Source organism: Variovorax davisae (assembly GCF_030316845.1).
GTDB classification, from domain to species: domain Bacteria; phylum Pseudomonadota; class Gammaproteobacteria; order Burkholderiales; family Burkholderiaceae_C; genus Variovorax; species Variovorax davisae.
On sequence record NZ_JASZYS010000004.1, the window covers coordinates 332,762 to 445,781 of the forward strand.

Genomic DNA, 113,020 nt, shown 5'->3' on the forward strand with positions numbered 1-113,020 from the left:
CATGCGCTCGGCGCGCCGATGGATCTGAAGGTGGTCGCTGGCCCTCTGGCCGAACTGCTGCGGCCCGAGACCGCATGGCCGAAGATCGAAGCGACCCTGCGCACACCCCTGGGCGGCGACACGCTCCAGGTGCTCGCGACCAGCGGGCCCCTGCAGCGCCTGGTCGGCCTGCGTGACGTGCCGCTGGCCTTGCAGGCCACACTGCCCGGCGCGCGCGCCACCCTGGAGGGCAAGGTGGGCAACCTGGCGGCGCCCACGGGCACGCGGCTCGCCGCCCGGATCGAGATCGACAACCTGGCGCAGACGGCGACGCGCTTCAACGTTTCGGGCCTGCCTGCGCTCCCGGTCAGCGCCTCGGGACGGGTCACGCTGGGAGACGGGGAGCTGGCCGTCGACGAACTGAGCGCGCAGGCCGGCAAGTCGGATGCGGCGGGGCGGCTGCGAGTCCGTTGGCGCGACCGGCCGGCCCTGTCGGCGGACCTCACGTCCAGGTTGATCGATGCCACCCAGTGGGCAGAGCCCACGTCCAACGAGACGCCGGTCCTGGACCGGCCCATCCGCATGCCGGCCCTGCTCTCGCGCGACGCGCAACTGCAGCTGCGCGCCGAGCGCCTTCTCTTGCATCGATACGACCTGGCCAAGCTGCAAGTCGATGGCAAGCTCACGAACGGACTGATCCAGCTGTCGACCGCAGCGGCCGAAGGCGAGCTGCACGGGGAACTGCGCCTCGATCTGCGCCAGCAAGTGCCTGCCGCGGCGTTGCGCCTGACGGTCAAGAACGTCAACGCCGAGGCCTTGTACACGGCACGGGTGGAGGCGCCGAGAGGGGCCGGCGCGCCACCGCCGCTGTCGATCAACGGGCAGCTCGCCGGTGCCGGCACCACGGTGCGCCACATGCTCACGGCCGGACGCGGCGAGTTCCTGCTCACCGCCGGCGCGGGCACATTGCCGATGGGCTCGAGCTATGGCTTCGAGCGGGTCGCCGGCAACCTCCTGCTGACGCTGGTGCCCGGCCGCAGGGCGGCGGACCACACCCAACTCGAATGTGCGGCCGCGCGCTTCGCCATCGCCGACGGCGTGGCCACGTCGAGCGACGGTGTCGCGCTGCGGCTGAAGCACCTGGACATCCTGGGCGGCGGCGCGGTGAACCTGAAAACGGGCGAGATCCTGTTCGGCTACCGGGCGGTGCGCCGCGAGCTCTTCCAGCTCAGCCTGATCGGCCTGACGAGCGGCGTCGCGAAACTCACCGGAACGCTCAGCAACCCGACGGTCGAACTGGACCCCAGCGGCGCGCTGCTGGTAGGCACTGCGGCCTGGGCCACCGGGGGGATCTCGCTGCTGGCGGGCGACTTGTGGCGCAAGCTCCAGTCGACCGCTGACCCCTGCGCCCGTATCGCCGAAGGCGCCCAGCTGTCGAGCGACCCACTCGACGTGCTGATGCGGTCGGTGCCGTCGGTCAGGTTGCCTTCGCCGCTGCGGTCGAGCCTTGATTGAAGGGGGCGAGGCCTCGAGCCGCGCCCATGAACGAGGCGGTGACCAAGGCGCAGACGCACCGGTCCTCTGTGTGCCGTGGCAGCGCATCGGCGCAGCCGGGGTGATCGTGGTTTCCGGCCCGACCTTCCTCGCATAAACCCTGTACGTTTAACTACAACCGATATGCTGCATCTGGTTTCATTTCATAAGAAAACTTACGATGCTGACATCTCCCGGAAATTGCCCTAAACCCGCCTCTCGCTTCCTGCTGGATGCGGCCCTCATGGGTGCGATGATCGCCAGCCTCGCCTCCTGCGGCGGCGGCGGAAGCGGTGGGGGTGGCACCTTCTCCACGTCAACGACAGTGGCGCCCGGGTCGGCAGCGGCAGCGGCGGCGGCGCCATCACCGGCACCCACGCCGGCACCTGTGGCAGCGCAAGCACCAACACCAACACCAACACCAACTCCCGCACCAGCACCAGCACCAGCACCAGCACCAGCCACAAATTACACCGTCAGCGGCACCGTGAACGGCCTCTTCGGCGTGACCGGTCTGAAGTTGCAGAACAACGGCGGTGATGAGCTTCCGATTGCGTCCGACGGCACCTTCAGCTTCGCCACGCAGCTTGCCAGCGGCGCGAACTACGCAGTCACGGTCAAGGCTCAACCCGATCTCCCGACCCGGGTCTGCTACGTCAGCAACGGAACCGGCACCGTGTCCACGGCGCCGGTGGTCAATGTGGTCATTCGCTGTGCCGGGCCTGCGGCCCGATTTGCCTACGTGGTCAACAACGGCTCCAACACAGTGTCGGCCTACGCCATCGACGGAGGCACGGGCGCCCTGAACGCGCTGGTCGGAGCACCTTTCTCGACGGGGTCCCAACCCGCACGCATCGCCGCGGATCCTGTGGGTCGATTTGTCTACGTGACGAATGCGACCTCGGTATGGGCCTACACCGTCGACGCCGGCACGGGCGCTCTGAGTCCGCTGGCAGGGGCGCCGGTTTCGGCCCCGGCCTCGAATGGCATCGCCGTGGATCCGAAAGGGCGCTTTGCGTACACCGTTGGAAGTGGCATCGTGTCTGCCTTCGCCATCGATGCCAGCTCTGGCGCTCTGAGTCTGGCCGGAGCTCCGATTTCGATTCCGACAGCGACATTGGGCAGCCCCAACTTCGTCACCGTGGACCCATTGGGGAAGTTTGTCTATGTGACATGCGAAAACGGGGTGGGCGGCGGGGCGGTGATCGCCTACAGCATCGATGCCGGCACGGGCGCCCTGAGCCCAGTCCCCGGGTCGCCCCTCGTGGCAGGATTCTTCCCCAGATCCAGTGCCGTCGACCCCGCGGGGCGGTTTGCCTATGTCACGGACTACTTGTGGGGCCTAGTGTCGGCCTACGCCATGGATGCCAGCACCGGCGCGCTTCACTCGGTTGCTGGCGGGACGACCGTTGTAGGGAGTGGCGCTTACCGCGATAGCGGGGGGCCCATCCCCCTGAGCGGCAGTGGCCCCACCTCGGTCGCCGTGGACCCCACGGGCCGGTTTGCCTATGTGGCGAGCGGTTTTGAGAAAAAGGTGTACGCCTACTCCACCGAGTCAAGCACAGGCGCGCTAGTCCCCCTGGCCGGCGCGCCCGTCGCGACGGGGAACGCGCCCCAACATATCGTGGTGGACCCAACGGGCCAGTTCGCCTACGTGGTGAATTCAAACTCCACCGTGTCTGCCTACATGATCGATGCCAGCTCCGGGGCCCTCAGCCCGATGGCTGTGCCGACAGTGCCCACGGGCGCGTCGCCCAGGTCCATCGCTTTGTCACGGTAAGGTTCATCACAGACATGGCGCTCAGCTTGCGGATCGAGCGGTCGAGCTCGTCCGCCTCGGGCCGATGGTGGAGCACGCGACGGACCTGGGCTTCGCCGCGCGCCAAGTCGGAGTTGCCGAAGCAACGGTAGTGACGGCGGCGCCGTCCACTGCGGCAACGAAGGCCGAGGCGCCCGCGGTCGCCAAGGGCTTGACGCTGGATCTTGCGCGAATCGAATCAGCCCTGCGAAAGACGACCAGCCGACCGGGCAAGGAGGCGTCCCTGGTCGCCGCTATCGCGTCGATGCTCGGACGATCGGCCACGGTCGAGAGGGTTTCCGCTGTGCTGTCGGGTCTTCTGGCCGGCGCAAGGTTGCTATCGACGAGGCTGGCCGGGTGGCCTACGCATTCCAGTAGACGCATCGGGGACGTTGCCACGTTCGGTTGGATTTGCTCCGAGTCTCATGATCCGGGCCGTCGCGCAGATCGGGAGGTCGCCCCGCGCTGACTCGTCGCGGAACGTCGCCAACGTCAAGGTTCCCTGCACCAGAACCTCGCATGCCCAGCGCGCCGTCATCTTGCTGGCCTTGATGGGAATGGGCGCCCCGGCCGGCCTGACGACGGCATCTCGGACGACCGTCTCGAGCCAGCAGGTTTCGGCCTCGTACCCCAGGTACAAAACGCCGAACTCGTTCGCAGCCGGAACATGGGCGGGGCAGTCGTACCGGTTGTTGCCCTTGACCGCGGGGTCCAGCGGGTCCTTGCCATTCCAGTACACGCGGTGCAGCCGCGCACGGGTGACCGTGACCACGTCCACCTGAAAAGGAGACGGCAGCGAGGGCGGCGAATAGGTTGGCGTCGGCGCGACCGCAGGCGTCGCCGGTATGGCGGCGCTCATGCGGTCTGGGGTGCGTCGGCAGATTCCGCTTCAAGCGTCTGGAGCACGAGGGCCAGCGCGGCGGGGCCGTCCACCGCAGTGCCAAGGTACTGGGCGAGCTCGGCTTTGCGCACCTGTTGCTGCGTGGTCAACGATTCCGCCGGCAACAGCAACTCGAAAGGTCGCATGCCATTCAAGGAGCCGTTGGGCGCCACCAGGAAGTGGTAGAGGTCCCAAGGATCGGCGACCGCGGACAGCAGCGCCTTCGTCGCGTCCGCACCGATGCCCAGCGCCCAGACAGGGATCCGATAGTCGTCGTTCTGCTGAAGCTGAAGGGCCAGCAGTTTGTTGTCGCGCACTCGACGCCGAACGGCGGCCTCCCCGAGGCCGAACACCTGCGCGACCTCCCCGGTCGACTTGAACTGGTCGGAGGCCAGCACCGAGCGCTTGTACTGGAGGCCTCGCAGAAGCAGAGCCTCCCAGCCTTCTTCAGGATCCGTGACGACGCTTTCGGCCTCCGCTTGCGCCGCCAGGGCCGTCGAGACTTCGCGAAGCAACTCGGATTCGCTCATGGGGCGTTGCTGGCTTTGGGCCTGCTTGATGGAATCGACCGTCAGCTCGATGACCCGAGCGACCGTGTCGAAGGCGATGTGCGCTGCTCCCCCATGCTTCGCACTCGGCTTGACGAGGATTTCGCGTTGGGCGACTTTCTTCTTGAGGAGACTTACAGTGCGACGACGGTCGCCAGGCGACTTCTTGGTGACCTCGACGACGTCCTGCCTGCTGTTCTTGAGCCCTATCTGTCCCGCAGAGGTATTCGTGCCCTGCCACACGCTGAGTGAGCGGGCCTCGATGACCAAGGTGTCCGCCGCTCCGACCTTCGGCGGGGCCTGTTCGGACGCCTTGGGACGCTTGGAGAGAGTGGTCATCAGGTTACGTTGGTTTCGTTGGTTACGCAGCAGTCTAGCGGAAGCGCGGAACCCTGTCGATCATGCGGCCGCTTCGACTGCGAGCCGCGCGCTCCGAACTAGCTCCCCGGCGCCTTCGCAACCCTCTTTCTTCCCACCCCCACACCCCCAGCCCCCGCAGCCCGCACGATCCGTTGAAAGGTCGGGCATTCCATATGGCTGGGCGCCGGGCAGGCGGCCGCGTGCCGCAGCCCGTCGCGCATGGCGCTCAGCTTGCGGATCGTGCGGTCGAGCTCGTCCGCCTTGGCCGCGAGCAGCTGGCGGTCGATGCGCGGCTGCCCCTCGGGCGCGAACATGCGCGCGATCTCGTCGAGCGAGAAGCCGGCGGCGCGCCCCAGCGCGATCAGCGCAAGCCGTTCGAGCACGCCGGGATCGAACAGGCGGCGCAGCCCGCGCCGGCCGGTGGAGGCGATCAGCCCCTTTTCGTCATAGAAGCGCAGCGTCGATGCGGGAACGCCCGATTGCTGCGCCACCTCGGCAATGTCCAGCTGTCTCACCCTCTTGACCTCAAGTCGACTTGAAGTTGCACAGTCTAGCTCCCGCCTCTAGAGGGCAAGCAAAGGAAGACGAGCATGGATGCCATCACGCACCCCACCGACAACGAGCAGACCGCGCTGTGGAACGGCCGCGCCGGACGCGCCTGGGTCGACGCACAGGAGGTGCTCGACCAGATGTTCAAGCCGTTCGAAGACCGGCTCGCCGAAGCGGTGCGCGCCGCAGATGCGCACCGGGTGCTCGACGTCGGCTGCGGCACGGGCAGCACGACGCTCGCCGTGGCGCGGCTGCTCGGCGCCGAGGGCCGCTGCACCGGCATCGACATTTCGGAGCCGATGATCGCCGCCGCCCGGGCCCGCGCCGAACGCGAAGGCACGCCGGCCAGCTTCGTCGGCGCCGACGCGCAGACCCACGCGTTCGAGCCTGCGAGCTTCGACATGATCATTTCGCGCTTCGGCGTCATGTTCTTCGACGACCCGGCCAGAGCCTTTGCGAACCTGCGGCGTGCCGCGAGGGATGGCGCCGAGTTGCGCTTCGTCGCCTGGCGGAGTGCCGCGGAGAATCCGTTCATGACGACGGCAGAGCGGGCTGCGGCGCCGCTGCTGCCGAACCTGCCCGCCCGCCAGCCGGATGCGCCGGGGCAGTTCGCGTTTGCCGACCGGCGCCGGGTCTACGCCATCCTGGAGGAGAGCGGGTGGGGCGAGATCGATATTCGGCCGATCGATGTGGCGTGCACCATGCCTGAGAGAGAGTTGGTTGGCTACCTGACGCGGCTTGGTCCGGTCGGGCTGGTTCTTCAGGAGGCGGACGAGCGCGCTCGGATGCGGATCATCGAAACGGTGCGCGACGCGTTTGAGCCCTATGTGCATGGGGATGAAGTTCGGCTTACGGCGGCCTGCTGGCTGGTTGGTGCTCGGGCGGTGTCTGTCTGAACTTCGCGGATTTAGGCTAGTGGGAAACACGCTGATACATTCGAACGTTTGCATTCCCGTCCTCTTGATCTGTTCGAAGCGTCAACTCATCGCACGTAGGAGAAATCAAACATGGTGCAGAAGTTATCCGGTAGTCGTCGCGAGTCCAACTTACGTGTGCTTTTTGGACAGCGCGCTGCGTTGGGCATAGAACTCGCGCCGAACACAGTGATGATTGTCCCGTCTGTCGACGGCTGGAATGACTTCGGGCATCACACCCGGATCGATTTCCGGATCCGCATGCGCTCGGCAAGCAAGCCAGTTGCGGCCAGTGGGTTCATTGGTTTCGTTGCCCCTGACGCAGATCAGAACGGCAAGGACCTGCTTGAGCAATTGGTTGCCACCCGGGGTGAGTCAACCGTAAACGCAACGGCCGATGACCGCTTCTTCACTATGCTTCCCGACATGGAGTCCTATCGGAGGCTGGTACAAATCCTGGATGCCGACGACGCCACAGAAGCATTGACTGCAGTAAACGATCTCGTAGCCTTGAACGAGTTCGATTCGACTGGAGAGATCCTGGAAATCGCGACTCAGTCAGAAGTGTTCGCACTTTCCTTCATGCGCAGTTCGGACTCGTACTTCGCGTACAAGAACGCTGGGCAACTGTTGCGAGGGCTGTCGAGTGAGAGCACCGGCATCTTGTCTCCAAGCTTGGCCATTCGATTTCAGCTGCCGGGCCGTGGGAACGAGCACGATCTCAAATTCAACTTCGATCACGCCGCTGATTTGCCGAAGCGAATCGCGGTAATCATCGGGAAGAATGGCGTCGGCAAAAGCCAGACGCTGGGCCGAATCGTCCGTGCAGCCATTGATGGCAACGAAACGTTGACTGATGGAACCGAGGGCGGTCGACCGCTCATCAACCGAATTCTCGCATTTGCACCAACGAATGAGGCCGAGTCAGTCTTCCCTACAGACAAGAGGAAGCGACCGCGTATTTGGTACCAGCGCTATTCGATGAATCGTTCGCGCCGATCCAGGCGGAACGACTATGTATCAGACCTGATCGTTCAGGTAGCGCGATCGACGCAAACCATTGCTTCAAAGTCCCGCTGGGAGATCTTCACAGAGGCGCTCAATGCCATCGCGGCGCCTTGGCAGATCAATCTAGTCACCAAGGCATCATCGGCGACTTACGTGCCGCTGGCCGGGCTACCCAACGGACCAGAGCAAAGGGTATTAGCGAGATTTGCTTCGATCGACGTCAAAAAGGAACCCGCGCGCGTGGTGGGAAAAGAAGGCTACCCGTTGAGCAGCGGGGAGATATCCTTCTTGAAGTTTGCAGCGCAGGCCAGCTTGCATATCGAGAATGGATCACTCCTGTTGCTGGACGAACCGGAAACACATCTGCACCCCAACTTCATCAGTCGATTTGTGTCCTTGTTAGACAGCTTGCTGGAATCAACCGGATCATCGGCCATCATCGCAACACACTCAGCGTACTTCGTTCGGGAAGTGTTTCGTGAACAGGTTACCGTCCTAAGCGTGGATAGCGAAGATATGGTGCGGGTACAGCGACCGAAGCTGAGAACCTTCGGCGCAGACGTTGGTGCAATCTCCTATTTTGTGTTTGGCGAAGACGAACCGTCGAGGTTAGCCGGTGAAGTCGAGCGCAGGCTGCTCGCCACGAATCTCGCGTGGTCTCACATCTACGAGCAATACAAGGACGAGCTTTCGCTAGAAATGCTGAATGCTCTGCGCGCAGCGATCGAAGGCAAGGAGCGCGCGTGAACAAGATTCCCTTGCCACCGTATGACGATGCTGGGGCGTTCCTTACCCTGTCAAACAATCATCTTTTGGCAAGCTATCCGCAGCTTCAGGCAGTGGTTGGAACTGTCCAGTCCAGCTACGCGCATTACGTGGCCGCTCGTGGCGCTCCTCTTCTTGTGTTGCAGCCCGTGGGTGACAACGTCGCGAAGTTCCTGAAAGGGCACTATTCGTCGCCTCCGACTGATTTAGCTCACATTACCGAGATGCGCGAGTCATCCGAGCATCTCGTCTGCCCCATGTGTGGGTCAATGCACAGCGGCACGCTTGATCACTACCTACCCAAGAATGGATTTCCGACTTTCGCCATCTTCTCGAAGAATCTCGTCCCGGCGTGCAAGTGCAACAGCAAGAGAAAAGAGACGCTCACGGGCGCCAGCCCAAACGAGCGCGTGTTGCATCCATACTTCGATGAGTGTCTGGGGGAGCGACTTGTAAGGGCTCAGTTCGACGACCTAGGCGATGTGCCTCGAGTCTCGCTCTCCTTGATGATTCCGAATACACATCCGCACCATTCCGCGATCAGCTTTCATGTTCGATCGATTGTTCAAAGGTCAGCGCTTCGGAAGTACCTGGCAGATCGATGGAGTTCGCTGTTTCGCAAGCCAAGTCTCGTAGTTCGCGCGCTTGGGAAGAACGTTGCGACAGCAGCCGAACTGGATGAGATCCTGGAGAATGAGCGCGACGCCCTTGACGACTTGCACAGGGGAAAGAACAACTGGAACTCGATTTTCGTGTCTGGCTTGCTCCAACCGCCCGTTGTGATTTGGTTAACCGCTCGACTATCGGTTCCAGGGCGCGAGCCGGATAGCCCTCTTGGCTAGCGCTTTTACGGAGCGGCTGGTCACCGCGTCGAGACCTAGCCATTTGTCACGCCGGCATACAGCCGTCTCGACTGCTTCCAGGCGCTTCAAAGAAGCCGTGCACCTTTTGCGGTCAACCCATCGGCTGAGGCCAACCTGTGGGGGAAATGTCTCGCTTCGGTTGTTGTCCGTGGGCGCCCTGCCGTGGGCTGTGCGCCCGCCACGCCGCTCGCTGCGAACCAGAGACTAGGCCCATCAGTCATCAATTCTGTTGATGAATTCCCACACCTGAGATAGACAAGAGATTCTTGATGTGTGACGATGTGTATCAAGATGACTGATAAACCTCAATTCAAAATTTATTTTTCTGATTTTTTCGGTGTAACGCCTAAGAAAATTGAAGAATATGGTGCATTTAACATTTCCTTGATCAATGATCTTCCGCTATTTGTAGACCCATTTTTACTGTTTAATAGTGAAAATGAAGAATACCGTGTCCAACATGATCAACTTATCAAGTACATGGTTTTTCTTAAGGGGAAATCAAAGCAAAACTTGCCGAAAGGATTGGTTCAGGCTTGGTACTATTTTCCCGAGGTCAAGCAGAATTGGCTTGGCTTCAGCAAGACGGGAAATAATGGCAGAGGGCTGGGGCAAGAGTTTGCAGTATCGCTCAAGAACAATTTGACGTCTATTTTTAGTGATTTTGGGGAAGAAGAAAATTCTCACACTCAGCTGGGGAAGCTGACTTTAATAAAAAATGGCGTCGGAAAAGATCAAATAAGTGATTTCACATGCAATTTGATACGCGGTTTTTTGGCAAAATATACGCAAGATTTTGCGGAAAAAAATATTGCAAGATCAAAACTTAAGGTTTTCAATATTCCGAAGGCTCGTTTCAATTTTCAGACGGAAACATGGGCATCAGGAAAATTTTTGCTGCCCCGTTATGGGAATGATTTTGTACTTTTGACGCCCATAGATATTCTCACGAAAGATGAGGCGTGGATTTCTCATCGTGGATTCATTGAGGATTTTTCCGGCATAGTGGAATCGGTCTCAAACGAACAACTTAGAGTGCAGATAAGTCGATACCTGGCCGATGAACTTCCCATAGATCCAACGCTTGCCGAGCGAGAGGTCGCAATCGAAAAGGCCGCCAGACGGTTTCCGTTTCTAATGGACGAGTATGTTCGAAAAAAGGAACGAGACGGCTCTGGCGCGCGAGAAAGCAGCGCTGAAAAAGTACAAGCTGCCCAACAGATTTTTGTGAACTCCCTTTACACCCTCACGCGTCTGTTGGGGGGGACAAAATTTTACGAAACGAAACCAAATAGTCGCGAGGAAGGTCTGCGTCGAATTTCGTTTTTAAAGCACGTGATAGAAAAGCAGGATGGTTACCGTCTTTTTTATGTGAAAGGTAAGCCCGTCTCTAGAGAGAGTGATCTGCAGGTCATGTTTAAATTGACATGGTTTGCTTCCGAATTTAGTTCGGATGCCGAAGTCAATAACGGCCGTGGGTCGGCTGACTTTCAAGTGTCGTATGGCAGCGCGGACAAGACGATCATCGAATTCAAACTTGCCAAGAACTCACAGCTTGAAAAAAATCTGCTGCATCAGTCGGAAATTTACTCTGACGCCGCGCGTGCCACGCATCCCCCGATCAAAGCCATCTTGTTTTTCAATGATCGCGAACTTGTCAAAACACGCTCGTTACTTTCGAAGCATGGGTTGGATAATTGTCACGACGTGGTGCTGATCGATGCTCGCCGTCAAGATTCAGCGTCCAAAGCAGGTTGATCTTTCGGTTCCTGGGTCCAGAATGGCATGACAGATCATTGGCTGCCTCTTGGCACGCTCGAACGAGAACGGGGGTTTGAGCAAGGTAATGGCCCAATTGACGGTTCTTGGGCAGCGCGTAGGAGGCGTGGCAGGTGCATCGACGATAAACAAGGGCGGCGTAGCCGCCCGCCAGGTAAAGACCGAACGACGTCACAGCTCTCCGTGGAGCGACGCGTCGCCGGCCGCAACTCATCACCTCACGTTGGCGAGCGAACTACCGAAGAACGCCCCTGTGTGCAGCCCGACCGGCCTTTAGCACCCAACCGCCAAACCCAAAAATCAGTCATTCGCGGTAGTGCTTTAATCGTTCCTCAGACCGCTGTGCACGTCGGTGGCTGCATCTCCTTAATTTTGTCTCCATGCACGTCTGCCCATAAATCGTGCTGATCCGCGCCGGCGATAAAATTTCCGCTGTCGATTGCATCTGCAATCGCCGCGTTTGATAGAAAGCGCGGCTTCATGTCAGGGAAAACGAAGGCGTGCCATCCAAGCGGGCTGTTCTCGCTAAGAAAAGGTCTAACACTGCTATGAGATACCCTGAATCGTGTGTCCCGGTTGCGCTTCTTGATCTCAAAAGTCAGACCACAGCGAGCGCACTCGAGGTCCGGGCGCCTTTGCCTCTTTGTTTCGTCATATTTGATCTCAAAATATCCGGGCGTTTGGAGTAGACGGGCGTCGAATGAGTGTCCGGATCTATCTCGAAGCATTCTTGCAACGATTCGCTCCGCTTTTTCTCCCGCCTTTGCCCTCATAGCAAAGAGTCCATCCTCCTTTTGGGAGAAGATTCCAGCATGTTGGGGAGTTCCAATATAGACGATGTGTATCCAGAAAAAATCGATCGGAACAAAACCGTCTTGCGCTGGATGTGCGACGGCGTCAATTAAGTCGCCGCGCTCAAGTACCCTCTTCAGGTACTCAATCGCAGTGACCCATTCGGTGCCGAAGAACAAGCGATGATCGCGACGGATGATGAGTGAACCATCGAATTCCTGAAGACGAAGTTGTAGCCAGCCATCATTGGTCGAAAAATCGTCAATTCTCAATCCGCGGATTAACGCTGGCTTGACTAATGAAAAAATGTCGTCACGAGGGCATTTTTCAATCCCAAAAATCGTGCTTGGAGTGTATTCCATCTGCTCCTTTTTAGCTGCATTGAGCGGCGTTGTCGTGCACGGCAATATCAATATTGCCGCTGAGGGTTTGCCTTATTCCGCGAGGTCTCGCATCGATCAATTTTTGATCGACCCAGATATGGATATGTTCGAACTACCTATTGGTAGTCACTGGCAAGATCACCGCGATAAAGGGTCACGGCGTCGTCGGCATTGGCGATTGCCCTGCGCACTTCTTCCCGAGTCAAATCTAGCAGTCGCAGGTTCTTGCCCACCTCCGCGATGGATTCAATGCGTCGGTACGTGTCAACGTGCTGAGCGGCGTACTCGGCCAAGCCCTGCAATTTCGGAAGTGCATCACTGAAATGAGGGCCATGCGGATCAATGATGTCCGCGACGATCGCGCCGTCTTTCTGTGCTGCGAAGAAGATGAAGTCTGGTCGAACAATGTTGTATTGGGCGCCCGCTCGATAGGCTACGCCAAGTGAGGACTGACCAGGCTGCTGTGGATTGCGATACCAAGCGCGAAATCCGGTGCGCTTCATTTCGGTCTCTAGAACCGCCTTTTCCCAGGTGTTTAATTCGGCAGGATAATTGTCCGATTCGTCGCAGAGTAGGTGACCGCCAAAGGTCGGCAGCGTTGTGACCTTCTCTTGTTCCAAAACAGATGTCGGCTCGTCTCTGGTCTCTGGCTTGACAAGGTCCACGTCCTGAGGCTCGCTACTCATCTCTTTGACTTGGCGATATGCCTCTTGCCGATCGTGTGCGAGGGTCCTAATGTCCACTCGATATTTCGTAAGCCACGCTTTGGCCAACTTGTCGGCCTCTGCGTCAAGGTAGGGTTGGAGCTCGGCGATCATCCCGAGCGACGCGATATCCACGCGCGCTTCGACCAGCGCTTCCAGGTACTCCTCGGAGTCATCCGGGTCCGCCTTTCGCCGGGCCAGCATCTCGGTGTACGTGCGTGCAACGTCGGGCGTGATGATGCGGGCTGCGCGGTGGAAGGCGTCGTCGATGACAGCTATGTCGGCATCTTCCCAGAACTGATTGAAGGATTTGGACTTGCCCTTCAGATCGGCTACGAGCGACTGACCTTCAACATTCATCACCCCCTCGCGCTTTGCGGCAATGTCGTCGGACCAGCGTGCTTGCGCGCCGTCGAGCACCCTATGCAGTTCAGCGTGGGCCTTCTTGCCTGCATCCGGCAACAGGCCATCCCAAGCCAGTTCATGCGCCAGGGCCGTCAGGCGCCTGGGCGACCGGGCTGCGCGCTGCGGGCGGGTTTGGCTCGGCAGTGACTCGAACTTTGCCCAAACTGCTTGAGGCACGGAGGTCGATGGCCGCATTGCCTCCGGATTGATGAGCACGCGTCCAGCCGGTGGCGGATCGCCATCGTCGTTTCCGCCGCCATTCATAAGAGCATCCGCCACCGCGCCCACCGTCTTGGCGTCGAACAGCGGTAGGAGACAGTGCACCGAATTCAACTGATCGTTGCCGGGAATGCGGCGCGCCAAGGGCGTACGAACCATACGGCCCAGTAGTTGGGTGATGTGGGTGCGGTCCACGGCCGTACGGAAGGAGACCATCACTTCGGCTCTTGGGCAGTCCCAGCCGGTACTGATGGCGTCCTTGGCGATCAGCACGCGCACCCAAGTTGCGTCCTGGACTCGCTCTGGCGAGATGTAGGGCACCTTGTACGGGCCAAACTGCTGGATGGAGTGATCGCCTAAGACGTGGGCCACACAATCGCCGGGAACCTCCGGCCATTGTTGGAAGATCGTCGCCAGAGCCTGTCCGATCTCTTTCGGGTCCGGTGTATTCGGCACCTGCAAGACCATCAGCGGCTTGACCGTCTGCGAACTACCTTGCTGGCTGGCATAAGCGGCCCAAGCGAGAGAGGACTCCTTCAGCTTGTCAGCTGCGCGGCGGACGATGACCGTGTCGAACTTTCCAGCTTCATCGGGAATGTCGAGAATGATCGTGTCCTTGAGCAGGCCGGACTCCTGTACCTTCTGCGCGTCGACGACGACGTTGGGAAGTGTGCCGCGCCCTAGCGCGCCTTCCATTGCCTTATTGAAGCGTTCCACCGTCGCCGAGATGCCCCACACCACTGGGATGCTCGGTACGCCGTGCACGCCATTGATGAGCCGCAGCACGATAGTGGACTTGGCAGTCTGCGCAGCCTTACTCGGGCTGCCCATGCCGCGATGGGCTTCATCGAGCACCAGGTACAGGGTCAGCGACGAGTCTTCAACAGTATTGCGGATCGTGTCCCAAATCGTGTGTGAACGAAGGTCGGGACGTGTTTCGGGGAATAGGCCACCGCTGTCGATTCCCTCGAATCCGCGAACCAACAAGCTGTTTTTTCCTAGCTTCTGCGTGTTCAAGAAGTAGATCTTCCGCGCCTCGAACTTGGCCCGATTGAAACTGTTTTCAACCACCACGAGGTCAGTATGGTTGAGCCGATCTGAGGCTTCCATTAGGCGGAATCGAGTCTGCTCATTGAGTGCCGGATCGTCGCTGAACCAGATAACGACCGCACCGGGATCGGCGTCGAAGTCGTACTCATCTTCACCATGGAACAGTGCCTCGAACACGGCCGCCGCCATCACGGTCTTTCCGGCGCCAGTGACGGCGGTCAGCGAAAACGCATGCTTATCCCCTTCTTCATACCAGCGTCTGCGAGCCTTCTTCAGATTGGTCAGGGCTTCACGCACTGCCTCGATTTGGTAGTCTTTTAGCGTGAATTTCATGCCCTATTCCCCGTTGGCAAAGCTGAAATTTGTCAGATACGACTCGTACAGCCGCACCGGTTCTACGTGGCTGGGCAAGTGGCGTGCGACAGCCTGAAATCGTCGCTCGTCATCAGTCACGATATAGACGATGCGCAGTTCCTTTGCCTTGGCGACCGCCTTGTAGAAAGGCGCAGCATTGTCAACGTCCACCAGCAGACCAAAGTTGTCTACCACCGCCCAGCCGGTAGTAGGCAGTCGGTCGACCTGTCGGCCGCGGCTGCCTGCGCGTAGCCACAGTAGCGGCGCGATGCGCGAGAAGGCCGCGTGGTGGCTCACCGACACCGGCGTCTCATAGGTCAACGTGAAGAACTCAGCGTTTTCCTCGAATCCCTCGGCTATTGGGAACTCGTCTGTGAACTTGTAGTCGCCCTGGATTGCCTGACCGTCCGGCGTCTCGCCGGTGATGGCGGCGGCAATGCGCGGCTTGGTAATGTGGTCGCAGATGCCCCACTGCTCCCATTCCGCGTCGCCGGGACGCAGGCCTTTTTCACGCAAAGTCCGCTGCTCGCTCGCCGCCACTTCGTTGTTGGTGACGCTGATGCACTGGCGACGGCCACCATCTTGGCGATTCAGGCGCATCACAGCATGAGCTGTGGTTCCGGAGCCTGAAAAGAAGTCGAGAACCACGGCGTCGGGTTTGCCACCAACGAACAGGCGCAGTGCATCCTCGACGGCGTAGAGTGATTTCGGGAAAGGAAAGGCGCGGCCTGGGATGAGTGCACGAAGCAATGAAGTGCCATATGCCCCAGCATCGTGCTTCGATTCGCGCCAAACCGTGCCTGGCCGCGCAGCCTTGCCGCCAGGAATTACCACTATCTTCGATCCATCCGGTCGAATCCCTGCAACTCGGTATTCGCCGCGCACAACTCGTTTAATGTCTTCGGTTGAGAGGTACGCAATCGTGTACGGCTGATGCTCGTTCCCCGGTGTAACTCGGACATAGCCTCCATCGAGAGCCTGTTGCAAACTGGGGCCAGTGAGGCCCCAGATCAAGGGAGTCCCATCCGGTGCGATAGGAAATACGGGTGTCGCGCCTTTCACAACGGGAACGTCTTCAATTCGATCATCGTTCGACAACGGATCACCAATACCAACGATCTTCATTGTTTCGCGGTCGACATACACAGGGTAGAACTGCCGCGGACGCGAGCCGCGTACAAGCGAACGCTGAGTGCGACGGAGATAGAGCCATCGGACCTCCGCATCACTGCCTGAACGTTCTCCAGTACCGATTTCTACATTGCCGATAAACACAAAAAAGGCGTACTCATCGACTCGGGAGAATTCGTTGGCGCGGCTCGTACTTCTCGGGCTGATGGTGATGCTGACCATTTGAACTCTGCTGCCTTCAAAGATCTGCTCCAAGAGCAACCCTAGCCGCAGGTACTCTTTCTCATCAATAGTGAGGATTAACACCGAGTTCGCAGGATTCAGTAGTTCCTTCGCGATCAGAAGTCGTCGTTCCATCATCGCCAGCCACTTGCTGTGGCGGTACAAATCGTCGCCCTCAACGTAGTCGTTGTTGTACTTCCAGTCCTTCGCGCCGGTGTTGTATGGCGGGTCGATGTAGATCGCATCGACCTTGCCACGATGTGTATAGGTCAGCGCCCTTAGCACGTGGTAGTTCTCGCCGTTGATCACCGTGTGACAGGGCTTGTCGCCGCCATGTTCGACCCGGCCGGTGCTCACGAGCCCCGGGTAGATGGTGTCGCGGAACTCGGCCACTACGACTAGGTTGTCTAGCGGGAGCGTGCGGCTCTCTCGCTCCCGCGCATCCAGCAGTTCCAGTTCGGCGACTTTGCCCTGGTCAGTTTTGGTGATGCGCGAAACCTGCCACAGCCTTGAATCGCCCTTGGTAGCAGAGCCGCGTTCCGGGAGCACTCGCACCTTATCGCCCTTGCGTACTGGGCGCTGCGGCAGTTCCACCGCTTCGGGGCTATGGCGCTCGAAGTTCAGCCCGAACGGCAGGCGGGATGAAAGGACTCTGAATTCTCGTTCCAGATCGGCGCCCAGCAGTGGATTCTTGATCTTGGTTTGCGCGATCAGGTCAGTCAATCTAGACATCGAGTTCGTTCTTCCGTTTTCATCCGCTGAGCTGTTGATAGATAGGGCGGTTGGGGCACGCTAAGGCATCTTCTTCTTGATGCTTGCGGCAATCCAACGATCGAGATCGGATCGACGGATGCGCCACGTCCCGCCGAGTTTGAAGGCGGGAATTTCTCCCTTCTGCGCAAGGCGATAGACCGTACGTTTCCCTGCCTTGAGGTATACGGCGACTTCGTCGAGCGTAAGGATCTCGCCTTCTAGAATCTCCATCCTGCCCCCATGTCAGACTGGCCAAGACTGGCCAAGACTGGCCAAGACTGGCCAAGACTGGCCAAGACTGGCCAATTCTGACACATCGCATCTGATTGGCTGGCGGACGGGAGACGGGACATCAGGCTGCGGTTCTCCAAGGCTCTACTGCAACGCTGCTGTTTCCCAGCCGGACGCCGGGTAGACAGGGGGATGGAGGCTTCCTCCTCCATCCCGATGAACGAAGGCGATTCCTGCCAAGAGGGGCTAGCTTCTTCCATTGTCCCTAGGCACGCTGTCGCGGGGAATGAAGGTCTCACACATGCTCGACCGCGCGAGGTCCGGTAGATCGAGCGACCCCAACACTTCCGTCTGTGTTTGCGTTTTTCCTGGCTTCCGTTTGACCATGGAGCACCCGCATCCTCGTTTGAGGGGCTCGTCACTGGGCGCACGATCCGGCTCGGCCGTGCCTCGATTGCTCGAAGCGAGCGATTCGCGCGGCTGCTTAATTTGCCCCAACAGCCGAAGAGCATCAAGGATCGTCACGTTGCGCCCGACAGCATGTGCCAGCGTCGATCTTAAGGTGAGGTATCGTCAACGCCAATTTGTCCACCCGCCCAAGGCCATGTCCAGCCAAACTACAGACCGCCCCCGAACCATGCATTGGTTGGCTGCCTTTATTTCGATATCGTCGGCGACCGGAATTCTGCTTGCGATGCTTGGCTATGGAGTAGCGCTGTCGGCGCAGGAAAAGTTCGGCATTCCGTACGCCACTGTCTTCAGTTCGACTTCAGATCTCTTCAGCCTCGGAGGTTGGGCGATCGTCCAAGGCCTGGCACAACTCGACAGGCTGATGACCCTTGGCTTTTACGCTGACCTGTGGCGTCTTGTATCGCCCATCACTCTGCGTGTGCTGAGTCTGGTAGCGGGAATCTCATTAGTCGGCGGCATATTGCTGCTAGCTGGGCGATGGATAGCTCGGTTTGTAGCTCGCCAATCGTGGTGGCGGATGTGGACCAACAACGCGGGCGCCGCGATACACAGGAGTTCACCGATCGCACGAGTTGTCGCGTTCTTGTTCGCCGCCATTTGGACTCTGGTAGGCACCCCGGTACTGCTCACGCTCGGCGTCGTCCTAATCGTCGTCGTGTGCACAGCCCTCGCCGTAGTTCCGATGATCGGGATGGAGGCGGGCAAGTCGCACATTGATGCGTGGGTAGTTCGGCCGACGATCTGTTTCCCGCTCATCAAGCGTCAGGATAGGCTTGATGTCCGGCCTGCGATAGAGGGCGCCAGGCCGTCCAAGATACCCGCAGCAAGCTGCGTAGCAATAGCGAAGGCCAATGGTCAGGAGATCCGTGGAAGAGTAGTGTTCTCCACCTTCAACGCTATCGTGCTATATGACCCAGTGTCTGGCGCGGTTCGGCGCGTTCCGACCAACGACGGGACAGTCGAAGTCGTGGGCAGCCTTTGAGTGATTCGGTGATTAAGAAGGTGGTGGCAGCCTTGGCAGTATCACGACAGGCTGTAGACCTTCGCGATTCGGTGAAATTTGGCATTTAAAGTCAGGCTGAAGAAATGATTGGAATTGATACAAACACGATGCATCTGTACGAGGGCCTTGGAACCCCTCTGTATCCGGTGTGGCCTAACCCAGCAGTTTCCCAGGCAAGGCTCATACTTCAACCGTCGGATCGAGACCGGATTCCTACATCGCTTTTCAGTGATCCCCAGGCGCTGTTCTTTCGCGAAGACTCTTTTGATGCAGTGACGCGAATTCGAAGGGGCCGCCTATATGGTCCACAGCCGACTCAGCCGCAGCGATTGTCTGTGTACTCGCATCCATTCGACCACGAGGGCGTGCGACAGGTCGCGGCTGCTAGAGGATTACATAAGGATTTGTATACCTATGACCCATACGACGAGATCCTTCGCACGAAAAATCAAGGAGTCGGCCTCGACATTGCGGTTGGAAGCGGTTACGCGTCGATATGGCGCGTCGTGCAGACAGAACGAATGGCGAATCTGGATGTTCTTGTGACCCTCAAGGCATTGACGACGTTCGGAGTCCTCCCAGATATCGATGATGCGATGGTGCCCAGGCAGTCGCTTGGGGCGGTACGAGATGCCATGGACCGTGCGTCCGATTCTGCGTACCGGGAGATCCCCACGTCCGTCATCGATCAATGCCGCAATGCTGCAAATGTGGTCTTGTCACATTGGTTGGTCGCCAACGGCGCCGCGGATTCAGTTTTGAAGAACGATCTTGGAGCCACGCTGATTAAGGTGCAGCAGGATGCATCACGTAGGGAGGCGGCCTGCTTTGCGGGTAGCCTCATAAACCGCTTGCACCCGCGCGGGAAGGCGAATGAACAAGCATCGAAGGGATTGCGGGTACCGGTTGAAGAAGACAGCCTGATAGCGATTCAGGCGCTTGGTTTCATCCTCAGGGAAGTCGGCTGGGCGAAATAGGCAAGCCTCAAATCGCCGGAACATGTTGTTGAATGCCCGTGTCTTGAGGCGACGCGCTCGATGAGAAAAAAGGGCGCGTGCGAGCTAGGACTTGGGTCGAACCAGTTCCGCAACTTCAGCGACCGAGAGCCACTTCCGCGACGAGTGTACGACCCTGTGGCAGTTCGCGCAAAGTAGGGCCAGGTCTTCGATTCTCGTTCGGCCACCCTCGACAAGCGTGTGCACTGGCTTGGTGTGATGGACGTCGATGAGACCGCTGCCAGTAGGCCCGTATTTCGTTTCGAAGTCAAAACTGCAAGCCTCGCAGGATAGGCGTCCGTACTTCTTCAAGGCCTGTTTCTTTGCCTGATCAACGAGCTTGCGACTGCGTTCTCGAACCCGATGCATATGGGTCAAGACGCGACCTTCTGGAGCGTCGCAAATTCCTGGATCGTCCGTGCCGCCAAGATCCTGGTCTTCAGCGTGCTCATCCACTGCTCTCCGTATTGCGGCGCAAACTAAATTCAGCCGATCGTGGTCTTGCGAGAATTCGCCCCAGACGATCTCTTCGTCTTTGTTGCCTCTCGTGAGCCCCTTCTTGCCGTCCTTGATGTACTCGGGATCGAACCGGCGGAAGTTCATCATCTTCATATAGACGCCGTTGGTATTCCTGTAGGTATCAGCTTCCGCTAGACCCAAGACTCGGCCCATCTTGTTGAGGAAACTGGATAGCTCCGCCACTTCGGCAGTGTCCGCACCGGGTATGCGGCCTCCGTGCTTCAGATACAAGCCCAAAGCGAGAATGAGCTCGTCCCTGGTCCAGATGGGGTTGCGTTTCCGAGCAACTTCCTCCGCGTCGTCAGCGTCATCAGGCGGAACTCTCGCGTCCGCGAATTTCAAGGCCCACGCTTTCACGCGCTCTTCTGCGCTCGCAATGGCGTCCTTCCACGAAATGTGAGCTTGACCCGGCAGCCCTTCAGTTGCACGAAGGAGTTGGTCGAAGTCAGCCGACGACCACTGGCGTTCCTGCGCAGCGGCTTGCATCTGCGGGACCGGAAACGCCCAATCACGGCCTTGCTGGGCCCAGGCTTTGCTGAACGGAGCGTCTGCCGCACAGCCAAGTGGGGGAAGCTTGCAAAGGTAGCATGCGAAGTCGATCCGCGACTGAATATTTCCGTGCACCTGCCCGTACCGCTGCATGTCGTCCATGCTCATAACACGTGCAGCATCGGCATTGGTGAATGCTGGAATGTGGCCATCATTCTCGATAGCTCTGTCCCTAAGCCACATGATCAGAGTCGAGGTTCGAGTTTGAGTGTCGCTGTGGGTCGCCGCCGGGGGCTTCTCCGTCGGATTCCCAAGACCCAACGTTCGACGCGAGAACCATATTGCCCGCGATGAAAACTCGCCCTGGTGATCTAAAACGATCTGCTCGTAGGAGAGATCTTCGAGGTCGGCCTCTGCCAGTACTTGGAAACCCTGTGTGGGCTTTGCGCGGCACACGGCCTCTTCAGCCGCGTCGATGAGCCCGCGATTGCGGACCTGTTCAAGAGTGCGGCCAGGGTACTTGCCTTTCCTGCGCATGATGCCGACGTACTCGCTGATCGCCTGAACGATCTGACGCTCGGCCGGCGTCAAGCGGTCGACCTCAATTCCCGTCTTCTCTGTGACGAGGGCAAGCCCAAGGTCCGTTGATCGAGCCCGAATGGCCCTGGCGATTTCATCGGATAGACCATCGCGTTGCGCGATGTTTGATTCCAACTGCCGAAGGTCCTCCCAAGATCTGGTCTTTTGGATTGTCTGCTTTAGGCGATCATTCACGTTGTTGTCTCTAAGGCGCGACTTGCCGCTATGTCAGGGGGCGGCGATTGACTTTGCTCGGCGCCTTCTCCAACACCGCTTGGTTCGACCTGCGCAGAGGACCGCCCTTGGTCGATGGCGGAAACGTCTCGGTGATGCCTTCAAACAGGACAGAAAGCGTGGTCCCGAGGCAGTAGCAGATCGATCCCAGAGTGAGTAGCGAGGGATTGATGTAGCCGCATTCGAGCTTGGAAATGCGGGAACGCTCCACCTCAGCTTCGAAGGCGAGCATCACTTGCGTCTTCCCCGATGCCTTTCGGATGCGTTGCAGGTTTTGCCCGACGGCGATCGTCAGGGGGTTCGGAACGCGGGGCGTCTTCTTGGATCGACTTCTAGTTTTCGGGGCTGTTGCGGTCACCATGGCCGCGAGACTCAAGGAATGTGCCTATGGAGGAAACGTCTTAAACGACACATAATGAGAACGCGTGCCTTCCGAGGCACTCGCTTCATAGCCACAAAGGGGAATCAGAAGCCCCAGGGAGACAACATGAACCGCACGCCAAATTCTTTGCTGCCGTAGCGCCGCCGCGACGCACGGGCCGCCTCGTCACGCCGCCCCTGCGCATCCCTCTACCTCTATCTCGCCACGGTTGGACCGCGCGTGTTCGCGCCTGCCTGTCGATAGGGCATGCCGTCTGACGACACAGGCGTGGCTTCGGCTTTTCCGCCAACTTGCGGTCCGCGCATTCGCAGCGGGGACGACGCACGCCTGCACCGCATCACTTTGTCCGTGGAGCCCCGCTCCGTTTTCTTGCAACCCAGGGAGATGCAATGACCAAGTCCAAAGAAATCTACATATCCTTCGGCGTCGACGTAGACGCCGTATCCGGTTGGCTCGGCTCCTACGGCGGCCAGGATTCCCCCGACGACATCTCGCGCGGCATGTTCGCGGGCGAGGTCGGCGTGCCCCGCCTGCTGCGGCTCTTCGAGCGCCACGACATCAAGGCCTCGTGGTTCACGCCCGGCCATTCGATCGAGACCTTTCCCGCGCAGATGCAGGCGGTGGCCGATGCCGGCCACGAGATCGGCCTGCACGGCTACAGCCACGAGAACCCGATCGCGATGACGCCCGCGCAGGAAGAGATCGTGCTCGACAAGAGCATCGAGCTCGTCACCCGCCTCACGGGCCGGCCGCCCACCGGCTACGTGGCGCCGTGGTGGGAGTTCAGCCCGGTCACCAACGAGCTGCTGGTCAAGAAGGGCATCAAGTACGACCACAGCCTGATGCACCACGACTTCCATCCCTACTACGTGCGCGTCGGCGATTCGTGGACGAACATCGACTACAGCCAGCATCCCGATGCCTGGATGAAGCCGCTGCAGCGCGGCGTCGAGACCGACCTGGTCGAGATCCCGGCCAGCTGGTACCTCGACGACCTGCCGCCGATGATGTTCATCAAGAAGTCGCCCAACAGCCACGGCTACGTGAACCCGCGCGACGTCGAGCAGATGTGGCGCGACCAGTTTGACTGGGTGTATCGCGAGCTGGACTACGCGGTGTTCCCGATCACGCTGCACCCCGACGTCTCGGGCCACCCGCAGGTGCTGCTGATGCTGGAGCGCCTGATCCGGCACTTCAGCGCCTTCCCGGGGGTGCGGTTCGCGACCTATGACCAGGTGGCGGACGATTTTCTGCGGCGCGAGCCGCGCGTGTGAGCGGCACGCGCGCCCCCCTCATGCGGAGCCAAGGAGATGAAATGACAACCAGCGAGACACAGACAGCACCGCCCGGCCTGAAGGATCGGGCAATGGGTGGCCGCAGGCGGGCCCGGGGTGAGGGCTCCAGGGCGAAGCAGCTTGCTTCTCCATTCCCCACCGCGCGCCCCCTCAGGCTCCCACCTTCGCTCTACCTGCCGACGCCCAAGGTCAAGCCCCAACGCAGCAAACCCGCTGCCCTGGTCGGAACCCAGGTGCACCGCCTGCGCGTGGCTGCGGGAGTCACGGCCGTGGAGCTTACAAAGCGCTCGGGCGTGTCGCGCTCCATGCTCTCGCGCATCGAGAGCGGCCAGGTATCGCCCTCCGTCGAGACCCTGGATCGGCTCGCCAACGCCCTGGACGTTCCGCTGTCGCGGTTCTTCGCCGAGCACCGCTACCGCACCGACTTCAGCCATGTGCCCTCGGGCAAGGGCCTTCGGGTGGAGCGCCTTGGCGCCGTCGCGGACTACCGCTACGAGTTGCTCGGCCATGTGCTCACGGGCAACCTGTTCGTCGAGCCTTACCTGGTCATCCTGGAAGCAGACGCCAAGCCCCAAGTGACTTTTCAGCATCCGGGCCTGAAATTTCTATATCTTCTATCGGGCGCTGTGACCTACCGCTATGGTCCCCGGCGCGTGAAACTCCGCGTCGGCGATTCGCTGCTCTTCGATGCCACCGCGCTGCACGGCATCGAGGACCTCGGCACGCAGCCGGTGTCGTACCTCTCCATCGTCTTCACCTTGCGTGGCTAGGCATGAAGAGATCTCGTGCGGCGTCACCGGCTGCGGCGCGAGGTCCCTGGATGAAAGCCTGGAACGAAGATCTGCTGGACGAACTCGCGCGTGCGAGTGGCGCGCCGGCCCTGTTCGAACGCATCGCCCAGGCGGCGATCGAGCTCGGCTTCGAGCGCTGCGCCTACGTGGTGCGGCTACCGCTGCCGTTCGCCGAGCCCAGGTTTCTGAGCATCGACAACCACGACCCCCGGTGGCGTGCGCGCTACCGCGAAGCGGGCTATGTCCACGTCGACCCCATCGTCCAGCACGGTGTGCGCTCCTGCCGTCCCGTCGTCTGGAGCGACCGGGTGTTCGCGCAAGTGCCCGCGCTCTGGAGCGAGGCGCAATCCTTCGGCCTGCGCGTCGGCTGGTCGCAATCGTGCTTCGACCCGGAGGGCGCGGTCGGCGTGCTTTCACTGGTGCGTTCGCGCGAAGAACTCACGCGGCGTGAACTGGGCGCCAAGGAGCCTTCGCTGCGCTGGCTGGTGAGCGTGGCGCACACCGTGCTGGGCGCCGCGCTTCAAGAGGGAGAAGCCCCCGCCTTTGCCCCGTTGACCGCCCGCGAGCGCGAAGTCCTCCGGTTGATGGCCGACGGCCTCACATCGGCAAAGATCGGCAAGACGCTCGGGATCTCGATCGACACAGCCAACTTTCATATCAAGCGTGCGAACAGGAAGCTGAAGGTGTCGAACCGGACGGCGGCGGTGGCCCGCGCGGTGGTGCTCGGGCTGCTTCGCCACCCGATCGGGTAGGCGTGGGGGGCGAATCCGGACCATTCCACTACAGTGCAAGACTTGTCTGGCGTGCATGGGGCAGAGACGATCCCTGTTGCTCGAACATTGAAGGACGACTGAACGCCATGCTCCGCTTTCTGACACTCGGCCCCAGGGGCAGCAACCACGACTTCGTGCTGCAGCGCTATCTGCAGGCGCATGGGCTTGCCGGCTCGGCGATCGTCGTCTGGATCGACGACTTTCATCATGGCGCGCGCGAGCTGGCCGCGGGCCGGGCGGACTACATGCTGCAGTGCGCAGTCCATCCGGATGCACCGGACATCACCGGCGGCTACCGCAAGTCGCTGTTCGTGGTCGACGCCTTCATATCGCCGAGTCGGCCGATGGCCCTGCTGCGTGCGCGTGCGGCAGACCGCCCACAGCGGCGGGTCGGCGTGCAGCCGGCGACTCGACGCTATGCGGATCTCTCGCCGTGGCCGGTGGTGATCGAGGAGCCTACGGTTTCGGCCGTGGGCGAGGGCTTGCTGGCCGGCAGCTACGAGGCCGGAATCGCCTTCGCCTCCGTTGCCGACGAGCACCCCGAGGCGCTCGAGGTGGTCGAGCACATTGGGGCCGTGTGCGATGCCTGGATGGTGTTCGGCCGCCAACCGCTGGACGAAGGCCGGGCGATTGTCTGGAAAGCCAGTCCGGTGGCGCGCCAATACGCGGCTGCGCTGCGAAGGCCGCGCTGATGAACAAGCGCAGCTAGCCGCGGCTTCTGCTGCTGCAGGCGGTGTACAGGTCCGCGGCGGTGATCAATGCGATGCCGAGTGCAGCCCCCGCCGTGGGTCGCTCGCCCCAGACGAAGTAGCCGAGCAGGAGCGCCCAGAGGACGATGCTGTATCGGAAGGGCGTCACGGCCGAAAGGTCCACGCCCCGGCATGCGGCAATCAGCGCATAGTTGCCGAGCGCGGCACAGATCGCGGCCGCGCAGAGGAGGGCGGTTTCCAGTCTGGCCAGCGGCTGCCAGGCGCCCTGCAACATGGCCATCGCCAGGCCGGCCAGGCAGACGGCCGCGGTGGTCGCCAGCGCGATCAGCACGGAAGGCATGTCCGCGGGCATGGCACGGGTCAACAGGTCCCGCGCCGCCAGCGAGACGGCACAGAGCAGGGCGAGCGCGGCGCCCCAGCCTGGCCAGGCGCTGGCGCCGGAGGGCTGCACGACCAGCAGCACGCCCGCGAACCCGATCGCGGCCGCCAGTACGCGAAGGCCCCGGGGCCTTTCCCAGCCCAGCGCCATCGCGCAGACGGTGATCATCAAAGGCGCCGTCATCATGAACGCGGTGACAGTCGCCAGCGGTGCCAGGGCCAGTGCGGCGACGGAGGTGGCGGCGGTCGTGATTTCAAGCAGCGAGCGCAAGCCGACCACCGGCCTGAGCAGGGTGCGCCAGTTCTTCAGCTCGCCCGCGTGGACGGCAAGCGCCGCGACCATGGCCGTCGCGAACAGACCGCGCACCGCCATGATCTGCCCGGCGCCCAACTGATGCGTGCTCAGTTTCACGCAGGCGTCGTTGAGCGCATAGCACGCCATGGCCATGACCATCAGCAGGATGCCGCGCCGGTTTCGCGCCGCGCTAGCCATGGTCCCGAAGGCCCAGGGCGTCGAGTTGTGCGGCGGCCTTGAGGACGATTTCCTCGACTTCGTCGTCGGGATTCGACAAGGCGACGATGGCGCCCCCGGATCCGATGGACACCTGGCCATCCGCGTAGACGATGGTCCGGATCACGATGTTGAGCCGCGCTGCGCCGTCCATGGAGAGATAGCCGATGCTGCCGGAGTAGACGCCGCGCGCGGCGGGTTCGAGCGCGTCGAGGATCTTCATCGACCTGCGCTTCGGCGCGCCGGTCATCGAGCCGCCGGGGAAGGCATGGCGGATGCAGTCGATCGCGCTCCGGCCGGCGCGCAGCTTGCCGCGGATCGTGCTGACCAGCTGGTGCACGGTCTGGTACGACTCGATGTGGAACAGGGCCGGCACGTGCACGCTGCCGACCTCGCAGACCCGCCCGAGGTCGTTGCGCAGCAGGTCCACGATCATCAGGTTCTCGGAGCGGGTCTTTTCGTCGCCGGCGAGTTGCAAGGCCAGCGCTTCGTCCTCGGCCTCTGTGGCGCCGCGGCGGCAGGTGCCCTTGATGGGCTTCGTCTCGACCTGGCCGTCCGCGGTGATCTGCAGGAACAGCTCGGGGGACGCGCTGAGCACGGCCAGTGCCGGTGTCCGGAGGTACGCGGCATAGGGGGCAGGGTTGCGCGCCCGGAGCCGTTGGTAGACCGCCAGGGTGTCGACGTGGCCGGCGCCGACCAGCTGGTTGGTCAGGCACAGCTCGTAGCTTTCGCCTTGCAGGATCTCCTGCTGGCACTGGACGATGAGTTCACGGTACCTCGCCAGGTCGATCTGCCATGCCGGTTGCGCCAGCCATGCCGGGCGGGCCCCGGCGTCGTTCGCCTTGCAGGGCGTGCAGGCCGACAGCAGCTGTCGCGTCTCGTGCATCCATGCGCAGTTCTCGTCGGACAACGTGTCGCCGTCGAGGCAGACGACCCAGGTCTGCTGCGCCGCGTGGTCGAAGACGATGAAGCGATCCGCCAGGATCCAGACCGCATCGGCCGTGGGCGCGTCGTGGGCATGCTCGCCGTCGAGTTCGCCCTTGAGTTCGTAGCCGAAGTAGCCGACATACCCGGCCTTGAAATCGAAGGGCAGCGTCGACCCGCCGACCGTGTGCCGCTGGATGCGTTCATCCAGGTAGTCGAACACGCTCTGGGTGCGAAGCTCGATGTCCGCGCCGCGGCGGATCTCCAGCCGCTGCAACCGCGATTCGTAGCGGATCACCTCGCTGCCGGGGCCGCTGGCGTCTCCCATGTACGAGAAGCGCGCACCCGGGTGGTCGACCATGCTGCTGTCGAGCCAGACAGACTCGGCACTGGTGGCGAATCGATGGCTGAATATCGCCTCGGGGTCGGGGTAGTCGTCGTAGCACTGCGCATGTATCGCCTGCGCGCCAACCTGTCGATCCGTCGCCCACGGCCTGAGATCCGGGGCCGGATCGTGCGTGGCCCCGCCGCGCTGCCACTGCTCGGTCAGGTCCCTGAAGTTCCTGAGCAATCTGGCGCCGAATTCGGTGCAGATCGATTCCGGATGGAACTGGACGCCCCACCAGGGCTTGTGCGCATGGCGCAGCGCCATCAGCGTTCCGTCGGGCGCCCACGCGAGCGCCTCGAGATGCGCCGGCAGGCGGCTGACCGCGAGCGAGTGGTATCGCACCACGTCGAAGGCGTCCGGAATGCCGCGAAAGAGATCGCGGCCGTCGTGGCTCACGCGGTCGATGCGTCCGTGCATCGGCCGCACCGCCAGGCCCACCGTGGCGCCGCAGTGGTGCGCGATCGCCTGGTGCCCCAGGCACACGCCGAGCACCGGCACCTTGGCATGGCGCAGCACGTCGACGGTGACGCCGAGATCGGCGTCTCGCTGCGGCCGGCCCGGCCCGGGCGAGATGACGATGTTGTCGAAGTCCAGGGCCTGGATCTCGTCCCAGGTGATCGCGTCGTTTCTGGCGACGAAGGGCTCGTGTCCGTTGCACGTCGCCAGGTACTGAAAGAGGTTGTAGGTGAACGAGTCGTGGTTGTCGATCAACAGCGTGCGCATCGGCTTCTCCGGTCGGTGGAAAAGTCGCGATGGTTCGCCTGCAGGGAACTGCGCGCAACTGCCAGAACGGGTGGGCGTGCCATGCATCGCCTGCGATGCATTCACTTTCGGGCAAATGCACTACGGCGGGAAAGTGTCGCCTCCGATGCAAAACGCCCGAACCATATAGGCCCTGGACATACACCGCAAAGGCCTCCATGACCCATTCGAAGACACTCCCGCAGCTCGGCCGCCAGCTGCTCTGCATCCTCGTCGCAGCCGCGGCGACGACAGGCTTTGCACAGGCCCAGCAACCCAACTACCGCATCGCGACCGAGGGCACCTATCCGCCCTGGAGCTTCAAGGACGCCGACGGCAAGCTGCAGGGATGGGACGTCGACATCGCCCATGCGCTCTGCGAGAAGATGAAGGCCAGGTGCGAGATCGTTGCGCAGGACTGGGACGGCATCATCCCCGGCCTGGTCGCCCGGAAGTTCGACATCATCGTGGCCAGCATGGCGATCACCGAGCAGCGCCGGCAGCGGGTCGACTTCTCCGACAAGTACAAGGAGACCATCTCGCGCTTCGTGGCGAAGAAGGGCACGTCCGCCGACATCTCGCCGGCGGCCCTCAAGGGCAAGACCATCGGCGTGCAGCGGGGCTCGATCCAGGCGGGCTACCTGACGCAGAACTACAAGGATTCCGTCCTCAAGTTCTACGACACGCCGCAGGCGGCGGAACTCGATCTGGTCGCCGGGCGCGTCGACTACATCCTGGGCAACATGGTGACCTACTACGTGGGCTTCCTGAAGGGGCCCGAGGCCGCGAACTTCGACTTCGTCGGTCCCGACCTCAAGGGCGGTTTGCTCGGCGACGGCAACGGCATCGCCGTGCGCAAAGGCGACACCGCCATGGTCGACAACGTCAACGCCGCATTGGCTGCCATTCGTGCGGACGGCACCTACGACCGCATCACGGCGAAGTACTTCCCGTTCAAGTTGATGTAGCCATGCTGCAGGGATTCGGCGGTCAACTTCTGCTGGGAACGCTCTCCACGGTCGAGCTCGCCGCGGCTGCGCTGGTGGTGGGCAGCGCCTTCGGCCTGGTCGGCTGCTGGCTGCAACTGCGGCGCCATCGCGTGTTGCGGAGCCTGGGCTACCTGTACGCGGCGATCATCCGCGGGGTGCCGGACTTGCTGGTGGTGTTCGCGGTCTACTTCGGTGGCTCGCTGACGCTGGCGCTCGTCACCGGCGAACACGTCGAGATCAATGCATTCGCCGCCGGGGTGTTCGCGCTGGCCGTCTCCTTCGGCGCGTACGCTGCCGAGATCGCGCGTGGGGCCTTGCTCGCGGTTCCGCGGGGGCAGCGAGAGGCGGCGCGAACGCTCGGCTTGTCCCCGATCCAGGCGCTCTGCACCGTGGTGATTCCGCAGGCAGCCCGGACCGCGCTGGCGCCGTTCGGCAACCAGTCGATCGTGCTGATCAAGCAGACCTCCATCGTCTCGATCGTCGGCTGCGAGGAGCTCATGCGCAAGGCCGCCGAGGCCTCCGGGGCGACACGCCAGCCGTTCACCATGTACCTGGCGGCGGCCTGCATCTACCTCGCCCTGACGGGCATTGCAACCCTGTTGCTCGAGGCGGCGGAGCGCCGGTCCGCGCGACATCTCGGCGTTTGAATCATGTTCGACTTCGGAATCGTCTCGTCATCCCTGCCAAGGCTGGCCGACGGCGCCTTGCTGACCCTCGGCCTCACGGCGCTGGTGGTCGCGCTGGGAACCGTGCTGGCTTTGCCTGTCGCGCTGGCGAGGAACTCGGCGCGCGGCTGGCTGCGCCGGGTCGCCGGCGGCTACATCGCGTTCTTTCGCGGAACGCCGGCGCTCGTGCAGGTCTTCCTTCTCTACTACGGCGCCAGCCAGTTCCAGGCGATCCAGGATTCGTGGCTGTGGGTGGTGCTGCGCGATCCGTTCTGGTGCGTCGTCATTGCCTTGGGCCTGAATTCGGCGTCCTACACCGGCAAGACCCTGGCAGCGGCGCTGGCGGCGGTGCCTCGCGGAGCGAAGGAAGCCGCGTTTTCCCTCGGGCTCGCGAAGCACCAATCCTTCCTGACGGTCGAGATGCCGATCGCGACGCGCACGGCGCTGCCGGCGTTCGGCAACGAGATCATCCTGACGTGCAAGGCGACTTCGCTCGCCAGCACGGTCACGTTGCTTGACCTGACAGGCACTGCGCGCCTGATCAGCGCCGAGACCTATGCACCCTACGAAGTGTTCATCAGTGCCGGCCTGGTCTACCTGGCCATTAACTACGGCCTCATGTTTGTGTTTCGCAAGGTCGAAACCAATTTCAGATACGCGTACTAGTTGCGGAGGTCTCAGCATGAAGATGATGGCCAGCCCCTTGGCCTGGGAAGACAGCACCACGGCTGCCGCATCCGCGGTCGTGGCCGTACGTGGGCTCTCGAAGCACTTCGGCGCCCACCAGGTGCTGAAGGACATCGACCTCGATGTGCAGGCGTCACAGCGGATCGTGATCTGCGGACCATCCGGTTCGGGCAAGTCGACGCTCGCCCGATGCATCAACGGACTGGAGCCGTATCAGGCCGGCGAGGTGCTTGTCAACGGCATCCGAATCTCCCCCGAGGCTGCTCATGTCGACCTCGTGCGAGCCAACGTCGGCATGGTGTTCCAGCAGTTCAATCTGTTCCCGCACCTGACCGTGTTGGAGAACTGCACGCTCGCGCAGACCTGGGTGCGCCGCCGCCCGAAGGCCGATGCGAAGGCGGTCGCGCTCGCGCACCTGGAGCGCGTGAGGTTGGCTGACAAGGCCGAGGCCTATCCGGCGCAGCTCTCCGGCGGCCAGCAGCAACGGGTGGCCATCGCGCGGGCGTTGTGCCTGGACCCATCGGTCATGTTGTTCGACGAGGCGACATCGGCGCTTGATCCGGAGATGGTCAAGGAAGTGCTCGAAACGATGATCGCGCTCGCGCGCGACGGCATGACCATGGTGTGCATCACGCACGAGATGGGCTTCGCCCGTGCGGTCGCGGACAAGGTCGTGTTCATGGAAGACGGCCGCATCGCGGAGAACGCGACGCCGGACGCGTTCTTCGGCAAGGGGTCGAGCGCTCGGGTCAGGAATTTTCTTCGGCAGATTGTCTAGCGGTCGGATTGACGTGTTGATCGGCAGGGCTGAACGTTCATCGAGAACAAGCGGGAGGCATAGGTGATGGCATTCGGAACCATGAAATTGAAGGTCGATCTTTCGAGGCCGCGTCGACTCTTCGCGGGCGTCCTTATTGGCGCAATGGGCGGCCTGGCGTCAGTGGGTGCTGTTTGCGCAGCGACCGTCCAGGCGCAGGACTTTTCGAGGCTGGTCGAGTTGAGCGCGAAGCGCCTGGATATCTCCCGTCAGGTCGCGCTGACGAAATGGGATTCGAAGCTGTCGGTGGCCGATCCACCGAACGATCCGCGCGAGAAGCAGGTCATCGATGCGGCGACCTCGGAAGCGCGCGACAAGGGCCTTCCGGGCGAGCTGGCCTCGGCCTTCTTCGCAGACCAGATCGAAGCGAGCAAGCTGGTTCAGTTCGTCCTCATGGCCGACTGGCGGCGCAGCGGCAGCGTGCCGGCGGATCGCCGCGCGGACCTGAAGACCGAGCTCCGCCCCGCGCTGGATCGGCTGCGGACGCAGTTCATCGAAGAGCTGGTGGCGACGCAGACGCTTCGAGCCGATCCTGCTTGCAAGCTGCAGCTGGCCAGGGCGGCTGGGGAACATGGCGAACGCCATCGGCTGGCGCCGCTCTATCGGATCGGGCTCGATCGGGGGCTGGCGCGGGTTTGCGGGGATTGATGGATCTTGGCAGAAACGCGGCCTCATGTGGACCTGTCGTCGTGGCCCTCCGTCGTGCATGAGTCGCCGTACTCGCACGTCGAGGTGGTGCGCGGTGGCCGCAGCCACGCAAGGCACTTTCAGAAGCAGTTCCAGATGGCGCAGACGTTTCCCATGGCTCTTGCGTTTGCGATAGGCGCTAATCCTCAAGGCGCCGCGTTGTCACGGGCCCTGGAACTGCCTGATTCATTCTGGAGGAGGCTGCATTGGCCCAAGACATTTTTCTGAAGTTGACCGGGATCAACGGTGAGTCGCAAGACGCCACCCACAAGAGCGAAATTGAGGTACTGGATTGGGAGTGGGAGGTCACTCAGGCGTCCAGCATGCACTCCGGCAGTGGAGGCGGGGCGGGCAAGGCCACCGTGCATGACCTCTCCTTCGATCACTACGTGGACCGTTCGAGCCCCAACCTGATGCAGTACTGCCTGACCGGAAAACACGTCGACACGGCCACGCTCGTCGTGAGAAAGGCAGGCGAGAAGCCGCTTGAATTTCTGAAGATCACGATGAGCGATGTGATCGTGACTCAGGTTGCCCCCAGCCTCAAGTCCACCATGCGGCAGGCAAGAGAGACGGTCAGCCTCGCATTCGCACGAGTGAAGCAGGAGTACACCATCCAGAACCAGCAGGGTGGCTCCGGCGGCACGGTGTCGATGAGCTTCGACATCCAGAAGAACACCGAAACATAAGGGGGCGGCATGAGTCTCTATATCGATCGCGTCGGAATCGTTGACGCCGAACGGATCAAGGTCAAGATCTTCCCGCTCATCGAGCGTGGAACGTTGGGCGCGGTGAATGGCATCGTGGTTCACCAGACGGGTGGGTCCACGGCGATGAGCTCCTTCAATTCGTACTCAAAAATGGATCGCAACGGTGGCGCTCCCAATGGCGCTCATTTTCTGATTGAAAAGGATGGACAAATCTACCAAACGGCCTCTCTCTTCAGAGTCACCAACCACGTCGGGTTTTTGCAGTCCAGGTGCGTGATCACGCAAAAATGTACGCCAACTGAGTTGAAAAGGTCGATGGCCCTGGAGAGGATCAAGGGCAACAATGCCAAGGCAAGGGCAGTTCACTCGAACGAGGAGCGGAAGAAGTGGCCCGAAAGATACCCTTCGAATGCCGATGCCATCGGGATTGAACTCGTTGGCGAGGCGCAAGGCAAGGAAGGCAAGGAAGTGTTTTTGCCGGTCACGGCGCAGCAGACTTCTTCCCTGCAATGGCTGATCAGGGAGTTGGTCGAAACGTTCAATGTATCGATGCAAGAAGTTTATCGACACCCTTCGATTGGGCGGAAGAACGAATCCGAGGCACGGACGGCCACATGGTAGTAAGACTGATCATCGCGGTAGTCGCACTCGCCTTCGCCTGTCAGGCGAGTGCTCGGACGATCCAGAAGGTAGTTGTCCTGGAGACAGGCCTTAACAAGAATCCCGATGAGTACGGCCTGTCCGAGGCTTGCAAAAAGTTCAGGCCGACCGCGCGCCAAGTCAAAGATTTTTTCACCAAGGCGTATATCGTCCCGCATCGCTTCAGCCTACATGAGCGCTATGCACCCTGCTATGCAACGGGCACCCTGGAGTTCAGTGACTTCGGGAAGGTCGAATGGGTCGTTTCGTCAGGCGGCACGGGCTCAATCTCGTGGGATGAAGGCGAGCATGTGTTCCTGTACTACAGGGGCTACAAGTGGCTCGACCCCACCGCATGCACCTATGGGTTGGGCGACGTCTTGGACTGCTGAACCGGCCGCGCAAGAAACCTACAGGCACCCTGATATTGCGCGGAACAACGTGACTGAGGCGAAGACGGCCAAATGGCAATAGGCAGATTGATCGTGGCAGTAGCCGTACTTTTCTTTGCTTGCCAAGCGGACGCTCGGACCATCCGGAAGGTCGTGATCCTCGAAACTGGCCTGAATTCGTATCCTGGAGAGGCCGGACTGACAGAGGCTTGCAAAAAGTTCAAACCGACCGCGAGCCAGATCAAGGATTTTTTCAGCAAAGCGTATCCGGTCCCTGGCAGGTTCGGCGCGCATGAGCGATACGCGTCCTGCTATGCCTCAGGCACCATGGTATTCAGCGACTTCGGCAAGGTTTCCTGGGGTCTGACGTCGGGCGGCACGGCCACCTACACGTTCGATGACGGCCACGACGATACCGTTCAGCTGTACTACAGGGGCTACAAGTGGTTCGACCCTACGGCTTGCGAGTACGGAGACGGAGAGGTCAAGGTGTGCTGAGTGGCAGGAGCGCTGCATCGAGCCCGCGGACAATCAATCTCTACGGGACATGGTCGTCGGCTCGCGTCCCGTCCCGCCGCGTCGCAGTATCAAGCTGATCAGCAGGCCCACCGTCGCAACGGCCGCGACGACCCCACCCAGCAGGAACGCCATCTTGTAGCCGTTCATCAGTTCGGCGGCGGTCGGGATCTGTCCGGTGCCCGCCAGATGGGCGGCATAGAAGTTCGCCGTCGAGATCATGGCGGCCAGGCCGATCACCGCACCGAACTGCTGGAAGGTGTTCAGCAGCCCCGAGGTCAGCCCCTCTTCGCCGATCCTGGCGTTCTGCGCGCCCAGTATGTTCGTCGTGATGGCGATGACCGGAAGGCCGACGCCTACCAGCAATGTCGGCCCGAGGATGTCGACCCAGTACACGCTGTTCATCCCGGCGAGGGATAGCCACGCCATGCCGACGGTCACGAGCGCGAATCCCGCCGTCAGGGATTCGCGAGCGCCATAGCGCAGCCAACGTCCGGCGTTCGTCGCCGTCAGGATCACGATGGCGCACAGCGGAAGAAAGGCCGAACCCGACGCGAGCGGACTGAAGTGCAGGATGGCCTGCAGGTAGAGGTTGCCGATGAAGAACATCGGAAAGATCACGATCTGCCCGATGCCGGCGTACAGCAGCGCCTCCATCAGGCCGCTATTGCGCCAGGTCGCAGGCGGAATCAAGCTGTGGGCAATGGCTTGCTGCCGCAGCAGGAATCCACCCAGCAACGCCAGCCCGGCGATCACCGCGACCCAAAGCGCACGGGCATCGCTGGAGGTTTCGCCGAACTGCACGATGCCCCACGCGAGCAACGTCTGGCCTCCAATCAAAAGAAGTCCGCCAAGTCCGTCTGCTCGTCCCTGATGCACGCCCTTGTCAAACCTGGCGAACACCGAGAATGAGTAGAGCAGGAGCGACGCCGGAATCAGCACGCTGATCCAGAAGGTCGACCGCCAGCCAATCCACGCGGTCAGTGCGCCTCCCAGGAAGGTGCCCAACGCGCCTCCGAGGCCGCCCATCGCTGCCATCAACCCCAGCGCCTTGTAGCGCTGCTCGCCCTCGAAGGCGGCGAGGATCAAGGCCAGGCTGGCCGCCGCGGAGAACGCGGATCCAAGCCCCTGGATCGCACGCCCCGCGATCAGCACCTCGGGCGACCGGGCCAGCGCCGACACGGCGGAGCCGACAACGAGCACCACCAGGCCGGCCTGGAAGACCCGCGTGCGGCCCAGGAGGTCCGCCATCCTGCCGGACACCAGCAGGGCGCCGCCGAAGACGGTCAGATAGGCGTTCGCGATCCAGGACTGGCCGGTCTCGGAGAAGCGCAGTTCTCCCGCGATGGTCGGCACGATCACGTTGACGATCGAGGCGTCCACGATCAACAGAAGTTGCGTGGTGGCCAGGAGAAACATCAAGCCTTTGAACGGCTCTGTGGTGGGGGTTGTGGGGGACACGGTGGACTCCAGAAAGAAACTGCAGCCGAGGCTAGAGACCACCCCCCAATTCCTCAACTAACCGGCGTCTTGAACTTGATAGGAATCGTCCAGCGCAAGGCCTTGCAACGACCGGGTCGAACGAAGCGCGAGGTACAGCCCCACCGCGCTTTCATAGCCGACCCGGTGCGCGATCTCCTCCCGGCTGAGTCGGGTCGTCCTCATGAGCGCCTGCGCGTTCGCCACGCGCACCTTCGAGAGATACCGACCCGGTGCGCAGCCGGTCGCCTGGCGGAACGCGAGGCTGAAGGCCGACCTCGACATGCCGGCGGACGACGCGATGCGTGCGACTGTCGGGCGTTCCTTGTATTTCGCGTGCATGTACAGCAGCGCGTTCGCGATACGAGGATCCCGCAGGGCGCGGCGCATGGGCGTCGTTGCCGATTCGACATCGAGCGCCATCCGGAGGCCCAGCACATAGATCAGCTCCAGCCCGCGCAGCAGGGCGAAGCTGCGCCCCTCCTGAAAGTCCGCCACTTCACGCAGCAGTCCGTGGATCGTGCCTTGAAGGAGCGGCTCGCGCTCGATCTGATGCCTGCGGATGACGACGATTTCCGGCAGCACCTTGTACAGGGGTGTCGACGAATGGCTGCCGGCATGCAGGCCGGCGCACAGGAACGACGCAGAACCATCGGCGCCTGGCATGTCCACCCTGGCGAATCTTCCTTGGCTCCGACTCGGAAGAACCTGCTCGAGCGGCACGGAAACCGCCGATGCGGTGCTGCCGATCCGATGGGCGCCGCCATGCGGGAAGATGGCCAGGTCGCCTTGGTGCAGTGGGATGGCGTCCGGCTGCCCGATGTCGATCGCCATCGTTCCCTCTTCGACGTAGTGGATCAGCGCACAGGACTCGCGCGGCCCCGAGAAGGACCATTCGCCCCCGGCTCGCCATGCGCTGACGAAAGCGCCCTCCAGGCGCAGCGGCTCGACGATCATCGAGAAAAGGTCCTCGGTCACTGGCATGGCACTCTCCGGTTCGTGGTTCGGGCTGCGCGTCTGGAGCCCGGGGCGCACAGACTAGGGGTGGCTGCGTGCAGTGGGGTCCGCGACGTGCGTGCGAGATTTCTGCTTTCTCGACGCGCGCGACCGGTCGCCGGAATCACCCCAGCCGCCGCCTGGGCCGGCTTCTGCCGTACATTCGGACTCCGCTGGGGCACGGCCGCGGCCGTCACCGGCCACATCGAGGAGTGAACATGGGCAAGACCGACCAGGCTGAACCGGCATCCGCCTCGACCATCGAAGAAGCGCTGGACAAGAACAAGAACGCCACCGAGGAGGTCAAGAAGGTTGCCGATGATCTCCTGGTCGTGCATACGGTCCTCAAGGAAGAACTGTCCCAGGACAGCCGCGCCGAGGTGGTCGACCGCGCGGTGGAGCAAGCCGGCGAGCTGGAGAAGCGGTTGACCCGATCGGCGGAACTGCTTGACGCAGTCAACGAATCCCTGGAGCAGGTCGCCCAGGGGGGCGACGGTTCCGCCGGAGGTTCCGACCGGACTCCACCGACACAGGCTGCGCCTCGCCACTGAGCCGAAGCCATCCATCGCGCGTACAAGCTGTCGACCTACAAGCGGGTGGGTGCGGTCTCTGCGTTAATCACTGACGCTAGCAGGCCCCCGTGGCAATTCCCAACCCAGCGCCTCTGGCGTTCCACGATGCCGCTCAGAACCATCCTCATCGAGGACAGCGAGACGATTCGCGAAAACCTCATTCCGACGTTGGCGGAGATGGCCGACGCGCAGGTGATCGCGGTCGCCGAGACGGCCTCGCAGGCGGTCGACGCACTGGAACGGCACAGGCAGGAATGGGACCTGGCCGTGGTGGACCTTTTCCTCAAGGAAGGCTCCGGGATGAGCGTCCTGCGGGCCGCGCGGGACCGGTCGCCGCACCAGCACATGCTGGTGCTGACGAACTATCCCACGCAAGAGATCCGGAGAAGGTGTCGAGACCTCGGCGCGGATGGCGTCTTCGACAAGTCCACCGAACTCGAAGCCTTCTTCGATCTCTGCCGCGCCTATGGCGTCTAGCCGGCCACCGCCCGCGTCCCGTCTCAGAGGTTGCTCATCCCGCCATCGATCACCAGCTCGCTGCCGACGGTGAACTTCGACTCGTCCGAGGCCAGGAAGACCACCGCCTTGGCGATCTCCGAAGGCTCGCCGAAGCGGCCGGCCGGGATCTGGCCGAGGATGGCGCCGGCCATCTTGTCGAGGTCGGCCGCGGGCAGGCCCAGCTTGCCGTAGAGCGGCGTCGAGATCGGGCCCGGGCTGACCGCGTTGACGCGGATGCCGCGGCCGATCAGCTCGCCCGACAGCGTGCGTGCCAGCGTGATCAGGCCGCCCTTGGTGGCCGCGTAGACGCTGGAGTTGGGCATGCCCACGCGGGCGTTGATCGAGGTGTTCAGCACGATCGATGCGGGGTTGGCCAGGATCGGCAGCAGCGCCTGCACCAGGAAGAGCGGGCCCTTGAGGTTGACCGCGATCGAGCGGTCGAAGCCGGCCTCGTCCCATTGTTCGAGCGGCCGGAAATCGGCCACGCCCGCGTTGATGAAGACCGCATCGATCTGGCCGAAGGATTCCTTCAGCGCCTGGGCGAGGTGCTGCTGGTCCGCCACGCTGCCGGCATCGACGCGCAGGATCAGCGCTTCCTTGCCGAGTTCGGCGCGGGCCCGCTCGATGGTCTCGGGGTTGCTGCCCGTGACCGCCACGCGGGCGCCTTCGGCGATGAACTGGCGCGCTGTTTCGAGGCCGATGCCGCTGGTGCCGCCGGTGACCAGTGCGCGCTTGCCATTGAGTCTGTTCATGATGCTTCCTTCAGTTTCGAGTGGTTGATGCGGCACGGTGTCGTGCCGTGAGATGAACTGTAGGGTTCATCTTCCTTGAGATAAATAGCCTCGGCAAGCACAATTCATTCAGTTTTTATGAATCAAGGAGACGCCGATGGACCGTCTGCGCGCCTTCGAGGTGTTCGTCGCGGTGGTCGCCAGGCAGGGTTTCGCGCGCGCGGCGGAGGCGCTCGACACCTCGCCCGCCAACGTGACGCGCTACGTCGCCGAGCTCGAAACCCACCTCGGCACGCGGCTGCTCAATCGCCACTCGCGCAAGCTCTCGCTCACCGACAGCGGGCAGGCGCTCTACGAGCGGGCGCGCAGCATCCTCGACGAGGTGGCCGAGGCCGAGGCGCTCAGTGCCTCGAACACGCTGCAGCCGCGCGGGCGGCTGCGGGTCAATGCGCCGGTGAGCTTCGGCATCTTGCACCTGGCGCCGCTGTGGCCCAGGTTCCTGAAGAAGTACCCCGAGGTGGAGCTCGAGGTGTCGCTGATCGACCGCGTGGTCGACCTGGTGGAAGAGGGCTTCGACCTCGGCATCCGGATCTCGCGCGCCGGCTCGACCGCGCACATCGCACGCAAGCTGGCCGTGTCGCGCAACATCGTCTGCGCCGCGCCGGGCTACCTGCGCCAACACGGCCGGCCGAAGTCGCCGGCCGACCTGGCCGACCACGCCTGCATCGGCTACACCTTCTCGGCCACCGGGGACGACTGGCACCTGTTCGATGCCCACGGGCTGGAGCATGTGGTGAAGGTGCCGTCGGTCATGCGCGCCAACAACGGCGACACGGCGCGCGCCGCCGCGCTGGCGGGCGTGGGCGTGATCTGGCAGCCGAGCTTCCTGGTCGGCGACGACCTGCGCGCGGGGCGGCTGGTGCCACTCTTGCCCGGCTACCGCATGGCGGACATCGACATCCTCGCGGTGTACCCGAGCCGGCGCCACCTGAGCGCCAAGGTGCGCGTGATGATCGATTTCCTGGCCGACGCCTTCAAGGGCACGCCGCCCTGGGATCGCGCGGCCGCTAGCGGGTCCCGATGATCAGGCAGATCGCCAGCACCGCGACCAGGCCGGCGAGCAGGAACCCGATCACCCGTTCCTTCGAACGCGACGGCGCCCTGGGGGCATGCGTCTGGTCGGCCCGGTTCAAGGACGCGAAGCTGCTGAAGCTCTGGGTTTGGGAGTCGGCAGATGGACGTGACATGTAGGTCATTGTGCCTACTCTCTGGGGGCGGCCCAAGGAACTAATGCACGCTTGGGTACGGGTCGAGGAGATCGTGCCGCGATGCGGCAACGGCGCAGCGGCCGTCGCGCAGCCCCCCCCGTCGTGATGATGGCCGTCCGGCGGAGCCCGATGCGCCGAATGGCCAATGGACAGCCATCGCGCGGGCTGGGACCATCCTCCTGCACGCACACCGTGCGTGCGGTCGAGGAGGTGCTCCATGTGCGAACGCCCGTCGGGCCGATCGCCCGCCAACGCCTTGGCCCAGGCCCTGGTGTGGTTCGCGTTGGGGATGGGCGCTTCGTGGGCGCAGGACGCGCCGGTGCAGACCATCGATCGATCGAGGCTGCTGCAGAAGCGGGTGCCGGCGCCGACGCCAACCGACACGAAGCCGCAAGTCCCGGCGCAGGCCGCCACGCGGGCACCGACGCCGGCGACGCCGGATCCGGCCCCGCCTGCCGGCCAGGCGCCGCCGCAGCGCCCTTCGGACCGGGACCGGTTCAACAAGGCCCTGGCGGCGGCCGCTGCCGCTGCTGCCGCCGCCGCGGCCGCCGAGCGCGCAAGGGCTTCCGATCCTGCCAGCCCGCCGCGGCAGCCGACCCCCGAACGACCGACCCCGCGCACGCCGGACCCGCCGGCGCGGGTGACGGTGACGGTGCCCGACGTGACCGCCATGCCGGCCCTGGCTGCCGTCCAGCGACTCGGGCAGGCCGGATTCCCGCCGCGGCCCGAGGGAGGCACCGTGGACCGATGGCACTGGGTCGAAGCGCAGGCGCCGCGTGCGGGCACCCAGGTGCCGCCGCAGACGCCGGTGCGCATCCGGCTGCTGCCGCGCTATCGGGTGCCGGACCTGGCCGGCCAGGCCTGCGTCGACGCGCGCCAGGCGGTCCTGAACGCGGGCCTGGCGCAGTTCCAGTGCGAGGTGGTCGCCGGCCCCGGCACGCTGCCTTCCGGCCGCATCTACAGCCAGTCGCCGGGGCCCGGCACCGTGTTGAACGAGCAGCGGCCCGTGCAGGCGCGGCAGCAACCGGTGCAGGTGCTGGTGCCGGACGTCGTCGGCATGCCCGAGGCCCAGGCCGCGGCCGCCGTGGGCCAGCGCAACCTGAAGGCGTCGATGTCCGGCCCGCCCGCGAGCACCGGCCGGCAGGTGGCGAGCCAGTCGCCGCAGGCCGGCGCACCGGCCCTGCCGGGCAGCAGCGTGAGCCTGACGCTGGCCTTGGTCGTGCCGCCGTTCAACGGCCTCGACTGCGAAGCGGCGCGCACCCGTGCGCGTGCCCATGGCTTCGATGCCTTCGGCTGCGAGGTGCGATTCGCGGGCGCCTCGCAGCCCCTGCACCGGGTCTTCGAGCAGGTGCCCAGGGCCGGCGCCGTGCTCGCTTCGCCGCAGCCGGTGCAGGTGGCGGTCGCCAAGGCGGTACAGGTGCCGAACGTCGTCGGCCTCGGGCTCGGCAACGCGCTGGCCGCGCTCGACGGCGCCACGCTGCAGGGCCGCCCCGACGGCAGCGACGGCGATCGCGACGTGCGCACGCAGCGCCCGGCGGCGGGCAGCGAAGCGCCGCCGCACAGCGCGGTGGAACTGGCGACGCAGCGCTTCGAGAAGGTGCCCTCGGTGGTCGGCCTGTGGCTGTCGGATGCGAAGGCCCGGCTCCAGACCGCGGGGCTCGCGGACAAGCCCGACCATTCCGACCGCCCCGCCGCGCGCAAGGTCGACGACCAGCAGCCGCCGGCGGGCCAGCGCGTCGCCGCGGACAGCGCCGTCGCGCTGGCCACCCATGTCGAGGTCGTGGTGCCGGACGTGCTGCTGAAAAGGCTGCCCGCGGCCATGGCGACGCTGACGCAGGGCGGCCTGCTGCCCAGGCCCGACCGGGAGGACCGCGACCCGGACCGCGACCCGGATCGCGAGGTGCGCTCCCAGACGCCGGCAGCGGGCACCTTCGTGCGCGAGAACAGCGAAGTGGCGCTCGCCACCATGCGGCTGGTCGTGGTGCCGGCCGTCGTCGGCCAGACCTGCGACAGCGCCATGCAGAAGGCGCGCGACCAGGGCATCGCGTTCCGGTGCAAGGTCGACAGCCTGCTGCCGGTGACACTGGGGCAGCCGGTGGTCACGTCGCAGCCGGGCTTCGACAGGCCGGTCGACCAGGACACCCTGATCGAAGTGCTGGCCCGGCCGCCATGGTGGTCCACGCCGGCGCTGCTGGCGATGCTGGTGTCGGGCATCGGCGGGCTGGGCTGGGGCGGCCGGCGCTGGATCCGGTGGCGGCCGATCCCGGTGCCGCCGACCCCACCCGCACCGACGCTGTATTGGCGGCTCGCGCCCGACATCGCGCCGGCGCTCAGCCTGCACCTGGGCGGCGCCGATGGCCGCGGCGGGCGGGATCGCGAGTCGGCCATGGGCTGGCGCGTGGCGGGCGGCGAGCCGCTCGTGTGCCTGCGAGGCTTGCAACCACTGGCGGGAGAACCGACATGAGCGTCGTCGAACTGAAGAGCGACCAGCCCCTGCACCAGCTGCTTGCGCTGGTCGACACCGGCGAGGGCGTGAAGGAAGTGCGCCGCCTGGCGGCCCTGAGCGTGGGCAACGTCGATGCCAAGGGCGCCTCGATCCTCGGCAGGACGGTGGCCGACTGGGCGACGGCAGACCTCGAAGAGGAAATCGAGAAAGCCTTTTCTCCCGACCCATTCGCCTTGATGGCCAAGGCCTGGGCGCAGGTGCGCGAGGTGCGCAAGGCGATCGACGCCAGCCGCGGCCCGCCGCCGAAGGCGCAGACGGTGGCGCTGCTCAAGCACGAGATCGAAGCCAAGATGGAGCCGAGGCTGGTGCTCAACGTGACCGGCGTCGACTGGTGCGACGTCAAGCTGGCGCTGGCGCTGAAGATGAGTTTCGAATCGGTGCAGATCGAACTGAACGACGGCCACATCAGCGCACTGAAGCTGGGCAACCCGAGCGGCAGCATCAGCCTGAAGTGCGCCGGCCAGGAGGTGGCGGCCTTCAAGCGCGAGCTCAAGATCGCCCAGGCCTACAAGTTCGCGGCGCCGGTGCCGATGCCGGCGGCCGCACCCGAAACGGTGGCGCTTGCTGAAGTGCCGGCGGTGTCGCCATCCGCTGCGCCACTCGTCGGTCATGGCGTCCCGATCATTGCATGAAGAAACTGAGTCGGTATATTTAGACATTTCCTACTTCTTAATTAGAAGTAAACACTTGGCGCGCAATGCGTCGGTGTGATTGACCGACCAGGTCAATGCAATGAAGCGCAGTCGGCAGTGAATGAAGCTGCCATTCGACGCGCAATGACTGGCTGAATGCCATGTCGCAATACAACAACGCAACAACAATTTGTTGAGGTCGACTTTGCATAGTCGCCGGTTGACTTTGCATGAATGACGCTGCCCGAAAGAAGGGCCTCTGATGCAATAGAGACAACTTCCCAAAAGGAGGTTGGCCCGGGGTCCGGTGGGCGCACAAGTGCCAGTCACGACAAGCCCTTCGTACCGGAGCCCTATGTTTAACCTTGGAGAAACTTGCAATGAAAAAATCTCTAGTTGCCCTGGCTGCCCTGGCTGTTGCCGGTATCGCTTCGGCCCAGTCGTCGGTCACCCTGTTCGGCGTTGTCGACGCGACCATCAGCGGCTTCTCGAACAAGTCGGAAGACAAGAACACGCCCACCCTGGCGAGCCTGGCGAACCAGACCTTCGTGAACCGTGGCACCGCCACGACCAGCCAGACCGTGCTGCGCAACTCGGGCTACAACTCCAGCCGTCTGGGCTTCCGTGGTACCGAAGACCTCGGTGGTGGCTTGGCAGCCAGCTTCTGGCTCGAAGGCGCTCTGAACAACGACGACGGTACCGGCACGGCGGGCGGCGGTGGTCAGAACTGGCAGCGTCGCTCCACTGTGAGCCTGTCCGGCAACTTCGGTGAAGTCCGCCTCGGCCGTGACTACACCCCGACGTTCTGGAACGACACCGTGTTCGATCCGTTCGGCACCAATGGCGTGGGCACCAACCTGATCTCGAGCGCCAACGGCTACAACACCCCGGGCAGCGCTGTGCAAGGCTTCACCGCCAACACGACCTACACCCGCGCCAGCAACTCGATCGGCTACTTCCTGCCGCCGAACCTGGGTGGTTTCTACGGTCAGTTCATGTACGCCATGAACGAGAAGGTCAGCTATGACCCGGGTCGCCTGACGCCTGGCAACGCCGCCACGGATGGCAATGAGCGCGCCGGCCGCTACATCGGTGGCCGCGTCGGCTACGCCAACGGCCCCCTGGACGTCGCGGTCGCCTACGGCCAAAGCACCATCGGCTCGAACTTCTACGCCGGCACCACCGACAACCTCAGCACCTGGAACCTTGGCGCTTCGTACGACTTCGGTGTCGTCAAGCTGTTCGGCGAGTACTCGAACGCCAAGCTGAAGGTGGACTCGTCGACGAACTTGGTGGCGGGCGTCTCCAACCCGTTCGGCTTCCGTGAGCCCAGTGCCAACGGTTGGCTGCTCGGCGCGACTGTTCCGGTCGGCCCTGGCCTGATCCGCATGTCCTACTCGGCGGTGAACTACAAGAACACCGCGTACATCGACCAGTTGTTCGGCTTCCGTGACGACCCGAAGGCCAACAAGCTCGCCCTGGGCTATGTCCACAACCTGTCGAAGCGCACGGCCCTGTACACGACGATCGCGCGCGTGAGCAACAAGAACGGCGCTGACCTGACGTTGGGCGGCCCGGCCTTCGTGACCACTTCGTCGGGTGCCACGATGACCCCGAAGAGCTCGACCGGCTACGACCTCGGCATTCGCCACTCCTTCTGATTCGTGGCGTAAGCCTCGATCCAGCAGGTAGTCCCAGAAAGGCTGTCCGGTCATTGCCGGACAGCCTTTTTTTTCCAGCTCAGGGGAAGTCTCAAATGCACAATGATGTCTCACCGAACCCCGGTGCGGGCGCCATGATCGACCTCAACGATCTCCGCATCTTTGCCTATGTCGCCTCGCTTGCCAGCTTCTCGTCGGCAGCCGATGCCTTGCAGATCCACAAGTCGAGCGTGAGTCGAAGCGTCTCCCGCCTCGAAACCATGCTCGCGGCGCCCCTGCTCCAGCGCACGACGCGCAAGGTCTTGCTCACCCCGCGCGGCATGGCGTTGAAAGAGAGTTGCGTCGAGATCCTCTCGCGCATCCACGAGACCATCGGCTACGCCGGACCTGTCAACGAAAGGCCGAGGGGCGTGCAGGCCCGCCGGGGGCGTCTCGACGCCTAGTGCAGCCCGCCGCGCAAGGCCTGCCGCATCTTGCTCGGCGGCACGCGGTACCAGTACTTGAACTTGCGGCTGAAGTTGGTGGGGTCGTTGTAGCCGAGCTGTGATGCGATGGCTTCCATCGACAGTTCGGTGTGCTGCAGGTACCAGGCGGCGTGCGTCTTGCGCAGGTCGTCCTTGATGTCGGAGTAGCTGAGGCCCGCTTCCGACAGCCGGCGCGCCAGCGTCCGGCCCGAGATGCCCAGGTCGGTGGCGAGTTCGCCGACTTCGGGATTGGCCGTCAGTCGTTCGAGCAGCGCGCGCCGAACGCGCGCCACGAAGTCCCCGTGCCCCAGCTCCGACTCCATCTTGCGGCAGGCCTGCGCCGCCTCGTGGAAGGCCTCGGCGTCGGCGGCGGTCGAGCGCACGCGAAGCAGCTCGACCGGCAGCTGGAACGTGAGGTGCTCCTGGTCGAACTCGACCCGCCGGACATAGCGCAGGCAGGGGATGTCGTTGCCGGCCGGCCGCGGGTAGGGCAAGCCTGCCGTGAGCTCGTCGGCCGGGCGTCCCAGGATGGCTTCGAGCAGGCGGCAGTAGGCGCCCAGGATCGATTGCATGACGAAGACATGGGTCTCGCACAAGGGGCGCGTGGGCTTGACCCTGAGCGTGCTCCAGCGCGGCCCGTTCTCGACCTTGAGGTTCATGCTGCGGAAGATGAGCCTGGCATGCCGGCTCACGAACTGCAGGCCGTCGCCCAGGCTGTCGCTGGTCACCGCGGCGATGCCGACCGGGCTGTGGTACGGCTGGAGCATCGAGCCCGCCATCAGGCCCAGCGCGGGTTCGCCGCTCAGCTGGATGGCGTGCGTGACGAAGCGGCGGAAGACCGAGAAGTCGACCAGCCGCTGGCCGTCGCTGAGATCCTGCCAAGCCAGGCCGGCGCTCGCCAGTACCTCGGAGGGCCGGACGCCGCGGCTGTTCAGGCAGTCGACGATGCTGCGGATGTAGACGGGATGCGCGAACGGAATGGCGACTTCGCCTTGGGATGTCACGATCGATCGGGGTAGAGATGGGAGCGCGTCCAATCTACCCCGCGTCGCTCGGACGCCATTCCTGAATTCTTAGAGAAACTTCCGTTTGGCCGGAAGACTTTTCCGGTCAAGCCGCTGGCGGGATCTCCAGGTTGTCGATCAGCCGGGTGCTGCCCAGCCGCGCCGCCGCCAGGGCCACCAGTGGCTCGCCCGCAGTTGGCGCCTGCAGGTCGGTGCGGCGGCGCAGCACCATGTAGTCCGGCTCCCAGCCGCGGGCGCTGAGCGACTGCATCGCGCGGGCCTCGATCGCGGCGAAGTCGTGCTCGCCTTCCTGCACCGCAGCGGCCATGGACTTCAGCGCGAGCGACAGCTGCACCGCTTCGACGCGCGCGGACTGGCCCAGGTAGCCGTTGCGCGAGGACAGCGCGAGTCCGTCGTCCGCGCGCCGGGTCTCGCCGCCCACGACCTCGATCGGCAAGGCGAGCTGCTGCACCATGTGGCGGATGACCAGCAGCTGCTGGTAGTCCTTCTTGCCGAAGATGGCCACCCGCGGCTGCACGCAGGCGAAGAGCTTCATCACGACCGTGCAGACGCCGACGAAGAAGCCCGGGCGGAAGTGGCCTTCGAGGATGTCGGCCAGGGCGCCGTCGGGATGCACCTTGCAGGTCTGGGGTTGCGGGTAGAGGGCCCGCTCGTCGGGCGCGAACAGCACGTCGCAGCCGGCCGAGCGCAGCTTCTCGCAGTCGCTGTCCCAGGTGCGCGGATAGGTGTCGAAATCCTCGTGCGGAAGAAACTGCAGGCGGTTCACGAAGATGCTGGCGACGGTGATGTCGCCCTGCGGCCCGGCCTGCCGCACGAGGTCCAGGTGGCCGTCGTGCAGGTTGCCCATGGTGGGGACGAAGGCGGGGCGCTCGAAGCGGCCCAGGTGGTCGCGCAGTTCGGGGATGGTGCGGATGACGTGCATGATCGATGCGCCTACCAGGCGTGGAGTGAGTCGTCGGGAAAGCTGCCGTCCTTGACGGCGCGGACGTAGGCCTGCATGGCCTCGGCGATGCCGGGCGCATCGGCCATGAAGTTGCGAACGAACTTCGGCAGCTTGCCGAGTCCGACGCCCAGCATGTCGTGCATCACCAGCACCTGGCCCGCAGTGCCGCGGCCGGCGCCAATGCCGATGGTGGCGCAGTGCGTCAGTTCGGCCGTGAGTTCGGCGGCCAGCGCGGCGGGCACCATCTCGAGCACCAGCATGGCCGCGCCCGCGTCCTGCAGCGCATGCGCCTGCTGCTTGAGCAGGGCCGCGGCCTCGCCGCCGCGGGCCTGCACGCGGTAGCCGCCGAGCGCGTGCACCGTCTGCGGCGTGAGGCCCAGGTGGGCGCAGACGGGGATGCCGCGCTCGACCAGGAAGCGCACGGTCTCGGTGGTCCAGCCGCCGCCCTCGAGCTTGACCATGTGGGCGCCGGCCTGCATCAGCACGGCGGCGCTGTGCAGCGCCTGTTCGCGCGACGCGTGGTAGCTGCCGAAGGGCAGGTCGGCGATCAGCCAGGCCGTGCCCTGGACGCGGCGCAATCCGCGCTCGACGCTTTCGGTGTGGTAGCGCATGGTGTCCAGCGACACGCCCACGGTGCTGTCGAGGCCCTGGCAGACCATGCCCAGCGAATCGCCGACCAGGAGGCATTCGACGCCCGCGGCGTCGGCCACGGCGGCGAAGGTGGCGTCGTAGGCGGTCAGCATGACGATCTTCTCGCCGCGCGCATGCATGTCGGCCAGCCGCGGCAGGCTCAGCGGCTTGCGCGTGGCCGGCGGCGAGGCCGGGGGCAGGGTGCCGTAGGGGATGGCCGCATCGGCGGCAGCAGGGTTTGGCATTGCCGGTCGCTCAGGCCGCGACGGCCTCGCCCGAGGCGGCCTGCACGGGGATGTGGGCGCGCTCTTCCTTGATGCGGTTGGCCTCGTCGACGAACACCAGCTTCGGCCGATGGCCGGCCACCTGGTCCTCGGGCACCAGGCCGAAGGCGGCGATGATGATCAGGTCGCCGACCGAGGCCCGGCGCGCGGCCGAGCCGTTGACCGAGATGATGCCGCTGCCGCGCTGGCCGCGAATCGCATAGGTCACGAAGCGTTCTCCGTTGTTGATGTTCCAGATGTGGACCTGCTCGTTCTCGGCGAGGCCGGCGGCGTCGAGCAGGTCTTCGTCGATGGCGCAGGAGCCTTCGTAGTGCAGTTCGCAGTCGGTGACCGCGACTCGGTGGATCTTGGACTTGAGCAGGGTGCGGAACATGGTGAGAAAGCTCTTTCTCTGTGGACGAAAAGACGAAGGGCCGCGTCAGCCGGCGGGCGGCACGAGGATGGTCGGCGCCGCCGGCGCGGCGAGCGCCGGGTAGTCGCGGCTGAAGTGCAGCCCGCGGCTTTCGCGCCGGGCCTGCGCCGAGCGCACGATCAGGTCCGCCACCTGCACCAGGTTGCGCAGCTCGAGCAGGTCGCGCGTGACGTGGAAGTGGCCGTAGAACTCCTGCACCTCGCCCTGCAGCAGCGCGATGCGGTGGGCCGCGCGTTCGAGCCGCTTGTTGGTGCGCACGATGCCGACGTAGTCCCACATGAAGCGGCGCAGCTCGTCCCAGTTGTGCGAAATGACCACCGTCTCGTCCGCATCGGTGACGCGGCTGTCGTCCCAGGCCGGCAGCGCGGCCTGGGGCTGCCGGGGTGCCTCGGCGATGGCCTGCGCCGCGGCGCGGGCGAACACCATGCACTCGACCAGCGAGTTGCTGGCCAGGCGGTTGGCGCCGTGCAGGCCGGTGCAGGCGGTCTCGCCGATCGCGTAGAGGCCGGGCACGTCGGTGCGGCCTGCGAGGTCGGTGAGCACGCCGCCGCAGGTGTAGTGCGCGGCCGGCACCACCGGGATCGGCGCGCGCGTGATGTCGATGCCGAGCGCGGCGCAGCGCGCCAGGATGTTCGGGAAATGTTCCTGCAGGAAGGCCGGGCTCTGGTGCGAGATGTCGAGGTGCACGCAGTCGAGGCCGTGCTTCTTCATCTCGAAGTCGATGGCGCGCGCCACGATGTCGCGCGGCGCCAGCTCGGCGCGGGCGTCGTGCGCGGGCATGAAGCGGGTGCCGTCCGGCAGCAGCAGGCGGCCGCCCTCGCCGCGCACCGCTTCGCTGATGAGGAAGGACTTGGCATCCGGGTGGTACAGGCAGGTCGGGTGGAACTGGATGAACTCCATGTTCGCGACCCGGCAGCCCGCGCGCCAGGCCGCCGCGATGCCGTCGCCGGTGGCGGTGTCCGGATTGCTGGTGTAGAGGTAGACCTTGCCGGCACCGCCGGTGGCCAGCACGGTGTGGGGCGCGCGAAAGCTCAGGACCTGGTCGGTGGCCTCGTCGAGCACGTGCAGGCCCAGGCAGCCGGCGTCGGCCAGGCCCAGCTTGCGGCCGGTGATGAGATCGACCAGCGTGTGCTGCTCGAACAGCGTGATGTTGGGCGAGCGGCGCACCTGCTCGATCAGCGTGCGCTGCACCGCGGCGCCGGTGGCGTCGGCCGCATGCACGATGCGGCGCTGGCTGTGGCCGCCTTCGCGCGTGAGGTGCAGCGCGCCGTCTTCGAGCGAGAAGGGCACGCCGAGCCCGCGCAGCCAGGCGATGGCCTCGGGCGCATGCTCGACCACGAAGCGGGTGGCGGCCAGGTCGCAGAGGCCCGCGCCGGCCACCAGCGTGTCGTCGACATGCGACTGCACGCTGTCGCCCTCGGCAAGCACCGCCGCGATGCCGCCCTGGGCCCACTGGCTGGCGCCATCGTCCATCGCGCGCTTGGTGATGACGGCCACGCGGTGCGTGGGCGCGAGGTGCAGCGCGGTGCTCAGGCCGGCCAGGCCACTGCCGACGATGAGCACGTCGAATTCATGAAAAATCACAGGTCGTCGCTCTTGCTTCGGATGTCAAACGGGCCGAACCATAACCGACTCTTGCGCTACGCCTGCGTGCATTTGCGCGGGCCGGCCGGCGTCGGCATCGCTGCTACGATCGCGCCCATTCGCTGCTGTGCGCGGCCTCGCGTTTCCGATGATGAAGATGGACAGTACCTTCGATTTTTCTGCCGCCGAATGGGCCGCCATGGTGCGCGCCGACGCACTGCGGGCCCTGGATGAAGATGTAGGAGGCGGCGATCTCACGGCCTCGTTGATTGCCTCCGATCGCCGCGCGGTGGCCCGGGTGCTGGCCCGCGAAGGCGCGGTGCTGTGCGGCGCGCCCTGGGTCGAGGCGGTGGTGCGGCAGCTCGACCCCGAAGCGAAGATCACCTGGCAGGTCGAGGAAGGCGCTCGCTGCGCGCCGGACCAGGTCGTGCTCGAGCTCGCGGGCGCGGCCCCGGCGCTGCTCACGGCCGAGCGCACCGCGCTCAACTTCCTGCAACTGCTGAGCGCGGTGGCGACCCAGACCGCGCTGCACGTCGACGCCGTGCGCGGCACGCGGGCCCGCATCGTCGACACCCGCAAGACCTTGCCCGGCCTGCGGCTGGCGCAGAAGTACGCGGTGCGCACCGGTGGCGGCGTCAACCATCGCATCGGCCTCTACGACGCGGTGCTGATCAAGGAGAACCACATCGTCGCCACCGGCGGCGTGGGCGCGGCGCTGCGGGCCGCGACGCGGGTCGCGAGCCGGGCGAAGTTCGTGCAGATCGAGGTCGAGACGCTGGCGCAGCTCGACGAGGCACTGGCCCACGGCGCGCGCATGCTGCTGTTGGACAACATGGACCTGGCGACGCTGCGCGAGGCCGTGCGGCGCAACGATGCCGCCGGCGATGGGCGGGCCATGCTCGAGATCTCGGGCGGCGTCACGCTCGAGGGCCTGCGCGCCCTGGCCGAGACCGGCGTCGACCGGATCTCCATCGGTGCCTTGACCAAGGACGTCAAGGCGGTCGATTTCTCGATGCGCTTCCAGGAGGCCGAGGCATGAGCGCAGCGCCGGGCCGCCCCAAGCAAGCTCGCGCCCCCTCGGGGGGCAGCGAGGACACGAAGTGCCGAGCGTGGGGGTCGTCATGATTTTCCCGGTGATCGACGTCGACTACGAGCAGCCGCTGGCCGCCGGCGACGGCAGCACGTCCTGCGACACGCGCCATGCCTGGGCCCGCGTGCCGCCCGAGCCCGGGCCGGCCGAGCGCGAGGCCTTGAAGGCGCGCATCCGCCGCCTGCTGCGCGAGCGCGATGCGGTGATGGTGTCGCACTACTACGTCCACCCCGACCTGCAGGACCTGGCCGAGGAGACCGGCGGCCTGGTGAGCGACTCGCTCGAGATGGCGCGCTTCGGCCGCGACCATGCGGCGCGGACGCTGGTGGTCTCGGGCGTGCGCTTCATGGGCGAGACCGCCAAGATCCTGTCGCCCGAGAAGCGGATCCTGATGCCCGACCTGGACGCGACCTGTTCGCTCGACCTGGGGTGCCCGGACGAGGACTTCGCCCGCTTCTGCGACCTGCATCCCGACCGCACGGTGGTGGTCTACGCCAACACCAGCGCCGCCGTGAAGGCGCGCGCCGACTGGCTCGTGACCTCCAGCTGCGCGCTCGACGTGGTGCGTGCGCTGACGGCCCAGGGGCAGAAGATCCTGTGGGCGCCCGACCGGCACCTGGGCGACTACATCCGCCGCGAGACCGGTGCCGACATGGTGAGCTGGGGCGGGGCGTGCATCGTGCACGACGAATTCAAGGCGCTCGAACTCGAGCTGCTCAAGAAGCAGCACCCCGCGGCCCGCGTGCTGGTGCATCCGGAGGCGCCGGCCGATGTGATCGCGCTGGCCGATGCGGTGGGTTCGACCTCGGCCATCCTGGGCGCGGCGCAGCGCATGGACGCGAGCGAGTTCATCGTCGCCACCGACAGCGGCATGCTGCACAAGCTGCGCACCCGGAACCCGGGCAAGACCTTCATCGAGGCGCCCACGGCCGGCAACTCGGCCACGTGCAAGAGCTGCGCCCACTGCCCGTGGATGGCGATGAACGGCCTCGCCGGCCTCGCCCACGTGCTGGAGACGGGTGCCGGCGAGGTGCATGTCGAGCCGGCACTGGGGCGGCGGGCGCGGGTGCCGATCGACCGCATGCTGGCCTTCACGGCCGCGCTCCGGGGCGGCCGGCCGGTCGATCACCTGGTGGCGGGCATCGGCGCGGCGTGAGCCACATCAGGCGCGCTGGAACAGCCGCCTGAACCATCCCTTCGCCTGATTCGCCGGTTCCTCGATCGGCACCGGTTCGCCCTCGGGCAGTTCGATGCCGCGCGCCAGTTGCGCCAGCGACTCGAAGATCATGCGCCGCGCTTCCAGCCGGACGGCGCTGAGGCGGTGGAAGGCGATCACGGCCCGGCTGACCTGGAGCGAGTCGCCGCCGAGGTCGAAGAAGTTGTCGGTGCGCATGACGGCGTCGCCGTCCACGCCCAGCAGCTCGCACCAGATCGCGGCCAGGGCGCGCTCCGCCGGCGTCGAAGGCGCATCGGCCGCGCTCGCCTGGGGCCGCTGTTCGGCCCGCGGCGCCGGCAGCGCGTGCCGGTCGACCTTGCCGTTGGGCAGCAGCGGCAGCGCGTGGAGCGCGACGTAGTGCTGCGGCAGCATGTGGTCGGGCAGCTGGATGCGCAGGTGGTCCCTGAGGCCCGCGGCGTCGAGCTCGCCGCCGCGCAGCACGACGTAGGCCACCAGGCGCGCATCGCCGGGGCGGTCTTCGCGCGCGATGACCAGCGACTGCGAGACATCGGCATGCGCCTGCAGCCGGGCTTCGATCTCGCCCGGCTCGATGCGGTGGCCGCGTACCTTGACCTGGAAGTCGAGCCGCCCCTGGTGCTCGAGCAGGCCGTCGTGGCGCCAGCGCCCGCGGTCGCCGGTGCGGTACATGCGCGCCTGCGGGTCGCTGCCGAAGGGGTCGGGGACGAAGCGTTCGGCGGTCAGTTCCGGCCGGTTCAGGTAGCCCGTCGCGACGCCTTCGCCGCCGATGAAGATCTCCCCCGAGACGCCGGCCGGGCAGCGCTTGCCCTGCCCGTCGAGCACATGGATGGTGGTGTTGGCGATCGGGCGGCCGATGGCGATGGTCTGCGCCTGCGGCGGCACCCGCCAGCAGGTGGACCAGACCGTGGTCTCGGTCGGCCCGTACAGGTTCCAGAGTTCCCGGGTACACGCCGAGAGCTGCAAGGCCAGCAGCGGACTGAGGCTCTCGCCGCCGACCAGCGCCTTGAAGGACGGCGATCCGTGCCATCCGGCATCGATCAGCAGCCGCCAGGTCGCCGGCGTGGCCTGCATCAGGGTGGCCTGCGAGCGCTCGAGCAGGCCGCGCAGCGCCTCGCCGTCGACGGCCTGTTCGCGGGTCGCGAGCACCAGGGTGGCGCCGCCGAGCAGCGGCAGCAGCAGTTCGAGCACCGCGATGTCGAAGCTCAGCGTGGTCACGGCGACCACCACGTCGTCCTGGGCCAGGCCGGGTTCGCGCTGCATCGACAGCAGGAAGTTCACCACGCTGCGGTGCGGCACCGCCACGCCCTTGGGCTTGCCGGTGGAGCCCGAGGTGTAGATGACGTAGGCCGGGTCCTGCGGCCTTGCGTCGCGCGCCGGATCGGCCGGCAGGGCGGTGGCGGGCTGGGCCAGCAGTTCCGCCTGCGCCTGGTCGAGCAGCAGCGTCGGCACCGCCAGGTCCTGCCACGGCGGCGCGAGCGCCTGCTCGGTCACCAGCAGCGTCAGGCCGGCGTCGAGCGCCATGTCGTGCAGCCGCTGCAGCGGGTAGGCCGGGTCCAGCGGCACATAGGCGCCGCCGGCGCTCAGGATCGCGAGTTGCGCCACCACCATCGCCGGCGTGCGCTGCACGCAGAGTCCCACCAGGCAGCCGCGCTGCACGCCGCGCGCACGCAGCACGCGGGCCAGGCGGCGCACGCGCGACCAGAGTTCCGGGTAGTCCAGGCTGTCGCCGGGCATCTGCACGATGGCGGTGCCGGGCGCATCGCAGCGGGCCTCGAGCAGGCGGTGGAGGCTGAGCTCGCGCGGATAGGCGCGCTCGGTCCGGTTCCAGGCCGCGAGCCGGGCCAGGTCTTCAGGGCTGGCGGCCGCATGGTCGTGCAGGGGCCGCTCCGGCTGCTCGATGAAGCGGCCGAGCAGATGCATGTAGTTGTCCAGGATCGCCTGGGCGGTCTCGGGCGTGAACAGCTCGGTCGAGTAGGTCAGCGAGATCGCGTGCTCGCGCTCGGTGTCGATCGTCAATTCGAGATCGAACAGCGTCGCCTGCAGCGCCGTGCGCAGGACGCTCACTTCCAGGCCTTCGAACGCCGAATGCTTGCGCGGCGTGTTCAGCACGTTGAACAGCACGCGGATCTCGGGGGGCCGGGTTCCGGCCCCTTGCTTGTGCAGGCTGTCCATCAGGTAGTCGAACGGGATGTCCTGGTGCGTGAACGCCGACAGGCAGGTCTCGCGCACCTGCTGCGCGAGCTCATGGAAGCTCTGCGTCGCGCGCACCTGGCTGCGCAGGGCCAGCGTGTTGACCAGCGAGCCGACCACTTCCTCGGACTCGATGCGCATGCGCCCGGCGATGGGCGTCCCGACCACGATGTCCTCCTGCCCGCAGTAGCGCGCCAGCATGGCCTGGAAGGCCGCCAGCAGCGTCATGAACGGGGTGAGCCCCAGGGTGCGGCTGAAGCGCTGGATCTCGGCCAGCCAGCCATCGGAGAGCTCCAGCCGGACGCGATCGCCGCGGCTGCTGTGCCGCTGCACCGCGGCGGTGTCGGACGTCAGGTGCAGGGGGCTCATGCCGGCCAGCTGGCCCAGCCAGTACTTCGTCTGCCCGGCGAGCATGCGGTCGCCGATGTGGGTGCGCTGCCAGCTGGCGTAGTCGACGAAGTCGAAGGCGCGCGGACTCGCGGGAGGGGCATCGCCGCGCAGCTCGGCGGCGTACAGGTCCTGGAGTTCCCGCAGCAGGATGTTCCATGACCAGTCGTCGCCGATGATGTGGTGCATCACCAGGACCAGGACGTGGTCGTCGGCCCCGATCCGCACCAGGAGGAAGCGATGCAGGGGCCCGGTCGCCAAATTGAAAGGGGCGTTGGCGATGCGCTCGGCCTCGCCTTGCATGGCGCGCTCGCGCTCGCTCGCCGGCACGTCCGACAGGTCGAGCTCGATCACGTTGGCCGGCTGCACCGCGCCGATGAAGGCCGCGGGTTCGGCGTCCACGAGGTCGAAGGTCGAGCGGAAGGCCTCGTGCCTGGCGACCAGGCGGTCGAAGGCCCGGCGCAGCGCGGCACGGTCCAGCGGCCCGCGCAGGCGCATCGTGTCGCGCATGTTGTAGGCGGCGCCCTCCGGGTCGAGCTGGTTCAGCACCCACATGCCCCGCTGCGAGAACGACAGCGGCAGGGGCCCTGAACGCGCGACGGGCGCGATGGGCGCCAGCGCGGCGGCGGCGTCGGCGTCGGCGGCCGGGCCGGACGCCAGCCGGCCCACGGCCTGCGCCATCTGCTCGATCGTCGGGTGATCGAAGATCTGCCGCAGGGGGAACTCGACCCGCAGGGTCGAACGGATCCGCGACACGATCTGCGTGGCGAGCAGCGAATGCCCGCCCAGGTCGAAGAAGTTGGCGCGCATGCCGAAGCCCGACTTGCCCAGCACGTCGCTCCAGATGTCCAGCAGGGCGGATTCGATCGGCGATCGCGGCGCCAGCCGGTCGAGCGTCGACGCCTCGGCGTCGGGGCTGGGGAGACGGCCCCGGTCGAGCTTCCCGTTGGCCAGCCGCGGCAGCGCCGGCAGCAGCACGAACGCGCTCGGAATCATGTAGTCGGGCAGCCTGGACTTCAGCGCCGCGCGCAGGGAGCGCGGATCGGCCGGCCCCTGGGGCACCACGTAAGCCACCAGCTCCTTGCGGCCGGCGGCGACCTCGCGCAGGAGCACGGCGCACACCTGCACCTCGGCGCAGGCCGCCAGCGCGGACTCGATCTCGCCGAGTTCGATCCGGAAGCCGCGCAGCTTGACCTGGTCGTCCTGGCGCTCGATGAACTCCACCACGCCGTCGGGCAGCCAGCGCGCCGAGTCGCCGGTCCGGTACATCGTCTCGCCGGGGCGGAAGGGGTTGGGCACGAAGCGTTCGGCGCTCAGCTCGGGGCGCCGGTGGTAGCCGCGCCCGACGCCGAGCCCGCCGACGTACAGCTCGCCGGCCACGTTGACGGGCTGGGGTTGAAGCCGGGCGTCGAGCACGTACAGCTGGGCGTTGGCGATCGGCCGGCCGATCGGCACGATCGCGCGCTCGGGCAGGGGCTCGCCGAGCTCGTACCAGGCGCTGTCCACGGTGGCCTCGGTCGGGCCGTAGAAGTTGCCGAGCCGCACGCCCGGCAGGGCCTGGCGGAACGACACGGCGAGCGGGCGGTCCATGGCTTCGCCGCCGCTCAGGACGTAGCGCAGCGACGGGCACGCAATGCGGTCCAGCTCGCCCAGCAGCACGCGCAACTCGGAGGGCACGAACTGGACGACGCTGATGTCCTGGTCGCGGATCGCCTCGGCGAGCCGGCGCATGTCCTGGTGGACGTCGGGTTCGGCGATGACCAGGGTCGCGCCGCAGCACAGCGGCGCGAAGAACTCCCAGAGCGAGGCGTCGAAGCTCGACGAGGTCTTCTGCAGCACGCGGTCGCCCGCCGTCAGGTCCAGGGCCTCGATCATCCACAGCACGTGGTTGCTCAAGCCGCCGTGCATCAGCTGCGCCGCCTTGGGGGTGCCGGTCGAGCCGGAGGTGTAGATCAGGTAGGCCAGTTGCTCCGGGCGCGACGCTGCGGCCGGTTCGGCCACGGGCGCGCGCGGGAGGTCGCCGCCATCGTCCGGAACCACCAGGGTCCGGGCCGGCCGGGCGGTGTCGAGCTCCCGCAGCCGATCGACCAGCGCCGCCTGGGCCAGCACCACGGCGGGCGTCGAATCGTCCAGCATCGCCTGCAGCCGCTCGGTCGGGTGGGCCGGGTCCAGCGGAAGGAAGACGCCGCCGGCCTTGAAGATCGCCATCAACGCCACCGCCATGCCGACGCAGCGGTGCATGCAGAGGCCGACGACGACCTCGGGCCCGACGCCCAGCGCGCGCAGCTCGCCGGCGAGCCGGTCCGACAGCAGGTCGAGCGCGCGGTAGCTCACGCCGCGTTCGCCGGACCGCAGCGCGACCGCCTCGGGCGTGGCCTGCGCCTGGGCCTGGAAGAGCGCGTGCACCGGCACCTCGCGCGCCACGGCGGGAAGCCGCTGGTTCCATTCCACCAGCAGCCGATGGCGCTCGGTGGCGTCCATCAGCGGCAGGCGATCCAGCGCGCTGTCGGGATCGTCGACGATGCCGCGCAGCAGATGGACGAAGTGCGTCGCCAGCCGCTCGATGCTCTGCGCCTCGAACAGGTCGGTGCGGTACTCGAACAGGGCCTCGAACCCGGCGCCGGATTCGACCACCGTCAGGGACAGGTCGAACTTGGACGTCCGGGCATGGATGGCGAGCTGCTCGCTCGCGAGTCCGTCGAGTGCGAGCAGGCGATGAGGAAAGCTCTCGAGCGCGAACGAGACCTGGTAGAGCGGATTCCGGCCGGGATCGCGTTGCGGGCTCAGTTCCGCCACCAGCCGGTCGAAGGGCATGTCCTGGTGGGTCAGCGCCGCGAGCGTGGTCCGGCGCACGCCTTCCAGCAGTTCGGTGAAGCCCGCTGCGCCTTCGAGGTGGTTGCGCATCACCACCGTGTTGGCGAAGTAGCCCACCACGTCGTGCAGCTGGGCCTCGCTGCGCGCCGCCACGGGGACGCCGACCGCGATGTCGCTCTGCCCGGTGTAGCGCATCAGCAGCGCGTTGAACGCCGCCAGCAGGGCCATGAAGGGGGTGGCGTCATGTTGCGCCGCCAGCGACCGCAGGGCGGCGGCGAGGGCGCCGTCGATGGGTTGCGACAGGGTCCGGCCCGCATAGGCCATCTGCAGGGGCCGCTGGCGGTCGGTCGGCAGGTTCAGGGTCTGCAGGTCGCGCAGGTTCTCGCGCCAGTAGGCCAGCTGGGCCTGCAGGCCGTCGCGTTCGAAGCGCTGGCGCTGCCAGTGCACGAAGTCGCTGAAGCGCAGCGGCGGTGCGGCCAGGCCGGCGTCGTCGCCGCCCTGGGCATAGAGCTGGCCGAGCTCGCGGCGGATCACGCTCATGGACCAGCCGTCGGCCACGATGTGGTGCACCACCAGCACCAGCACATGGTCGTCGGGCGCGATCCGCAACAGCTCCGCACGCAGCAGCGGGGCGCTCGAGAGGTCGAAGGGCCGGGCGATGCTGGCGCCGATGCGCGCCTGCAGCGCGGTCTCGGCGGCGTCGGCCGGCGTGAGGGCGACCCGTCGCAGGCCGAATCGCTGCTGCGCCGCCGGCACCGCCAGGACCTTCTGCCTGGGCGGCGCCTGTCCGGCGCCATGGAACTCGGTGCGCAGGCTGTCGTGGCGCGCGATCAGCGTGCGCAGGCTGCGTTCGAGCCGGTCGGCGTCCAGGGGGCCGCGATGCCGGGTCGCCGAATGGATGATGTACGGCGCGCCCCCGGGGGCCATCTGGTCGAGAAACCACAAGCCTTCCTGCTGGAACGACAAGGGGGCGCCATCGGCCGGGGCCGGCTTTGCCGCGGCGGCGGCCTGGGCGCGTTGCTGGAGCTTGCGCGCCAGGACGCGTCGCCGCGCTTCGGGGCTCGCCGGAAGGAGGGGGTCCTGGTCGGTCGAGGCCGAGGCTGTGTTCATCGTGGTTCGAATGGGTCGTCGAGCAGCTGCGCCGCTTCTTCGTCGCTGAGGGTGTCCAGTTCGGACTGGAATGAAGCGCTCAGGGCATCGGCGTCGTCGATGGCGGCCTGCAGCGCGGTGGCGAATGTCGTGACTGTCGGCTGCTGCAGCAGCGCCGATGCGGGGAGGTCCAGGCCCCAGGCGTGGTTGACCTGCAGGACCAGCCGCGCCGCCGACAGGGAGTCTCCCCCGATGGCGAGGAAGTTGGCATCGAGGCCGACCGCCCTGCGGTCCAGGACCTGCGCGAAGAGGGCGGCGACCTGCCCCTGCAGGGGCGTCAGGGGCGCATCGGCGGGTGCCGGGCCGGGCAGGACGCCGAGCTGATCCCGAAGACTCTGGCGCTGGATCTTGCCGCCGGCGCCCACGGGAATCTGCGCGATCACGTGGATGCAGGCCGGAATCTTGAAGTCGGCGATGACGCCGAACAGCCCGCCGCGAAGCTGCTGGGCCGCCACCTCGCTGCCTGCCGCGGGCACCACCGCCGCATGGACGTCTTCTCCCAGCGTCGGATGCGCCACCGCGAAGGCCACGGCCTGCGCGACGCCGGGCAGACGCAGCAAGGCCTGCTCGACCTCGAACGGGGAGATCTTTTCGCCGCCGCGATTGATGATCTCCTTGCTCCGCCCGGCCAGGAACAGGTAGCCGTCGGCGTCGAACCAGCCAAGGTCGCCGGTGCGAAACCAGCCGTCCTGGAACATGTCGGCGCGCGCGTCCGGGCTGTCTTCATAGCCCTCGAACACCGAAGGCCCGCGTGCCATCACGGCGCCCTGCTGCCCCGGGGGCAACGCCTGGCCGCCTTCATCGGCCACGCGCAGTTCGACGCCGACGGGGCGGCCGACCGATCCCGGCTTGCGAACCCGCGGCGGCAGCGGATTGCTCGCCAGTTGGCCGGCCGTTTCGGTGATGCCGTAGGCCTGGATGACGGGAACCCCCCACAAGGCCTCGAGGCGGTCCTGCAAGTCGGCGTCCAGGCTCGAAGACGACGAGCGGACCAGGCGCAGGGCGTGCGGCGGGATCTCGGTGCCGTGGCGGGACGCGGCTTCGACGATGGCGTGGTGGACGGCCGGTGACGCGGTGTACCAGGTCGGCCGGAAGTCGCGCACCCAGCGCAGGAACGCCCCGGCCTCGAAGGCGGGCGCGCAGACCACCGACGAGCCCGCGGCGAGCGGCGCCAGCAGGCCGACGATCAAGCCTTGGGCGTGGGACACGGGCATCACGCACAGGCCGCGGTCTTCCGGGCCGAGCGCGAGGTGGCGCGCGGTCTGGAGCGCGGAATGGACCAGCGGCCATTGTCCGATCGGCACCCGCTTGGGGACTCCGGTCGTGCCCGAGGTCGTCAGCACGAAGGCGGTGTCCCCGGGTTCGGGCCCGGGCGCATCGAAGCCGGCCGCGGGCTGCGCTGCCTCGGCGAGCCACTGCTGCAGGTCGAAGGCGAGGGGGGCCCGCCCGAGCGTCCGTGCCAACCGGACGGCTGCGGCGTCCCCCGGCAACCCGAGGACGGCATCGGCCCGGGCGCCGTCGAGCTGCGCGAGCAGTTCGGGCGGAGCCAGCCCGGCGTGCAGCGGAATGCACACGGCCCCGCAGGCGGCCATTGCGAGGCAAGACACCACCCGCTCCAGGCCGGCCGGCAGCAGCACGGCGACCCGCGCGCCGGGCGCCAGCCCATGGGACGCGAGCCAGGGCCGGGCGTACTGGACCAGTGCGAACAATGTCGCGTAGTTGATCGGGGGCGATCCGGGCGCCAGCAGCGCGCTGGCGGCTGGCCTCAGCGCTGCATGCCGCTGGAGTTGTTGCGCCAGGGTCGAGACTTCGAAGTCGGACAAGACTTTCCTTGACGCTAGTGGTTGCTCACATTTGAATGCGTAACATTTTAGTACACATTACTCAGCGTGAATTTGACCTGGCGTCAGACAAGTTCCCCTTGTCCTGTGAGGAAGCTTCCTCGGTGGTGACAGCGTTCCGCACGGTAAGTCAGCCGCCGGCGCTCGGCATCACCCACAAAGAGGTTGACACAACGAATTGCAGAAAGATGTGTACTTAAGTTTCGAAATCGTTCATTATTGCCGCCCATTAGGCAATTGCCGGCTTAGAGCAACCCAATGGACTCTCCACTCCCTGCAGACAACCCCGCGTTCCACCGATGGACCGAGGTCACCGACGCCTTCGCCAGGGAATTCAACCGCCTCCAAGCCGGGGACAAGGCCGCGCTGGCCGAGGTGCGACGGCTGTCCGGCGAGCTGCAGCGCATGGGCCGGGCGCTCGGGCTCGAAATGCCGACGGCCGGGACCCCACCCCCCTTCTTCTCGAAATGACGGCGGTCGGCCACGAAAAAGGCCCGCCGAAGCGGGCCTGGACCGTGGCGCCGACCTGATCCAGCGGTCGGCGGCGTGTTCGCTCAGGCGGCCGCGGAGGCCAGCGCCGCGTTGAAGGTGGCGCTCGGCCGCATGACGGCCGCGGTCTTCTTCGGGTCGGGCATGTAGTAGCCGCCGATGTCGGCCGGCTGGCCTTGCACGGCCTTGAGTTCGTCGACGATCTTCTGCTCGTTGGCGGCCAGGGTCTTGGCCAGCGGCGCGAAGTGCGCCTGCAGTTCCTTGTCTTCGGTCTGCGCCGCCAGGGCCTGGGCCCAGTACAGCGCCAGGTAGAAGTGGCTGCCGCGGTTGTCGAGCTCGCCGGTCTTGGTCGACGGGCCCTTGTTGTTGTCGAGCAGCATGCCGGTGGCGGTGTCGAGCGTCTCGGCCAGCACCTTGGCCTTCTTGTTGCCGGTCTTCTGGCCCAGGTCCTCGATCGACACGGCCAGCGCCAGGAACTCGCCCAGCGAATCCCAGCGCAGGTGGTTCTCCTCGACCAGCTGCTTGACGTGCTTCGGTGCCGAGCCGCCGGCGCCGGTCTCGAACATCGCGCCGCCGGCCATCAGCGGCACGATCGACAGCATCTTGGCGCTGGTGCCGAGTTCCATGATCGGGAACAGGTCGGTCAGGTAGTCGCGCAGGATGTTGCCGGTGACCGAGATGGTGTCCTTGCCGCGGATCACGCGCTCGAGCGTGTAGCGCATGGCGCGCACCTGCGACATGATCTGAATGTCCAGGCCCTTGGTGTCGTGGTCCTTCAGGTAGGTGTGGACCTTCTTGATGAGCTCGGCTTCATGCGGGCGGTATTCGTCGAGCCAGAACACGGCCGGCATGCCCGACAGGCGGGCGCGGTTCACGGCCAGCTTGACCCAGTCGCGGATCGCCGCGTCCTTGGTCTGGCACATGCGCCAGATGTCGCCGGTCTCGACGTTCTGTTCGAGCAGCACTTCGCCGGTGGCGATGTCGACGATCCGGGCCACGCCGTCCTCGGGCACCTCGAAGGTCTTGTCGTGCGAGCCGTATTCCTCGGCCTTCTGCGCCATCAGCCCGACGTTGGGCACGGTGCCCATGGTCACCGGGTTGAAGGCGCCGTTGGTCTTGCAGAAGTTGATCATCTCCTGGTAGATGCGGGCGAAGGTGCTCTCGGGCATCACGGCCTTGGTGTCCTTCGGACGGCCGTCCGGGCCCCACATCTTGCCGCCCAGGCGGATCATCGCGGGCATCGAGGCGTCGACGATCACGTCGTTCGGCGCGTGCAGGTTGGTGATGCCCTTGGCCGAGTCGACCATCGCCAGCTCCGGGCGGTGCTCGTGGCAGGCGTGCAGGTCCTTGACGATCTGGTCGCGCTGCGAGGTCGGCAGGTCCTTGATCTTGTCGTAGACGCTCGACAGGCCGTTGTTGACGTTGACGCCGAGCTCGTCGAACAGCTTGCCGTGCTTGGCGAAGGCGTCCTTGTAGAAAACCTTGACCGCATGGCCGAAGACGATCGGGTGCGAGACCTTCATCATGGTCGCCTTGACGTGCAGCGAGAACATCACGCCGGTCTCGCGGGCGTCTTCCATCTCGTCTTCATAGAACTTGAGCAGCGCCTTCTTGCTCATGAACATGCTGTCGATGATCTCGCCTTCGAGCAGCGCGACCTTTTTCTTCAGCACGATGGTCTGGCCGCTCTTGGTGACCAGGTCCATCTGGACGTCGCGCGCCTTGGCGAGCGTCAGGCTCTTTTCGCCGGCATAGAAGTCGCCGCCGTGCATGTGCGAGACATGGGTGCGCGAGGCCGGGCTCCACTTGCTCATCGAGTGCGGGTTCTTGCGCGCGTTGCGCTTGACCGCCGCCGGGGCGCGGCGGTCGGAGTTGCCTTCGCGCAGCACCGGGTTGACCGCGCTGCCGAGGGCCTTGGAATAGCGTGCCAGCAGCGCCTTCTGTTCGTCGGTCTTGGCGTCTTCGGGGTAGTCCGGGATCTTGTAGCCGCGCGCCTGCAATTCCTTGATGGCCGCCAGCAACTGGGGCACCGAGGCACTGATGTTGGGCAGCTTGATGATGTTGGTGTCGGGCGACTGGGTCAGGCGGCCGAGTTCGCCCAGGTTGTCGGGCACCTTCTGCTCGGGCGTCAGGGACTCCGGGAACTCCGCCAGGATGCGGGCTGCCACCGAAATGTCGCTGGTCGCGACCTCGATCCCTGCCGGCGCGGCGAACGCCTGGATGACGGGCAGCAGCGAGGCCGTGGCCAGCAGCGGCGCCTCGTCGGTGAGGGTGTAGATGATCTTGGATTGAGCGGTAGCCATTGTGTGACCTCTGGAGCTTGGCGGATGTGCGGGATGCCCGCGGCAGGCAGGTGGCCGCGGGCCGTCGTTTTCGACGCGCGCTAGTCTACTTGAGGGGTGTTTCGCCTCGTGGTAGAGGGTCTAAGGGCGCAGCATGGATCATGCCGCTGCCGTCGCGCCCGCCGTCAGCCGCTGAACTGCCTGCCCTGGGTCGCGTTCTGGCAGCGGTTCTGCCCGCTGCTGCAGCTCTGCAGCGCCTTGTTCAGCCGCACCCGGCAGTTTTTCTCCGAGGCGTTCTTGCAGAACTGGTAGTCGGCGTTGGCCGTCTGCTTGCAGGTGCTGAATTGCAGTTCGCAGGAAGTCTGGCTGCCGCCATCGCCCTGGGCGGCGGCCAGGCCCGAGGCGAGGCCGAAGATCCAGGCGGCAGCGCGGAGCGTGAGCTTTCTCATGGGCAGGCTCTCCATGGCGGCTCAGCCCATCAGGCTGGGGTTGCGGCGCGCCTCGTCGATCTGGCGCTGGCGAATCGCTTCGCGGCACTGGCCCAGATGCGCGCTCCGGGGATCCGCGCACCGGCTGTTGACGCAGATGGCGCGGGCGAAGAAGTTGCTGCTGCTGCTGCAGGCGGCCAGGGGGTTTCGCTCCACGCGGGCCGCCGCCGACTGCGTCGTCGCCACCCTCCGCGTTCGCGCCGGCGTGTTGCCTTCGGCGGCCGTCGCCTGTGCGGGCTCGTCCTCCTCGTCGGCAGCCGCGGCCGACGGTGCGCCGCGCGACACGATCGCCACCTCGCCTTCGCTCAGGCCGAGGTCGCCCGCCGCCAGGCGCGAGGGCTTCGCCGCCGCGTGCGCCGGCGCCGGCGCCGGGGCCGCAACGGTCGCGGCGACCGCGGCCTGCGGTGCCGTGCCCGCCAATCGCGTCTGGTACCAGCCGGCAAATCCGGCGAACAGCAGCAGCGGCGGCAGCAGTGCCAGGCGCATGACATGGGTCAGCGACTTTGCGGCCGATGGCGGCGCGGCCCGGTCGCGCACGGCAGCGGGCTCGGGCGCCGGGTCGACCTCGTCGCGGACCGGCAGCGGGCAACCGCAGGTCCGGCAGCGGGCGTCGCTCTGGTGGTTGACGGTCTGGCAGAACTCGCAGGTTGCGAAATCCGACGGCGCGCGCCGGAACCACATCTCCACCAGGTCGCCGACCTGCACGTAGGCAACAGGCCCCCGCATGGCGGGCCAGACGGCGGTTTCGGGAACGATATGCCGATGAAACGGGTTCATGTGAACGGCCTGAACTTGAAAGAATTCTTTTGTAGTACAGACTGCGCGTCTTGTATGTCAGCCTGCGTCGGAACGCTTGGCGACGTTGCGCAACACGCACAACGGGGTGAGATGTTTGTCACAGACTGTGTCGCGAACTTGTGACAATTTGCTTCATGGTTTCGCAGGTCCGGCCTAGGATTGGCCAAACACCGAAAGCGACCCATGGCCTCTCTGGTTCTGTTTCGAACGATCGCCGTCTGGAGCCTCTGCGCAGCGAGCACGCTGGCGGCGGCCGAAATTCATCGCTGCAAGGACGAGCGTGGCCAGACGGTCCTGTCCGACCGGCCCTGCGGATCGGCGTTTTCCGGCCAGCCGCTGCAGTCGAACACGCTGGGCAACGGCGCCGACCGGCTGGCCGCGCCGCAGATGCACGGCGCCCGCGCGCGCGAAGGCGGCGGGCAGTACGACTTCATCTCGGACAGCCGCCCGGGCGAGCGCGGCGCGGAGAAACAGGCGCTCAGGTAGGGCGCCGCCGCCCTCAGGACGCCTTCGCGACCGCGGCTGCGGCATCGGCGGCGACGCGCCGCAGCAGTTCGGTCACCGTGGCGGCTTGCGATTGCGGCGTGTCCGCATCGCCCGCGATGTCGTAGCCGAAGTCGCCGCCCTGCAGCAGGCGCGGCACGCGGTCGGTGCTCCACAGCATGATGCGGGCGCTGGCCTTCAGGCGCCGTTCGCCGCGCACATAGTCCATGCGCGTGAGCACCACCTGCAGCGAGGCGGCGGGCGCCTGCTCGCTGCAGTTGGCCTCGCACAGGCGCCAGCCCGGCAGGCGCTCGCGCAGCGCCGCATTGAATTCGCGCCCGACGCCGACCTCGATGCGCTCGGCCCAGAAGGCGTCGGGCCATTCGCCCAAGGTGCTGGCCTCGGCCCGGTAGCGCACGCGGCGCGCCACCAGGTATTCCGGGACTTCGGGCCGCCCCACGGCCAGCACCCGCGGCGTGCCCGGCGGGACCGGCGCGGCGGCGGCGGACGCTGAAGAGACCGCCGGCGGCAGCGTCAGCAACATGGGTGCGGGTGCCGAGGCGCAGGCCGCCAGCAGGGCCGCCAGCGCGGCGTGCAGCGGCCAGGCCGCCCATCGTTTCAGTGCAGTCATTGGCGTGGGTTCCCGAAGATGATGGCGTTGGGCCGCTCCTCGAGCTGTTCGCTCAAGGAGCGCAGGCTGCGCGCCGCCTGTGACAGATCCCTGAGGGTGGCGTCGAGGTCGCCGCGCAAGGGCGCCCCGGGGGCCGCCATGTCGGCCAGCCGGTCCATCGCCAGCTTGGCGGTCTCCGACGCCTGGCGGGCGCCGACCAGGGTGCGCTGCAGTTCCGGCTGGGCCGCCAGCACCGTCTGCTGAGAGCTGTCGGCCAGCTGCGTGATCGATTTCAGCGTGGCCTGCGAGCTGCCCTGCACCTGCCGGATGGCGTCCGTCGCGGCCGCCAGCGTCTTGCGCGACTCGACGCCGGTCAGCTCGAGCTGCTTGGCGGCGCCGCCCAGCACGTCCTGGGCGCCGTCGAGTGTCTTCTGCACCGACGCGAGCGTCGTCTCCAGCGACTGGATCGCCTGGCGCATGTCTGCCACCGTGTCGCGCAACGGCAGGTTGGCGACCTGGTCGATCAGGGCGCCGAACCGGTCGGCCACCGCCGGGATCTCGGTCGGGCCGGGGCCGCCGAGCAGGGTGTCCGGCGTGTCCGGCAGGAAGTCGAGCTCGATCGCCTTCTGGCCGGTGACGATGCTCTGAGAGGCCAGCCGGGCGCGCAGGCCGCGCTGTACCAGCACCGACAGGTCGGGGACCTTGTCCTTGCCATCGGTGAGGCGCAGCGCGCTGGGCTGCAGCCGCAGCGCGACCGGCACCGTGGTCTTGAGCGAGACCGGGTCCATGAGGATGCCGATGTCGGTCACCTGCCCGATCGTGACGCCCCGGAAAGTCACCGGTGCGCCCACCGACAGCCCGCTCGCGTTGCCCTGGTAGAACACGCGGGCGCTTTGCTGCCGGGTGAAGAGGTCGTTGCCGCTGAGCCAGAGGATGGCCGCGACCGTGATCACGAAGGCGGCGACGACGAAGCCGCCGATCAGCAGGGCATTGCGTTTCATGGGGTGGCCTCAGGTGCGGCAGGCGCGGCCGGCGGCGGCACCTCCCGATGGAGAAAGGCATGCACCGTCGGGTGCACGTCCTGCCGGGCGAGCTCGCGCGGGCAGCCGTGGGCGATCGGCCGCTTGCTGTCGGCGTCGAGGAAGATGCCGTCGTCCGCGATCGCGAACAGGCTCGGCAGCTCGTGGCTCACGAACACCACGGCGGCACCGGTGCGGTGCCGGATGTCGAGGATCAGGTCGTCGAGCCGGCGCGAGCTGATCGGGTCGAGGCCGGCCGAGGGCTCGTCGAGGAACAGCAGCGGCGGCTCGGCGGCGATGGCGCGCGCCAGGCCGGCGCGCTTCTTCATGCCGCCGCTGAGCGACGCGGGATAGAAGTTCGCGAACTCGCCCAGCTCGACCCATTCGAGCACTTCGCGCGCCTTGGCGTCGCGCTGCTTGGCGTCGAGCCGCGTCTGGCGCGCGAGCGGCAGGCAGACGTTCTCGAGCACCGTCATCGACGACCACAGGGCGGCGCTCTGGAACAGCATGCCGAAGCGCGAACGCAGGGCGCTGCGCTGGGCGTCGTCGCTGGCCCAGAAGTCGACGCCGTCGTAGGTGACGGTGCCGGCGGCCGGCGGCAGCAGGCCGACCAGGTGCTTGAGCAAGGTGCTCTTGCCGCAGCCGCTGCCGCCCATGACGGCGAAGATGCAGCCCTTCTCGACCTTGAGCGAGATGTCCTTCTGGATCAGGCGGCTGCCGAACTGCATGACGAGCTGGTCCACGGCGAGCAGGCTCATGGTCAGATGTCCAGGGCGTTGGCGCAGACGGCAAAAATCGCGTCGAGCACGATGATGCCGACGATGCTGGTCACCACCGCGCCGGTGGTCGCGACGCCGACACCGGCCGCGTTGCGCTGCGCCCGCAGGCCGTAGTAGCAGCCGACCATGCCGACCAGGGCACCGAAGGTCACCGACTTGCCGATGCCCAGGCCCAGGTGGGTCCAGGTCAGCGTCTCGGCCGTGCGCTGCAGGTAGGCCGTCGCCGAGAGGTCGAGCATGGCGGCCGCGACGATCATGCCGCCCAGCAGGCCGGCCACGCAGGCGAAGATGTACAGGAGCGGCATCATCAGCAGCAGCGAGGCCACGCGCGGCAGCACCAGGAAATCGATCGCGGTCAGGCCCAGCACCTCGAGCGCGTCGACCTCCTCGTTGGCCTGCATGGTCGCGATCTCGGCCGCGAAGGCGGCGCCGGTGCGCCCGGCGATGACCACCGCCGTGATGATGGCGGCCATCTCGCGCGCGACCGCGATGGCCACCAGGTCGGCGACGAAGATGCCGGCGCCGAACTTGGCCAGCTGCACCGCGCCGACGAACGCCAGGATCGCGCCCACCAGCAGGTTGACGACCAGCACGATGGCCACCGCCCGCGCGCTGCAGTCGGCCAGGACCCGGCCCAGATCCTCGCGGCGGAAGGTCCAGTGCCCGCGCATCGCGGCGCCGGCCGACAGCAGCACCTCGCCGAGAAAGCGCACCGGGCGCTCGAACGGGCCGGCGGCCGATCGCAGGAGCTTGGCGAGGGTCTGGCGCTGGGGGAGTGAGGAGGGGGGCATTCGACGGACTGCGTTTTGCGCGTCGATGGTAGCGAATGCGTCAGGCTTTGCCGGCCACGCTGCGCTGCGGGTACCAGCTGGTGAACTTGACCGCGCCGACCAGCGCGGCCACCGTCGCCAGGATGCCGACCTGGATCGGCACCTGCGGCAGGTAGAGCATCACCAGGTCCGCCACCACCATCACCCCGAAGGCCAGGGCCCAGGCGCCGGTGATGACGTAGTTGGTGCGCAGAAACGCCGGATGGCTCCAGAGTTCGCGGTCGACCCGCTCCCGCGCGTACTGCAGGGTGAAGGGCTGCCGCGCCGCCATCGACACCAGCACGATCGCCAGCAGGCCGGCATCCACGCGCAGGCGCACGCCGACGACCGACCACCGGGCGTCGCCGAAGAGCACGAAGAGCGCCATGCCGGCGAACAGGACGAAGGTGCCGATCTCCAGGATCTTCGGCGCCCGGGCGCTGGCGAAGTCCCGCACCAACAGCGCGGCGGAGACCAGCGCGCCCGCGCTCAGGCCGGCGGTGGCGCCGAAGAAGCGGTCGATGACCGCGAAGGCGATGAATGGCGCGAAGGCCAGCAGGATTCCCATGGATCTTCTCCTTGGCAAGGGCGCCATGCTAAGGAGAAATGGCCCGCAAGGGCAGGGGCTACCACTCGCCCACTTCGCGCAGGCGCTGGTCGGGATCGAGTTGCTCGAGCCGCTCGCGGGCCCGCAGGGCCCGGCGCCGATCGGTCCCGACCCAGGTGCCCAGTCGGCGCGTCAGCGCTTCGGCGATGGAACGCCGCGCCACGGGCTGGGGCGTGCGGCCGGCGCGGAGCGAGCGGATGCGGCTGTTCATGGGGATTCCTTGGCTGAGTTCCGATGATCCTCAACATCGGCGACTTGTCCATGACAGAACAGGGCGAGCGCCGAAGTCCGGCCCTTCGATCGTGCATATCGCACATTCGCCGAGGCGGACTGTCGACGGCTGGCGCACCCACGCCGACCCTGGGACTAACCACTAGAGACTCGGGCCCCCGCATGTCCTTATAGTCTGTCGATCGTTTAGTTAACGATCGTTAGGACAAAATGGGTGCATTCGATTCGGCCTCCCTGTCGCAGTTCGTCCAGCTGGGCCTGCAAGGCATTTCAACCGGCGCCATCTACAGCCTGGTGGCGCTCGGCCTGGTGCTCGGCTACAAGGCCACCGAAGTGCTGAACTTCGCCCATGGCGACGTGCTGATGCTGTCGTCCTTCGCGGCCTGGTACTTCATGGTCGAGGCCGGGCTGTCGTTCTGGTTCGCGCTGCCGCTGGTGGTGCTGCTGGCGGCGCTGCTGTGCTGGCTGCTCGAGGCCCGCGTGATGCGGGCCATCGTCGGCCAGCCGCAGTTCGCGGGCGTGATGCTGACCATCGGCATCGGCTTCATGATCCGCGGCGGCACCAGCATGGTCTTCGGCCCGGACTCGCGCAGCTACCCGACGCCCTGGACCGGGCGCACCACCACGCTGGGCGGCGCCGTCGTCGCCGACCTCAACCTGGTGATCCTGGCGGCGGCGCTGGGCGTGACGGCGCTGCTGTTCGTCTTCCTGCAGCGCACCGCGCTCGGCGTGGCGATCCAGGCCTCGTCGCAGAACCAGTTGGCCTCCTACCTGTGCGGGGTGCGCGTCAAGCGGCTCAATTCGCTGGTGTGGGCGATCTCGGGGGCCATCGCCGCGCTCTGCGGCGTCCTGCTGGCGCCGATCTCGCTGGTCGACCTGAGCCTGTGGTTCGTGATGCTGAAGGCGCTGGCGGCCCTGGTGCTCGGCGGCTTCGGCAGCGTGCCCGGGGCCATCCTCGGCGGCCTGCTGATCGGGCTGATCGAGCAGTTCTCGGGCGTCTACCTGCCCGACGGCTTCAAGGACGTCATGCCCTACCTGGTGCTGATCGCCGTACTGGTGTTCTTCCCGCGCGGGCTGATTGGCGAAGCGCACGGGAGGCGTGTATGAGCCCCCGCCCGGCCGTTCCGAAGGGGGCCCGCACCGCAGTGCGAAGCACGGAGGTTTTCCAGTGAGCCGGGACAACTACCAGACCAGCTACGCCGAAGGGCGGGCGCTGCTGCGCACGCGCGAGCAGCGACTCCTGTACGGCGCGCTGGCGGCGGCGCTGGTGGTCGCGCCGTTCGCGATCCCGACCTTCTACGTCGGCGAGGCCTCGTTCATCTTCATCATGTGCATCGCCAGCCTGGGGTTGATGACCCTGACCGGCTTCACGGGCCAGGTGTCGCTGGGGCAGGCTGCCTTCCTGGGGATCGGCGCCTACACCCACGCGCAACTGCTGACGCTCGGCCTGCCGCTGCCCCTGTCGCTGCTGGCCGCGGCCTTCGCGGCCGGGCTCGCCGGGCTGGCGGTGGGCCTGCCGGCGATCCGGGTCTCGGGCCTGCACCTGGCGGTGGTGACGCTGGCCTTCGCGATCGTGACCGAGCACGTGGCCGGCCGGTGGAAAACCGTGACAGGCGGCCATAGCGGCCTCGCGGTGCCCGACCCGGTCTTGTTCGGCTTCAGCTTCGGCGGACCGCGGCCCTTCTATTTCCTTTGCCTCGCGATGCTGGCGCTGGTGCTCTGGCTGCTGCTGAACCTGATGCGCTCGGCCACCGGCCGCGCCTTTGTCGGCGTGCGCGACTCCGAGGCCGCGGCGCAGGGCCTGGGCATCCACGTGGCGCGCACCAAGGTGCTGGCCTTCGTGATCTCTGCCGCCGTGTCGGGCCTGGCCGGGGCGCTGCTGGCCCACCAGACCCAGTTCATCACGCCCGAGAGCTTCGGCCTCGCCCTGTCGCTGCAGCTGGTGCTGATGGTCTTCATCGGCGGCATGGGCAGCCTGCGCGGCGCGATCTTCGGCGCCCTGCTGATAGGCATGCTGCCGTCGCTGATCTCGCTCGCCAAGCCGCTGCTGCCGGCGCGCATCGGCAGCCAGTTCGGGCTCGAGCTGTTCGTCTATGGCGCGGTGCTGGTGTTCTTCGTGCTGCTGGAGCCGCGCGGCATCAACGGCCGCTGGGTCCGCATCCGCAGCGCGCTCGACGAATTTCCGCTGCGCCGGCGCGGCGGCTTCCGGCGCCAGAAGGCCTACCTGCGATCGGAGCGTGGCTGATGGCGTTCTTCGAAGTCAGCCAGTTGAGCCTGTCCTTCGGCGGCGTGCGCGCGGTGCGCGACGTCAGCTTCGAGGTGGCGCAGGGCGAGGTGTTCGCCATCATCGGCCCCAACGGCGCCGGCAAGACCTCGGTGTTCAACCTGATCACGCGGGTGTTCGACGCCAGCGCCGGCTCGGTGCGGCTGCGGGGCCGGGAGATCACCGGCGTCGCCCGGCACGACGTGGTGCGCCATGGCATCGCGCGGACCTTCCAGAACATCGAGCTGTTCGAAGGCGCGACCGTGCTCGACAACCTGATGCTGGGCCGCCACTGCGCCCCGCACGGCAGCCTGTGGGCGCAGCTGCTCGACCTGCCGGTGGTGCGCCGCGCCGAGACGGCCACGCGCGAAGTGGTCGAGGACGTGATCGCGCTGCTCGACCTGGCGCCGTATCGCATGCGCCTGGTCGCCGGCCTGCCGTACGGCATCCGCAAGATCGTCGAGCTGGGCCGCGCGCTGGTGGCGGGGCCGAAGCTGCTGCTGCTCGACGAACCGGCCTCGGGCCTGAACCCGGAGGAGACCCACGAGCTGGCCCACTGGATCCGCGACATCCGCGATGCGCTGGGCATCACGGTGGTGATGGTCGAGCACGACATGTCGCTGGTCTCGGCCGTGGCCGATCGCGTGCTGGTGATGGAGCAGGGCCAGGTCCTGGCCTCGGGCACCCCGGCCGAGGTGCAGTCCGACCTGCGCGTCATCGCCGCCTATCTCGGAGCCTGAAACATGACTGCCCTGCTGAGCGTGCGCAACATCGAGACCTGGTACGGGCCGGTCAACGCCATCCGCGGCATCAGCCTGGAGGTCCAGCCCGGGCGCATCGTGGCGGTGCTGGGCGCCAACGGCGCCGGCAAGACCACGCTGCTCAACACCATCGCCGGCGTGATCGACCCGGCCAAGGGCCGCATCGAGTTCGAGGGCCGGCGCATCGACGGCCGCGACGCCGATGCGGTGGCGCGCGCGGGCGTGGTGCTGGTGCCCGAGGGGCGCCAGGTCTTCACCTTCCTGAGCGTGCTGGAGAACCTGCGCATGGGCGCCTTCGCCCGCCGGCGCGACCCCGAGGCGAAGCGCGACATCGAGCGCGTGTTCGAGTGGTTTCCGCGCCTGCGGGAGCGACAGGGCCAGGCCGCCGGCCTGCTGTCGGGCGGCGAGCAGCAGATGGTGGCGATCGGCCGCGCCTTCATGGGCCGGCCGCGGCTGCTGCTGCTCGACGAACCCTCGCTCGGCCTGTCGCCGCTGTTCACCAAGGAGATCTTCGCCATCGTGCAGCGCATCCGCAGCGAGACCAACACCGCAGTGCTGGTGGTCGAGCAGAACGCCGCGATCGCGCTGGCCACCGCCGACGACGGCTACATCGTCGAGCTCGGCCGCATCGTCGCCGCCGACAGCTGCGCCAGGCTGCGCGAACGCGACGACGTGCGCGACTTCTATCTCGGCGGCGCGGGCGGCCATGCGGCGCCCGGCGCCACACCCGCCGACCGGCCGCAGCGCCGCAGCGCCAGTTGGCGCTAGCCCTTCCATCACTTCAGGAGACATCCCATGAGCCTTCGCCGTCGTACCCTGCTCCACTCCGGCCTGGCCGGCCTCGCCCCCGCCTTTCTCGGCGCGCCCGCGCGTGCCGCCGGCGTCAGCAGCGGGGAGATCGTGCTCGGCACGCACCTCGACCTGTCGGGCCCGGCCGCGATCACGATGCCGCCGATCCGCAACGGGCTGCAGATGCGCATCGACGAGGCCAACGAGGCCGGCGGCATCCATGGCCGCAAGCTGCGCTTCGTGATCGAGGACAACGGCAGCCAGCCGCCGCAGGCGGTGCGGGTGGTGGACAAGCTGATCCGCCGCGACGAGGTGTTCGCGCTGCTGTGTCCCTTCGGCTCCGGCCCGGGCGTGGCCACGGTCAAGAAGACGGTCGATGCCGGTGTGATCTGCTTCGCGCCCTACGGCGCGGCGGCGCTGATCCGCAAGGCCTCGGGCGACTCGCCGCTGCTGTTCACGGCCAACCTGCACTACGACACGACCACGGCCGCGGGCCTGAAGTGGACCCTTGCCAAGCTGGGCAGCAAGAAGGTCGGCTTCATCTACCAGGAAGGGCCGTTCGGCGACCTGGTCGGCAAGGGCGTCAAGGAAGGCCTGGCCGCCAAGGGAATGGCGCTGGCCGCCGAGGCCGGCTACAAGGTCGGCGACATCGACTTCTCGTCGCAGGTGGCGCGCATGCGGGCCGCCGGCGTCGACCTGATCGTGGGCGCCACCACCACCCGCGAGACCATCGCGGTCGCCGCCGAGGTCAAGAAGCTGGGCTGGAGCGGCGTCAACGTGCTGACTGCAAGCCCGGGCCGCGCCGGCACCACGCTGAGCATCGGCAAGGCGTCGGTCGAGGGCCTGTACGGCATCGGCGGCTGGCGCATCACGCCGGCTTCGGCGCAGGGTCCGGCGCTCAAGCGCTGGTCCGACAGCTACCGCCAGCGCTTCAACATGGAGCCCGACGATGTGGCGCTGGTCTTCTACGACTATGCCTCGTGGTTCATGCAGGGCCTGCAGGCGGCCGGCAAGGACCTGAACACCGCGGGCCTGGTAAAGACGCTGCAGGCCTCCAGCTTCAAGGGCGAGTCGTCCTACGACACGCAGCGCTTCAAGGACAACCACGTCGACCCCGAGTGGTGCCGCGTCGAGCAGGTGGTCGACGGCCGGTGGCTGCCGCGCTCGGAGATCATCGACCCGGCCAAGAGCAGCCTGTGAGCAGGGCGCCGACGATGACGCTGCCGCAGGCCTGGCTGGCGCGCTGCCGGGCGCAGCCGGCGCAGGTCGCCATGCGCCACAAGCGGCGCGGCATCTGGCGCTCGGTCGCTTGGGGCGAGTTCTTCGCGCAGGCGCGGGCCATCGGGCTGGCGCCGGGGGAAGTGGTGTCGATCATCTCGGAGAGCCGGCCCGAATGGCTCTATGCCGACATGGCGGCCCAGGCCATGGGCTTCGTCAGCCACGGCGTCTACCCGACCTGTTCGGCGCGCCGCGTCGGCCGGCAACTGGCGGACGCCGGCGCGCGCGTGGCCTTCGTCGAGAACGCGGCGCAGGCGGCCAAGGTGTTGGCCTCGGCCGAGCGGCTGCCGCGCCTGGCGCGGGTGGTCGCCTTCGACGAGCGTGGCGTTCGAGAGCTCTGCGATTCCAGGGTGACCAGCCTCGCGGCCTTCGTCGAGGCCGACGAGGCGGCAGCCGCTGCGCGCTTCGAAGCGCGCATCGCGGCCGGGCAGGGCGGTGACACCGCCTTTCTCGCCGGCACCGCGGGCACCACCGCCACCCCGCGCCTGGCGGCCTTCTCGCACGCGGCGGCGATGCGCCAGGGTGCCGCGATGCAGGTGGCGCTGGGCGTGCGCGACGGCGACCGCAGCCTGTGCTTCGTGCCCTTGGCCAGCGCGGCCGAGCGCATCCTCGCAGCCGTGCTGCCGGTGCTCGGCCACGGGTTGGTGCATTTCCCGGAGAGCCCGGCCACGGTGGCCAACGACCTGCGCGAGGTCGAGCCGAACTGGGTGCACGCGCCGCCGCGCTTCTGGGAAAAGCTGCAGGCGCGCACCGAGAGCGCCGCGCTGCTCACCGCGCCGCGCGAGCGCAGGCTCTATCGCCGCAGCGTCGATGGCGCGGCCGGTGGCTGGCTGGCGCGGGCGGCGCAGCGGCAGGTGCGCCGGTCGCTGGGCCTGGCACGGGCGCGCCAGGTGTTCGGCGGCGGCGCGCTGGCGGGCCCGGCGCTGGCGCAGTGGTATGCGGCCATCGGCGTGCCGCTGGTCGACCTGTATGAAAGCGCCGAGACCTGCGGGCCCTGCCTGCTGGGGCCGTCCGTGGCCCGCATCGCGGGCGATGGCGAGCTGCAACTCAGGCCGGTGGCGGCGCTCGCCGGCTACTGGCACGCGGGTGCGCTGCAGCCACCCGCGCTGACGCACGATGGCTGGCTGCACACCGGCGACCTCGCCGTGGCGGGCGAGGACGGCGTGCCGCGCGTGGTCGGGCGGCTGTCGGAGTCCTTCGCGATGGCCTCGGGCGAGCGCGTGGCGCCGGGCGCCATCGAGGCGGCGCTGCTGGCCAGCAGCTACATCGCCGGCGCGATGCTGGTGGGCGAACGGCGCAGCCACTGCGCCTGCCTGGTGGCGCTGGAAGAGGAGAGCGTGCTGAGCTATGCGCAGAGCGAGGGCATCGCGTTCACCGACTACGCCAACCTGGTGGCGAAGCCCGAGGTGCACGCGCTGGTCCAGGCGCAGATCGACCGACTCAACGCCGCGCTGGCCGATGGCCTGCGCATTCGCGGCTTCGGCGTGCTGGCGCGCACGCTGTCGGCGCAGGACGAGGAGCTGACGCCGGCCCTTCGCATCCGGCGACAGATGGCGCAGCGCAGCTTCGCCGGGCAGATCGAGGCGCTCTACGGCTGAAGCGGCAGCGCCGAAGCGCCGCTTCGCTGCTACGCCGCCAGCATCCCGGCCAGGCGGGCGGTGATCAGGCCGTGGGCCTGGTCCATGATGCGGTCGATCAATTGCTTCACGGTCGGCACGTCGCGGATCAGCCCGGCCACCATGCCGCAGCTCCAGGCGCCGGCGTCCATCTCGCCCTCGACCATCACGCGCGGATAGACGCCCGCCACCTGGTCGTAGACGTCGGCGATCTGCAGCGCCGCGCCCTTCTCGCGCTCGATCTGCAGGATGCGCTCGACGCCGGCGTTGTTCAGCACCCGCTCGGTGTTGCGCAGCGGGCGCATCACCAGGCGGGTGTCGAGCTCGCTGGCCTTCACGATCGCCTGCTTGACGTTCTCGTGCACCGGCGCTTCCTGCGTCGCGATGAAGCGCGTGCCCATGTTCATGCCGTCGGCGCCCAGCGCCAGCGCCGCCACCAAGCTGCGGCCGTCGGCCATGCCGCCGGAGGCGACGAAGGGAATGCGCAACTCTTCGGCGGCGCGCGGCAGCAGGATCATGTTGGGCAGGTCGTCCTCGCCCGGATGGCCGCCGCACTCGAAGCCGTCGACGCTGACCGCGTCGCAGCCGATGGCTTCGGCCTTGAGCGCATGGCGCACCGAGGTGCACTTGTGGATCACCTTGATGCCGGCGGCCTTGAGCGCCGGCATGTGGGCCTCGGGGCTGCGCCCGGCGGTCTCGACCACCCGGATGCCGCCTTCGGCGATGGCGGCGATGTACTCGGGGTAGGGCGGCGCCGAGAAGGTCGGCAGGAAGGTCAGGTTGACGCCGAAGGGCTTGTCGGTCATCTCGTGGCAGCGGGCGATTTCCTTCGCCAGCAGCTCGGGCGTCTTCTGCGTCAGGCCCGTGATGAGCCCGAGCCCGCCGGCGTTCGACACCGCGGCGGCCAGCTCGGCGAAGCCGACGTAGTGCATGCCGCCCTGGATGATCGGGTGCTGGATGCCGAAGAGTTCGGTGATGCGTGTCTTCATGTTCGTGTTCCCTTCGAAGGCCTACCAGCGCTCCATGTAGGGCCGCAGGTCGAGCTCGAAGGTCCAGGCGTCGCGTGGCTGGGCGTGCAGGTGCCAGTAGTTGTCGGCGATGTGCTCGGGGTTGAGGATGCCGTCTTGCTCCTTCAGCGCATAGCGTTCGGGGAAGCTGGTGCGGATGAACTCGGTGTCGATCGCGCCGTCGACCACGACGTGCGCGACGTGGATGTTGCGCGGCCCGAGTTCGCGCGCCATGCTTTGCGCCAGCGCCCGCAGCGCATGCTTGGCGCCGGCGAAGGCCGCGAAGTTGGCGGCGCCGCGCAGGCCCGCCGTGGCGCCGGTGAAGAGGAGGGTGCCGCGGCCGCGCGTCACCATGCGCTTGGCCACTTCGCGGCCGTTCAGGAAGCCGCTGAAGCAGGCCATCTCCCAGATCTTGAAGTACTTGCGCGCGGTCTCCTCGAGGATGCTGGAGGGCACGTTGGCGCCGATGTTGAAGACCATCACCTCGATCGGGCCGTGCTCGCGCTCGACCTGTTCGACCAGCGCGATCACGTCCTCTTCCTTGCGCGCGTCGCTGCTGAAGCCGAAGGCCTGGCCGCCCGCGGCGCGGATGGCGTCGACCGTCGGCTGCAGCTTGTCGGCCGAGCGCCGCGTGAGGCAGGCGATGTAGCCCTCTTTCGCGAAGCGGGCCGCGATGGCGCCGCCCGTTGCATCGCCGGCGCCGATCACCAGCGCGACTTTTCCCTGACCTTGCGACTCCGCCATGACTGTCTCCTTTGGATGGATGAATGAGCGTTTAACTAAACGAACGTTAGCCAACCGGGCGAACGATGTCAAGCCAGCGCGCGACCGGCGCGCGGGGCTTCAGGACTTCTTGTGGCCCGGCGAGGTCGAGCAGGGATGCTCGAGCGCATGCGCCTGGTCGATGAAGCGGCGGCTGGCGGCCAGCAGTTCCTTGCGCGTCTTCTCGCTCTCGACCGCGCGGGCCAGCACCACGGCGCCGACGCACTGCGCGATCAGCGCCCAGGCGGCGTCGGAGTCGCCGATGCGGTCGCTCCAGTTCTTCTGGGTGCGCTTGAGGCTGGCCTCGACGGCCTTGCGCACCTCCGGGCCGGCGCGTGCGATCTCGGGGCCGAGGGCGGTCAGGGCGCAGCCCTGGTCCGGGTTCTCGACGTGGAAGCTGCTGAGGTAGCCGCGCAGGCAGCGCGCCACGTGGTCGGCCGGCGAATCCTCGTTGCCGGCCAGCATGTCGGCGCTGTTGTCCACCTCTTCGCTGATCAGGGCCTCGAACAGCGCCTGCTTCGACGGGAAGTGGCTGTAGAAGGCGCCGCCGGTCATGCCGATGGCACCCATCAGTGCATCGACGCCGGTGGTCTCGAAGCCGCCGCGCTTGGCGATCGCCCGGCTGCTGGCCATCAGCTTGTCGCGGACTTCTTGTTTGTGGGTGCTGGAGTAGCGCATGGGAGGCCTCGGGGGAACCCTTGTTGACAATGAAAAAACAATAACATAACTTCCGTTCAGTTAACGAACGTTTATTAAAGGAGCCGCAATGGGCAAGACGGTGGAGTTCTATTTCGATGTGGGGAGTCCGGCTTCGTATCTGGCGTGGACCCAGCTGCCGACCCTGTGCGCGGCGGCCGGCGCCGAGCTGGTCTACAAGCCGATGCTGCTGGGCGGCGTCTACCAGGCGACCGGCAATGCGTCGCCCGGTGCGATTCCGGCCAAGGGCCGCTACACGGTGCGCGACTACGAGCGGCATGCGCGCAAGTACGGCGTGCCCTATGTCAACAACCCGCACTTCCCGATCATCACGCTGTTCCTGATGCGTGCCGTGACCGGCGTGCAGCTGCGCGAGCCGCAGCGCCTGCAAGAACTGCTGGCGGCCGTGTTCAAGGCGATGTGGATCGACGCGCTCGACCTCAACCAGCCGGCCCTCGCGGCGAAGACGCTGGCGGATGCGGGCTTCTCGCCCGAGGCCGTCCAGGCGCTGGCGGCCGACTCCGAGGTCAAGGCGGCCCTGAAGGCGACCACCGAAGAGGCCGTGGCGCGCGGCGTGTTCGGCGCGCCGACCAGCTTCGTCGGCGACGAGATGTTCTTCGGCCAGGACCGCATGGACATGATCCGCGAAGAGCTCGCGCGCTGAGCGCGCAACGACCACAACACCAGGAGACACCATGGAACCACGACGCTGGCATGCGGCCTACCCGCAGGGGCTGCCCACCGACATCGATCTGCCGCCGGGCGAGACGCTGGCGGCGATGCTCGACCGCTCGATCGCGGCCTTCGCCGATCGCACCGCGGTGACGGCCGGCAGCGAGTCGCTGAGCTATGCCGAGCTCGGCCGGCTGTCGGATCGGCTCGCGGCGCACTTCGCCCAGGCCGGCTTGCGCCAGGGCGACCGGGTCGCGCTGATGCTGCCCAACGGGCTCGCGTTCCCGATCGCCATGGCCGCGATCCTGCGCAGCGGCTTGGTCGGCGTGCCGGTGAATCCGCTCTACACGCCGCGCGAACTGGCCCACCAGCTCGCCGACGCGGGCGTGCGCTGCATCGTGCTGGCCGAGGCGCTGCGCGAGGCGCTGGAAGGCGTGATCCTCGAAGCAGGCGTGGCGCAGATCCTCACCGCGCCGGTCGCGGGACTGCTGGCGGCGATCGCATCCGCAGGCGGCGAAGAGGCGCAGAAGGTCATGCCACTCGCTACGGCCATCGCGCGGTCCGGCAACCTGTCGCCGCCGGTCGTGCAGATCGCACCGGGCGATCCGGCCTTCCTCCAGTACACGGGCGGCACCACCGGCCTGTCCAAGGGCGCGGTGCTGACGCATCGCAGCGTCGGCGCCGGCGTGCTGCAGTCGCTCAGCTGGATGCGGCTCGCCGTCGACACCCGCGCGTGGTCGGTGGTGGCGCCGCTGCCGCTCTATCACATCTATCCGCTGCAGGTGTCGCTGATCACCTTCCAGCTCGGCGGCGTGATGCGGCTGGTTGCCAACCCGCGCGACCCGGGCGCGGTGATCGCCGAGATGAAGCGCGCGCCGTTCCTGGTTTTCATCGGCGTCAACACGCTGTTCAACGCGCTGGTCAACGCGCCCGGGTTGGCAACGGTCGACTTCAGCGGCACCGGGCTGGTGATCGGCGCCGGCGCCTCGATCCAGCAGGCGGTGTCGCAGCGCTGGCGTGCGGCCGGCGGCCTGCCGATCACCGAGGCCTACGGGCTCACCGAGACCTCGCCCTCGGCGACCTTCAATCCGCCCGGGCGCAATGGCTCGATCGGCATCCCGGTGCCGTCGACCGATGCCCGAATCGTCGACGACGACGGCCGGCCGGTGCCCGACGGCACGCCCGGCGAGCTGCTGCTGAAGGGTCCGCAGCTGTTCGCGGGCTACTGGAAGCGAGAGGAAGAGACCCGCAAGGCGTTGACCGAGGACGGCTTCTTTCGCACCGGCGACGTGGTGGTGGCGGATGCCAGCGGCGCCATGACCATCGTCGACCGCAAGAAGGACATGATCCTGGTGTCGGGCTTCAACGTCTATCCGAACGAGATCGAGGCGGTGGTCGCGATGCACGAGGGCGTGGTCGAATGCGCCTGCATCGGCCAGCCCGATGCGCGCTCGGGCGAGGCGCCGCATCTGTTCGTGGTGCGGCGCAGCGAGGCGCTGACCGCCGGCGAGGTCGAGGCCCATTGCCGCGCCAACCTGGCGGGTTACAAGGTGCCGCGGCAGATCAGCTTCCTGCAGGCGCTGCCGAAGTCGACGGTCGGCAAGATCCTGCGTCGGGAGCTGCGACAGCCATGAGCGGCTACACCGCCCCGCTGCGCGACCTGCGCTTCGTGCTGCATGAGTTGCTCGATGTCTGCGCCACTTTGCCTGCCGACGGCGGCGAAGCGCTCGACCGCGAGACCCTCGACCAGATTCTCGACGCCGCCGGCAGCTTTGCATCGGAGGTGATCGCGCCGCTGAACGGCAGCGGCGACCGCGAGGGCTGCCGCATGCCGGCCCCGGGCGTCGTCCAACGCCAGCGGGATTCCGCGAGGCCTACGACCGCTTCTGCGCCGGCGGCTGGACCGCGCTGGCCTGCGACCCCGCGCACGGCGGGCAGGGCATGCCCTCGGTGCTCGACAACGCGCTCTACGAGATGTTCTGCGGCGCCAACATGGGCTGGGCGGCCTATCCCGGCATGTCGCACGCGGCCTATACCTGCATCGCGAGCAGCGGCGATGCCGAACAGCAAGCGCTCTACCTGCCGCGCATCGCCTCGGGCGAATGGGCCGGCACCATGTGCCTGACCGAGCCGCACGCGGGCACCGACCTGGGCCTGCTGCGCACGCGCGCCCAGCCGCGGGCGGACGGCAGCTACGCGGTCACCGGCACCAAGATCTTCATCTCGGGTGGCGAGCAGGACCTGACGGACAACATCGTGCACCTGGTGCTGGCGCGGCTGCCCGATGCGCCGCCGGGCGTGAAGGGGATCTCGCTGTTCATCGTGCCGAAGTTCCTGCCGGCGGCAGAAGGCGGCCTCGGCGAGCGCAACGCCCTGGCCTGCGGCTCGATCGAGCACAAGATGGGCATCCACGGCAACGCCACCTGCACCATGAACTTCGATGGCGCCACCGGCTGGCTGCTCGGCGAAGTCAACCGGGGCCTGGCGGCGATGTTCGTGATGATGAATCACGCGCGCATCGTGGTCGGCGTCAATGCGATCGGCCTGATGGATGCGGCGTATCAGAAGGCGCTGGGCTATGCCCGCGACCGCACGCAGGGGAGGGCACCGACCATGGCCGCGCGCAGCGGCCCGGCGGACCCCATCCTCGCCCATGCCGACGTCCGGCGCACGCTGCTGACCCAGAAGGCATACGTGGAGGGCACGCGCGCCTTCGCGCTCTGGGCCTCGCAGCTGGCCGACGTCCAGCATCGCGGCGCCGACCCGAAGGAGCGCGAGCGGGCTGCGACCCTGCTGGCCCTGGCGACGCCGATCGTCAAGGCCTTCTCGAGCGAGCTCGCGGTCGAATGCACCAGCATGGCGATGCAGGTTTTCGGCGGCCATGGCTTCATCGCCGACAACGGCGTCGAGCAGCATCTGCGCGATGCCCGGATCATTCCGCTGTACGAAGGCGCCAACGGCATCCAGGCGATGGACCTGCTGGGTCGCAAGGTGCTGGCCGATGGGGGCGCGGGGCTCGGCCTGTTCCTCGATGCGGTCGAGCAGTTCGCACAGCCGCAGGACGATGGCCCGTGCGAGTTCGCCGAGCCCCTGAGCGACGTGGTGGCGTTGGCGCGGCGCGCGGCGCGCGAGCAGATCGAGCGGGCCGCGCTCGACCCCCATGCGGCCGGCGCCGCCGCGATACCGTTCCTGCGCCTGATCGGCCATGTCGCACTGGCCTGGATGTGGGCGCGCATGGCGGCGGTCGCGCAGGCGCGGCGAGCCAGCGACGACCCTCACTACCGCGCCAAGCTGGCCACCGCGCGTTTCTACTTCGAGCGACTGCTGCCCGAGACGCAGTCGCTGGCGGTGGTGCTGGCTGCGGACGCGTCGGACTGGACCGCAGGCGAACTGGACTGGCTCTGAAGCGGTGCGGTGCCAGCCGTCATCGCGCTAGCCGTGCGCATGCCACAGCACCGCGAAGAAGTGGCAGGCACTGCCCGCCAGCACGAACAGGTGCCAGACGAAATGCGCGAAGCGCACCTTGTTGTCGAACAGGAACACCACGGCGCCGGCCGTGTAGGCCAGGCCGCCCGCCACCAGCCAGGCCAGTCCCGAGCTCGACATGCGTTCGTAGAGCGGCACCGCGGCCGCCACCGCCATCCAGCCCATCGCGACATACAGGCCGGTCGACCACAGCGGATGCCGCAGCCGGTTGAAAAGCTTGGCGGCCACGCCCAGCACGGCTGCGCTGCAGAGGGCGCCGAACAGCGTCCAGCCCCAGGGCCCGCGCAGCACGCCGAACAGGAAGGGCATGTAGCTGCCGGCGATGAACAGGTAGATGGCCGCGTGGTCGAGCCGGTTGAACCAGGCCTTGGCACGGCCCTGCGGCAGGGCGTGGTACAGGGTCGACACGCCGTACAGCAGGATCATCGTGCCGGCGAAGAGGCTGGCACCCACCACCGCCGCCGCGCTCTGGCGCGAGGCGCTCCAGACCAGGATCGGCAGCGAGGCGATGGCCAGCAGCAGGCCCAGGCCGTGGCTCAGCGCGTTCATGATTTCTTCGGCGACCGTCTGGTCGCGATCGGCGACACGCATGGCGGGCTCCTCAGGCGGCCGGGCCCTTGACCATCGCCATCGCCGAGCTGATGAGCGTCGACACCTCGGTCATGTTGCTCGGCACGATCAGCGTCGCCTTCGACTTGTCGGCCACCTTGCCGAAGGCCTGCAGCGCTTCCTCGGCCACCTTGAGCTGCACCGCCGAATGGCCGCCGGGCTTTTCGATCGCCTCGGCGATCCGGGCGATGGCGCCGGCCGTGGCCTCGGCCACGGCGCTGATGGCCGCCGCCTCGCCCTGCGCCTTGTTCACCACCGCCTGCTTCTCGCCTTCGGAACGCGCGATGGCGGCCTCGCGCTCGCCGGTCGCGATGTTGATCTGCTCCTGGCGGCGGCCTTCGGAGGCCGCGATCAGCGCGCGCTTCTCGCGCTCGGCCGTGATCTGCGACTGCATCGCGTGCAGGATCTCCTTCGGCGGCGTCAGGTCCTTGATCTCGTAGCGCAGCACTTTCACGCCCCAGTTGAGCGCGGCCTCGTCGATCGCGGCCACCACCTGGGCGTTGATGATGTCGCGTTCCTCGAAGGTCTTGTCGAGTTCGAGCTTGCCGATCACGCTGCGCAGCGAGGTCTGGGCCAGCTGCGTGACCGCGGTGATGTAGTTCGACGAGCCGTAGCTCGCGCGCATCGGGTCGGTGACCTGGAAATAGAGGATGCCGTCGACCGTGAGCTGGGTGTTGTCGCGCGTGATGCAGACCTGGCTCGGGACATCGAGCGGCACTTCCTTCAGGCTGTGGCGATAGGCCACGCGGTCGATGAAGGGCACCAGGAAGTTGGCCCCCGGCAGCAGCGTGGCGTGGAACTTGCCCATGCGCTCGACCACCCACGCATGCTGCTGGGGAACGAACTTGACGGCGCGGGCGACGAACAGGATGGCGACGACAAGGAGAACGAGGGAGACTTCCATGAGGACTTTCTTTCGGTGGATAGAGGCGGGCCGGTGGCGCATCAGCCGATGAACGCGACGACCAGGACATTGCCCTGCACGTCGACGATGCGGTGCAGGCCGGGCGCGGTCGGCCCGTCGGACGCCGGCTTGACCTGCCAGGTGGCGCCGCGGTAGCGGACCTCGGCCGTCCGGCCCTCGCTCCAGGCCGGCACCGTGACCTGTTCGCCGACGTCGATCTGCACGTCGGACAGGCGCGCCTTTGGGCGCCGCGACGCGCGCAGGTACCAGCCGCCGACGAAGGCCATGCAGGCCACGGCGGCGCAGACGATCTGCGTCGGCATCGCGGCGCCGAGGTGGGCGGCCAGCGCGCCGACCGCGAAGCCGATCGCCACCAGCAGGGCATAGATGGTGCCGGTCACCAGTTCGAGGGCGACCAGTGCGAAGGTCATCAACCACCAGAGCGTGGGGGCCGTCATGTGCATCCTTTTCTTCGCCGGGCAGCGGCGTGCCGCGAGGATAGCCCGTCGCTCGGTCCCCGCCGGGCGGGCAGGGCCATGCGATCTGCCGCCGAGACGCTTCTTGCGCTGGATCAGCAAAATTCGACGACGGCCCCACGCGCCGTGCGGGGGTGCGAGAGGAGGTGCCGGTCACACCTACGTTACACTCCGCGCCGCTTGCAGCTTGCGTCGCAGGCTGCGCCGCCATAGGCAAACATGGCGAAAACCATCCATAGGAAATTTGAAGTGAACCGTATCGAACTGGTCGAGAAGATCGCCACCACGCACAACGTCAGCAAGGCCGAAGCCGCACGCATCCTGGAAACCATCACCGGCTCCATCGTCGCTGCAGTGAAAAAGGGCGACCCGGTCCAGCTGATCGGCTTCGGCACCTTCAAGCAAGTGGCACGCGCTGCGCGCACCGGCTTCAACCCCCAGGCTGGCGCAGCGATCAAGATCGCCGCCCAGAAGGTGCCGAAGTTCGTGCCGGGCGCTGCCTTCAAGGCCGCCGTCGACCCCAAGGCCGCCAAGCGCAAGGCCGACAAGGCCGCCGCCAAGCCGGTGGCCAAGAAGGCTGCACCGGCCAAGAAGGCCGCCGCGACCAAGGCCGCTGCACCAGCCAAGAAGGCCCGCAAGTAAGCCTGGATGACGGCAAAGAAAAACGGCCCCTCGGGGCCGTTTTTTTGTGGCTGCGCGGCGGCTAGAAGTCCTCGCTGCCCAGGCAGATCGCGCGGGCCGGATTCTCGCGGTAACGGGCGGTGGCCCGGGCGTCGATCGAGTCGGCGTTGCGCGCATAAGCCTGGACCAGGTCGGCGTCGCGGCCTTCGGGGGCGTGGAAGCGGTCGTGCAGCGCCTCCTCGTCGATCCGGGCGATGATCCGGGCCCCGTCGAAGCCGTCGGGATAGATGGCGAACTGGACGCTGCCGGTCGCGGGATGGAAGATCGCTTCTGAAGCCATGATGGCGCTGGGTCTGTAACGGGTTGTGGCAGTATCGCGTGTCTTGTGACTTTCCGATACAAGCCCTATGGTCTAGTCCGCGAGCAAGATGCGGACCAAATCACAGAGGCCGTCACAATTTGATGCCAGCCTGAGGCGCGTCCGCGGCTGAACTTGCCGTCCGGCCCGGAGTCCTACCCGGCCTTTTTCCTGTCCGATTCCCCCATGCATCGCTTCCTGTCGAAACCGGTCCGCGCGCTCGCCGGCCTTGCCTTGCTGTCGGCCGCGCAGGCCGGCTCGGCCCAGGGCCTGCCGCCCGGCGTGCGGCTGGGCATGTCGGCCGACGAACTGCAGGCGGCGCTGCCGGGTGCCGAGCGGGTGCCGCGGCCGCAACGCCTGGCCGGTGGCCTCGCCGGGGCCTGGCGGGCCGCGCCGACGCAGCTCGCAGGGCTGTCTTTCGAGCCGGTGTTCTTCTTCGCCGGCGGCCAGCTGCGGCGCGTGGAGTGGGTCGCCGCGACCGCTTCGGCGCCCGATCTGGGGGCCGCGGCCTTTGCCGAGATCGTCGCCTGGGGCCGCGACCGCTTCGGCCCCGAACTCGGCTCGAACGACCCGGGCAGCGCCTCTGCAGCCTGGGTGCAGGGCGATTGCGACGTCTACGCCCAGCGCATCAGCGATCCGCGCCATGCCAGCGTCCGGCTGGTCTACAAGGCGCGCCAGCTCAAGGACGCGAGCGAACTCTGAGCCGGGCGGGCCGATCAGGCTTCGGCCAGCATCCCGCGTTCTTCGATGAAGGCCACCACCTCGGCCAGGCCGCTGCGGGTCTTGAGGTTGGTCATCACGAAGGGACGCTGCTTGCGCATGCGCCTGGTGTCGGCTTCCATCACGCCGAGGTCGGCCCCGACATGGGGCGCGAGGTCGGTCTTGTTGATGACGAACAGGTCGCTCTTGGTGATGCCGGGGCCGCCCTTGCGCGGGATCTTCTCGCCGGCCGCGACGTCGATCACGTAGATCGTCAGGTCGGACAGCTCGGGGCTGAAGGTGGCCGCCAGGTTGTCGCCGCCCGATTCGACGAACACCACGTCGGCATCGGGGAACTGCGCCAGCATGCGGTCGATGGCCTCGAGGTTGATCGACGCATCTTCCCGGATCGCGGTGTGCGGGCAGCCGCCGGTTTCCACGCCCATGATGCGTTCGGCCGGCAGCGCGCCGGCGACCGTCAGCAGGCGCTGGTCTTCCTTGGTGTAGATGTCGTTGGTGATCGCGATCAGGTCGTACTTGTCACGCATGGACTTGCACAGCATCTCGAGCAGCGTGGTCTTGCCGGAGCCGACCGGGCCGCCGATGCCCACGCGCAGCGGCGGCAGCTTCTTGGTGCGGTGGGGGATGTGGTGGAGGGCGGAGGACATGGTGGGGGACGGGTTTAGCTTCTGAAAAGGCGCGAGTACTGGGTTTCGTGGCGGGCGGACAGCACGGCGAGCATGGGCGAGAAGGCTTGCCGCTCGTCATCCGCCAGTGTGATCGCATGATCGACCGCCGGGGGAATTTCTGCCGCCAGCCGGCCGAGGATGCGTTGGCCGGCGCTCTGGCCGAGCGGCACCGCCTTGACCGCGGCGCCGATCATGTTCTCGGCCCAGCCGAAGGCGAAGGCCAGGCAGGCATCGCGCGCCGAGGCCTCGGTGCGGCTGGCGGCGAAGGCGAAGGCGATCGGATAGCTGGCGGGCAGGGTTTCGAAGACGGCCGCGGCGTCGGCATGGTGCAGCTTGAGCCATTCGACGAAGGAGCGGCCCATCTGCTCGGTCTGCAGCAGGAATTCGGCCGATTCGCGGGTCTGGAACACCCAGTCGTTGAGGGCGCGGATGCGGCCCGCGTCCGATTGCCGCCAGGCCGGGACGGCCTGCGCGACCACGGCCAGGTCGGCCCGGGCGAGCGCCAGGTGCAGCTGGTCGGCCAGCCAGTCGGAGACGGTGGGCTCGGTCGCAATGCCGGCGCCGTCGATGGCCGCCTCCAGCCCTTCGGAGTAGGAGAAGCCGCCGACCGGGAGCGCCGGCGAAGCCAGCCAGATCAGCTGCAGCAGGCTGCTGGCGGGCAGGGCGGCCGGCGCATCAGCCATCAGTGCGAGTGGCCGTGGGAATGGTCGTGGTCGTGGTCATGCGCGTGGCCCGCCTGCGACCCTGCATACGCATCCGGATGCAGCACCGGCCCGACGGGCGCCGCGCCGTGCGCATGCCCATGGCCGCCGCCGTGGGCGCCGTAGGCTCCGCCTTCGGGCTCGAAGGCTTCCTCGGCCTCGCGCACGATCAGGTGCATCGAGCGCAGCATGGCGGCCAGCACGTGGTCGGGCTCGATCTTCAGGTGGTCGGGCTTGAGCTCGATCGGCACGTGCCGGTTGCCCAGGTGGTAGGCCGCGCGCATCAGGTCGAACGGCGTGCCGTGGGCGCTGCAGTGCGTGATGACCAGCACCGGCTGCGGCGCGGCCACGACCTTGACCAGCGAGCCGTCCTCGGCCACCAGCACGTCGCCACCGCGCACGGCGGTGCCACGCGGCAGGAAGACGCCGATCTGGCGGCCTTGCGAATCGGTGGTGTCGAAGCGGCTCTTCTGGCGCACGTCCCAGTCGAGTTCGACGGTGGCGGCGCGCTTGAGCAGGACGGCCGCGAGGCCGCCGCCCTGGGGCATGAGTTTGTTGGCTGTGAGCATGACAGGCGAGAGGGTTCGGATAGGCGGATTGTCGATCCGCGCGCACCCCAACCGGGACTAGAACAGAAAATACCGCTGCGTCATCGGCAGCGACACCGCCGGATCGCACACCAGCAGCTGCCCATCCGCGCGCACCGCGTAGGTCTGGTGGTCGATCTCCATCTTCGGCGTGAGCGCGTTGTGCACCATGTGCTGCTTGCGCACGCCGCGGACGTTCTTCACCGCGCTCAAGGTCTTGGCGAGGCCGTAGCGCTCGCCGATGCCCGCCGCCAGCCCGGCCTGCGAGACGAAGGTCAGCGAGCTCCTGGCGAGCGAGCCGCCATAGGCGCCGAACATCGGCCGGTAGTGCACCGGCTGCGGCGTCGGGATCGACGCGTTGGGGTCGCCCATCGCGGCCATCGCGATCGTGCCGCCCTTGATGATCGTGAAGGGCTTGACGCCGAAGAAGGCCGGCTTCCAGACCACCAGGTCGGCCCACTTGCCGACCTCGATGCTGCCGACCTCGTGGGCGATGCCGTGCGCCAGCGCCGGGTTGATCGTGTACTTGGCGACATAGCGCTTGGCGCGGAAGTTGTCGTTGCGAGCGTTGTCCTCGGGCAGCTTGCCGCGCTGGCCCTTCATCTTGTGGGCGGTCTGCCAGCAGCGGATCACGATCTCGCCGACCCGGCCCATGGCCTGGCTGTCGGAGCTGAACATGCTGATCGCGCCGAGGTCGTGCAGGATGTCCTCGGCCGCGATGGTCTCCTTGCGGATGCGGCTCTCGGCGAAGGCCAGGTCCTCGGGGATGCCGGCGTCCAGGTGGTGGCACACCATCAGCATGTCGACGTGCTCGTCGAGCGTGTTCACGGTGTAAGGCATCGTCGGGTTGGTCGACGAGGGCAGGAAGTTGGCCTCGCCCACCACCCGCAGGATGTCGGGCGCATGGCCGCCGCCCGCACCCTCGGTATGGAAGGCGCAGATGCCGCGGCCCTTCACGGCGGCGATGGTGTTCTCGACGAAGCCCGATTCGTTGAGCGTGTCGCTGTGGATCGCGACCTGGGTGTCGGTGGCGTCGGCCACGTCCAGGCAGTTGCTGATCGCCGATGGCGTGGTGCCCCAGTCCTCGTGCAGCTTGAGTCCGATCACGCCGGCGTCGATCTGCTCGTGCAGCGACGCCGGCAGGCTGGCGTTGCCCTTGCCGAGAAAGCCGAGGTTCATCGGAAAGGCGTCGGCCGCCTGCAGCATGCGCTCGATGTGCCAGGGGCCGGGCGTCGCGGTGGTCGCGAAGGTGCCGGTCGCGGGGCCGGTGCCGCCGCCGAGCATCGTCGTCACGCCGGAGGCCAGCGCCTCTTCGATCTGCTGCGGGCAGATGAAATGGATGTGGCTGTCGATGCCGCCCGCGGTGACGATGTTGCCCTCGCAACTGATCACCTCTGTGCCGGCGCCGATCACGATGTCCACGCCCGGCTGCACGTCCGGGTTGCCGGCCTTGCCGATGGCGACGATGCGGCCGTCCTTCAGGCCGATGTCGGCCTTCACGATGCCCCAGTGGTCGAGGATCAGCGCATTGGTCATCACGGTGTCGACCGTGCCTTCGGCGCGCGTGCGCTGGCCCTGCGCCATGCCGTCGCGGATGGTCTTGCCGCCGCCGAACTTGACTTCCTCGCCGTAGCCGCCGGCGTGCAGCGTGTAGTCTTCCTCGACCTCGATCACGAGGTCGGTGTCGGCCAGCCGCACGCGGTCGCCGACGGTGGGGCCGAAGATCTCGGCGTAGGCGCGTCGCCCGATGGTTGCCATTTACAGCTTTCCTTGCACGAGGCCGCGAAAGCCGTAGATCACGCGGTCACCCGAAAAATCGACCAGCTCGACCGTGCGCTGCTGGCCCGGCTCGAAGCGCACCGCCGTGCCCGAGGCGATGTTCAGCCGCATGCCGCGCGCGGCCTCGCGGTCGAAGCCCAGGGCGCCGTTGGTCTCGGCGAAGTGGTAGTGCGAGCCGACCTGGATCGGCCGGTCGGCGGTGTTCTGGACCACCAGCGTGATGGCGCGGCGGCCGGGGTTGAGGACGTGCGCGCCCTCGTCGGTGATGAGTTCGCCCGGGATCATCGATGCGCCTCAGGCCAGCGCGCCGCCGAGCAGCGCGACGCCGAACAGCGCCACCGCGGCGCCCGCGATGCGCGGCAGCCAGCGATGGCCGTGGCGCAGCGTCCAGCCGGCCGCGATGCCGGCTGCGTGCAGCAGCACGGTGGCGGCCAGCATGCCGGCCAGCGTCAGGGCGGCGCCCGATTCCCCGGCCAGTTCCTGGCCGTGCGCAACGCCATGGAAAACCGCGAAGACACCGACCAGCGCCGCGGCCGCGAGCGGCGGCAGGCGCCGTTGCGTGACGACGAGCAGGCCCAGCACCAGCAGGGAGGCCGCGATCATCGGCTCGACCGCAGGCAGCTGCACGCCGGACAGTCCGACCAGCGCGCCGGCCAGCAGCATCGTGGCGAAGCCCAGCGGCGCCCACAGCAGGTCGGGCCAGGCCCGGCGCGCGGTGAGGGCGCTCCAGAGGCCGACCGCCACCATCGCCGCCAGATGGTCGGCGCCGGTCAGCGGATGCATGAAGCCGGCGAGGAAGCCGTGGTGCAGGCCGGCGTCGACCCCGGTGTGGGCGCTGGCGGCCAGCGGCAGCGCGGCGAGCAGCAAGGCGAGGGCAGGTGCGGTGCGGGTGAGTCGCATGGGGTGATGTCCTGGGTGTTGTTCGAATAGGTCGTTCAGACGATCGGCTGGTGCACGGTCACCAGCTTGGTGCCGTCGGGAAAGGTGGCTTCGACCTGGATGTCCGGGATCATCTCGGCGATGCCGTCCATGACGTCGGCCCGGGTCAGCACGGCGCGGCCCTCGCTCATCAGGGCGGCGACGCTCTTGCCGTCGCGCGCGCCCTCCATCACCGCCGCCGAGATCAGGGCCACGGCCTCGGGGTAGTTGAGCTTGAGCCCGCGGGCCCGGCGCCGTTCGGCCAGCAGGGCGGCGGTGAAGATCAGCAGCTTGTCTTTTTCGCGCGGTGTGAGTTCCATGGGTGCGGAGGTGGCGTCTGGGGGCAGGCCATTATTGGGCAGTCACCGATCGTTGCAACAGTCGTGCCGTGGCACGAAAGCTGCACCAATGCGGTGTGGATCTCCCAGCCGTCTCCCCCGCTCCGAGCGACGAAGCGCCGCAGCGCATCGTCAAGGTCCGGCGCGACTACAACAGCTGGGTCGCCCGCGAGACGCTGGAGGACTACGCGCTGCGCTACACGCCGCAGCGCTTCCGCCGGATGTCCGAGTGGCGGGTCGCCAGCACGGCCTTCGGCGGCGCCGCCTCGTTCCTGATCCTGGAGGCGGTCGGCGCCACGCTGCTGGTGCAGTACGGCTTCGCCAACGCCTTCTGGGCCATCCTGTGCACCGGGCTGATCATCTTCCTGGCCGGGCTGCCGATCAGCGTCTACGCCGCGCGCTACGGCGTCGACATGGACCTGCTCACGCGCGGCGCCGGCTTCGGCTACATCGGCTCGACCCTGACCTCGCTCATCTACGCCTCGTTCACCTTCATCTTCTTCGCGCTGGAGGCCGCGGTGATGGCCTATGCGCTCGAGCTCGCGCTCGGCATCCCGCCGATCTGGGGTTACCTCATCTGCGCGCTGGTCGTGATCCCCCTGGTCACGCACGGCATCTCGGCCATCAGCTGGCTGCAGGTCTGGACCCAGCCGGTCTGGCTGCTGATGCTGGTCGTGCCCTTCGGCTACGTGCTGGCGCGCGATCCTGGTGCGTTCGCCGGGGTGACGCACTACATCGGTTCCAAATCGAAGCTGGACGGCTTCGATCTGCACCTCTTCGGTGCCGCGCTGACCGTCGGCATCGCCCTCATCACCCAGATGGGCGAGCAGGCCGACTACCTGCGCTTCATGCCGGCACGCACGGCCGCCAACCGCGGCCGCTGGTGGGCCGGCGTGCTGGCCGGCGGTCCGGGCTGGGTGGTGCTCGGCGTGCTCAAGATGCTGGGGGGCGCCTTGCTCGCCTACCTGGCGATCAGCCACATGGTGCCGCCCGAGCGCGCGGTCGATCCGAACCAGATGTACCTGGCGGCCTACGAGTACGTGTTCCCGAACTACGGCTGGGCGGTGGCCGCGACCGCGATCTTCGTCGTCATCTCGCAGCTCAAGATCAACGTCACCAACGCCTATGCCGGCTCGCTGGCCTGGAGCAACTTCTTCTCGCGCGTCACGCACAGCCATCCGGGCCGCGTGGTGTGGGTGGTGTTCAACGCGCTGATCGCCTTCATGCTGATGGAGATGAACGTGTTCGAGGCGCTGGGCGACGTGCTGGGCCTCTACGCCAACATCGCGATCGCCTGGATGATGGCGGTGGTGGCCGACCTGGTCATCAACAAGCCGCTGGGCCTGTCGCCGCCGGGCATCGAGTTCAAGCGCGCCCACCTGTGGGACATCAACCCGGTCGGTGTCGGCGCGATGGCGCTGGCCTCGGGGCTGTCGATCACCGCCCACCTCGGCGTCTTCGGGCCCCTGGCGCAGGCCTTCTCGGCCCTGATCGCACTCGGCACCGCCTTCGTCGCATCGCCGTTGATCGCCTGGGCCACGCGCGGCAAGTACTACATTGCGCGGGTCTCCAGCGAGGGCGGTGCCGCGCCCTTCGCGCCGTCGACGCAGCGCTCGGCGATCCGCTGGGCGCGGGTCGAATCGGGCGCCGGCAGCTACCGCCGGCTGGTCACGCAGCGCTGCGTGATCTGCGAGCGGGAATACGAAGGCCCGGACATGGCGCACTGCCCCGCCTACCAGGGCGCCATCTGTTCGCTCTGCTGCACCCTGGACGCGCGCTGCGGCGACCTCTGCAAGCCGCAGGCGAGCCTGTCGGCGCAATGGTCGGGTGCGCTGCGCTGGCTGTTGCCGCGCCGCGTCTGGCCCTACCTCGACACCGGGCTCGGCCATTTCCTGCTGCTGATGCTGATCGTCGTGCCCCTGCTGGCCGGCGTCTTCGGCGTGCTGTACCAGCAGGAGCTGCGCGCGCTCGGGGACGCGCTGCTGGGCGAGGGCGCCCAGGCCAGCACCCAGCCGGCCGCGCTGCGCTCGGGTTTCCTCAAGGCCTACATGGCGCTGCTGGTGATCGCGGGCATCGTCGCCTGGTGGCTGGTGCTGGCGCACCAGAGCCGCAAGGTGGCGCAGGAGGAATCGAACCGCCAGACCCACCTGCTGGTGCGCGAGATCGAGCTGCACCGCAAGACCGACCGCGCGCTGCAGGCGGCCAAGCAGAGCGCCGACCAGGCGCGCGGCATCGCCGAGGAGGCCAAGCGCGCGGCCGACCAGGCCAACCAGGCCAAGAGCCGCTACATCAGCGCCATCAGCCACGAGCTGCGCACGCCGCTCAACAGCATCCTGGGCTATGCGCAGCTGATGGGCGAGGATGCGGCCGTGCCGCCGCATCGCCGGCAGGCGGTGGCGGTGATCAGGCGCGGCGGCGAGCACCTGCTGTCACTGATCGAGGGCACGCTGGACATCGCCCACATCGAGGCCGGCAAGCTGACCTTGAATGCGCGCCCGATGCAGTTCGCCGACCTGATGAGCGAGCTGGCCGACATGTTCGAGCTGGCCGCCGAGGAGAAGGGCCTCGCTTTCCGCTTCGAGCCCAGCGGCAGCCTGCCCGAGCTGGTGCGCGCGGACGAGAAGCGGGTGCGGCAGATCCTCATCAACCTGCTGGGCAATGCGATCAAGTTCACCGCCGCGGGGCAGGTCACGCTGCGGCTGCGCTATGCGCGCGAGTTCGCCGCGATCGAGATCGAGGACACCGGTCCGGGCATGTCGGCCGAGGAGCTCGGGCGCATCTTCGAGCCCTTCGCGCGCGGCGCCACGGCCGGACCGGCGGCACCCGGCGCCGGCCTGGGGCTGACCATCGCCAAGATGCTGATCGACCTGATGGGCGGCGAGATGAACGTGCAGAGCACGCCCGGCGCCGGCTCGGTGTTCAGCCTGCGGCTGTTCCTGCCGCGCGTGCACGAGCTGCCCGCCGGCAGCGGCCGTCGCGTGCCGGCGCCCGTGGCGCGGCTGCGGCGCGGCTACGAGGGCGGCCGGCGGCGCCTGCTGGTGGTCGACAACGAGGAAGCCGATCGCGAGCTGCTGGTGCAGGTGCTGGCGCCGCTGGGCTTCGAGCTGCGCACCGCCGCCAGCGGCCATGACGCGCTGGACCTGGTCGCGGCCGGCTGGCGTCCGGATGCGATGTTCGTCGACCTCGCGATGCCCGGCATCGACGGCTGGGAGACCATCCGCCGGTCGCGTGCGCTCGGGCTGGCCGACGCCGCGGTGGCGATCGTCTCGGCCAACGCCTTCGACAAGCGCCTCGACAACGACGTCGGCATCACGCCCGACGATTTCTTCGTCAAGCCGGTGCGCCACAGCGAGCTGCTCGACTGGCTCGAACGCCGGCTCGGCATCCGCTGGACCGAGCATCCGGCCGCGGCGCCGGTGGCCCAGCCGGCCGCGGTGGTGCTGCCCTCCACGGCGCGCTTGCGCGCGCTCGAGGAGGCGGTGGGCCTGGGCTATTTTCGAGGCATCATGAATCAACTCGACGACATCGACGCGGCCGAGCCCGAATGCGCGGCCTGGACCGATGCCCAGCGCGCGCTGGCGCGGCAATTCCAGTTCGAGGCCATGAGCCGGGCCTTGAGCGCGGCCGCCGGGACGACGCCATGAGCGTAGCGAAGGATCCCCCGATGCTGGTCGACACGCTGCGCGGCAGCGGCGGCAACAGCGACCTGGTGCTGATCGTCGACGACGTGCCCGACAACCTCGCGGTGCTGCACGATGCGCTCGACGAATCGGGCTACACCGTGCTGGTCGCCACCAGCGGCGAGCAGGCGCTGCAGCGCGCGGCGCAGGCGCGGCCGGACATCGTGCTGCTCGACGCGATGATGCCGGGCATCGACGGCTTCGAAGTCGCGCGCCGGCTCAAGGCCGATGCCGCGACCGCGCACATCCCGATCGTCTTCATGACCGGGCTGACCGAGACCGAGCACCTGGTGGCCGCGCTGGAGGCCGGCGGCGTCGACTACGTGACCAAGCCGATCAAGCCCAAGGAAGTGCTGGCGCGCATGAACGTGCACCTGCAGGGCGCGCGGCGCGCGCGCCAGGAAGCGCAGCAGGCGGGCCAGGCGCGCAACGCGCTCGATGCCTTCGGCTATGCCAGCATCACGGTGCGCATGCCCGAGGGCAAGCTGATCTGGCAGACCGCGCTGGCGCGCGAGATGCTGCTGCGCTACTGCGGAACCAGCGCGCCGGTGACGCCGCCGGCGGTGCTCGAATGGCTGCGGCGCCACCTGCCCGATGCGCAGCAGCGCCAGATCGAACCGCCGGCCCTGGCGATCGCGCAAGGTGCCGCCAGCCTGAGCCTGCGGCTGCACCAGCAGACCGGCCACGACGACGAGGGCGACGATTGGCTGATCATCATGCGCGAGGTGTCGGACACCACGGTGATCGAGGCCATGAGCCTGAGCCTGAAGCTGACGGCGCGCGAGGCCGAGGTGCTGTACTGGGTGGTCAAGGGCAAGACCAACAAGGACATCGGCGAGATCCTCGGCAGCAGTCCGGCCACCGCCAAGAAGCATCTCGAAAGGGTCTACGTGAAGCTGGGCGTCGAGACCCGGACGGCCGCGGCGGGCGTCGCCATGAAACGCATTCGCGAGTTGCAGCCCCAGTTCGAAATCTGAGTCACGCGAGGCCCCTAGAATGCGCCGCCATGGCCCGTCTGCTTCTTCTCCCGCTGCTCAGCCTGCTCGCGACGCCGGGCCATGCGGGCGGGCACTTCGACATCGATGACGCGGGCACGCTGGACGAAGGCCAGTGCCAGTACGAAGTCTGGGGCGGGCGCTTCGGCCGCGAACGGGTCACCGACTACCACCTGGGCCCCGCATGCCGGGTCGGCCCGGTCGAACTCGGCTTCAACATCGACCGCGCATCGGTGCCGGGCGAACATGCCTATGGCGTCGGGCCGCAGCTCAAGTGGACCTTCACGCAGCAGCCGGACAAGACCGATCTCAGTGCCGCCTTGTTCTTCAGTGCCGTATGGGATGCCACGCACGGCGGCCGCGCGGGCGGCCAGTTCGCCGTGCCCGTGACCTGGCACGCGCTCGACAGCCTGTGGATCAATGTCAACGTGGGGTACGACTGGGCACCCGGCAGCGGCGAGCGAACCGGCCGCGGCGGGCTTCAGGGGGCCTGGGCGCTCGACGACAGGCTGTACCTGGTGGCCGAGCGCTTTCGCGCCTTCGACACCTGGAGCACGCGCGCCGGCCTGCGCTTCAATCTGACGCCGACGATCAGCGTCGACCTGAGCGCCGCGCGCAGCGGCCCGGACCGTGTCCGGGGCTACGCGATCGGGCTCAACCAGGTCTTCTCGCGTTGACTACAGCGCAGCCTGGCGCGAGAACGAGACCTTCGGCTTGTTGTAGGCGCTCGGCACCTGGTCGCGATAGAACGCGCGGCGGTCGAGGCTGGCGAACGGGTCGTGCGCCTTGGCGACCGCTTCGGCATTCACGGCCGAGCGGCTGGCAGTGGAGGTGAAGGTCTGCGCGCCAGCGCTGGCACCTTCGCCATAGGCGTTGCCCGCACGTGCGGCAACGACGCCCTGGCCCGCCACTTCGGAGCGGCTGGCCGACGAGGTCAGCGCATGCACGCCGTCATAGGTTTCCGCATGGGCACCGGCAGCAGCCAGCAAGGACAGGGCAGCGGCGGCGATCACTTTCGAGGCATTCATTTCGGTTCCTTCACAGGGGTTGGTTGGTGAGGAGAAGTTTGGCGCCGAACCCCACCTTGCAACCGCCGCAAACGGAACAGCGGCGTTAACGGACTGGAAACAATCCGAGCCCTAGATTTCGGCCCCCTCGACCAGGAAGCGCACTCGCCGCACGCCCTGCCATTCGTCGGCATCGAGCCGCCAGGCCAGCACCACTTTGGGCGGCAGCGGCTCGGTGTGGCCGAACCAGATGCCGTCCACCGGCTTGCCGCGGTGCCTGAGCTTGAGCGCCAGGTGCTTCTCGCCGACCAGGCGCTGCGACACCACCTCGACCTCCTCGCTGAAGGTCGGCGGCGCGAAGCCTTGGCCCCAGACTTCGCGATGCAGCGTGTCGACCATGTCGACGCGCAGGTACTCGGGTGCCAGGGGCCCGTCGGTGTCGAGCCGGCGGGTCAGGGTGGCGGCGTCGAGCCACTCCTGCGCGACCTGCGCCAGGGCCTGCTCGAAGACCGGGAACTGCTCGCGCGCCACCGTGCAGCCGGCCGCCATCGCGTGGCCGCCGAAGCGCAGCAGCACGCCGGGATGGCGCTTGGCGACCAGGTCGAGCGCATCGCGCAGGTGGAAGCCGGGGATCGAGCGCCCGGAGCCCTTGAGTTCGTGCGCCTTGCCGTCGGCGGCGCTGGCCGCGAAGACGAAGGTCGGCCGGTGGAAGCGGTCCTTGATGCGCGAGGCCACGATGCCGACCACGCCTTCGTGGAAGTCGGCGCCGAAGACGCTGATCGCGGCCGGCGGCGCCAGGCTGTCGTCGAACAGCGTCTCGGCCAGCAGCAGCGCCTTGTCGCGCATGCCGCCTTCGATGTCGCGCCGCTCCCGGTTGATGCCGTCGAGCAGGTTCGCGAGTTCGTCGGCGCGGCCGGCGTCGTCGGTCAGCAGGCACTCGATGCCGAGCGTCATGTCGGCCAGCCGGCCGGCGGCATTGATGCGCGGCCCGAGCGCGAAGCCGAAGTCGAAGGTGGTGGCCGCTGCCGCCTGGCGGCCGGCGGCCTTGAACAGCGCGGCGATGCCCACCGGCATCGCACCGCCGCGGATGCGGCGCAGGCCCTGGGCCACGAGGCGGCGGTTGTTGGCATCGAGCCGGACCACGTCGGCGACGGTGCCGAGCGCGACCAGCGGCAGCAGCGCGTCGAGCTTGGGCTGGTTGCCGAGGTCGAAGACGCCGCGCGTGCGCAGTTCGGTGCGCAGCGCCAGCAGCACGTAGAACATCACGCCGACGCCGGCGATGCTCTTGCTGTCGAATTCGCAGCCGGGCTGGTTCGGGTTCACCAGCACGTCGGCGGCGGGCAGAAGCGGACCCGGCAGGTGGTGGTCGGTCACCAGCACCGCGAGCCCGCGCGCCTTCGCCGCCGCCACGCCATCGACGCTCGCGATGCCGTTGTCGACCGTGATCAGCAGCTCGGCCCCGCTCGCGGCCACGCGCTCGGCGATCGGCGGCGTCAGGCCGTAGCCGTCGACCACCCGGTCGGGCACCAGGTAGGCGACATGGCGCGCCCCCAGCAGCCGCAGGCCGCGCACCGCCACCGCACAGGCGGTCGCGCCGTCGCAGTCGTAGTCGGCGACGATGCACAGCCGCCGCTGGTCGCGGATCGCGTCGGCCAGCAGCAGGGCGGCCTCGCGTGCGCCGCGCAGCGTGGCGGGCGGCAGCAGCCGCGCCAGGCCGTCGTCGAGCTCATCCTTCGACAGCACGCCGCGCGCGGCATAGAGCCGCGCCAGCAGCGGATGCACGCCGGCCTGCTCCAGCGCCCAGGCACTGCGCGGCGGGATGTCCCGGGCCAGGATCTTCATGGTCACAGCGCCTCGAGGAAGGACGCCGCCGTCGGGCGGCCGAACAGCCCCTTGGCCCAGGCGGCCAGGCCGCGCGGGCGGACCGCGAAGCGCTGCGCGCTGCGGTCGCCGCACAGCGTCAGCGTGACGGCTTCGCCGGCGCTGCAGGCAGCCAGCAATTCGGCCACCGGGCCGGCGTCGAGGGCCTGCCAGGCCGAGGCCCAGGCGGCACCGTCGTCACGCAGGGCGGGGGTGCGCAGCGCATCGGCCACGGTGGGGCCAGCCTGCGGCACGGTGAAGCCGGCGGGCAGCACGCCGGTGCCGCTGAGCCAGAAGGAATTGATCGGCGGCACGCCGCGGGCGGCGCGGGCGTCGTTCACGCGTTCGGTGTAGAGCAGCATCTGCATCTCGTTCTGCAGCCGGCGCAGCGGCCGGCCGGCGTCGGACAGGGGCGACCACTGCGAGATCGGGAAGCCGACCGCGCGGTCGATCGACGCCGTCGCCAGGCCGTCGAAGATCGGTCCCTGCGCCAGCCAGCGGCCCGGCGTCGCCGAGGCATGCAGCGCGATGCCGTCTTCCTCGAAGAACGGCAGGGCCGCCGCCAGCAGCGCATCGGACTCCTCGGCGTCGATCTCGATCGCGGCCGGATCGCCCAGCATCACGTCGTCGATGCCCACCTGCCAATGGCACAGCGTGGCGACGCCCCAGGCCTGGCCGCCCTCGGTCGGACCCAGGCCGGAGCGTGTCGCTTCCAGCGCGGCCCAGGGAATGCAGCCGTCGGCGGCCGCGATGCCGAGCGCCTCGGCCAGGGCGCGCTCGTGCGGCGGCGAGCGGGTGCTGTCGTCCTGGGTGTCCTCGTGCACCCGCGCGAGCCGGGCCAGCAAGGTTTCGAGCTTGGGCAGCCGCAGGCCGGCCAGCGCCGCGCGGCAGGCGGGGGAGCCCCGGCCGGCGAAGGGAACGAGCAGATGGCGGGCGTTGGGCGGTGCGGACATGGGCCTATTGTCCGGGATGCCACAATTGTTTCCTTATGCGACTCCCCTACGAACTGCAACTCGGCTGGCGTTACACCCGAGCCGGCCGGGCCACGCGGCGCAACGGCTTCATCTCCTTCATCTCCGGCGTCTCGATGTTCGGCATCGCGCTGGGCGTGGCGGCGCTGATCATCGTGCTGAGCGTGATGAACGGCTTCCAGAAGGAAGTCACCGACCGCATGCTCGGCGTGATCTCCCACATCGAGATCTTCTCGCGCGACGGCCAGGCGCTGGCCGACATCGACGCCATCATGGCCGAGGCGCGCAAGAACCCCGAGGTGATCGGCGTCGCACCCTTCGTCGCGGCGCAGGCGCTGCTGGCGCGCGGCGAGGACATGAAGGGCGCCCTGATCCGCGGCATCGATCCGAAGCTGGAGCCGCAGGTGACCGACATCTCGACCACCGCGCAGCAGGGCGCGCTCGACAAGCTGGTGCCGGGCGAGTTCGGCATCGTGCTGGGCATCGAGCTGGCGCGCTCGATGTTCGTGCGGGTCGGCGACCAGGTCACGCTGGTGGCCCCGGGCGGCCAGGTCACGCCGGCCGGCGTGATGCCGCGCTTCAAGCCCTTCACCGTGGTCGGCACCTTCGACTCGGGCCACTACGAGTACGACTCGGCGCTGGCGATGATCCACGCCGAGGACGCGGCCCGCGTGTTCCGCCTCGAAGGCCCGACCGGCGTGCGCCTCAAGCTCAAGGACCTGCACCAGGCGCGCGAGGTGGCCGACCAGCTGGCGGCCACGCTGCCGGGCCAGTTCCTGATCCGCGACTGGACCCGCGCCAACAAGACCTGGTTTGCGGCGGTGCAGGTCGAGAAACGCATGATGTTCATCATCCTCACGCTGATCGTCGCGGTGGCGGCCTTCAACCTGGTCTCGACCCTGGTCATGACCGTGACCGACAAGCGCGCCGACATCGCGATCCTGCGCACGCTGGGCTCCAGCCCGAAAAGCATCATGGGCATCTTCGTCGTGCAGGGCGCGATGGTCGGCGTCATCGGCACCCTCGGCGGGCTGCTGCTGGGGCTGGGCATCGCCTACAACATCGACGTCATCGTGCCGGCGCTCGAGCGGCTCTTTCATGCCAGCTTCCTGCCCAAGGACATCTACCTGATCAGCAAGATGCCGAGCGACCCGCAGCGCGGCGACATCCTGCCGATCACCGTCATCTCGCTGGTGCTGGCCTTCGTCGCCACCCTCTATCCGAGCTGGCGCGCGAGCCGCGTCAACCCGGCGGAGGCGCTGCGCTATGAGTGACGTGGTGTTGAAGGTCCGCGGACTGACCAAGCGCTTCCATGAAGGCCGCATCGACCTCACCGTGCTGCACGGCGTCGACCTCGACGTCCGCGCCGGCGAGACGCTGGCGATCGTCGGCGCCTCGGGCTCGGGCAAGAGCACGCTGCTGCACCTGATGGGCGGCCTCGACGCCCCGACCGCGGGCAGCGTCGAGCTGCACGGCGAAAACATCGCGCATGTCGATGCCGCCGAGCAGGGCCGGCTGCGTAACCGGCACCTCGGCTTCGTCTACCAGTTCCATCACCTGCTGCCGGAATTCAGCGCGCTCGACAACGTCGCCATGCCGCTCAAGATCCGCCGCCTGCCGCCGGCCCAGGCGAGCGATGCGGCGGCGGCCATGCTGACGGCCGTGGGCCTGGGCGAGCGGGTGCAGCACCGGCCGGCGGAGTTGTCGGGCGGCGAGCGCCAGCGGGTGGCGATCGCGCGCGCGCTGGTGACGCAGCCCGACTGCGTGCTGGCTGACGAGCCCACCGGCAACCTCGACCGCGCCACCGCCGACGGCGTGTTCGCGCTGATGCTGCAGCTGGCGCGCGACCGCGGCACCGCCTTCGTGATGGTGACCCACGACGAGAGCCTGGCGGGGCGCTGCGACCGGGTGCTGCGGCTCACCGCGGGGCGGTTGGCGGGCTGACCGGCGCTCAGGCGCCGACGACGATCGGAAAGCTGGCCTTCCAGCCGTCCGGCGCGCGCGCGAAGGGCACGGTGAGCGCGGCCCGCTCGGACTCCGAGAGACGACGCCACAGCCCGTCGCGGGCGTTGTCCGGTGCGCCTTCCACGTAGAGCTGGGTGGTCAGCAGTTCGCGCGTGCCCAGCTTGACCTTGAAGTGGATGTGGGGCGTGCGCCCGCTGTAGGGCACCGGCCGGAGGGTGCGGAAGCGGTAGCGCCCTTGGTCGTCGACCATGACACGCCCGAAGCCCTGAAAAGCGCGATCGGCGCGGTCGCCGTCGCCGGGGTGGTGGTAGTGGCCGGCTTCGTCGCACTGCCAGATCTCGACCTGGGCGCCACGCAGCGCGCGCCCGTCCAGATCGGTGACCGTGCCGTCGACCCAGGCCGGCTGGGTGGTGGCGTAGTTCAGCGGGCCGTTGTGCAGCAGGTCGGCGTCGGTGTCGGCCGGCAGGGCGACCGGATAGAACGGGCCTTCGGTCTGCGAGGGCGTGGGTCGCCGGGGCGCGGCAGGTTGCGCCCGCGGGCCCAGCCAGAAGGCCGGCAAGGCGATGGCAGCGGCGGCAATGCTGCGGCGGGGCAGGCCCCGGGAGCCGGGCGAGGTGTTCATGGCACGTCAAGCAACGCCGGGGAGGGGCGTTTCAGCGCCATGCTACTCGCAACGCGACAGCATCGCGGGCCGCGACTCGCCGACGCTGCAGCTCTTCATCGTCGCGCCCGCCGCTGCCGTGGCCGTCCGGATCGTCGTCGAGCAACCGCCGCGGCGGCGTGAGAACACGGCGCTGCGTTCCGGGGCTTCATGCCTTGCGATGGGGTCGATCCCTAGGGCAACGTGTCTCAGCTGCGCCAGCCGGTGGCAGGCGACGTCAGTTCTGGCGAGCAGCCCGGCTGCGCTTGGCCTGCCGCACCAGCCGGGCGCTCATGGCGCGCCGTCTAGGCGGTCAGGGTTTTGCGGAAGCCGATCGACAGCCGGTTCCAGCTGTTGATCACGCCGATCGCGAGCGTCAGGTCGACCCGCTCGCGCTCGCTGAATTCGGCACTCAGGGCCTCGTAGTCGGGATCGGGCGCGTGCTGGGTCGCGACCTGGGTGATGGCTTCGGTCCAGGCCAGGGCGGCGCGTTCGCGCGGGGTGAAGAAAGGCGTCTCGCGCCACACCGGGACGGCGTAGAGGCGCCGCTCGGTCTCGCCCTTCTTGCGCAAGTCGCTCGCATGCAGGTCGACGCAGAAGGCGCAGCCGTTGATCTGCGAGGCGCGCAGCTTCACGAGGTCGAGCAGGGCGGGCTCGAGGCCCAGCTTGCCGACCGCCACTTCGAGCGAGATCAGCGCCTTCAGCGCGTCGGGGGAGGCCTTGTAGAAATCGAGTCGTTGTTCCATGGTGTTGCTCCGTTGGGTGATGAGGATGGCCCCATGCTAAAAAGCCCTGGCCCTCTCGCGGGCGGCCAATCCGGGCCATTTGCAGGAGTCCAATCGCATGGAGTTGCACGTCGTCATCGACGGTGACAAGGACCTCGCCGGGCAGCTCTACCGGCAGCTGAGGGATTCGATCCGCGCCGGCCGGCTGGCCGCGGGCGAAAAGCTGCCGCCCTCGCGGCTGCTCGCCGAACAACTCGGCCTGTCGCGCAAGACCGTTTCGGAAGCCTATGCGCGGCTCACCTTCGACCGGCTGCTGGTCGGCCGCGTCGGCAGCGGCACCTTCGTCGCCGACACGGTGCGGTCCGCGGCGCCGCCGGCCGCGAGCCCGTCCTTCGCCGGCGCGGCGGTCGCCGAGCGCTGGCGCCGCATGGACACGCCGCTGCGCCACCCGGCGCCGGCCGGCCACTCACGCTACGAATACATCGGCGGGGCGCCTGCGCGCAGCCTGTTCCCGCATGCCGAATGGCGCCGCTGCGTGCTGCACGCGCTGCGCGAAGGGGCACGCTCGCGCGGCCTCTATGGGCCGGTCGAGGGCATGCCGGTGCTGCGCGAGGCGATCGCCCGGCACGCCGCCTTCGCCCGCGGCGTGCGCTGCGGCGTCGATGACGTCATCGTCACCAACGGCGCCCAGCAGGCGCTCGACCTGGTGGCCCGGGTGCTGGTCGAGCCGGGCAGCCTGGTGGCGGTCGAGGAGCCCGGCTATCCGCCGGCACGCCTGCTGTTCGGCGCCCAGGGGGCCGAGGTGGTCGGCATCCCGGTCGATGCCGAGGGCCTGCAGGTCGAACGGATCCCGGACGGCACGCGGCTGGTCTACGTGACGCCGGCGCACCAGTTCCCGCTCGGCATGCCGATGAGCCAGCGCCGCCGCGAGGCGCTGCTGGCGCGCGCCCACGCGATCGGCGCGATCGTCATCGAGGACGACTACGACAGCGAATTCCGCTACGAGGGGCGCCCCACCGACTCGCTGCAGAGCATGGACACGCGAGGCAGCGTCGCCTTCGTCGGCACCTTCTCGAAGACCCTGTCGCCCGAACTGCGCCTGGGCTACCTGATCGCGCCGCCCGCCATCCTGCAGGCGGTCTGCATCGCCAAGCACCTGAGCGACTGGCACACGGCCACGCCGGCCCAGTGGGCGCTGGCCAAGTTCATCGCGGACGGCGGCCTCCACAAGCACATCCGCCGCTGCCACGCGGTCTATGTCGAGCGGCGCGAGCGCATCATGCGGCGCTTCGACGGCGACCTGTCGCCCTGGTTCGAAACGGTGCCGGCGACCGCGGGCATCCACCTGGCGGCGCTCTGCAGAAAGCCGATCGACATGGAGACCCTGCTGAGGCTGGCACGCCGGGTCGACGTCGGGCTCTACCCGCTCGAGGTCTTCTCGCACTTCGAGGCACCCCGCCAGGGGCTCATGCTGGGCTACGGTGCAATCGACACGGACGACATCGATCCGTCGCTGGACCGGGTCCGCGACATCCTGCTGCAGATGGGCTGACGCCTCACATCGGGATGTCGCCCACCGCGCGGCCCAGCCAGCGGGTCGACATCCGGTCCGACTCACCCGACTTGCGGGCCTCGATCACGATCTCGTTGATGCGCTCGCGCAGCTTGTCCTCGCCCTTCGGCACGCCGATGTAGTTGGGGCTCTGGCTCAGCATGAGCTTGTTCTCCAGGCCCATCTGCGGCTGGTTCTGGATCAGCTTGGAGACGGCCGGCTGGCTGCTGCCCACCGCCGCCACCTGGCCGGCACCCATCGCGGTGATGGTGGCCGCATGGTCCTCGAAGCGCATCAGGTTGGCGCCCTTGGGCAGCACCTTGGTCAGCTCCTGGTCCTCGATGGTGCCGCGCGTCACGCCCACCGACTTGCCGTCGAGATCGGCGAAGCTCTTGACGGCCAGCGTCTTGGGGGCGAACACGGCGCTGATGAAGGGCGAGTAGGCCGCGGTCGTGAAGTCGACCACCTTCTCACGCTCGGCGTTGCGCGCCAGCGTCGAGATCACGATGTCGACCTTGCGCGTCTGCAGGTAGGGCACGCGGTTGGTGCTGGTCACCGGCACCAGCTCGGCCTTGACGCCGAGCTTGCCGGCCACGTAGCGCGCCATGTCGATGTCCAGTCCCTGCGGCTGCAGGTCGGTGCCGACGAAGCCGTAGGGCGGGTAGTCGGTGGGCACGGCGATGCGGATCACGCCGGTCTTGACGATGTTGTCGAGCGCGGTCTGTGCCTGGGCGCCGCCGGTGGCCAGCAAGGCGCAGGCCGCGGTGAGCAGAAGACGTCGAATGGGTTGCATGGCGAGGATTCTCGGAGAGTTGGAAGCAGGGGAGACGAAGCGCAATGTCAGGCGCCGGGCGCGATGCGGCCGTCGAAGAGCTGCCCGTAGCCGGGCCGGGCGCCGGCGATCTGCAGCAGTTCGAGGCAGTGCCAGAACGAGGCCTGCACGGCCGAGATGACCGGCTTGCCGAGCGCCTGCTCCAGCGCCTCGATGGCGCCGACCGAGCGGAAATTGGTGCAGCTGATGAAGATCGCGCTGGCTTCGGGATGGTCCACCGAGCGCACCAGGTCATAGACCTGCGAAAGCGGCACCTCGGCCAGCGCGCGGTCCTCGTCGATGCGCAGGTTGGCATGGCGCACGACGGGGTGCCCGTTCTCTTCCAGGAAGCGGATCGCCTTGGCGTGCACCGCATCCACGTAGGGCGTGGCGAGCGCGACCTTGCCGGCTGCCACCTTCTTGAGCGCCGCCAGCGTGGCGGTCGATGCCGTGTTGACCAGCGGCCCGGGCACCCACTGCTTCATCTTGGCGATCAGCGCGTGGTCGTAGGCGGTGCCGTGCAGGAACGAGGCGCTGGTGCCGCCGAAGCACAGCAGGTCGATGGGTGCCGAGCCCACCAGGCGCGCGGCCTGCGCCAGCTCGGGCGAATCCATCATCTGCTCGATGCCCTCCACCGTCACCTTGGGCAGCTTGATGCGTGTGGTGTGGATCGACACGCCGGGCGCCGCCATGGCGGCCCATTCGGCGTCCATGACGATGCTCGAGGCGATGTAGATCAGCCCGACCCGGCACAGCGTGCCCGAGCCGTCGAAGCGAAAGGCGGGTGTGGCGGGGGGCGCGAAGGCGTTCGCTTGTTGTTCGCCCGTTCGAATCATCTCGTCCAACTCCATGGCTTGCTGCAATGGAGTCGATGATGTGGGCTCAGCGCTGCGCTACAAAGTCGCCTTTTCCTTGCAGCTGCATCGGCTTTTCCGATGCCCGGCCGCGAGGGCGCCCGGAAGGGCGCCCAGCCCTATGCGGCGATCGAGTAGCCGCCGTCGACCGGGATCGCAGTGCCGGTCACGAAGTCCGACGCCGCGCTGGCCAGGAACACCGCAATGCCCGCCAGGTCTTCGGGCCGGCCCCAGCGGCCGGCCGCGGTGCGGGCCACCACCCGCTCGCTGAGCCCTGGCACCTGGGCTCGCGCGCCATCGGTCAGGTCGGTCTGGATCCAGCCCGGCAGCACCGCGTTGACCTGGATGCCGTCGGCCGCCCACGAGGCGGCCATCGCGCGGGTGAGCTGCACGATGCCGCCCTTGCTCGCGCCGTAGGCCGGCGCATAGGGTGCGCCGAAGATCGACATCATCGAGCCGATGTTGATGATCTTGCCGCCGCCGGCTGCCTTCAGGTGCGGATGCGCGGCCCGGCAGCACAGGAAGGCGCTCGTCAGGTTGGTGTCCATCACCTGGTGCCACTCGGCCAGCGCGAGCTGGTCCACCGGCTTGCGCACCGTCGTGCCGGCGTTGTTGACGAGGATGTCGAGCCGGCCGCAGCGCGCCGCCAGCTGGTCGAACAGCGCCGCCACCGAGTCCTCGTTCGTCACGTCGGCCTGGAGCGCGAAGCTGTCGCTGCCGGCCGCCTTCAAGGCGTCGACGGCGGCCGCCGATTTCTGCGCATCGCGCGCTGCCACCACGACGCGCGCACCCGCCTTCGCCAGGCCCAGCCCCATGCCGAGCCCGATGCCGCCATTGCCGCCCGTGACCAGCGCCACCTTGCCCTTGAGATCGAACATCCGTTGTCCTGCCTTCTTTCCGATGTGGGTTATTTCCTGCCCTTCTTCGCGTTCTTCGGCCTGGCGGCGCCCTTGCTGCCGGCGCCATCCTGCTTCTCGTAGATCTCGTGGTACTCCGAGATCATGGTGCGAATGGACTTGCCGATGTTGGCATAGTCGTACTCGTTGAGGTTGGCCAGCGACACGCGGCCCGACGCGTGCGGCGTGCCGAAGCCCCGGCCCGGCAGCAGCACGACCCCGGTGTCGCGCGCCAGCCGGAACAGCGCCTCGTTGGGCCTGAACTGCTTGATCGTCCAGGCCGCGAAGGTCGCGTCGTACATCTGCGTGATGATGTCCTCCATGTCGAGCAGGTGGTAGTAGCGCACGGAGTTCGGGTCGAACACCATCGGGATGCCCAGCTCCTTGTAGAGCGCCTGCTTGCGGCGCAGCACGATGCGCTTCATGGCCGCCTTGTAGGCCTGCGGCTCGTCCATCAGGGAGAACAGCGAGAACATCACCATCTGCGCCTGCACCGGCGTCGACAGGCCCGCCGTGTGGTTCAGCGCCACGGTGCGGCTGTCGGCCACCAGCCGGTCGATGAACTTGAGGCCGCGCGGATCGGTGGTGATCGAGCTGTAGCGCTCGTCGAGCTCCTTGCGGGTCGCCTCGGGCAGCGCGGCGATCCGGCGGTCGAGGATGTTGTCCTCGTGGGTGGCGACCACGCCCATGCGCCAGCCGGTGGCGCCGAAGTACTTCGAGAACGAATACACCAGGATCGTGTTGTGCGGGCACATCGCGAACAGCGAGGTGAAGTCGTCGGCGAAGGTGCCGTAGACGTCGTCGGTCAGGATGATGAGGTCGGGCCGCTTCTTGACGATCTCCACCAGGGACGCGAGCACCTCGTCGCTCATCCGCACCGAGGGCGGGTTGCTCGGGTTGCACAGGAAGAAGGCCTTCACCTTCGGGTCGAGCAGCTTCTGCAGCTCCTTCTTCGTGTACTGCCAGTTCGTTTCCGGGCCGCACTCGATGTTCATCTCGACCAGCCGGTAGTCGTTGAGGTGCGGGATCTCGATGTAGGGCGTGAAGATCGGCATGCCGAGGGCGATCGTGTCGCCGGGCGAGATCAGGTGGTTCTCGCGCAGGCTGTTGAACAGGTAGGTCATGGCTGCCGTGCCGCCCTCGACCGCATACATGTCGAACTTGCCGACGAAGGGGTGGGTGCCGATCATCTCGCGGTGGATGTAGTGGCCGACGATGATTTCCGACAGCCGCAGCATGCGGTCGGGCACCGGGTAGTTGCAGCCCAGGATGGCCTCGCACATCTCGTAGATGAAATCGCCGGCCGACAGGCCCAGCTGGTCGCGCACATAGGAGACCGCGGCCTCGATGAAGCGCACGCCTGGCACGTTGCGGTGCGTGCGGGTGAAGATTTCGAAGCGCGCCTCGATGCCTTCGCGCTGGGGAAAGCCGCCGACGTCGTCCATGTACACGTAGGAACGCTCGGCCTCGCTCATCGCGAACAGGCCGAACTGGAAGAAGCCGTGCCGCGGCGTGGTGGCCAGGAAGTTCGGGTTGCCGCGCCCGGCGTTGAGCATCAGCCGGTCACCCGCGGAAGCGACCTTGATCAATGCATCCTTGAGTTCGAACGGGCTCAGGCTGCCCATGTTCTCGACGTCGCTGAAGTCCATGATTGCTCCTTGGGTTTCGGGGTGCGGAAAAAAAGGGAAGCTTGTGCGGGGGTGCTCACGCGAGCGCCACGATCAGGGGCCCGAGCAGCGTGAGCAGCACGTTCGCGAGCGCGTAGGTGATCGCGAACGGCACCGTGGGAATGGCGTTCTCGGCCTTGTCGAGCACTTCGCCGAAGGCCGGATTGGCGCTGCGCGAGCCCGAGAGCGCACCGGCGAAGATCGCCACGTTCTCGTAGCGCAGCAGGTAGCGGCCGACGAGCATCGTGAGGATCATCGGCACGATGGTCACCACCACGCCGACGCCGAAGATGGTCAGGCCGTGCGCCTTGATGGTCTCCACCGCCTGCAGGCCCGAGGACAGGCCCACCACCGTCACGAAACCTGCCAGGCCCAGGTCCTTGAGCAGCTGGCTGGCGCTGGACGGCAGGGCGCCGAAGGTCTGGCGCCTGGCGCGGAACCAGCCGAACAGCAGGCCCGACAGCAGCGCACCGCCGCCGCTGCCGAGCGTGAGCGGAATGTCGCCGAGCTTGACGCTCACCAGGCCGATCAGCAGGCCCACGACCAGGCCGGCGCCGAGGTAGACGAAATCGGTCTTGTTGGTTTGCACGATCACCTCGCCGATGCGTGCCGACACCCGCTTGAGGTCCTGCTCGGCGCCGAAGATCGTCACCATGTCGCCGACCTGCACCACCGTGTCCGGCTTCAACGGCAGGTCCTTGCCGGCGCGGGCGATGCTCACCAGAAAGACGCCGTGGCGGGTGGCGCTGTTCGTCGCGTCGCGGATCTCGCCGATCGTCTTGCGGTCGAGATTCTTGTTGGTCAGCACGATCTCGCGCCGCTGCATGGTGAGCTCCATGCTTTCGACGTCGTAGAGCTCCTTGCCCAGGATCGAGGCGCTTGCAACCACCGCCTCGCGGCGGCCGACCACCAGCACGATGTCGCCCTTCTGCAGCTTGAGCTCGGGGCCGACCTCGATGAACCTGCCGGCGCGCTTGACGCGCTCGATCGTGATCGTGGTGTCCGGCGTCTCGAACTCGATGTCGTGCACCGTGCGGCCGGTGTCGGCGCCCAGCTGGTAGATGCGGCCCACCAGCGCCGGCGCCGCGGCCTGCTGGTCGGGGCCGAGCGCGGCCTGGCCGGCCTGCATCGCGGTCTCGGCCGCGATCGCATCGTCGCGGATCGAGCGCCCCATGAACTTCGGCAGGATGTTGACGCACACGATGATGGCGCCGAAGGAACCGAACACGTAGGTCACCGCATAGCCGATCGCCACGTTGGCCTGGAGCCGCTGGGTTTCATCGGCCGCGAGCCCGAGCTTGGCGATCGCGTCGCCGGCCGTGCCGATGATGGCCGACTGCGTGAGGCCACCGGCCGCCACGCCCGCGGCGAGGCCCTTGTCGAGCCCGCACAGCTTGGCCATGACGATGACCGTCGCGAGGCCCGTGGCCGCCATCACCACGGCGAGCACGATTTCCTTGATCGACTGCCGCCCGAGCGAGCTGAAGAACTGCGGCCCGCTCTCGAAGCCCACCGCGTAGATGAAGAGCGCGAACAGCACCGCCTTCACGCCGGCGTCGACCTGCACGCCGACCTGGCTGACCACCACCGCGACCAGCAGCGAGCCCGCCACCCCGCCGAGCTGGAACTTGCCGAACTTGATCTTGCCGATCCAGTAGCCGACGGCAAGCGACAGGAAGAGCGCCATTTCGGGCGATCGCTTGAAGAGGTCGTGAAGCCATTCCATGGTGACGAGTCCTTTCGAAAGCTTGCGTGTCAGCCCGCGTTCAGCACCCCGACGATGCCCACGATCAGCGGCCCCATGAGCGGCAGGATCACGTTCGAGATGGCATAGGTGATGGTGTAGCCCAGCAGGGGCGTGGTGTTGCCGGCCACGTTCTGGATCGCGCTCAGCGCCGGCGTGCTGCATTGCTGGCCGGCGATGGCGCCGAGCAGCACGGGCGTTTCGATCTTCAGCAGGCGCCGCCCGACCCACAGGGAGACGCAGGCCGGCACCACCGCGATCGCGATGCCCAGCAGCGGCAGCGCGACGCCGAACTTGCGGATCAGCGTGAGCGCCTGCGGCCCCGAGGCCAGCCCGACGCAGGCGATGAAGGTGGCGAGGCCGATGTCCTTCATGAGCGACAGCGCGCCTTCGGGAATGCTCAGGCGGTGCGGGTTGCGGGCCTGGAACCAGCCGAACACCAGGCCGGTGAGCAGGGCGCCGCCGCCGGTGCCGAGCGCGAACGGAATGCCGCCGAGCTTGATGCTGAAGCCGCCGATGAAGACGCCGAGCAGGATCCCGGCGGCCATGTAGCCGAGGTTGCTGCGCGTCGAACGGACCACCGGCAGGCCGAACAGCGGCACGACCTGCTGCATGTCGGCGGCCGGCCCGTAGAGCTTCAGCACGTCGCGCTTCTTCAGCTGGAGGTCCGGCAGCAGCGGCATGGCGTGGCCGTCGCGGACCACGCCCACGACGTGCAGGTTCTGCGGCAGCCTGGGGAGCGCGCCGATCGTTCCGACGCGATCGGCCTTGAGCACGCGCAGCTCGCGCTCGAACCACTCGGGCTGGTTCAGCATCACCTCGACGGTTTCCATCACGGCGTCGAAGTCCGCCGTGTCGGCGCACTCGCGCCCGAGCTGGCCGGCCACCTCGACCATCGCGGCGCGCTGGCCGATGACGAGCACGCGGTCGCCGGCTTCGAGGCGCAGCGCGGCGTCGATCGCCAGGAACCGATCGCCGCGCCGCACCCGCTCGATGCCGACCCGCCGCTTGAAAGGGTCCATCAGCGCGCCGACCGTGCGGCCCTGGCCCGCCGTGACCTCGAACACGCGACCCACCATCTCGGGCGCCGCCAGCGCGGTGTCGGCGCCGTCGTCCGCGCCGCCCATGGAACGCCAGAGCTTGTCGGCCTCTTCGCGCAGGTTGATGCGCAGCAGCAGCGGAAAGATCTGGCTCGTCACCACCACGATCGTGATCAGCCCGAACACATAGGTGATCGAATACGCCGTCACCACGTTGGCCTGCAGCTGGCGGATCTCGTCCGGCGGCAGGGCCAGCTTGGAGATCGCATCGGTCGCCGTGCCGACCACCGCCGATTCGGTGGCGGCCCCGGCCATCAGGCCGGCCGCCGTGCCCTGGTCGAAGCCGAACATCCTGGTGGCGCCGACCACCAGCCCGATCACCACCACCACCTCGACCAGGCACAGCAGCCCCATGCGCAGGCCCTTGGCGTCGAGGTTGGCGAAGAACTGGGGACCGCCCGCGTAGCCGAGGGCGAAGATGAAGAGCATGAAGAAGGTGTTCTTCACGCCGTCGTCGAGCGTGATGCCGAGCTGCCCGACCAGCAGCGCGACGATCAGCGTGCCGCAGACGCCGCCGAGCTGGATCGGGCCGAAGCGGATCTGGCCGAAGGCATAGCCCAGCGCCAGCACGCCGAAGAGTGCGATTTCCGGCTGCGCGCGCAGCATGTCGGCAAGCTGACTGAACACGTGGAAGATCCCTCCGGTGCCGCGGCCCGGCCGCGGACATTGCTCCGCTGCCTTGGGGCATGCGCGCGGCCGGAGCGCCGCGAGGGCGCCAGGCCGGGCGCCTCGAATTTAGGGTGGCTGACAGGACGGGCGCAACCCGACCAAGGGGCAGGCCGGCCTGCACCAAGGTGCAAGCCGCGTGCGCCGCGCTGCTACAGGATGCGGTTGAACCAGAGCAGCGACAAGCCGGCCGACAGCAGCGCCAGGGCGGCGGCGCCCATCGCGAACAGGGCGGAGATCTCGGTCTCTTTCTTCTCGACCGTGAGCCGCGAGCTCAGGGTGTTGTAGACCTTCTTGAGGTCGTTGGCGGTGCCGGCATAGAAGTACTCGGCCGAGGTCTTGTTGGCGATCGCCTTGAGTGTTTCCTCGTCGAGCCGCACCCGCATCGACCAGCCCTCGAAGCCGATGGTCTCGCCGTCGACCGTGC

At 67.1% G+C, this 113,020-nt stretch carries 105 protein-coding genes and 1 pseudogene (2 of these 106 cut by a window edge); 49 read left to right on the plus strand and 57 right to left on the minus strand.

All coding sequences use genetic code 11. The features are described from left to right. A protein-coding gene (locus QTI33_RS11990) for an AsmA family protein (RefSeq protein ID WP_286506167.1) crosses the window boundary here: on the plus strand, positions 1-1,494 show its end. It extends 2,241 nt beyond the left edge of the window; only the last 1,494 of its 3,735 coding nucleotides appear in the window; its start codon lies off the left edge, out of view; the stop codon is at positions 1,492-1,494. Between the two features lie 505 nt (positions 1,495-1,999). After that, on the plus strand, positions 2,000-3,292 hold the full coding sequence (locus tag QTI33_RS11995) for a lactonase family protein (RefSeq protein ID WP_286506168.1): 1,293 nt from the start codon (positions 2,000-2,002) through the stop codon (positions 3,290-3,292). Positions 3,293-3,647: 355 nt separating this feature from the next. Here the strand turns inward: QTI33_RS11995 and QTI33_RS12000 are convergent, their stop codons facing one another. From QTI33_RS12000 to QTI33_RS12010, 3 genes are all read right to left on the minus strand, one after another. Beyond that, positions 3,648-4,169 (minus strand): RES domain-containing protein, encoded by a 522-nt coding sequence (locus QTI33_RS12000; RefSeq protein ID WP_286506170.1) that lies wholly within the window; start codon positions 4,167-4,169, stop codon positions 3,648-3,650. Next, complete coding sequence (locus QTI33_RS12005; protein WP_286506171.1) at positions 4,166-5,077, minus strand: hypothetical protein; 912 nt, start codon at positions 5,075-5,077, stop codon at positions 4,166-4,168. Before QTI33_RS12005 ends, QTI33_RS12000 begins: the two co-directional genes overlap by 4 nt. A gap of 98 nt (positions 5,078-5,175) precedes the next feature. Further along, a complete protein-coding gene (locus QTI33_RS12010; protein WP_286506172.1) occupies positions 5,176-5,613 on the minus strand; it encodes a helix-turn-helix domain-containing protein in 438 nt (145 codons plus the stop codon). A gap of 75 nt (positions 5,614-5,688) precedes the next feature. Between QTI33_RS12010 and QTI33_RS12015 the strand changes: the two genes are divergently transcribed. The 4 genes from QTI33_RS12015 to QTI33_RS12030 all read left to right on the plus strand — a co-directional run bounded on the left by QTI33_RS12015 (position 5,689) and on the right by QTI33_RS12030 (position 10,955). Beyond that, positions 5,689-6,543, plus strand: coding sequence for a class I SAM-dependent methyltransferase (locus QTI33_RS12015; RefSeq protein WP_286506174.1), 855 nt, complete (start codon positions 5,689-5,691; stop codon positions 6,541-6,543). Positions 6,544-6,654: 111 nt separating this feature from the next. Next, the gene (locus QTI33_RS12020) at positions 6,655-8,316 is read left to right on the plus strand and encodes an AAA family ATPase (protein ID WP_286506175.1); all 1,662 of its coding nucleotides are present in this window, start codon (positions 6,655-6,657) and stop codon (positions 8,314-8,316) included. Continuing rightward, on the plus strand, positions 8,313-9,176 hold the full coding sequence (locus QTI33_RS12025; RefSeq protein ID WP_286506176.1) for a hypothetical protein: 864 nt from the start codon (positions 8,313-8,315) through the stop codon (positions 9,174-9,176). The genes QTI33_RS12020 and QTI33_RS12025 overlap by 4 nt, the downstream gene beginning before the upstream one ends. Before the next feature lie 312 nt (positions 9,177-9,488). Next, on the plus strand, positions 9,489-10,955 hold the full coding sequence (locus tag QTI33_RS12030) for a DUF8370 family protein (protein ID WP_286506178.1): 1,467 nt from the start codon (positions 9,489-9,491) through the stop codon (positions 10,953-10,955). 353 nt (positions 10,956-11,308) lie between these two features. Here the strand turns inward: QTI33_RS12030 and QTI33_RS12035 are convergent, their stop codons facing one another. From QTI33_RS12035 to QTI33_RS12050, 4 genes are all read right to left on the minus strand, one after another. Then, positions 11,309-12,130, minus strand: a complete 822-nt coding sequence (locus QTI33_RS12035) for a hypothetical protein (RefSeq protein WP_286506179.1) — start codon at positions 12,128-12,130, stop codon at positions 11,309-11,311. 137 nt (positions 12,131-12,267) lie between these two features. After that, positions 12,268-14,862, minus strand: coding sequence for a DEAD/DEAH box helicase (locus QTI33_RS12040; RefSeq protein WP_286506180.1), 2,595 nt, complete (start codon positions 14,860-14,862; stop codon positions 12,268-12,270). A gap of 3 nt (positions 14,863-14,865) precedes the next feature. Then, positions 14,866-16,959, minus strand: a complete 2,094-nt coding sequence (locus QTI33_RS12045; RefSeq protein WP_286506181.1) for a site-specific DNA-methyltransferase — start codon at positions 16,957-16,959, stop codon at positions 14,866-14,868. Between the two features lie 69 nt (positions 16,960-17,028). Continuing rightward, the gene (locus tag QTI33_RS12050) at positions 17,029-17,220 is read right to left on the minus strand and encodes a helix-turn-helix domain-containing protein (RefSeq protein ID WP_286506182.1); all 192 of its coding nucleotides are present in this window, start codon (positions 17,218-17,220) and stop codon (positions 17,029-17,031) included. Positions 17,221-17,824: 604 nt separating this feature from the next. On the opposite strand from QTI33_RS12050, the gene QTI33_RS12055 reads away from it, so the two are divergent. Together QTI33_RS12055 and QTI33_RS12060 are read left to right on the plus strand one after the other, a co-directional pair. Beyond that, positions 17,825-18,673, plus strand: coding sequence for a hypothetical protein (locus QTI33_RS12055; RefSeq protein ID WP_286506183.1), 849 nt, complete (start codon positions 17,825-17,827; stop codon positions 18,671-18,673). A gap of 425 nt (positions 18,674-19,098) precedes the next feature. Continuing rightward, entirely contained in the window at positions 19,099-19,671 is a 573-nt protein-coding gene (locus QTI33_RS12060; protein WP_286506184.1) for a hypothetical protein, read from the plus strand. A gap of 84 nt (positions 19,672-19,755) precedes the next feature. Here QTI33_RS12060 and QTI33_RS12065 read toward each other — a convergent pair whose 3' ends face one another. Next, positions 19,756-21,411: an HNH endonuclease gene (locus QTI33_RS12065; protein ID WP_286506185.1), complete on the minus strand. Its 1,656-nt coding sequence runs from the start codon at positions 21,409-21,411 to the stop codon at positions 19,756-19,758. Between the two features lie 88 nt (positions 21,412-21,499). Next, a complete protein-coding gene (locus tag QTI33_RS12070) occupies positions 21,500-21,886 on the minus strand; it encodes a helix-turn-helix domain-containing protein (RefSeq protein WP_286506186.1) in 387 nt (128 codons plus the stop codon). A gap of 395 nt (positions 21,887-22,281) precedes the next feature. On the opposite strand from QTI33_RS12070, the gene QTI33_RS12075 reads away from it, so the two are divergent. The 4 genes from QTI33_RS12075 (at position 22,282) to QTI33_RS12090 (ending at position 25,443) form a co-directional block, all read left to right on the plus strand. Next, the gene (locus tag QTI33_RS12075) at positions 22,282-23,166 is read left to right on the plus strand and encodes a polysaccharide deacetylase family protein (RefSeq protein ID WP_286506188.1); all 885 of its coding nucleotides are present in this window, start codon (positions 22,282-22,284) and stop codon (positions 23,164-23,166) included. A 254-nt stretch (positions 23,167-23,420) separates the two neighbouring features. Beyond that, the gene (locus tag QTI33_RS12080; protein ID WP_286506334.1) at positions 23,421-23,957 is read left to right on the plus strand and encodes a helix-turn-helix domain-containing protein; all 537 of its coding nucleotides are present in this window, start codon (positions 23,421-23,423) and stop codon (positions 23,955-23,957) included. A gap of 50 nt (positions 23,958-24,007) precedes the next feature. Next, positions 24,008-24,730: a LuxR family transcriptional regulator gene (locus tag QTI33_RS12085; RefSeq protein WP_286506190.1), complete on the plus strand. Its 723-nt coding sequence runs from the start codon at positions 24,008-24,010 to the stop codon at positions 24,728-24,730. 107 nt (positions 24,731-24,837) lie between these two features. After that, positions 24,838-25,443 (plus strand): hypothetical protein, encoded by a 606-nt coding sequence (locus tag QTI33_RS12090; protein WP_286506192.1) that lies wholly within the window; start codon positions 24,838-24,840, stop codon positions 25,441-25,443. 13 nt (positions 25,444-25,456) lie between these two features. Here the strand turns inward: QTI33_RS12090 and QTI33_RS12095 are convergent, their stop codons facing one another. Continuing rightward, complete coding sequence (locus QTI33_RS12095; protein WP_286506193.1) at positions 25,457-26,332, minus strand: DMT family transporter; 876 nt, start codon at positions 26,330-26,332, stop codon at positions 25,457-25,459. Continuing rightward, entirely contained in the window at positions 26,325-28,385 is a 2,061-nt protein-coding gene (pabB, locus tag QTI33_RS12100; RefSeq protein WP_286506194.1) for an aminodeoxychorismate synthase component I, read from the minus strand. Before pabB ends, QTI33_RS12095 begins: the two co-directional genes overlap by 8 nt. A 197-nt stretch (positions 28,386-28,582) precedes the next feature. On the opposite strand from pabB, the gene QTI33_RS12105 reads away from it, so the two are divergent. From QTI33_RS12105 to QTI33_RS12145, 9 genes are all read left to right on the plus strand, one after another. After that, positions 28,583-29,371, plus strand: a complete 789-nt coding sequence (locus QTI33_RS12105) for an ABC transporter substrate-binding protein (protein WP_286506195.1) — start codon at positions 28,583-28,585, stop codon at positions 29,369-29,371. Between the two features lie 2 nt (positions 29,372-29,373). After that, positions 29,374-30,039 (plus strand): ABC transporter permease, encoded by a 666-nt coding sequence (locus QTI33_RS12110; RefSeq protein ID WP_286506196.1) that lies wholly within the window; start codon positions 29,374-29,376, stop codon positions 30,037-30,039. 3 nt (positions 30,040-30,042) lie between these two features. Then, the gene (locus QTI33_RS12115) at positions 30,043-30,723 is read left to right on the plus strand and encodes an ABC transporter permease (protein WP_286506197.1); all 681 of its coding nucleotides are present in this window, start codon (positions 30,043-30,045) and stop codon (positions 30,721-30,723) included. 16 nt (positions 30,724-30,739) lie between these two features. Then, positions 30,740-31,522, plus strand: a complete 783-nt coding sequence (locus QTI33_RS12120; protein WP_353506334.1) for an amino acid ABC transporter ATP-binding protein — start codon at positions 30,740-30,742, stop codon at positions 31,520-31,522. A gap of 81 nt (positions 31,523-31,603) precedes the next feature. Continuing rightward, complete coding sequence (locus QTI33_RS12125) at positions 31,604-32,209, plus strand: chorismate mutase (RefSeq protein ID WP_286506198.1); 606 nt, start codon at positions 31,604-31,606, stop codon at positions 32,207-32,209. 245 nt (positions 32,210-32,454) lie between these two features. Next, complete coding sequence (locus QTI33_RS12130; RefSeq protein WP_286506199.1) at positions 32,455-32,937, plus strand: Hcp family type VI secretion system effector; 483 nt, start codon at positions 32,455-32,457, stop codon at positions 32,935-32,937. Positions 32,938-32,946: 9 nt separating this feature from the next. After that, positions 32,947-33,579, plus strand: a complete 633-nt coding sequence (locus tag QTI33_RS12135; RefSeq protein WP_286506201.1) for a peptidoglycan recognition protein family protein — start codon at positions 32,947-32,949, stop codon at positions 33,577-33,579. Next, positions 33,573-33,989 carry a hypothetical protein gene (locus QTI33_RS12140; protein ID WP_286506202.1) on the plus strand — a complete coding sequence of 139 codons (417 nt, stop codon included), beginning with the start codon at positions 33,573-33,575 and terminating at the stop codon, positions 33,987-33,989. The genes QTI33_RS12135 and QTI33_RS12140 overlap by 7 nt, the downstream gene beginning before the upstream one ends. A 153-nt stretch (positions 33,990-34,142) precedes the next feature. Beyond that, on the plus strand, positions 34,143-34,487 hold the full coding sequence (locus QTI33_RS12145; protein ID WP_286506204.1) for a hypothetical protein: 345 nt from the start codon (positions 34,143-34,145) through the stop codon (positions 34,485-34,487). A 33-nt stretch (positions 34,488-34,520) separates the two neighbouring features. Here the strand turns inward: QTI33_RS12145 and QTI33_RS12150 are convergent, their stop codons facing one another. Continuing rightward, positions 34,521-35,966 (minus strand): MFS transporter, encoded by a 1,446-nt coding sequence (locus QTI33_RS12150; protein ID WP_286506205.1) that lies wholly within the window; start codon positions 35,964-35,966, stop codon positions 34,521-34,523. Between the two features lie 57 nt (positions 35,967-36,023). After that, on the minus strand, positions 36,024-36,968 hold the full coding sequence (locus QTI33_RS12155) for an AraC family transcriptional regulator (protein ID WP_286506206.1): 945 nt from the start codon (positions 36,966-36,968) through the stop codon (positions 36,024-36,026). 230 nt (positions 36,969-37,198) lie between these two features. Between QTI33_RS12155 and QTI33_RS12160 the strand changes: the two genes are divergently transcribed. Together QTI33_RS12160 and QTI33_RS12165 are read left to right on the plus strand one after the other, a co-directional pair. Beyond that, positions 37,199-37,531 (plus strand): hypothetical protein, encoded by a 333-nt coding sequence (locus tag QTI33_RS12160; RefSeq protein ID WP_286506207.1) that lies wholly within the window; start codon positions 37,199-37,201, stop codon positions 37,529-37,531. Positions 37,532-37,657: 126 nt separating this feature from the next. Further along, on the plus strand, positions 37,658-38,029 hold the full coding sequence (locus QTI33_RS12165; protein WP_286506209.1) for a response regulator: 372 nt from the start codon (positions 37,658-37,660) through the stop codon (positions 38,027-38,029). Positions 38,030-38,052: 23 nt separating this feature from the next. Here the strand turns inward: QTI33_RS12165 and QTI33_RS12170 are convergent, their stop codons facing one another. Beyond that, the gene (locus tag QTI33_RS12170) at positions 38,053-38,802 is read right to left on the minus strand and encodes an SDR family oxidoreductase (protein ID WP_286506210.1); all 750 of its coding nucleotides are present in this window, start codon (positions 38,800-38,802) and stop codon (positions 38,053-38,055) included. 136 nt (positions 38,803-38,938) lie between these two features. Here QTI33_RS12170 and QTI33_RS12175 point away from each other — a divergent pair, with 136 nt between their 5' ends. Further along, complete coding sequence (locus tag QTI33_RS12175; RefSeq protein ID WP_286506211.1) at positions 38,939-39,865, plus strand: LysR family transcriptional regulator; 927 nt, start codon at positions 38,939-38,941, stop codon at positions 39,863-39,865. Here QTI33_RS12175 and QTI33_RS12180 read toward each other — a convergent pair. Next, positions 39,849-40,028 carry a hypothetical protein gene (locus QTI33_RS12180; protein ID WP_286506213.1) on the minus strand — a complete coding sequence of 60 codons (180 nt, stop codon included), beginning with the start codon at positions 40,026-40,028 and terminating at the stop codon, positions 39,849-39,851. The genes QTI33_RS12175 and QTI33_RS12180 overlap by 17 nt on opposite strands. Positions 40,029-40,266: 238 nt before the next feature. Here QTI33_RS12180 and QTI33_RS12185 point away from each other — a divergent pair, with 238 nt between their 5' ends. From QTI33_RS12185 to QTI33_RS12200, 4 genes are all read left to right on the plus strand, one after another. Beyond that, positions 40,267-42,513 (plus strand): PASTA domain-containing protein, encoded by a 2,247-nt coding sequence (locus QTI33_RS12185; protein WP_286506215.1) that lies wholly within the window; start codon positions 40,267-40,269, stop codon positions 42,511-42,513. Further along, a complete protein-coding gene (locus QTI33_RS12190) occupies positions 42,510-43,187 on the plus strand; it encodes a hypothetical protein (protein WP_286506217.1) in 678 nt (225 codons plus the stop codon). The genes QTI33_RS12185 and QTI33_RS12190 overlap by 4 nt, the downstream gene beginning before the upstream one ends. Positions 43,188-43,567: 380 nt before the next feature. Further along, a complete protein-coding gene (locus QTI33_RS12195; RefSeq protein WP_286506337.1) occupies positions 43,568-44,848 on the plus strand; it encodes a porin in 1,281 nt (426 codons plus the stop codon). Between the two features lie 134 nt (positions 44,849-44,982). Further along, positions 44,983-45,291: a LysR family transcriptional regulator gene (locus tag QTI33_RS12200; RefSeq protein WP_286506218.1), complete on the plus strand. Its 309-nt coding sequence runs from the start codon at positions 44,983-44,985 to the stop codon at positions 45,289-45,291. On the opposite strand, the gene QTI33_RS12205 is transcribed toward QTI33_RS12200, so the two are convergent. The 5 genes from QTI33_RS12205 to nadB form a co-directional block, all read right to left on the minus strand. Further along, entirely contained in the window at positions 45,288-46,316 is a 1,029-nt protein-coding gene (locus QTI33_RS12205; protein WP_286506220.1) for an AraC family transcriptional regulator, read from the minus strand. The genes QTI33_RS12200 and QTI33_RS12205 overlap by 4 nt on opposite strands. A 106-nt stretch (positions 46,317-46,422) precedes the next feature. Then, complete coding sequence (gene panC / locus QTI33_RS12210) at positions 46,423-47,259, minus strand: pantoate--beta-alanine ligase (RefSeq protein ID WP_286506222.1); 837 nt, start codon at positions 47,257-47,259, stop codon at positions 46,423-46,425. An 11-nt stretch (positions 47,260-47,270) separates the two neighbouring features. Continuing rightward, positions 47,271-48,155 (minus strand): 3-methyl-2-oxobutanoate hydroxymethyltransferase, encoded by an 885-nt coding sequence (panB, locus tag QTI33_RS12215; protein ID WP_286506223.1) that lies wholly within the window; start codon positions 48,153-48,155, stop codon positions 47,271-47,273. Between the two features lie 10 nt (positions 48,156-48,165). Further along, a complete protein-coding gene (gene panD / locus QTI33_RS12220) occupies positions 48,166-48,567 on the minus strand; it encodes an aspartate 1-decarboxylase (RefSeq protein ID WP_286506224.1) in 402 nt (133 codons plus the stop codon). A 45-nt stretch (positions 48,568-48,612) separates the two neighbouring features. Beyond that, entirely contained in the window at positions 48,613-50,190 is a 1,578-nt protein-coding gene (gene nadB / locus QTI33_RS12225; RefSeq protein WP_286506225.1) for an L-aspartate oxidase, read from the minus strand. Positions 50,191-50,347: 157 nt separating this feature from the next. Here nadB and nadC point away from each other — a divergent pair, with 157 nt between their 5' ends. Then, complete coding sequence (gene nadC, locus QTI33_RS12230) at positions 50,348-51,229, plus strand: carboxylating nicotinate-nucleotide diphosphorylase (protein WP_286506226.1); 882 nt, start codon at positions 50,348-50,350, stop codon at positions 51,227-51,229. Between the two features lie 82 nt (positions 51,230-51,311). Then, the gene (nadA, locus tag QTI33_RS12235) at positions 51,312-52,436 is read left to right on the plus strand and encodes a quinolinate synthase NadA (protein ID WP_286506339.1); all 1,125 of its coding nucleotides are present in this window, start codon (positions 51,312-51,314) and stop codon (positions 52,434-52,436) included. A gap of 6 nt (positions 52,437-52,442) precedes the next feature. On the opposite strand, the gene QTI33_RS12240 is transcribed toward nadA, so the two are convergent. Continuing rightward, complete coding sequence (locus tag QTI33_RS12240; RefSeq protein WP_286506227.1) at positions 52,443-58,976, minus strand: non-ribosomal peptide synthetase; 6,534 nt, start codon at positions 58,974-58,976, stop codon at positions 52,443-52,445. Continuing rightward, complete coding sequence (locus QTI33_RS12245) at positions 58,973-60,838, minus strand: non-ribosomal peptide synthetase (protein WP_286506229.1); 1,866 nt, start codon at positions 60,836-60,838, stop codon at positions 58,973-58,975. Before QTI33_RS12245 ends, QTI33_RS12240 begins: the two co-directional genes overlap by 4 nt. 276 nt (positions 60,839-61,114) lie before the next feature. On the opposite strand from QTI33_RS12245, the gene QTI33_RS12250 reads away from it, so the two are divergent. Beyond that, positions 61,115-61,327 (plus strand): hypothetical protein, encoded by a 213-nt coding sequence (locus QTI33_RS12250; protein WP_286506231.1) that lies wholly within the window; start codon positions 61,115-61,117, stop codon positions 61,325-61,327. An 83-nt stretch (positions 61,328-61,410) separates the two neighbouring features. Here the strand turns inward: QTI33_RS12250 and QTI33_RS12255 are convergent, their stop codons facing one another. The 3 genes from QTI33_RS12255 to QTI33_RS12265 all read right to left on the minus strand — a co-directional run bounded on the left by QTI33_RS12255 (position 61,411) and on the right by QTI33_RS12265 (position 64,841). After that, positions 61,411-63,648 (minus strand): NADP-dependent isocitrate dehydrogenase, encoded by a 2,238-nt coding sequence (locus tag QTI33_RS12255; protein ID WP_286506232.1) that lies wholly within the window; start codon positions 63,646-63,648, stop codon positions 61,411-61,413. Between the two features lie 164 nt (positions 63,649-63,812). Then, the gene (locus QTI33_RS12260) at positions 63,813-64,076 is read right to left on the minus strand and encodes a hypothetical protein (RefSeq protein WP_286506233.1); all 264 of its coding nucleotides are present in this window, start codon (positions 64,074-64,076) and stop codon (positions 63,813-63,815) included. 21 nt (positions 64,077-64,097) lie between these two features. Then, positions 64,098-64,841, minus strand: a complete 744-nt coding sequence (locus tag QTI33_RS12265; protein WP_286506234.1) for a hypothetical protein — start codon at positions 64,839-64,841, stop codon at positions 64,098-64,100. 255 nt (positions 64,842-65,096) lie between these two features. Here QTI33_RS12265 and QTI33_RS12270 point away from each other — a divergent pair, with 255 nt between their 5' ends. Continuing rightward, entirely contained in the window at positions 65,097-65,399 is a 303-nt protein-coding gene (locus tag QTI33_RS12270; protein ID WP_286506235.1) for a DUF4124 domain-containing protein, read from the plus strand. Positions 65,400-65,412: 13 nt separating this feature from the next. On the opposite strand, the gene QTI33_RS12275 is transcribed toward QTI33_RS12270, so the two are convergent. The 6 genes from QTI33_RS12275 to QTI33_RS12300 are packed head-to-tail and all read right to left on the minus strand — an operon-like array spanning position 65,413 to position 69,431. After that, complete coding sequence (locus tag QTI33_RS12275) at positions 65,413-66,027, minus strand: PqiC family protein (RefSeq protein ID WP_286506236.1); 615 nt, start codon at positions 66,025-66,027, stop codon at positions 65,413-65,415. Further along, positions 66,024-67,007, minus strand: coding sequence for an MlaD family protein (locus tag QTI33_RS12280; protein ID WP_286506237.1), 984 nt, complete (start codon positions 67,005-67,007; stop codon positions 66,024-66,026). The genes QTI33_RS12275 and QTI33_RS12280 overlap by 4 nt, the downstream gene beginning before the upstream one ends. Next, the gene (locus QTI33_RS12285; protein WP_286506238.1) at positions 67,004-67,783 is read right to left on the minus strand and encodes an ABC transporter ATP-binding protein; all 780 of its coding nucleotides are present in this window, start codon (positions 67,781-67,783) and stop codon (positions 67,004-67,006) included. Before QTI33_RS12285 ends, QTI33_RS12280 begins: the two co-directional genes overlap by 4 nt. A 2-nt stretch (positions 67,784-67,785) precedes the next feature. Then, positions 67,786-68,595, minus strand: coding sequence for an MlaE family ABC transporter permease (locus QTI33_RS12290; protein WP_286506239.1), 810 nt, complete (start codon positions 68,593-68,595; stop codon positions 67,786-67,788). A 40-nt stretch (positions 68,596-68,635) separates the two neighbouring features. After that, a complete protein-coding gene (locus tag QTI33_RS12295) occupies positions 68,636-69,181 on the minus strand; it encodes a DUF3159 domain-containing protein (RefSeq protein WP_286506240.1) in 546 nt (181 codons plus the stop codon). Between the two features lie 58 nt (positions 69,182-69,239). Continuing rightward, the gene (locus QTI33_RS12300) at positions 69,240-69,431 is read right to left on the minus strand and encodes a short-chain dehydrogenase (protein WP_286506241.1); all 192 of its coding nucleotides are present in this window, start codon (positions 69,429-69,431) and stop codon (positions 69,240-69,242) included. A gap of 230 nt (positions 69,432-69,661) precedes the next feature. Between QTI33_RS12300 and QTI33_RS12305 the strand changes: the two genes are divergently transcribed. From QTI33_RS12305 to QTI33_RS12330, 6 genes are all read left to right on the plus strand, one after another. Further along, positions 69,662-70,558, plus strand: a complete 897-nt coding sequence (locus QTI33_RS12305; protein WP_286506242.1) for a branched-chain amino acid ABC transporter permease — start codon at positions 69,662-69,664, stop codon at positions 70,556-70,558. Positions 70,559-70,619: 61 nt separating this feature from the next. Then, positions 70,620-71,696, plus strand: coding sequence for a branched-chain amino acid ABC transporter permease (locus tag QTI33_RS12310; protein ID WP_286506243.1), 1,077 nt, complete (start codon positions 70,620-70,622; stop codon positions 71,694-71,696). Further along, complete coding sequence (locus QTI33_RS12315; RefSeq protein ID WP_286506244.1) at positions 71,696-72,454, plus strand: ABC transporter ATP-binding protein; 759 nt, start codon at positions 71,696-71,698, stop codon at positions 72,452-72,454. Before QTI33_RS12310 ends, QTI33_RS12315 begins: the two co-directional genes overlap by 1 nt. 3 nt (positions 72,455-72,457) lie before the next feature. Then, a complete protein-coding gene (locus QTI33_RS12320; RefSeq protein ID WP_286506245.1) occupies positions 72,458-73,243 on the plus strand; it encodes an ABC transporter ATP-binding protein in 786 nt (261 codons plus the stop codon). A 27-nt stretch (positions 73,244-73,270) separates the two neighbouring features. Further along, on the plus strand, positions 73,271-74,464 hold the full coding sequence (locus QTI33_RS12325; protein ID WP_286506246.1) for an ABC transporter substrate-binding protein: 1,194 nt from the start codon (positions 73,271-73,273) through the stop codon (positions 74,462-74,464). Next, on the plus strand, positions 74,461-76,140 hold the full coding sequence (locus tag QTI33_RS12330) for an AMP-dependent synthetase/ligase (RefSeq protein ID WP_286506247.1): 1,680 nt from the start codon (positions 74,461-74,463) through the stop codon (positions 76,138-76,140). The genes QTI33_RS12325 and QTI33_RS12330 overlap by 4 nt, the downstream gene beginning before the upstream one ends. 29 nt (positions 76,141-76,169) lie before the next feature. Here QTI33_RS12330 and QTI33_RS12335 read toward each other — a convergent pair whose 3' ends face one another. From QTI33_RS12335 to QTI33_RS12345, 3 genes are all read right to left on the minus strand, one after another. After that, a complete protein-coding gene (locus QTI33_RS12335) occupies positions 76,170-77,147 on the minus strand; it encodes an NAD(P)H-dependent flavin oxidoreductase (protein WP_286506248.1) in 978 nt (325 codons plus the stop codon). 21 nt (positions 77,148-77,168) lie between these two features. Continuing rightward, positions 77,169-77,909 (minus strand): SDR family oxidoreductase, encoded by a 741-nt coding sequence (locus QTI33_RS12340; protein WP_286506249.1) that lies wholly within the window; start codon positions 77,907-77,909, stop codon positions 77,169-77,171. A 99-nt stretch (positions 77,910-78,008) separates the two neighbouring features. Then, positions 78,009-78,605: a TetR/AcrR family transcriptional regulator gene (locus QTI33_RS12345; RefSeq protein ID WP_286506250.1), complete on the minus strand. Its 597-nt coding sequence runs from the start codon at positions 78,603-78,605 to the stop codon at positions 78,009-78,011. An 88-nt stretch (positions 78,606-78,693) separates the two neighbouring features. Between QTI33_RS12345 and QTI33_RS12350 the strand changes: the two genes are divergently transcribed. From QTI33_RS12350 to QTI33_RS12360, 3 genes and pseudogenes are all read left to right on the plus strand, one after another. Next, the gene (locus QTI33_RS12350; RefSeq protein ID WP_286506252.1) at positions 78,694-79,287 is read left to right on the plus strand and encodes a 2-hydroxychromene-2-carboxylate isomerase; all 594 of its coding nucleotides are present in this window, start codon (positions 78,694-78,696) and stop codon (positions 79,285-79,287) included. Between the two features lie 31 nt (positions 79,288-79,318). Then, positions 79,319-80,929 carry an AMP-binding protein gene (locus QTI33_RS12355; protein WP_286506253.1) on the plus strand — a complete coding sequence of 537 codons (1,611 nt, stop codon included), beginning with the start codon at positions 79,319-79,321 and terminating at the stop codon, positions 80,927-80,929. Next, positions 80,926-82,700: pseudogene (locus QTI33_RS12360) on the plus strand (acyl-CoA dehydrogenase C-terminal domain-containing protein). Before QTI33_RS12355 ends, QTI33_RS12360 begins: the two are co-directional and overlap by 4 nt. A gap of 27 nt (positions 82,701-82,727) precedes the next feature. Here the strand turns inward: QTI33_RS12360 and trhA are convergent. The 3 genes from trhA to QTI33_RS12375 are packed head-to-tail and all read right to left on the minus strand — an operon-like array spanning position 82,728 to position 84,752. After that, complete coding sequence (gene trhA / locus QTI33_RS12365) at positions 82,728-83,372, minus strand: PAQR family membrane homeostasis protein TrhA (protein WP_286506254.1); 645 nt, start codon at positions 83,370-83,372, stop codon at positions 82,728-82,730. 10 nt (positions 83,373-83,382) lie between these two features. After that, positions 83,383-84,294, minus strand: a complete 912-nt coding sequence (locus tag QTI33_RS12370; RefSeq protein WP_286506255.1) for an SPFH domain-containing protein — start codon at positions 84,292-84,294, stop codon at positions 83,383-83,385. A 41-nt stretch (positions 84,295-84,335) separates the two neighbouring features. Continuing rightward, positions 84,336-84,752, minus strand: a complete 417-nt coding sequence (locus QTI33_RS12375) for an NfeD family protein (protein WP_286506256.1) — start codon at positions 84,750-84,752, stop codon at positions 84,336-84,338. Positions 84,753-84,989: 237 nt separating this feature from the next. On the opposite strand from QTI33_RS12375, the gene QTI33_RS12380 reads away from it, so the two are divergent. Continuing rightward, entirely contained in the window at positions 84,990-85,412 is a 423-nt protein-coding gene (locus QTI33_RS12380; protein ID WP_286506257.1) for an HU family DNA-binding protein, read from the plus strand. Positions 85,413-85,473: 61 nt separating this feature from the next. Here QTI33_RS12380 and QTI33_RS12385 read toward each other — a convergent pair whose 3' ends face one another. Further along, complete coding sequence (locus QTI33_RS12385) at positions 85,474-85,731, minus strand: DUF1488 family protein (RefSeq protein WP_286506258.1); 258 nt, start codon at positions 85,729-85,731, stop codon at positions 85,474-85,476. Positions 85,732-85,935: 204 nt separating this feature from the next. Here QTI33_RS12385 and QTI33_RS12390 point away from each other — a divergent pair, with 204 nt between their 5' ends. Next, on the plus strand, positions 85,936-86,451 hold the full coding sequence (locus QTI33_RS12390; RefSeq protein WP_286506259.1) for a hypothetical protein: 516 nt from the start codon (positions 85,936-85,938) through the stop codon (positions 86,449-86,451). A 14-nt stretch (positions 86,452-86,465) separates the two neighbouring features. Here the strand turns inward: QTI33_RS12390 and ureG are convergent, their stop codons facing one another. From ureG to QTI33_RS12425, 7 genes are read right to left on the minus strand one after another with little or no spacing between them, the layout of a single operon-like run. Beyond that, positions 86,466-87,116: an urease accessory protein UreG gene (gene ureG, locus QTI33_RS12395; RefSeq protein ID WP_286506261.1), complete on the minus strand. Its 651-nt coding sequence runs from the start codon at positions 87,114-87,116 to the stop codon at positions 86,466-86,468. Positions 87,117-87,130: 14 nt separating this feature from the next. Continuing rightward, positions 87,131-87,820: an urease accessory protein UreF gene (locus QTI33_RS12400; protein WP_286506263.1), complete on the minus strand. Its 690-nt coding sequence runs from the start codon at positions 87,818-87,820 to the stop codon at positions 87,131-87,133. Continuing rightward, positions 87,820-88,407: an urease accessory protein UreE gene (gene ureE, locus QTI33_RS12405; RefSeq protein ID WP_286506264.1), complete on the minus strand. Its 588-nt coding sequence runs from the start codon at positions 88,405-88,407 to the stop codon at positions 87,820-87,822. The genes QTI33_RS12400 and ureE overlap by 1 nt, the downstream gene beginning before the upstream one ends. A gap of 57 nt (positions 88,408-88,464) precedes the next feature. Further along, the gene (gene ureC, locus QTI33_RS12410; protein ID WP_286506266.1) at positions 88,465-90,183 is read right to left on the minus strand and encodes an urease subunit alpha; all 1,719 of its coding nucleotides are present in this window, start codon (positions 90,181-90,183) and stop codon (positions 88,465-88,467) included. Continuing rightward, positions 90,184-90,489 (minus strand): urease subunit beta, encoded by a 306-nt coding sequence (locus tag QTI33_RS12415; RefSeq protein ID WP_286506267.1) that lies wholly within the window; start codon positions 90,487-90,489, stop codon positions 90,184-90,186. 9 nt (positions 90,490-90,498) lie between these two features. After that, the gene (locus QTI33_RS12420; protein ID WP_286506268.1) at positions 90,499-91,104 is read right to left on the minus strand and encodes a HupE/UreJ family protein; all 606 of its coding nucleotides are present in this window, start codon (positions 91,102-91,104) and stop codon (positions 90,499-90,501) included. 35 nt (positions 91,105-91,139) lie between these two features. Further along, positions 91,140-91,442, minus strand: a complete 303-nt coding sequence (locus QTI33_RS12425) for an urease subunit gamma (protein WP_286369833.1) — start codon at positions 91,440-91,442, stop codon at positions 91,140-91,142. A 95-nt stretch (positions 91,443-91,537) separates the two neighbouring features. On the opposite strand from QTI33_RS12425, the gene QTI33_RS12430 reads away from it, so the two are divergent. From QTI33_RS12430 to QTI33_RS12440, 3 genes are read left to right on the plus strand one after another with little or no spacing between them, the layout of a single operon-like run. Continuing rightward, the gene (locus QTI33_RS12430; RefSeq protein ID WP_444814835.1) at positions 91,538-95,104 is read left to right on the plus strand and encodes a hybrid sensor histidine kinase/response regulator; all 3,567 of its coding nucleotides are present in this window, start codon (positions 91,538-91,540) and stop codon (positions 95,102-95,104) included. Next, positions 95,101-96,117, plus strand: coding sequence for a response regulator transcription factor (locus QTI33_RS12435; protein WP_286506269.1), 1,017 nt, complete (start codon positions 95,101-95,103; stop codon positions 96,115-96,117). Before QTI33_RS12430 ends, QTI33_RS12435 begins: the two co-directional genes overlap by 4 nt. A 29-nt stretch (positions 96,118-96,146) precedes the next feature. Beyond that, on the plus strand, positions 96,147-96,812 hold the full coding sequence (locus tag QTI33_RS12440; RefSeq protein WP_286506270.1) for a PA4824 family protein: 666 nt from the start codon (positions 96,147-96,149) through the stop codon (positions 96,810-96,812). Here the strand turns inward: QTI33_RS12440 and QTI33_RS12445 are convergent, their stop codons facing one another. From QTI33_RS12445 to QTI33_RS12455, 3 genes are all read right to left on the minus strand, one after another. Continuing rightward, the gene (locus QTI33_RS12445; protein WP_286506271.1) at positions 96,813-97,163 is read right to left on the minus strand and encodes an alpha/beta hydrolase; all 351 of its coding nucleotides are present in this window, start codon (positions 97,161-97,163) and stop codon (positions 96,813-96,815) included. Between the two features lie 111 nt (positions 97,164-97,274). After that, positions 97,275-98,984 carry a single-stranded-DNA-specific exonuclease RecJ gene (gene recJ / locus QTI33_RS12450; protein WP_286506272.1) on the minus strand — a complete coding sequence of 570 codons (1,710 nt, stop codon included), beginning with the start codon at positions 98,982-98,984 and terminating at the stop codon, positions 97,275-97,277. Between the two features lie 2 nt (positions 98,985-98,986). Next, a complete protein-coding gene (locus QTI33_RS12455; RefSeq protein WP_286506273.1) occupies positions 98,987-99,955 on the minus strand; it encodes a hypothetical protein in 969 nt (322 codons plus the stop codon). Between the two features lie 35 nt (positions 99,956-99,990). Here QTI33_RS12455 and QTI33_RS12460 point away from each other — a divergent pair, with 35 nt between their 5' ends. Next, positions 99,991-101,247, plus strand: coding sequence for a lipoprotein-releasing ABC transporter permease subunit (locus QTI33_RS12460; protein ID WP_286506275.1), 1,257 nt, complete (start codon positions 99,991-99,993; stop codon positions 101,245-101,247). Next, positions 101,240-101,917 carry a lipoprotein-releasing ABC transporter ATP-binding protein LolD gene (gene lolD / locus QTI33_RS12465; RefSeq protein WP_286506276.1) on the plus strand — a complete coding sequence of 226 codons (678 nt, stop codon included), beginning with the start codon at positions 101,240-101,242 and terminating at the stop codon, positions 101,915-101,917. Before QTI33_RS12460 ends, lolD begins: the two co-directional genes overlap by 8 nt. A gap of 7 nt (positions 101,918-101,924) precedes the next feature. Here lolD and QTI33_RS12470 read toward each other — a convergent pair whose 3' ends face one another. Together QTI33_RS12470 and QTI33_RS12475 are read right to left on the minus strand one after the other, a co-directional pair. Continuing rightward, on the minus strand, positions 101,925-102,560 hold the full coding sequence (locus QTI33_RS12470) for a dioxygenase family protein (protein ID WP_286506278.1): 636 nt from the start codon (positions 102,558-102,560) through the stop codon (positions 101,925-101,927). Positions 102,561-102,883: 323 nt separating this feature from the next. Beyond that, positions 102,884-103,324, minus strand: coding sequence for a carboxymuconolactone decarboxylase family protein (locus tag QTI33_RS12475; protein ID WP_286506279.1), 441 nt, complete (start codon positions 103,322-103,324; stop codon positions 102,884-102,886). A gap of 97 nt (positions 103,325-103,421) precedes the next feature. Here QTI33_RS12475 and pdxR point away from each other — a divergent pair, with 97 nt between their 5' ends. Then, complete coding sequence (gene pdxR, locus QTI33_RS12480) at positions 103,422-104,855, plus strand: MocR-like pyridoxine biosynthesis transcription factor PdxR (protein WP_286506280.1); 1,434 nt, start codon at positions 103,422-103,424, stop codon at positions 104,853-104,855. Positions 104,856-104,859: 4 nt separating this feature from the next. On the opposite strand, the gene QTI33_RS12485 is transcribed toward pdxR, so the two are convergent. The 7 genes from QTI33_RS12485 to QTI33_RS12515 form a co-directional block, all read right to left on the minus strand. After that, a complete protein-coding gene (locus tag QTI33_RS12485; RefSeq protein ID WP_286506281.1) occupies positions 104,860-105,648 on the minus strand; it encodes a transporter substrate-binding domain-containing protein in 789 nt (262 codons plus the stop codon). A 47-nt stretch (positions 105,649-105,695) separates the two neighbouring features. Continuing rightward, positions 105,696-106,502 carry a maleate cis-trans isomerase family protein gene (locus QTI33_RS12490; protein WP_286506282.1) on the minus strand — a complete coding sequence of 269 codons (807 nt, stop codon included), beginning with the start codon at positions 106,500-106,502 and terminating at the stop codon, positions 105,696-105,698. 137 nt (positions 106,503-106,639) lie between these two features. Continuing rightward, positions 106,640-107,398, minus strand: a complete 759-nt coding sequence (locus QTI33_RS12495) for an SDR family NAD(P)-dependent oxidoreductase (RefSeq protein ID WP_286506283.1) — start codon at positions 107,396-107,398, stop codon at positions 106,640-106,642. 29 nt (positions 107,399-107,427) lie between these two features. Then, positions 107,428-109,065, minus strand: a complete 1,638-nt coding sequence (locus QTI33_RS12500) for a bifunctional aspartate transaminase/aspartate 4-decarboxylase (protein WP_286506284.1) — start codon at positions 109,063-109,065, stop codon at positions 107,428-107,430. A 55-nt stretch (positions 109,066-109,120) separates the two neighbouring features. Continuing rightward, on the minus strand, positions 109,121-110,809 hold the full coding sequence (gene aspT / locus QTI33_RS12505; RefSeq protein ID WP_286506285.1) for an aspartate-alanine antiporter: 1,689 nt from the start codon (positions 110,807-110,809) through the stop codon (positions 109,121-109,123). A gap of 29 nt (positions 110,810-110,838) precedes the next feature. Next, the gene (aspT, locus tag QTI33_RS12510; RefSeq protein ID WP_353506335.1) at positions 110,839-112,554 is read right to left on the minus strand and encodes an aspartate-alanine antiporter; all 1,716 of its coding nucleotides are present in this window, start codon (positions 112,552-112,554) and stop codon (positions 110,839-110,841) included. 191 nt (positions 112,555-112,745) lie between these two features. After that, positions 112,746-113,020, minus strand: partial view of a VWA domain-containing protein gene (locus tag QTI33_RS12515; RefSeq protein WP_286506286.1) — the final stretch only. Its footprint extends 766 nt past the window's final position; 275 of the gene's 1,041 nt are visible here — the last part of the coding sequence; the start codon falls outside the window, past its right edge; it ends in the stop codon at positions 112,746-112,748.

Bases quoted from the DNA above. Each gene is read 5' to 3' on its own strand.
- QTI33_RS12000 (WP_286506170.1), bottom strand. From the start codon at position 4,169: ATGAGCGCCGCCATACCGGCGACGCCTGCGGTCGCGCCGACGCCAACC.
- QTI33_RS12005 (WP_286506171.1), bottom strand. From the start codon at position 5,077: ATGACCACTCTCTCCAAGCGTCCCAAGGCGTCCGAACAGGCCCCGCCG.
- QTI33_RS12015 (WP_286506174.1), top strand. From the start codon at position 5,689: ATGGATGCCATCACGCACCCCACCGACAACGAGCAGACCGCGCTGTGG.
- QTI33_RS12020 (WP_286506175.1), top strand. From the start codon at position 6,655: ATGGTGCAGAAGTTATCCGGTAGTCGTCGCGAGTCCAACTTACGTGTG.
- QTI33_RS12030 (WP_286506178.1), top strand. From the start codon at position 9,489: ATGACTGATAAACCTCAATTCAAAATTTATTTTTCTGATTTTTTCGGT.
- QTI33_RS12035 (WP_286506179.1), bottom strand. From the start codon at position 12,130: ATGGAATACACTCCAAGCACGATTTTTGGGATTGAAAAATGCCCTCGT.
- QTI33_RS12040 (WP_286506180.1), bottom strand. From the start codon at position 14,862: ATGAAATTCACGCTAAAAGACTACCAAATCGAGGCAGTGCGTGAAGCC.
- QTI33_RS12050 (WP_286506182.1), bottom strand. From the start codon at position 17,220: ATGGAGATTCTAGAAGGCGAGATCCTTACGCTCGACGAAGTCGCCGTA.
- QTI33_RS12055 (WP_286506183.1), top strand. From the start codon at position 17,825: ATGTCCAGCCAAACTACAGACCGCCCCCGAACCATGCATTGGTTGGCT.
- QTI33_RS12075 (WP_286506188.1), top strand. From the start codon at position 22,282: ATGACCAAGTCCAAAGAAATCTACATATCCTTCGGCGTCGACGTAGAC.
- QTI33_RS12085 (WP_286506190.1), top strand. From the start codon at position 24,008: ATGAAAGCCTGGAACGAAGATCTGCTGGACGAACTCGCGCGTGCGAGT.
- QTI33_RS12090 (WP_286506192.1), top strand. From the start codon at position 24,838: ATGCTCCGCTTTCTGACACTCGGCCCCAGGGGCAGCAACCACGACTTC.
- QTI33_RS12095 (WP_286506193.1), bottom strand. From the start codon at position 26,332: ATGGCTAGCGCGGCGCGAAACCGGCGCGGCATCCTGCTGATGGTCATG.
- pabB (WP_286506194.1), bottom strand. From the start codon at position 28,385: ATGCGCACGCTGTTGATCGACAACCACGACTCGTTCACCTACAACCTC.
- QTI33_RS12105 (WP_286506195.1), top strand. From the start codon at position 28,583: ATGACCCATTCGAAGACACTCCCGCAGCTCGGCCGCCAGCTGCTCTGC.
- QTI33_RS12110 (WP_286506196.1), top strand. From the start codon at position 29,374: ATGCTGCAGGGATTCGGCGGTCAACTTCTGCTGGGAACGCTCTCCACG.
- QTI33_RS12115 (WP_286506197.1), top strand. From the start codon at position 30,043: ATGTTCGACTTCGGAATCGTCTCGTCATCCCTGCCAAGGCTGGCCGAC.
- QTI33_RS12120 (WP_353506334.1), top strand. From the start codon at position 30,740: ATGAAGATGATGGCCAGCCCCTTGGCCTGGGAAGACAGCACCACGGCT.
- QTI33_RS12125 (WP_286506198.1), top strand. From the start codon at position 31,604: ATGAAATTGAAGGTCGATCTTTCGAGGCCGCGTCGACTCTTCGCGGGC.
- QTI33_RS12135 (WP_286506201.1), top strand. From the start codon at position 32,947: ATGAGTCTCTATATCGATCGCGTCGGAATCGTTGACGCCGAACGGATC.
- QTI33_RS12140 (WP_286506202.1), top strand. From the start codon at position 33,573: ATGGTAGTAAGACTGATCATCGCGGTAGTCGCACTCGCCTTCGCCTGT.
- QTI33_RS12155 (WP_286506206.1), bottom strand. From the start codon at position 36,968: ATGCCAGTGACCGAGGACCTTTTCTCGATGATCGTCGAGCCGCTGCGC.
- QTI33_RS12160 (WP_286506207.1), top strand. From the start codon at position 37,199: ATGGGCAAGACCGACCAGGCTGAACCGGCATCCGCCTCGACCATCGAA.
- QTI33_RS12165 (WP_286506209.1), top strand. From the start codon at position 37,658: ATGCCGCTCAGAACCATCCTCATCGAGGACAGCGAGACGATTCGCGAA.
- QTI33_RS12170 (WP_286506210.1), bottom strand. From the start codon at position 38,802: ATGAACAGACTCAATGGCAAGCGCGCACTGGTCACCGGCGGCACCAGC.
- QTI33_RS12175 (WP_286506211.1), top strand. From the start codon at position 38,939: ATGGACCGTCTGCGCGCCTTCGAGGTGTTCGTCGCGGTGGTCGCCAGG.
- QTI33_RS12180 (WP_286506213.1), bottom strand. From the start codon at position 40,028: ATGTCACGTCCATCTGCCGACTCCCAAACCCAGAGCTTCAGCAGCTTC.
- QTI33_RS12185 (WP_286506215.1), top strand. From the start codon at position 40,267: ATGTGCGAACGCCCGTCGGGCCGATCGCCCGCCAACGCCTTGGCCCAG.
- QTI33_RS12190 (WP_286506217.1), top strand. From the start codon at position 42,510: ATGAGCGTCGTCGAACTGAAGAGCGACCAGCCCCTGCACCAGCTGCTT.
- QTI33_RS12195 (WP_286506337.1), top strand. From the start codon at position 43,568: ATGAAAAAATCTCTAGTTGCCCTGGCTGCCCTGGCTGTTGCCGGTATC.
- QTI33_RS12200 (WP_286506218.1), top strand. From the start codon at position 44,983: ATGATCGACCTCAACGATCTCCGCATCTTTGCCTATGTCGCCTCGCTT.
- panC (WP_286506222.1), bottom strand. From the start codon at position 47,259: ATGCACGTCATCCGCACCATCCCCGAACTGCGCGACCACCTGGGCCGC.
- panB (WP_286506223.1), bottom strand. From the start codon at position 48,155: ATGCCAAACCCTGCTGCCGCCGATGCGGCCATCCCCTACGGCACCCTG.
- panD (WP_286506224.1), bottom strand. From the start codon at position 48,567: ATGTTCCGCACCCTGCTCAAGTCCAAGATCCACCGAGTCGCGGTCACC.
- nadC (WP_286506226.1), top strand. From the start codon at position 50,348: ATGGACAGTACCTTCGATTTTTCTGCCGCCGAATGGGCCGCCATGGTG.
- nadA (WP_286506339.1), top strand. From the start codon at position 51,312: ATGATTTTCCCGGTGATCGACGTCGACTACGAGCAGCCGCTGGCCGCC.
- QTI33_RS12240 (WP_286506227.1), bottom strand. From the start codon at position 58,976: ATGAACACAGCCTCGGCCTCGACCGACCAGGACCCCCTCCTTCCGGCG.
- QTI33_RS12250 (WP_286506231.1), top strand. From the start codon at position 61,115: ATGGACTCTCCACTCCCTGCAGACAACCCCGCGTTCCACCGATGGACC.
- QTI33_RS12255 (WP_286506232.1), bottom strand. From the start codon at position 63,648: ATGGCTACCGCTCAATCCAAGATCATCTACACCCTCACCGACGAGGCG.
- QTI33_RS12260 (WP_286506233.1), bottom strand. From the start codon at position 64,076: ATGAGAAAGCTCACGCTCCGCGCTGCCGCCTGGATCTTCGGCCTCGCC.
- QTI33_RS12265 (WP_286506234.1), bottom strand. From the start codon at position 64,841: ATGCGGGGGCCTGTTGCCTACGTGCAGGTCGGCGACCTGGTGGAGATG.
- QTI33_RS12270 (WP_286506235.1), top strand. From the start codon at position 65,097: ATGGCCTCTCTGGTTCTGTTTCGAACGATCGCCGTCTGGAGCCTCTGC.
- QTI33_RS12275 (WP_286506236.1), bottom strand. From the start codon at position 66,027: ATGACTGCACTGAAACGATGGGCGGCCTGGCCGCTGCACGCCGCGCTG.
- QTI33_RS12280 (WP_286506237.1), bottom strand. From the start codon at position 67,007: ATGAAACGCAATGCCCTGCTGATCGGCGGCTTCGTCGTCGCCGCCTTC.
- QTI33_RS12285 (WP_286506238.1), bottom strand. From the start codon at position 67,783: ATGAGCCTGCTCGCCGTGGACCAGCTCGTCATGCAGTTCGGCAGCCGC.
- QTI33_RS12290 (WP_286506239.1), bottom strand. From the start codon at position 68,595: ATGCCCCCCTCCTCACTCCCCCAGCGCCAGACCCTCGCCAAGCTCCTG.
- QTI33_RS12295 (WP_286506240.1), bottom strand. From the start codon at position 69,181: ATGGGAATCCTGCTGGCCTTCGCGCCATTCATCGCCTTCGCGGTCATC.
- QTI33_RS12300 (WP_286506241.1), bottom strand. From the start codon at position 69,431: ATGAACAGCCGCATCCGCTCGCTCCGCGCCGGCCGCACGCCCCAGCCC.
- QTI33_RS12305 (WP_286506242.1), top strand. From the start codon at position 69,662: ATGGGTGCATTCGATTCGGCCTCCCTGTCGCAGTTCGTCCAGCTGGGC.
- QTI33_RS12315 (WP_286506244.1), top strand. From the start codon at position 71,696: ATGGCGTTCTTCGAAGTCAGCCAGTTGAGCCTGTCCTTCGGCGGCGTG.
- QTI33_RS12320 (WP_286506245.1), top strand. From the start codon at position 72,458: ATGACTGCCCTGCTGAGCGTGCGCAACATCGAGACCTGGTACGGGCCG.
- QTI33_RS12325 (WP_286506246.1), top strand. From the start codon at position 73,271: ATGAGCCTTCGCCGTCGTACCCTGCTCCACTCCGGCCTGGCCGGCCTC.
- QTI33_RS12335 (WP_286506248.1), bottom strand. From the start codon at position 77,147: ATGAAGACACGCATCACCGAACTCTTCGGCATCCAGCACCCGATCATC.
- QTI33_RS12340 (WP_286506249.1), bottom strand. From the start codon at position 77,909: ATGGCGGAGTCGCAAGGTCAGGGAAAAGTCGCGCTGGTGATCGGCGCC.
- QTI33_RS12345 (WP_286506250.1), bottom strand. From the start codon at position 78,605: ATGCGCTACTCCAGCACCCACAAACAAGAAGTCCGCGACAAGCTGATG.
- QTI33_RS12350 (WP_286506252.1), top strand. From the start codon at position 78,694: ATGGGCAAGACGGTGGAGTTCTATTTCGATGTGGGGAGTCCGGCTTCG.
- QTI33_RS12355 (WP_286506253.1), top strand. From the start codon at position 79,319: ATGGAACCACGACGCTGGCATGCGGCCTACCCGCAGGGGCTGCCCACC.
- trhA (WP_286506254.1), bottom strand. From the start codon at position 83,372: ATGCGTGTCGCCGATCGCGACCAGACGGTCGCCGAAGAAATCATGAAC.
- QTI33_RS12370 (WP_286506255.1), bottom strand. From the start codon at position 84,294: ATGGAAGTCTCCCTCGTTCTCCTTGTCGTCGCCATCCTGTTCGTCGCC.
- QTI33_RS12375 (WP_286506256.1), bottom strand. From the start codon at position 84,752: ATGACGGCCCCCACGCTCTGGTGGTTGATGACCTTCGCACTGGTCGCC.
- QTI33_RS12380 (WP_286506257.1), top strand. From the start codon at position 84,990: ATGGCGAAAACCATCCATAGGAAATTTGAAGTGAACCGTATCGAACTG.
- QTI33_RS12385 (WP_286506258.1), bottom strand. From the start codon at position 85,731: ATGGCTTCAGAAGCGATCTTCCATCCCGCGACCGGCAGCGTCCAGTTC.
- QTI33_RS12390 (WP_286506259.1), top strand. From the start codon at position 85,936: ATGCATCGCTTCCTGTCGAAACCGGTCCGCGCGCTCGCCGGCCTTGCC.
- ureG (WP_286506261.1), bottom strand. From the start codon at position 87,116: ATGTCCTCCGCCCTCCACCACATCCCCCACCGCACCAAGAAGCTGCCG.
- QTI33_RS12400 (WP_286506263.1), bottom strand. From the start codon at position 87,820: ATGGCTGATGCGCCGGCCGCCCTGCCCGCCAGCAGCCTGCTGCAGCTG.
- ureE (WP_286506264.1), bottom strand. From the start codon at position 88,407: ATGCTCACAGCCAACAAACTCATGCCCCAGGGCGGCGGCCTCGCGGCC.
- ureC (WP_286506266.1), bottom strand. From the start codon at position 90,183: ATGGCAACCATCGGGCGACGCGCCTACGCCGAGATCTTCGGCCCCACC.
- QTI33_RS12415 (WP_286506267.1), bottom strand. From the start codon at position 90,489: ATGATCCCGGGCGAACTCATCACCGACGAGGGCGCGCACGTCCTCAAC.
- QTI33_RS12420 (WP_286506268.1), bottom strand. From the start codon at position 91,104: ATGCGACTCACCCGCACCGCACCTGCCCTCGCCTTGCTGCTCGCCGCG.
- QTI33_RS12425 (WP_286369833.1), bottom strand. From the start codon at position 91,442: ATGGAACTCACACCGCGCGAAAAAGACAAGCTGCTGATCTTCACCGCC.
- QTI33_RS12435 (WP_286506269.1), top strand. From the start codon at position 95,101: ATGAGCGTAGCGAAGGATCCCCCGATGCTGGTCGACACGCTGCGCGGC.
- QTI33_RS12440 (WP_286506270.1), top strand. From the start codon at position 96,147: ATGGCCCGTCTGCTTCTTCTCCCGCTGCTCAGCCTGCTCGCGACGCCG.
- QTI33_RS12445 (WP_286506271.1), bottom strand. From the start codon at position 97,163: ATGAATGCCTCGAAAGTGATCGCCGCCGCTGCCCTGTCCTTGCTGGCT.
- recJ (WP_286506272.1), bottom strand. From the start codon at position 98,984: ATGAAGATCCTGGCCCGGGACATCCCGCCGCGCAGTGCCTGGGCGCTG.
- QTI33_RS12455 (WP_286506273.1), bottom strand. From the start codon at position 99,955: ATGTCCGCACCGCCCAACGCCCGCCATCTGCTCGTTCCCTTCGCCGGC.
- QTI33_RS12460 (WP_286506275.1), top strand. From the start codon at position 99,991: ATGCGACTCCCCTACGAACTGCAACTCGGCTGGCGTTACACCCGAGCC.
- lolD (WP_286506276.1), top strand. From the start codon at position 101,240: ATGAGTGACGTGGTGTTGAAGGTCCGCGGACTGACCAAGCGCTTCCAT.
- QTI33_RS12470 (WP_286506278.1), bottom strand. From the start codon at position 102,560: ATGAACACCTCGCCCGGCTCCCGGGGCCTGCCCCGCCGCAGCATTGCC.
- QTI33_RS12475 (WP_286506279.1), bottom strand. From the start codon at position 103,324: ATGGAACAACGACTCGATTTCTACAAGGCCTCCCCCGACGCGCTGAAG.
- pdxR (WP_286506280.1), top strand. From the start codon at position 103,422: ATGGAGTTGCACGTCGTCATCGACGGTGACAAGGACCTCGCCGGGCAG.
- QTI33_RS12485 (WP_286506281.1), bottom strand. From the start codon at position 105,648: ATGCAACCCATTCGACGTCTTCTGCTCACCGCGGCCTGCGCCTTGCTG.
- QTI33_RS12490 (WP_286506282.1), bottom strand. From the start codon at position 106,502: ATGATTCGAACGGGCGAACAACAAGCGAACGCCTTCGCGCCCCCCGCC.
- QTI33_RS12495 (WP_286506283.1), bottom strand. From the start codon at position 107,398: ATGTTCGATCTCAAGGGCAAGGTGGCGCTGGTCACGGGCGGCAATGGC.
- QTI33_RS12500 (WP_286506284.1), bottom strand. From the start codon at position 109,065: ATGGACTTCAGCGACGTCGAGAACATGGGCAGCCTGAGCCCGTTCGAA.
- aspT (WP_286506285.1), bottom strand. From the start codon at position 110,809: ATGGAATGGCTTCACGACCTCTTCAAGCGATCGCCCGAAATGGCGCTC.